Here is a 115343-nt window from a genome sequence, read left to right as displayed (position 1 = left end):
CGAGCCTTGTTTTATGGGACTGGAACGGCACCCTGCTGGATGATGTTGCCCTTTGTGTGGACGCGCTCAACCGTCTGCTCCGCATCTATCATTACCCGCAGCAATACAGCCTTGCCCAGTACCGTGAGATTTTTGGCTTCCCGATTGAAGATTATTATATTCGCGCAGGGTTCGATTTTTCCAAAAACTCCTACAAAGAGCTTGCCGATGATTACATGCAGGATTACCTGGCCCGCGCCGGGGCCTGCCCGCTGGCAGAAAGTGCTGTGCCCGCCCTTTCCCTTTTGAAAGGTGCCGGGGTGCAGCAGGTCATTCTTTCGGCTTCCAACTTGCCGGTTTTGGAACAGCAGGTCATGGAGCGCGGAGTGCGCCCCTACTTTGACCGCCTGCTGGGGTTGGATAATATTTATGCCCGCAGCAAAGTGGAAGTCGGCCTGGCTTATCTGACTGAACGGAAGCAGCGCGGTGCCGTACCGGCGCAGGCTATTATGATCGGGGATTCTGTCCACGATTTTGAAGTTGCCCAGGCGCTGGGCGTGCGGTGTGTGCTGCAAACCGCTGGGCATCAGAGCGCACAGCAGCTGCGTGCCACCGGTGCCCCCGTTGTTCCGGATGTTTTGGCCGCTGCGCAGTATTGCCTGAACGAACTGTAACAAGTTTTGGGATAGGAGATCATAACGAATGACGGATAGCGTAAGAGGCGCTCTGCTGACAATGTTCGGCGGCATGTGCTGGGGTGTTTCCGGTTGCGTGGGGCAGTATCTGTTTACCCGCCAGGGCATGGATTCCACCTGGCTGGTGCCCATCCGGCTGTTTTTGGCCGGTGTGATTCTGTGCATCTATTACGGTGTGCGCAACTGGCGCCAACTGGTGAACCCCTGGCGCAGCTGGCGCAACGCGCGCGACCTTGTGATCTATGGCCTGGCTGGCGTCAGCTTTTGCCAGTTCACCTACTTTTTGACCATCCAGCTTTCCAGCGCCGGTGTGGGCACCATTTTGCAGGATCTTTCCCCCGTGCTGATTCTGCTGGTGGTCTGCATCCAGCAAAAGCGTGCGCCGCGGCTGTTTGAGGTGTTCTCCATTGTGCTGGCGCTGGGTGGTGTATTTATGCTGACCACCCACGGCAGCCTGACCAACATGGCGGTTTCGCCCGCTGCGCTGGTCGTTGGTATTATCAGCGCGTTCTGCGTTGTTATTTACACCATATGGCCCCAAAACCTGCAAAAACAGTACCCCACACCCATGCTGCAGGGTTGGGCATTCCTGATGGGCGGCACCTTCTTTGCGCTGGTGTTCCGCCCGTGGCGGATGAACTACGTACCCAACGCGGCCGGCATTGCCGGTATTGCGGCGGTCGTGCTCATCGGCAACGTGCTGGCGTTCAGCTGTTACATGAGCGGCGTCATGTACATTGGGCCGCAGAAATCCAGCTTGTTCAGCTTTGCGGAACCGGTTACGGCGGCCATCATCAGCACGCTGGTGCTCGGTTCCCCCTTTACCGTGTGGGACGCCATCGGCTTTGTTTGCATCTTTTTGATGCTGGTGCTGCTGTTCATCAGCAACGAAAAGCAGGCCAAAAGCGCTGCAAGCGCATGATAACCGGCCAAGTTTCAACAAAAGCCGCTGAAACAGTTTAATATTTGCATTTTACACCCGCGCAGGTTTGACACAGTACCCTGCGCGGGTGTATTATATTAAAGTATAGCATTGTATCCAACAGGGGTTCCCCTGCTGATCCATTCGCCGCCATGCGGCAGAAATACAGGTGTTTACTTATGTCTTTTATGGAAAAACTGTTCGGTAATTTTTCCGACAAAGAGCTCAAGCGCATCAAACCCATTGCCAACAAGGTGCTGGAACTTGAGCCCGAAATGCAGAAACTTACTGACGAAGAATTACAGGCCAAAACCCCGTACCTGAAAGAAAAGCTGAAAAACGGGGCCAGCCTTGACGATATCCTGCCTGAAGCGTTCGCCGTCTGCCGCGAAGCGGACTGGCGTGTGCTGGGCCTGAAGCCCTACCCGGTGCAGATCATCGGCGGCATTGTGCTTCATCGTTCCTGCATTGCCGAGATGCAGACCGGTGAAGGCAAGACCCTGGTGGCCACCATGCCCGTTTACCTGAATGCCCTGACCGGCGAAGGCGTGCATGTTGTTACCGTCAACGATTACCTGGCCAAGCGCGACAGCGAATGGATGGGTAAGGTTTACCGCTTTCTTGGCTTGACGGTCGGCCTGGTTATCCATGACGTACAGCCGCAGGACCGCCGCAAGGCTTACCTGGCGGATGTTACTTACGGCACCAACAACGAGTTTGGCTTTGACTACCTGCGTGACAACATGGTGGTTTACAAGGCCAGCATGGTGCAGCGCGGCCATGCTTACGCCATCGTGGACGAGGTGGACTCCATCCTGATTGATGAAGCCCGTACCCCGCTGATCATCTCCGGCAAGGGCGAAGATTCCAGCGTGATGTACAAGCGCGCGGACGACTTTGCCAAAACGCTGAAAAAGTCTGTCATCGTTGAACTGGACGACAAAGTGGAAGCCGATGAACAGGTTGACGGTGATTACGTTGTGGACGAAAAGCACAAGACCTGCACCCTGACCGAAAGCGGCGTTAAGAAAGCCGAAGCATGGTTCAATGTTGAGAACCTGGCCGATGCCGACAACATGACCCTGCGCCACTATATTGACGGTGCCATCAAGGCCCGCGGTGTGATGCACCGTGATACCGACTATATCGTGAAAGACGGCGAGGTCATCATCGTTGATGAATTCACCGGCCGTCTGATGTATGGCCGCCGCTTCAATGACGGTCTGCACCAGGCCATTGAAGCCAAGGAAGGTGTGACCGTTGCTGCTGAGAGCAAGACTTTGGCCAGCATCACCTTCCAGAACTATTTCCGCATGTACAAAAAGCTGGGCGGCATGACCGGTACGGCTTCCACCGAAGCGGACGAGTTCAGCGAAATTTACGGCTTGCAGATCGTATCCATCCCCACCAACAAGCCCCGCGCCCGCAAGGACCTGCCGGACAGCGTGTACAAGACCATCAACGGCAAGTATAATGCCGTGATCGAGCAGGTTGCCGAATGCCACGCCAAGGGCCAGCCCGTTCTGGTTGGTACCGTCAGCGTGGAAAAGAGCGAGGCGCTTTCCAAGCTGCTGAAAAAGCGCGGCATTGAGCACAATGTGCTGAACGCAAAGCAGCATGAGCGCGAAGCCGAAATCGTTGCACAGGCCGGTAAGCAGGGCGCTGTGACCATCGCCACCAATATGGCTGGCCGCGGCACCGATATCATGCTGGGCGGCAACGTGACCTATATGGCAAAGGCCACCCTGCGCAAAGAGCTGACCCGCCAGATGAATGCCGACCTGGAAGTGCTGAAGGACGAATACGAGCACGCCAAAGCCCGCGCCAAGGCACAGGGCCTGCCCATCCCCCCTGCCCCGGATACAGCCTATGAAGCAAAAGTTGAAATGCTGATGACCGAGTGCGACGGCCATGCCGACACCCAGGATGCTGATATTCTGGCTGCCCGCAAGCGCTTTGACGAGCTGGTTGCAGAATATGAACCGGAAGTCAAGCGCGAAGCCGAGGCTGTGCGCGAAGCTGGCGGCCTGTTCATCATTGGCACTGAACGCCACGAAAGCCGCCGTATTGATAACCAGCTGCGCGGCCGTGCCGGCCGTCAGGGCGACCCCGGTGCATCCCGTTTCTTCCTGAGCCTGGAAGATGACCTGATGCGCATTTTCGGCGGTGAGCGCGTGCAGGGCCTGATGGATACCCTGGGCCTGGACGAGGACATGCCCATCGAGAACAAGCTGATCACCAACACGATCGAGAGCGCCCAGAAAAAACTGGAAGCTTCCAACTTTGCCATCCGTAAGCAGGTGCTGCAGTATGACGATGTCATGAACCAGCAGCGCGAGATCATCTACAAGCAGCGTCAGATGGTGCTGGACGGCGAGGATATCTCCGACAAGCTGCACGAGATGATGAAGCAGTCCATCGACGAGACCTGCGAGTCCTTCCTGAGCGGCGAAACCGCCGACGATTGGGATTTTGCCGCCCTGCGCCGCCACTACCTGAACTGGCTGTGCCTGCCCACTGATTTTAACTACACTGCCGAGCAGCTGAATGATCTGAAGCGCGAGGATGTTGCCAAGGTGCTGTATGAGCGCGGCATGAGCATTCTGGAAAGCAAGGAGCAGAAGTACGGTGCCCCCATGATGCGCGAACTGGAGCGTATCTGCCTGCTGCGCAATGTTGACTCCAAGTGGATGGAGCACATTGACAACATGGACCAGCTGAAGCAGGGCATGAGCCTGCGCGGTTACGGCCAACGCGACCCCATTGTGGAATACCGCATTGAAGGCTTTGCCATGTTTGACGAGATGATCGCCACCATCCGCGAGGATGCCGTACACATGCTGCTGACCATTGAAGTGCGCCAGCAGAACCAGGAGCCGAAACGCGAACAGGTTGCCAAGCCCACCGGCGAAGGCGCACCGGCTCAGGCTGGTGCCAAGGGTGCCACCCCTGTGCGCGTGACCAAGATTGGCCGCAACGATCCCTGCCCCTGCGGCAGCGGCCTGAAATGGAAAAAATGCACCTGCAAAGAGTATCACCCTGACCTGTAATTGAACCTTTTCCACCGTGCGGCGCGGGGCTGACCCCTGCGCCGCACATTTTGATTTTATGATTGCTGCCTGCCCGGCTGCGGGCAGGCATAACGAGGTATTGTTATGAAAGCCAGAATCCAGCAGGAACCGCGCTGTGTGCTGCTGTGGCAGGTTGCCCCCGGCAGTGCCGAGCACGCCGCGGTGGAACACGCCGCACGCCTGAGCCGCCTGAAAGTCCGCCTTTTGACCGCCGCCGACCTGGGCACCACCATGGAAGCCCTTTGCACCGGGCGGCACACTGGCGGTGAAGCCGCCCCCGCCCCGGATGTACCGGAGCGCCCGGCCATGATTGTGAGCGGGCTGCGGCATGACAACGGCGATCTGGGCCAGTTTGTGGATGAAGTGCGCCGCGGCGGGGCGGTGATCCCGCTGCGCGCCATGGTAACCCCCACCAGCCGCGGCTGGACCCTTGCTGCCCTGCTGGCCGAACTGAACCGCGAGCATGAACACGTGGGAGGCCAGGCATGAAGCGCCGCCTGACCTGTGCGGTGCTGGCGCTCTGCCTGCTGCTGAGCGGCTGTGCGGCAACTGGAACCACCAGCCCTCAGCGCTACAGCGTAACTTGGTGGGATGTGTTTGACACCGTTACTGTCATCAGCGGCTATGCCGACAGTGAAGCCGACTGGAACACCCAGATGACCGCCCTGCATGCAGACCTGCTGCGGTATAACCAGCTGTATGATATTTACAACCACTATGACGGCATGACCAACCTGGCGGATGTAAACGCCGGAGCCGCCGCTGCCCCCGTTGCCGTTGAGGATGAGATTATGAACCTGCTGACCTTCGCGCAGGAGATGTACCAGGCAACGGACGGTGCCTGCAATGCCGCTGCCGGGGCGGTGCTGCGCTACTGGCACGATGCCCGCACCGCCGCGGGCGATGGAGCCGAGGTAAGTGCCGATATCCTGCCCAAAACCGCCGACCTGCAGGCTGCGGCTGCCCACTGCAATATGGATGATTTGATTTTGAACCAGAATACCGGGACGGTGTATTTTGCAGACCCGGAATTGCAGCTGGACGTTGGCAGCATTGGCAAAGGCTATGCGGTGGAGCAATGCGCCCAGGCAGCCGAAGCCCGCGGCCTGACCAGCGCCCTGTTGAACGTGGGTGGCAATGTGCGCGCCATTGGCACCAAGCCCAACAGCGGGCCCTGGGTTGCCGGGGTCGATAACCCCTGGCCGGATCAGGACGGCCAATACGCTACCGCAAGCTATGTGGATACTGTGGAGTTGCAGCCGGGGCAAAGCCTTGTGATCAGCGGAGACTACCAGCGTTACTTTACCGTGGACGGTGTACGCTACCACCACCTGATCGACCTGACCACCCTGCAGCCTGCCCGCTACATGAACAGCGTTGCCATTGTAAGCAGTGACAGCGGCCTGGGGGATGCGCTTTCCACCGGTGTGTTCTGCATGCCGGTAGAAAAAGGGCAGGCTTTGATCGAGCAACTGGATGGTGTGGAGGCCCTGTGGATGCTGAGCGATGAAACCATGCTGCAAAGCAGTGGGTGGGGAAAGTGAACGGCATTATTTCCCTGTAGAAACCTTGGGCAATACCGCACAATTCCCGCCTAACGGCTCAAGCACCGCTCCGGCAGCTGCGGCACGGCATCTGCGTTGCCAAAATGCTCGATAATGTCGGGTTGCGGTACCCGCATCGTGCTTCGGGGGCAAAAGCCCCTCGCACTCTGCGACCGCTGCCCCTGCTTCGGTTCGCTGTTTCCGCCACTGGCGGCGCTCACCTTTGCAGCATCCAGTATTATCTGCGCTTTTGGCTTGGCATCTGCCGCACCTCGCTCGCCGTATCGGCACTTAGAATTATGCGGTATTGCCCTTGGTTTTTTATACAAACAGGCAAGCGTTTCGTACCCCGTACCATGACCTCATCGTTCCGTGGAGAACTTTCGTTTAATTTTAAAAGAACAAACAGAAAAATCCGTATCCTCCTGCCCTGCTTGGCATTCGGGATACGGATTTTTGTTATATTGCTGATTTCATGCACTGGGCATGTTATTTCTGTGCAAAAAAGTCTTTGACCACCTGCACCACGGCTGCGCGGTCATCTTCGGTCAGACCATAGTACAGCGGCAGGCGGGTCAGGCGGTTGCTTTCCTTTGTGGTGTATTCATCCACACCGGCAAAGCGGCCGTATTGGATGCCCGCCGGGGCGCTGTGCAGCGGCACATAATGGAAAGACGATGCCACACCGTGGGCTTTCAAATAGGCAATGAACTCGGTGCGCTGTTCCAGGTCCCGCAGCTTGACATAGAACAAATGCCCGTTATGCACACAGCCTTCCGGCACGGTGGGCAGCTCCAATAGGCCTGCTTCAGCCAGCGGTGCCAGCTCCTGTGCGTAATAATCCCAGCTTTGGGTACGGTCTGTATTGATGGTATCGGCCTGTTCCAGTTGTGCCCACAGGTAAGCGGCATTCAGATCACTGGGCAGGTAGCTGGAGCCATAAGAAACCCAGGTGTATTTATCTACCTGGCCGCGCAGAAAACTGGCGCGGTTGGTACCCTTTTCCCGCAGGATTTCGGCCTTGGTCACGGTTTCGGGGTCATTGATGACCAGTGCGCCCCCCTCTCCCATTGAGAAGTTCTTCGTCTCATGGAAAGAGTAGCAGCCAAAATCACCGATGGTGCCCAGCGCCTTGCCTTTATAACTGGCCATCACGCCCTGGGCGGCATCTTCCACCACCTTCAGGTTATGGCGGCGCGCAATCTGCATGATGGTATCCATATCGCAGGCCACACCGGCATAGTGCATCACGCAGATGACTTTGGTTTTTTCGGTAATGGCGGGTTCAATTTTTGCTTCGTCAATGTTCATGGTGTCCGGGCGGATATCCACAAACACCAGCTTGGCCCCAGCTAAAACAAAGGCCGTTGCCGTGGAAGAAAATGTGTAGCTGGGCAGGATCACCTCGTCGCCGGGCTGGATGCCGCACAGCAGGGCAGCCATTTCCAGCGCGGTGGTACCGCTGGTGGTCAGCAGCACCTTGCCCGCATGGAACCGCTGTTCCATCCATTCATCACAGCGGCGGGTAAAAGGGCCATCGCCGCAGATCTTATTGTTGGCCATGGCCTGGCGCATATAGTCCAGCTCTGTACCAACCTGCGGGGGAATATTAAAAGGAATCATTGTTTTACTGTCAACTCACAATCTATTATAACCACTCGGTCTTACTGGGCGCGGGTAGTATCACTTTCCGGCGTTTCGGGTTCAAAATTCAGCCGCTTTTCTTCCACCACCAGGGGGCGATCCATAATACGGGCGTTCATTGCCATGATGTACTCGCCCAAAAATCCCAGAAAGGTCAGCTGCACACCGCCCACAAAGAACACGGCAATAATCATCGGGGCATAACCCGCAGCAAAGGTATTCCAGTGGATCAGCTTTGCCACCAGGAACACAAGCCCCAGGATAAAGCTGACCGCCGCGCAGAAAAAGCCGAAGAACTCCGCCATCCGCATCCCAATCTTGGTGTAGCTGGTAAAGCTGAGCATGGCGGCATCAAACAGGCTGTACCAGTTGTTGTGGGTCTTGCCTGCCCGGCGCTTGGGCTGGGTGTATTCAATCTCCTTGCGCTCGGGGCCAAGCTCCGCCACAATCCCGCGCAAAAACGGGGTGGGGTCGTGCAAATCACGCAGGGTCTGGATAAAGCTTTTATCGTACAGGCCAAACCCGGTAAACTGCTCGATCATTTCCACATTGCTCATCTTTTTGATGGTTTTGTAGTAACAGTCCCGCAAAAAGTACATGACAGGGTTTTCCTGGCTGGTGGTCTTTTTGCCGATTACAATTTTGTAGCCTTTTTCCCATTCAGCCACAAACTTTGGAATCATCTCCACCGGGTCCTGGAAGTCCGCGCAGATGGTAATGGTGCAGTCCCCTGTGGTATGGATCATACCGTAATAGGGGCTGTTGAACTGACCAAAGTTCTTGCTGTTAAAAATGGCTTTGACCTTGGGATCCTGCGCGCAGATGTCCGTAATGATCCGGCGGGTACGATCCTGGCTTTTATTATCAATAAAAAGGATCTCATAGTCATAATCCGGGCAGTCCTTCCGAATCTCATCCCGCACCGCCTCATAGATGGGGCGGGCGTTCTCCTCCTCGTTATAGGTAGGGATCATAACAGAGATGACTTTTTTCTTCTCGCTCATGCAGGTTTCATTCCTTTAAGTTTAGTCTTTGGCCCACTGCCGCAATAGCCGGGCAGACCCTTATCACTATACACTATTTTGCAAAATAGGTAAAGAACAATTTATTTTCGCAGTTTTGCGTTTCAAAGTTCAGGCTTACAGGGCGGTCCGCCAGGGTGTAGGGCTCCTCGTTTTCCAGGCAGAAAGTCCCCTCTTTGGCAATGTGGCAGATGCCGCGGTAAATTTCCATGGCCGGGGTGCAGGCACCGATCAGCAGCGTTGCCGCCAGCAGAATGGTCACGGCATGCTGTGCAAGCGTACCGTCCCGCCATTTGGTGCCCACCAAGGCGATAAAGTACCGGGCACAGAGGGTCATCAGGATAAAGATAGCCGGGATGGACACCCGCATGCAGAAATCGCACCCCTGTCCCACCTTAAAGAACGGAATGATGAAGAGCGACACGGCGCAGGTATAAAACAGCCAGCTGCGGCGGTTCTGCCGCCAGAGCAGCAGCAGATAGATGCCGGCATCCAACAGGTAAAATACCAACATGCCTTTTTGCAGGCTGGTCAGAACGTTTTGGCCAAAAGTCTGCTGCGCTGCCTGGTTCCCGGCGACAGTTTCGCCCAGAACGCTGTAACCAAAGGCGTTATTGGCCAAAAAATAACTGGCCGTAATGCTGAGCACCACAACCAGCACCAGCACATTGGCCGGGGAGAACGCCGATTGCAGCACGCCTTTTTGACGCTGTGCCAGCAGAACAATGCCGCGCACCACCATAAAAATAACCAGCCCCACAAATGGGAAAGGGCCGCACATCAGGCAGGCCGTGCCCAGCAGCAGGTAGTTGCGGCAGTCTTTCTCCTGCAAAAAGCAGACGGTTGCCAGCCATGCCCCCACTGTCTGGTTGAACACCCAGAACAGGCAGGTCGTCAGGGAGCTGAACTGGAAATCATTCGTCCACCATTCCAGGTGCATAGCGTCATAGGCCAGCAGGTCCGGCAGTCGGCTGCTGTACAGCGCGCCCAGAATATCCATGCCGCTGAAGAAAATCAAAAACAGCAGGCCGATCCCCTGCTTTTTGCCGGTATCGGCACGCAGGTAGACCAACAAGTTCAGCGCCGCCAGATAGGTGCCCAGCGCCGTCCACCCCCAAAGGGCCATACGGGCGAACATCCAGGCGGCATCCAGCCCAAACAGGGCGTATACCGGTTTGGTCAGCGCCGCCGGGACCAGCCAGTGCCCGATATAATACACCAGCGCCGTATCCTTTTGCGGGTAATACACCGGCCAGCTGTTTGTGATCAGATCCCGGTAAATGGCGTTGCGGTAACCCCAGTCCGAGTTCTGGTAAAAAAAGCCCGTCTGACCGCCCAGGTAGCCCCACAACAGCATCAGGGCAAACAGCAGCACCAGCTTTGGCACCGAAAGCGTAATGCCCTGCTCTTCTTGCCCCACTTGCTTAACCTGCGGCGTTTTGCACACGGCATACCACCAGGCAAAGGCCAGCACGGCCAGGCCCGCAACGGCAAACGGCGCGCGGAGATACCCCGCAAAAAACACCGCCAGCGGCGCGGTGAGATAGGATAAGGCAAACGGCTTTAACTTTTGGTAGGTCAACTGCATAAATACTGTCTGGCTCCTGTTCGTCCATGCGGGTCCTGCCCGCACGGACGGGGTTATTCCTTATTGGCTTAATTGGTTTGCTTTTGCGTTTTTGCCCACGCAATGGTGGCGCGGATGCCATCGGCAAAGGCGGTGCGCGGCGCAAAGCCGGTATCCGCCGCAAGCTGGGTGATATCCGCCTGCAAAAACATGACCTGCTGCGGCCCGTAAGGGATTTTGCCCAGGCCAAGCGGCAGGGACAGGTCGATGGCATCACGCAGGGTCTCAATATATTCCCGCAGGGGGCGGGCGGTGCCGCTGCCCACCGGGTACACGGCACCGCTGCGGCCATGGCAGGCCATGCGGTACAGTGCATCCGCAGCATCGGCGGAGTAAAGATAATCCCACTTCTGCTCCCCTGCCGTCAGGTCCGGGCACTGCCCGGCCAACAGTTTTTGGATGGTGGCGGAGATCATCGTGTTGGGGCCGTCATGCGGGCCGTAAACCGAAAGGATACGCGCCCACACATGGTCCATGCCCAGGGCGGCGGCCTCGGTACGGCTCATCTGGCCTGCACACAGCTTGGCCATGCCGTACCCGTTTTCGGGGTTTGTGGGGGTATCGGCCCGCAGAACACCGTCCACACGGCCATACTCTGCCTGGCTGCCGGTACCAACAAACACACGGCAGCCCATTGCCGCCGCGGTGCGCACGGCATCAATGGTATAGCGGATATTCTCAATCTGAGCCGGCATATCATTGCGGCCCGCGCCAATGGTGTGCGCCCACGCCAGGTGGAAAAAGGCATCCGCCTGCACGGGCAGCCCGGCTTCGGCCATGCACTGCGGCAAATCCGCCAGGCTGGCGGCATCGCAGGCAACTACATACAGGTTTGCATCCTTGGGCAGCGCTACGGCCCGCGGGCTGCCGGGGCGGCAGACCGCTACCACGGTGCAGCCAGCCTGCAACAACCGGCTGCACAATGCTGTGCCCACGGCCCCGGTGGGGCCGGTTACGATTACGGTTTTAATGTTACGTTCTATCATCATTCACTGCTCCGGCACCAGGGGGATAAACATCTGCTTTTCCAGCTCTTCCCGCGGCAGGAACGGTGCCAGGTCCTCCAGCGGCGGGCTGACCAGTGTGCCGTCCGGCAGGCGCTTGGTGGCACTCTTCGGCTCCCAGACCTGCCGGGTATCGGTAAAGATCTCGCAGAAAGTCGGGCCTTCTGCGGCAAGGGCGGCATCCACCACCTGTTTCATCTCAGCGTTGGAATGTGCGCAGGAATACGGGTAGCCGAACGCTTCGGCAATTTTGCGGAACTCCGGGAAGGACAGATCCCCGCTCTCCGGCCCAATGCCGATCTTGCAATGGTCTTTGAACAGGTTGTTCTGGGTCAGGCGGATGGAGTGGTAGCCGTTATTGTTGATGAGGAAAATCTTGATCGGCAGCTTATTTGTCAGGATGGTCTGCAATTCCTGCAGGTTCATCATGATAGAGCCATCGCCTTCCAGGCAGATGGTGGTACGGCGGCCGCCTGCAATGCAAGTGCCAATGGCGGCGGGCAGGCCGTAACCCATGCTGGCAATGGCGCTGTTGTTGGCCATGCGGCTGCCTTTTTGGATGACATACGCCTGATTGCCCACCACGCAGCAGGCGCCGTTGGAAACTGCGGTCAGGCTGTTTTCCGGCAGGCGGGAACTGAGGTAGCGCACAAAGGCGTACACATTGGCGGTGGTGCCGTTTTCTTCCCACTGGCGCGGCAGCACGGCGGGGTAATCTTTTTTCCATCGCTGGCAGGTTGCCAGCCAGTCCGCTGCCTGGCTGACAGGGGTCAGCGGCGCTGCGGCGGCATCCAGCTTTTGCAGAAAGTCCTTGGCATCCGCCCACACGGGGTGCTCCACATGCAGGGTGTGCTTTTTCATCTCGGCGCGGTCAATATCCACCATGATGACTTCCGCCGCGCGGGCCCAGGTTTTCCAGTTATAGCCCACCTGGCGGATGGAAATGCGGGTGCCCACAGCCAGAATCAGGTCTGCGTTCTGGATAGCCCAGTTGCCGGGGCGGTCGCCCATATTGCCGGCACGACCGCAGTAAAGCGGGTTTTCGTCCTCGATCAGGTCCACGGCGTTCCAGTAGGTCACAATGGGGATGTTCAGCTTTTCCGCCACGGCGCGGAACACTGCGTACCCACCGGAAAGTCGGATGCCGTATCCGGCGTGGAACACCGGGCGCTTGGCGTGGCGGATCTTTTCCAGCACCATCTGCACGGTGGCATCGTCCACCGGGGGCGGCAGCCGGGCATCGTCCTGCGCCGGGTCATAGCCGGGCAGGCTGTCGGTTTCAATGTAGCCGCCCTGATAGTTGACCGGGATATCGATCCACACCGGGCCGGGGCGGCCGGTGGTTGCCAGGTGCCAGGCTTTTTCCAGCACATAGCGGATCTGGTTCGGGTCTTCCAGCATGGTGGCGTATTTGGTCATGGGGGCAACAGATTTGGTGATATCGTATTCCTGGTCGCCCACCGCGCGCAGGGGCAGGCCATCGGTAAACTGCGCGGCATAGCGGGCCGTGGTATCGTACCGAACCTGGCCGGAGATTACAAACATAGGGATGGAATCCAGCCAGCCGCCCACCACACCGGTCAGGGCGTTGGTGCCGCCGGGGCCGGTGGTAACGCACAGGGCGGCAATTTTGTTATCAATGCGGGCGTATGCTTCCGCCGCAATGGCACTTGCCTGCTCGTGATGGTTATAGGTAACATGCAACGCCGGGTGGTGGCCCAGTGCATCATTCAGATGCATGGCGCCGCCGCCCACCACGCTGAACACATCCGTAACGCCGTGCGCCGCAAGAAAATCGGCCACATAATCGGCCAGACGCTGTTTCATTGAGAGTGTCCTCCTTTTATTTAATCCGTTCAAGCTGCGGCTGAACCATTACAAAATACAAAGTTCTGGAATCCTGCGGGGCATCGACCCGCTTGCCGCTGTAGCTAATATCGATTGTACTTTCACCAAAAGGAACATCCACGGTATAGCGGATTTTCATGTTTTCCTGGCTGACCACAAAGGTCTGGCTACTGTCACCGAAGGTAATGGTAATGCTGGGGCGGTCAGAAATATCAAAGAAATAATCCCCCACTGTAAAGGTAAAGGTGTACCTTTCCGTATTCAGCTGCGGGTTTACCAGTTTGATCTCCGCACTTTTCTTGCACCAGTAAAACGGCAGCTCTTTGTTGGAGTTTTCAGGAGTATAATATTCTGTGTTATAAATGCCATTCCCCAGCTGCATGGTAATAGACGGCGCATTATACAGCACCCACACGCCATAGAAAACGGCAAGGGAAACTGCCAATGCCCCCAGTGAAGCGCCGAAAGTAACCAGCGTGCTGCGTGCAGCTTTTTTATCTAGTTTTGATTGTTCAGGCTTTTGGGTTTTCAGCGCTGCCAACACATAATTTACTGCCTGTACAACGCCCCAGATGATAGCTGTCAGTATTGCCAACTGTACAATGGTGTTGCGAATATAAGAGTTACGCTCTTCAAAGATTGGAAGCGGCAGATTAAATACCATCAAAACCGCAAAAGGCAATATATTTTGACGTGTCATCACCTTTTCCTGTGCAAGAAAATACGCCAGTGGAATCAGCGCCATGCAGTAAATATAGTTGCCCTGGCTTTGGTACATCATAGCCACGGTAATCAGCAGCAACGCCTGCCATTCCTGGCGGCAGAGCAGAGCACACACAACCAGTACCGCCGCCACAGCAAAGGCTGCTGCAAAAAAAGATACCGTTGCATTGCTGGTTCCGGCAATCAGGTCCACCAGATGCGCCCCATGTGCGAACATGCTGTTGATGCCATTGCCTGCCCAAGGTGTTTTACTTTTACTTCCAAAAGAGAACAAAATCTTCAGCCAAAGCTGCAAGCCGTACACGCCCTCCTGGAAGGCAAACACCGGGAGCACCAACGCTGCAATGCCATAAAACACCGTGCGGATTGCTGCTTTGAAATCCCGGTTTCTTAAAAGCATAACACCTAAGAATGCGGGATAAATTTTAAGTCCGGCTGCTACTGCCAGTGCAACCAATGCCAGTTCCCGCACCCATGCGCGCTTTGAACGGTGATACATGACGAAAAAAAGCGAAAGCCCCGCCGCCAGCAAAATAATATTGCCGCGGTCTACCGCATTAAGCACACCAAAGCTGAACAAGGCAAAAAACGTACTGGCCCTGGCCCACTGGGCATTTTGCATCACGTCACGGAGCAAAACCGCCAGCAAAAGAACCGCCAGCACCACAAAAAAGACGTATAGCAAAAAGCACGACTGTGTTGTGCGTAAATCAGTTTCTGTGCCGCGCATGGCAACTGACGCCTCAAAGTCATAGGTCCAGTTATCAGATACCGAAGCAGGCACCAGTAAAAACAGGGCATAAAAGAACAAATTTGCCAAGGGCGGATACAGTGTGTCAAACACCGCATACGGCTGGCGTCCACGAACATATTCAATGCTATGGAAAAAATCCATGCCGGCATCCAGTGTATCATGGTATAAAAAGTACGAAAGAAAATCACCATGGGTAACATACAGCGTTACCATAACCACAATGGCACACACTGCGCTGAGTACACAGTACAGCTTGGCCGTTTTTTTCCAGAACGGATTGCTCCCTCTTCCTTTTTTACCAAAAAGGTCTTTTCCCCGTTTCGTGTTATTCTCTTTCAGCACGCGCTGGCTGTTGCATTCATTCTGGCCATAATTCAGTCCCATCTGCACCGATTTGTTATCTTCCGGCAACAGCTGATCTAATCCAATGCTGATACCAGATTTATTCTCGTTATTTGTTGTCATGTTGTCCATACACAGCCTTGCCCTATTTCTGTTCCCGGTTATGTATCAGATGTTCCCTGGTTTCCCATATTTTTTTACCGATATATTTTGCAGTCTTATTTTCAACAATAAAGCACCGCCAACCAACCTCGTTGAGTCGGATGATGGTTAGGGATCCCGATACCGCACTTTTCCGTGCCGGATAAGCTCCACATCGTTGACAGGAAACATTTTGTCGTTTATCTTTCCTTAAATGTCCACAACTTGTTGATGATAAAATTCAGCGGAATCGTGACCAGCAAATTTACAATCGGCGCAATCGTTTTGCTGACGCTGAAGAACGTAACCTCTATCCAAAGCAAAACATTAGAAAGGATCGACGTGCCGCCGTAGCTGACATATGTTTTTCCAAGGCGTTTCAGTTTACTGCGCCAATCGTTTGCATTCCCGGTAAACACAAACTTATCGTTCCAAAAAAAGGCATTGGCAATGCTCAGAATTGTTCCCAGAACGCTGCCTACCATATACAGGTCTGGGCTGATCCACAAAAAGATATAATACACCGCCATTGATACCGCCGTGTTGCTTACGCCAACAAGGCCAAACTTGATAAACTGTGCAAGCAGTGCAACAAATTCCTTTTTGCTTTTTGCTCCCAACAGCGCCAACAATTTCTGCATGGATCCCGTTCCTTTATTATTCTTTATAAGCAATCAAAAAGCAAAGCCTGTATTGATAATTTACCGCAGTGCAGCAGCCATTTTTTCTTATCAGCCCGGCTTTGCTTTTTCTTATTGATTCATCTTATCAGCGCATTTTACTGGTTCACCGCTTCAATAATGATCTTTGCCATATAGTCGATCATCTCATCGGTCATGCCGGGGTACACGCCGACCCAGAAGGTGTTGTTCATGATAAAGTCAGTGTTGGTCAGCTCCCCTGCCACGCGGTAGGCGTCGGTGCCGCGGATCTGGTCAAAGCAAGGGTGCTTGATCAGGTTTCCGCTGAACAACAGGCGGGTCTGGACATTGTGGTCCTCAATATAGCGGGTCACGGCGTTGCGGTCCAGGCCGGATTCCGGCTTGACCGAAATCAGGAAGCCGAACCAGGACGGGCGGCTGTTGGCGGCCGGTTCCGGCAGGATCAGCTTATCGGCGGCCGGTTCCAGGGCTGCGCGCAGGCGGTCCCAGTTATGGCGGCGGCGTTCGATAAAGCTGGGGAACTTTTTCAGCTGCTCGCAGCCGATGGCGGCCTGCATATCGGTCACTTTCAGGTTATAGCCAAAGTGGCTGTAAACGTACTTGTGGTCATAGCCTGCGGGCAGTTTGCCATACTGACCGTCAAAGCGGTGGCCGCAGAAGTTATCATGGCCGGACGGGCAGATGCAGTCGCGGCCCCAGTCGCGGTAGCTCTTGATCAGGCGGTTCAGCAGCGGGCTGTTTGTATACACGCAGCCGCCCTCGCCCATCGTCATGTGGTGCGGCGGGTAGAAGCTGGAGGTGCCGATATCGCCCCAGGTTCCGGTAAAGCGGGTTTCGCCGTTGATGGTGTACTGGGTGCCCAGGGCATCGCAGTTATCCTCCACCAGCCAGAGGTTATGGGCATCGCAGAAAGCTTTGACGGCGGACAGGTCAAACGGGTTGCCCAGGGTATGGGCGATCATGACTGCCTTGGTCTTGGGGGAAAGAGCGGCTTCCAGCTTGGTCACATCAATGTTGTACTGCGGCACGGTTACATCCACAAACACCGGCACAGCGCCATACTGCAGCGCCGGGGTGACAGTGGTGGGGAACCCGCATGCCACAGTGATGACCTCATCACCCTTTTTGATCTGGCGGTCGCCCAGTTCCGGGGCGGTGAGCGCCATAAAGGCAATCAGGTTGGCGGAGGAGCCAGAGTTGACCAGGTTGGCGAACTTTACGCCGATCCACTTGGCAAACTCTTTTTCAAATTCATCCGCAAAGCGGCCGGTGGTCAGCCAGAAATCCAGCGTTGCATCGGTCAGGGCGCACATTTCTTTTTCATCAAACACGCGGGATGCATAAGTAACGCGGTCGCCGGGCTTGAAATCCGCCTTTTTCTCCTTAAAGTCATGGTAATATTCTGCCACCAGCGCCTTGATCTGCTCGCGGGCTTCGGCCTCATTGCTCCAATTTGCCATCGTCTGCTCCCTTACTCACTCAAAAATTCCTTGATCTCTTTGTCCATCTCCGCCGGGATATCCCCGCCGGAAAGCCATACCTTGCTGAACGCAACGGTCTTTTGCATACATTCCGCCATATGCCAGCGCGGTTTCCAGCCGAAGGTGGATTTCAATTTGCTGCAATCCAGCTTCAAAAAGTTTGCTTCATGCGGGGCGTTTGCCTCAGCGCGGTTTTCCCATGCAGCACCATCGCCCCACGCCTGGCAGAACAGGTCTACCAGGGTGCCGGTCGTCACACAGTCGCAGTCATCCGGGCCGACGTTATAATAGCCGGCGTACCGGTTATCCTCATACTGGCGCTGGGCGATCAGCAGGTACGCCGCCAGCGGTTCCAGCACATGCTGGTATGGGCGGGTGGAATACGGGTTGCGCACACCGATGCTCTCCCCTTTTGCCATCGCGCGCACGCAGTCCGGGATGATGCGGTCATTGGCAAAATCGCCGCCGCCAATCACATTACCTGCGCGGGCAGTGGAGATGGCCACGCTGCCATCCGCAAAAAAGCTGTTTTTATAGCTGTGGGTCACCAGCTCCGAGCAGCTTTTGCTGTTGGAGTAGGGGTCGAAGCCGTCCAACGGTTCGTTTTCGCGGTAGCCCCAGCACCATTCATTATTCTGGTACACCTTATCTGTCGTCACGTTCAGCACAGAGCGCGTCGGAGTTTGGGCGGTGCGCACACATTCCAACAGGTTCACAGTGCCCATCACATTGGTTTCATAGGTATAGCGCGGGTCCTTGTAGCTGTCCCGCACAATGGGCTGAGCCGCCAGGTGCAGCACAATTTCCGGCCGAGCGGCATCAAAGGCCGCTTTCAGGCTGGCAAAATCGCGGATGTCGCCGATCACGCTGGTCATTTTGCCTTCCAGCCCTGCCAGAGAGAAGAGGTTGGGGGTTGTGGGCGGTTCCAGGCTGTAACCCGTTACCACTGCACCGGCACCCACCAGCATGCGGCAGAGCCAGCTGCCCTTAAAACCGGTATGCCCGGTTACAAACACGCGTTTGCCGCGGTAAAATTCCAAGTTCATTGTTGGTTCCACACTTCCCAGGGCGCACGGCCAGACGCCCACATTTTTTCCAGCATACTTTTTTCGCGCTCGGTATCCATGCACTGCCAGAATCCGCGGTGCACATAGCTCATCAGCTGGCCTTTGGCTGCCAGCTCGCGCAGCGGGGTCTGCTCAAAAATGGTATCATCACCGCTGATGGTATCAAACACTTCCGGTTCCAGCACCATATAGCCCGCGTTGATGATAGCCCCATCGTTGACGCTTTTTTCACGGAACGCCTGAACCGAATTGTCCTGGCCGATATCCAGCACGCCTTTCTGCTGTTCCTGCACCACGGCGGTCAGGGTTGCCAGCTTGCCATGCTGCTTATGGAACTTGACCAGTTCGGCAATGTTCACATCGCAGACGCCATCACCATAGGTCATCATAAAGGTTTCGTTGCCGATATATTTCTGCACCCGCTTGATGCGGCCGCCCGTCATCGTGTTCAGGCCGGTATCCACCACCGTCACGCGCCACGGCTCGGCGTGCTGGTCATGCACGATCATCTCGTTGCCCTGGGTGAAGTCAAAGGTCACATCGCTGGTATGCAGGAAATAATCCGCAAACCACTCCTTGATCATATGCTGCTTGTACCCGGCGCAGATCACAAAATCATTGAAGCCATAGTAAGAATACTCTTTCATGATATGCCACAAAATAGGCATACCGCCGATTTCGATCATCGGTTTCGGCTTGAACTTACTTTCTTCCGAAATGCGCGTGCCATAGCCGCCGGCAAGAATTACAACTTTCATATTTTTCACTCCCGTAAGCCTGCAGCGGAACCCTGCCTGCAGTCCCGCAAAAGCTGTCTGTCCCACCAGCATTTCAACCGCTGGACAGTTTGGTACACACCCAGCCTATTTTTTATTACTATGATAGTATATCATTTTCACGTATTCAGTGCAACCGTTCCAGGAAACTTATCACACCTAGTAGGCTTGCTTTTTATTCCGCGTTTTGCTCTTTGTTATCACATTTTAACGCCGCTTTTGTTGCCGCTGTGCAAACAATATTCTTTACGTTTTTTCGTGCGTATTTTGTTCCTGCCAGGCGGCCCACTTTACATTAGTAGGCAAAACAGGTATAATAGTTTAGTTAATCTGTGATATTGCGCCATTTTGCCATATTGCGGGTGCAGGCGGTCTTATTTTATCCTTGCTGCCTGTGGATTTTTTGCGGCACGCCGCGCGTTGTGCGGTACCGCTCCTATTAGGTCTGGAGGTTGCGCTCATGGGGCTGCAAAGCCTGCAATACTGTGCATTTTTGGTGGTTGTGGCTGCCGTTTACCTGCATTTGCCGGTGCGCATGCAGCCGGTGTTTCTGCTGGGAGCTTCGTGGGTGTTTTATGCGCTGGCCATGCCGGCTATGCTGCCGGTCACCATTGCACTGGCGGTGTTCACCTACCTGTGCGGCCGCGGCCTTGCCTGGCGGGGCGGCGCACACAAAACCGCCTTTTTGCGCCTTGGCGTGATCGGTATGCTGGGCATTCTGGCCTTTTTTAAGTATAACGGCCTGTTGGGCGGGGTTCTGCACGGCTGGCGCGCGGTGGCCATGCCGCTGGGCATCAGCTTTACCAGTTTTGCCGCAATCGCCTACCTGATCGACGCCACCCGCGGCGACTGCGAGGTGGAAACCAGCTTTATCCGGCTGGCGCTGTTCCTCAACTTTTTTGCCACCGTCACCCAGGGGCCCATCTGCCGCGCCGGTGCGCTGCTGCCGCAGTTGAGCGCCGAGCACCGCTTTGATGCCGCCCGCACGGTGCGCGCTTTACGGCTATATGCGCTGGGGCTGTTCAAATACATTGCCGTGGCGGATGTGCTGAACATGGTGGTGGATACGGTTTTCCCCCACTATGCGGATTACAGCGCCCCCATGCTGATTTTGACCGCGGTGATGTACACTTTTTATCTGTATTTCAGCTTTTCCGGCTATTCCGAGATTTCCCGTGCCACCGGCCTTGTGCTGGGGCTGGACCTGCCGGAAAACTTTAAGACCCCGTTTTACGCCACCAACTTTTCCGGCTTCTGGAGCCGCTGGCACATCTCGTTTTCTTCCTGGCTGCAGGATTATCTCTTTATGCCGCTGGCCTGGGCAGATCTTGGCCGCTTTGGCCGCCTGCCCACCGAGCTGTGCGTGTTCTGCGTGTTCTTTGCTTCCGGCTTCTGGCACGGCAGCACCGCGCCATTCATCATCTGGGGTCTGCTGCAGGCGGTTTACCGCGTGGGCGAAGAGCTGCTGCACCGCCGCTTTGGCAAACCCAAAAAGCGTGGCACCCCGGCCCGTGTGCTGTGGGGCAAACGGGTTGTGGTGTTTGTTTTGTGGACCATCAGCATGGTGTTCTTCCGCGTGGGGTCCGGCAACCTTTCCGGCATGGCCGAAAACCTGGGAGTTGGCGATGCTTTCGTCTACCTGGGCCGCTGCCTGATGAACAGCTGGTCCCCCGCCCGCTTTGCCGGGGAGCTGTACAGCACAGCGTATACCGGCTTTTACGCCAATACCATTATGGTAGCGGCTTATTGGGCGTTCGCTGCGCTGGCGCTGGCGCTTGGCATCTGGCTGGATCACCGGCGCAATTTTGCCTGCAAAAACAAACCGGCTGAGGTTGCCCTGGCAAGCGCCAAGCACCGCAATGCGCTGTATGTTGTTTTGATCGTTTTTATCCTGGTGGGGTACATCATGCAGAGCGGCGGCTTTAACGCCAACGCGTTCGGCCCCTATGCAGGGTTTTAATCTTATGGAAAAAAGGAGATTTCCGGCGTGAAGCATATCATCAAAAAATTGGCGCTGCTGTTCGTGCCGGTCTATCTGTGGTTTGCCTTTTTTGTGGCGTTTGAGCCAAACAATTATTTTGGCATCAAAAAAACCGCCTCTTCCAGCCAGCCGGTGGCCCGTGTGCGCGCCTATGAGCAGAGCCCCGGCACCAACCTGATCATCGGGGACAGCCGCCTGGCCCACTTTGATATGGACCTTGTGGATTCCCTGACCGGGCAAAGCTGGCAGAACCTGGCCTTTGGCGGTGCTTCCCTGAATGAATGTGTGGACCTTGCCAACTATGTGCTGGATTCCGGCAACCAGGTGGACCACATTCTGTTTGAGCTTTCGTTCTACACCTTAAACAGCAGCTATAACACCGACCGTTTTTCGGCGCTGGAAGCTACCCTGCGCAACCCGCTGGCCTACTGTCTGAACCTGGAATACAACGTGAACGCCCTAACCGTGTTTATGGACACCGTAAAGGGCACGCCGGACACCATTGAATCCGGCGACTGGACCGCGGCGGATTACCTGGATGATGCCGGGAACACGATTCCGCTGCACAAAAAGCTGTATGAGTACCCGGCGCTGATCACCACCCGCTGCCAGAACTGGACACTGAACGAAACCGAGCTGGCGGAGTTTTTGGCTATGGCCCAGCGCTGCGCAGGCCGCGGCGTGGAGCTGACCATTGTGCTGCCCCCCATGGCCGCCAATGTGCGCACCGAGGTATGCGATGCCTTTGGCATTACCGCCGTGATGCAGGACGAAGTTCTGCCGCTGTTGGAAAAGCAGAATTTTACCGTGCTGAATTACGAATGGGGCACCAGCTGCATTACCGATGATGACACCCAGTTTTTTGACGGGTTCCACCTGGACGAAAAATACGGCCTGCCGGACTGGACAGCCGAACTGTTTGATGATATGCAGCGCTGATGCTGCCCCACCCCAAAAAGGAGGTTCCCTGTGGCACTGGACTTTTTGATTTTGTACGAACACACCGTTCGGGAATATGAGAGCGATCTTTTGCTCAAATTGGAGCTGGAGCGCCGCGGCTACACCGTGCGCATCCGTCAGCTGCTGGATGCCAAAGATCTGCGCCTGTTTGGCAAAGACAAGCCGGAAGTTCTGGTTGCCAGCTGCATGTATGACAACGAAGCCATCAACAGCCATGTGTACAACAACATTGGCAAATGCAACAAGATCGTCAACCTGCACTGGGAGCAGATGCTCTCCGACACGCAGGAGGAGGGCGATTGGTTCAACATGAACGGCAACGCCAAGCGCTGCGTGCAGACTTGCTGGGGCCAGCGCACTGCCCAGCGGTTACAGGCCCATGGCATGGATGCCAAGAACACCCCCGTGACCGGCGCTGTGATGATGGACTTTCTGCGGCCGGAGTTCAAGGGCTACTTTAAGGATAAGGAAACCCTGTGCAAGGAATTCGGCCTTGACCCCGCCAAACAGCTGCACCTGTACATTTCCAGCTTTGGCTATGCCAGCATGACCGACCAGGAAGTGGCCGAGCTTTCCAAAATGGCGGGAACGGATTTTTCCGGCTTTGCCCGCACCAACCGCGTTTCGATGGAAAAAACGCTGGCCTGGTTTGACCGCTACTTGGGTGACCACCCGGAGGTGGAACTGGTATACCGCCGCCACCCCAGCGAATGGAAATGCAAAGCCCTGGACGAGCTGGCCGCCAAACGCCCCAACTTCCATGTGATTTTTGCGGATTCCGTCAAGCAGTGGATTGTGGCGGCGGATTCCATCTCCATCTGGATGAGCACCGCTGTGGCCGAAGTATACATGGCTGGCAAAAGCTGCCATATCCTGCGCCCGGTGCCCATCGAGCACGAGTATGACCCCGTCATCTACAAGGATGCTCACTATGTGACTAGCTACCCGGAGTTTGCCGCTGCCATGGCGCAGCCGAACCCGCCGTTCCCCATTGCACGGGATGTGATTGAGGGCTATTTTGACCCCTCCCCTGCCCCGGCCTACAAGCGGATGGCCGACCTGCTGGAGGAAGTGTACAAAAATCCCCCGCGGGATGAACCGATGGGGCCCGGTTTTACGCCGCACTTCAACCTGCTCAAGTTCTGCGCACTGGCGGGGGTACACATGCTGTACCGCCACAAGTGGGAACCCAAACGGGTGTTTGCCTTCTGCCCGCCGCTGGCCAACTTTGCCCAGCGCATTTACGGTTATGTGGACAAAGCCTATATCCCGCCGGAGGAGATCCAGCGCATGGAAGCGCGCATCCGGCCATATGTAAAATAAAGTTGTTTTCCGGCGCGCTGCGGTGCGCCCGCTGCAAATGGGAGCCTGCCATGTCTGAACCGAAAAAAACTGAAAGCTTTGCCGGAAATGTGATGAAATACTCCATTGCCACCTACCTTGGCTTTGGCATTTCCGGCGCAGCGCTTATCATCAAGGGCGTCCTGCCCGCCGAAAGCTACGCCGTTCCTGCTTCCTTCATGGCATACACCATGTCGCTGATGAACGTGGGCATGCTTGGGCTGGACCAAAGCCTGCTGCGCTTTTACCACGAACCGCCTGCCGGTTCCACCGGGCGCAGCATGTTTGCCGCGTGTACCCGGCTTTCGGTGCTGGTCATGCTGCTGGCGGGCGGCATCGGCAGCATCTTTTTCGCCAAGCCGCTGGCGGCGGCCTTTGGCCTTGGGGCCAGCGGTGCCGGGCTGGTGCCGTTTTTGTTCCTGAACGCTGCTCTGTACATGCTGGTGCGTTACCTCAACGTGCTGCTCCGGCTGGAAAACAATGTGCGCGCCTACACCACCGAAACGCTGTGGATGCAGGCCTGCCTGAACCTGATCTACCTGCTGCCCGGCTTTGTTACCCAGGACGCCCGCGCTTTTGTGCTGGGTGCGTTGTGCAGCTTTGCGGGGGTCGCAGTGTTCTATTGGCGGCGGGCTTCTAAAGGTCAAACGAAAGAGGCCCCTGTGCGCGGCCTGCGCCCCTATGCCCACATTTACCGGGCGGCACTGCCTTACGGCATTGTGTTGGCACCTGCGGCCATCCTGATCCCGCTGTACCGCGCCATCTGCCTTTCTTTTTTAGGCAATTACGCCCCCGCGGCGGAGCAGGGTTCGTTTGATTTCGCCTACACCCTGGCCCAGCTTGTCACCACCATTCAGGCCGGTTTTTCCACCTACTGGGGCCCCTATGTCTACGCGCATTACCGCACCGAGCAGGAGCGCATTGGCCGCATCCATGATCTGCTGAACCTGCTGATCTTCGGCTTTTTCTGTCTGCTGGTCATGTTTGAGGATATCATCTTCATCATCTTCCCGGCCAAATCGGCCTGCCTGCCCTACTTTCCGCTGATGATGCTGGCCGTGGTGTTCTCTATCCTGTGCGAAGGCACGGTGTACGGCAACACCATTGCCCGCAAGCCGTTCCAGGATACGATTGGAACCGCCGTGGGCGTTGCGGCCAACATTGCCGTGTGCGCCGTGCTGGTGCCGCGTTTTGGCGTAATGGGTGCCGCGGTCGGCCTGGTAGCGGCCAATGCAACGATGTTTTTGTACCGCACTGTGACCGGGCAGTATTACTACCGCACCATCCCCAGCTTCAGCCGGACGATCTGCGGCTTTTTGCTGGCGGTGGGTGTGGCCGTGATCGGCGTGGTGTTCGCCCACAATTTTATCATCAAGTTTGTTTTAACTGCAGCAATCCTGTTTATTTACTGTAACATTTACCGTGCCCAGCTGTACAAGCTGTGGCAGATCTTTATGGGCTTTGTGCGGCGGTATCTGCTGCACAGCCAAGCATAACTACTGCAAAGGAAAGGTTGTATATCAAGATGAAGCATTGCGGCACACAAGAGTTGACCACCGAGCGGCTGGTCCTGCGTCGTATGACAACCGACGACTGCGAAATGATGTTTGGCAACTGGGCCAATGACCCGGAAGTGACCCGCTACCTGCGCTGGGAGCCCCACCGTGACTGGGTGGTAACGATGGCATATCTGAACGAGATCGTCAAACAATATGACCGCCCGGATTTTTATGATTGGGGCATCTGCGATAAAGTGACCGGTGTGCTGATGGGCAGCATCAGCATTGCCCCCGCCGAATCCTGTGAGCGTGAAAAGCCCTATGCCTGGAAAAACGTGAAAACCGAGCTGCTGGGCGGCATGTATGAGATCGGTTACACCTTGGGCAAAAAGTGGTGGAACCAGGGCTATGCCACCGAAGCCGCCGCTGCCGTGCGCGATTACTGGTTTGGCATGGTAGGTGCGCCCTGGCTGGCCGGGTTCCACGCCAGCCAGAATGTGGCAAGCAGCCGCGTGTTGGCCAAGACCGGCTTCCATTATGACCACGATACCGTTCTGCACCGCTTTGACGGCACCGAGGTGCCCTGCCTGGCCTGGTACCTGCTGAACCCCGGCAGCCAGAAATCCGATGAACCGGCAGCCGCTGCCCCCGCTGTACAGGCAGAACCAACGAAACCAGCGGAGAATGCCGAGACAACCGTCTGACATTCACTCCCCTGCCCCATACTTTTGCTGACCTGGCCGAATACGGCCAGAAAGGACCCCTATGGACGAAATGAAGGACCCCATCACCCTGGACTTTACCGCTACCCAGGCCCCGGCAGAGGACGCCCCTGTTGGGCAGAAGGCTCTGGACAGCGAGCGTCCGCCGGTGCGCGTTGTGCTGCTGGCGCTGGACCAGGGCAAGTTTGACTCCCAGCGCAGCCTGGATGAGCTTGCCGCCCTGGCGGAAGCCAACGGCATGCAGGCCGTTGCTACCGTGTGCCAGAAGCGCAGCACCCCCGAAGCCGCCACCCTTCTGGGGGAGGGCAAAGTGGAGGAAGCGCGTCTGGTATGCCTGAATACCGATGCCGAGGCTGCCATCTTTGACGGCGAGCTGACCGGCAGCCAGATCCGCAACCTGAGCGCGGCTTTGCAGGTGGAAGTGCTGGACCGCACGATGCTGATTTTGGAAATCTTCCGTGCGCGCGCCACCACCAACGAGGGCAAGCTGCAAACTGAGCTGGCCACCCTGAAATACCGCATGCCGCGCCTGCAGGGCCTTGGCGAGGTGCTGAGCCGCCAGGGCGGCGGTGGCGGCGGCGGTGGCGGTGCCCGCCGCGGTGCCGGTGAAACCAAGCTGGAGCTGGACCGCCGCTACCTGCGCAGCCGCATTGAAAAGCTGGAAAGCCGCCTGAAAGAGCTGGAAAAGCGCCGTGGTGAAACCCGCCGCGCCCGCCAGAAAAACGGTGTTCCGGTCATCTCATTGGTGGGCTACACCAACGTGGGCAAAAGCAGCCTGACCAACGCTTTGTGCGGCGCAGAAATTTTTGAAGCCGACATGCTGTTTGCCACGCTGGATCCCACCGCCCGCAAATGCACGCTGCCCAGCGGGTTACAAGTGATCCTGGTGGATACAGTCGGCTTTGTCAGCCGCCTGCCGCATGATTTGGTGGATGCTTTTAAGAGCACACTGGAAGAAGCTGCCTGCTCTGACATCATCTTGAAAATTGCCGACGCCAGCGACAGCGAAGCCGCCGAGCAGCTGAGCGTGACCGATGAAGTGTTGAACGACCTGGGCTGCGGGGATATCCCGCAGGTGACGGTCTACAACAAGTGCGACCGCACCGGTGTTGCCCCCTATGACCCGGATGTGCTGCTGGTAAGCGCCAAAACCGGCTACGGGCTGGACAGCCTGCTGGCCAAGATTGACGAGATTCTGGCACACCGTGTGCGCACCATTGAGGTACTGTTGCCCTATGACAAGCTGGCCCTGGCCGATGTGTTCCGCACCCGCGGCAGCGTTCTGGCTGAAGAATACCGCGAAAACGGCGTGTATTACAAGGCAACCGTAAAGGTGGATGACCTGCACCGGTTTGAAGCGTACCTGCTGTAAGCGCAACCGTTCGCTTTGTGCAAGATAACAAATACTGATTTTATTGCTGATTGTAGACAAAAAGACCTCCATCCCTGCACGGTTCTGTGCTTGGGATGGAGGTCTTTGGTTTATTTGTGTGTACCCTGCGTTACGGCAAAATTATTCCGCCGTCAGCAGTTTAACAGCGCGGGAGGTGCCCAGGCGGTCTGCGCCCAGATCCAGGAACTTTTCCATGTCCTCAACGGTGGAAATGCCGCCGGCTGCCTTGATCTTGCAGCGGCCGCGCACGCAGCGGGCAAACAGCTCAATATCATGGAAGGTTGCACCTGCGGTAGAAAAGCCCGTGCTGGTCTTGATGAAGTCGGCACCGGCTTCCACCACGATATCGCACATCTTCTCTTTTTCTTCATCGGTCAGCAGGCAGGTTTCAATAATAACCTTGAGCACCTTATCCCCCACGGCCCGCTTGACGGCGGCGATATCCTCGCGCACAGCGTCATATTCCTTGTTCTTCAGGCGGCCGATATTGATGACCATATCCACTTCCTCGGCGCCGTTTTCCACAGCGGTCTTTGCTTCAAAGCACTTGGAAGCAGTATCCATTGCACCCAGAGGGAAGCCGACCACGCAGCACACCGCAACACGGCCCGCCATATACTGCACAGCCTGCTTGACATAGCAGGTGTTGATGCAGACGGATGCAGTATGATACTTGATGGCATCATCGCACAGGGCCTGAATCTGGGGCCAGGTAGCCTCCGGTTTCAACAGGGTGTGGTCAACTTTGGAAAGGATTTCCTCCTTGGTGTATTTCATTTGAATTCTTCTCCTTTTTTACAGGTCTTGCACAGGTGCGCCTGGTGCAGGCCGATGGTCGAAAATACAATGGCCGTCAGGCTGACCGTTGCGCCCACAATGCCCAGGATCAGGCCGGTCAGACGGAATGCACCGCCGCGGATTTTGTTTGTCATAAGAAAGCCCTCCTTATCATCGTCGGTTTGGTTGTTTCGGGTTTCTATCTGTTCTGTGTTGTTATTTCTTTTTGAAAATAAACAACTTGCTGAACACATAGTTGGATACAATCACGATAACCTGGCTGAACAGTTTAACACCCATGGCCCACAGGTCAGCGTTGGCTGCGGCAAATGCCACATGCGGTGCCAGCACGCTGACGCCCAGCCAGATGATGACCTGGTCCATGACCATGGTGCCAATACGGCAGGCCACAAACTGGCCAAACTCCGCCAGAGCAGCCTGGCCGCTGTTTTTGCTGCGGAACACAAAGGTGCGGTTGGTCCAGTAGGCAAACAGAATGCAGATGATATTATCCAGCACATTGCCAATGCCGGTTGCAAAGCCCGTGCCCAGCACAGCCTGGAACACGGCAAACAGCACCAGGTTCAACAGCGTGGCAAGCCCGCCAAAAAACAGGTAGGCAAACCCCTCATAATATTTTTTAATAAAAGCCTTTAATTTTTCCATGCAGTTTATCCTTTACCACACAGCGCAGGGAGGTTTGCAGCGCTGCTCGCCAGTGTACGCCAACAGTGCACACTGGCATATAACAAAAGGGGCCCGCCTGTTGCCAGGCAGGCCCCTGCTGCAATTCGGGGATTATTCAGCGTCCTCGGCAGCCTCGTCGAGGCAAGCCTTCATGGACAGGCTGATGCGCTTGCGATCAAAGTCAACATTGATCAGCTTAACCTTGACCATGTCGCCGACCTTCAGAACGTCGGAAACCTTGTTCACGCGCTCGTTGCTGATCTCGCTGATGTGGACCAGACCGTCAATGCCCGGCAGAATGCGGACAAATGCACCGAACTTGGTGATGGAAACGACCGGAGCCTCGAACTCAGAGCCGATGGGATACTCGTTCTTGAGCTTCTCCCAGGGGTTGTCCTCTTCCTTCTTGTAGCCCAGGGAAACCTTCTGGTTCTCGGGGTCATAGCTCTTAACATACACTTCGATGGTATCGCCAACGCTGACGACCTCAGAGGGATGCTTGATGTTGTTCCAGCTCAGTTCGCTGATGTGGCACAGGCCATCCACGCCGCCGATGTCAACAAAGGCACCATAGGAAGTCAGGCTCTTGACAACGCCAGTGTACTGCTTGTCAACTTCAACGTTCTTCCAGAACTCATCGCGCTTTGCCTTGTTTTCTTCAGCAGTAACCTTGTTGATGCTGCCGACGATCTTGCGGCCTGCGCACTCGGTGATAACCAGCTTAACGTGCTGGCCAACCAGCTTGGTGTAGTCCTCGTCGCGGCGCATGGTAGCCTGAGAACGGGGAACAAACACACGAACGCCCTTGACGTTGACAACAACGCCGCCCTTGTTGGCTTCCATGACGTCGCCTTCCATAACGGTGCCGTTTTCGGCAGCCTCGGAAACATCCTTCATGCCCTTCTGGGCTTCAAAACGGACACGAGAAAGGGTGTCAACACCTTCCTGGTCATTGGTCTTGACAACAACCAAATCCAGCTCGTCGTCCACCTTAACAAGGTCTTCCATCTTGGCGTTGGGGTCATGGCTCATCTCGCTGAGCTTGACGATACCAGTGTGCTTGGAACCATCAATACCGACGACACATTCCGTCGGGGAAACGCTGATGACCTTGGCTTTTACGATCTTACCTGCGTACAGGGGCTTTGCTTCGGATGCAGCGAGCATCTCCTCAAAGCTCATGTCGTCACGGATTTCTTCACTCATACAGTTAAGTACCTCCTCAATTATAGACGAAGGCGTTGAAGCCCCGGCTGTTACGCCCACGATCCTGGCACCGTTAAGCCAATCTTTGTCGAGTTCATCAGCTGTCTCCACATTGATAGCTTTGGTATGCCGGGCCGCGACCTGCAACAGCTTTTGGGTATTGGAAGAATGATGACCACCAATGACGACCATATGATCGCATTTTTGGCTGAGGTCTTCCGCTTCCTGTTGCCTCGCCCACGTTGCATTACATATTGTATCAAATATTTTGGCATTTGTACACTGGTTTTTCAAAAATTCCTTGCAAGTTTCCCAACTTTGGACATTGAAAGTAGTTTGCGCTACCGCAAAAATAGATTTTTGTTGTGTGAGTTCCGGCAGCAGTTTTTCCAGCTCTGCCAAGTTGGCAAACACTTCCACTTTTCCCGTAGTATGGCCCACAATTCCCTGTACTTCGGGGTGTTTTGCATCGCCTGCCACCAGCAGCATGGCGCCCTCCGCACCGGCCCGCGCAGCAATTTTATGGATTTTTGTAACAAACGGGCAGGTGGCGTCATGATACGCCAGGCGGCGTGTTGATATTTTATCATACACACTCTGCCCAACGCCGTGGCTGCGGATGACAACCTCGCAGCCGTCCGGCACATCGTCCACACTGTCACAGGTAATGGCACCTTTGCTTTCCAGATCCTCCACCACCTGCGGGTTATGGATCAGCGGGCCAAGGGTTGCCACCGGGCGGCCCTGCTCCAACAATTCATAAGTCAGCTTGACCGCGCGGTTTACCCCAAAGCAGAACCCTGCGGTTTTTGCAAGAATAATTTGCATGGTTATTTCTCCCTGCATCGCGTTTTAGAAGTGATTTTCTTCGTACAGGCGTTCCAGTTCGGTTTTCAGGCGGGTGCGCAGGGCACGCAGCTTGGGTACCGAGCGGCGCGGGTCCTCTACCTTCATCTCCTCTGCCGGGATGGGGGTGCCAAAGCAGATGCGGATGCGGCAGAACATGTGCATGCGCTTATCCGGCGTATCGTAAATAATGCGGCAGGGCACCATGTCGGCATCGGCGTTGCCGGCAATCAGGAAAGCACCGCTTTTTAAGGTCAGCAGTTCGCCGGTCTTGCTGCGGGTTCCTTCAGGGAAGATCAGGATCGGCGTGCCGTTTTTGCATTCGTCTGTCACTTTATTAACGGTGTCCATATCGCCCTTGCCGCGGTCAATGGGCACCGCGCCCATGCAGCTCAAAAACCAGCCGATCAGCGGATTTTTGAACAGCTCCTGCTTGGCCAGGATGGTATAGCGCTTCCAGCTGAACACCGCTTCCAGAATATAGACCGGGTCCAGGTCCGAAAGGTGGTTGGATGCGATAACATGGGCGTGCCCGCGGGGGATGTTCTCTTTGCCGACCACCTCAATGCGCCACAAAATATGCAGCAGCGGCCAGACGATCGGCAGCAGGATCCAATAAAGCAGCATAGTTTTCCACCATTTCTTAGTAATTGGTTAAATGTTTGTTGTTCTGTGTTTTTGGGTACGTTGAGCCGTCAGGTTATTTGCCCCGTGTATTGTCGGAAGAGATTACCTACATTTTTCCAGGTGCAACGCTCTCCCCTGCTCGCAGCGCGGCTTTTATTTTGCGCGGTCCTGAATGACTTTTTTCAGGGCTTCAAAGCTCTGGTCAAAGTTCAGCTCGCTGGTATCCACCAGCACAGCGTCTTCGGCCTGGCGCAGCGGGGCTGCTGCACGGTGGGTATCCTGATAGTCGCGCGCGCGGACATCGGCCAGAACATTCTGGTAGTCGTGCTTTTCGCCTTTCATCAGCAGCTCTTTATAGCGGCGCTCTGCGCGGGCTTCCGGGGTGGCAGTCAGGAAGATTTTTACCGTTGCGTTGGGCAGCACCACAGTGCCGATATCGCGGCCATCCATCAGCACATCGCGGCTGGCGGCCAAAGTGCGCTGGGCATCCAGCAAAAAGGTGCGCACAGCCGGAATCGCCGCCACAGCGGAAGCCGCCATGCCGATCTCCTCGGCACGGATGGCCGAGGAGACATCCTCGCCATTCAGGTAAAAGTGCTGGGTGCCCTCCTCCAGCTTGGTATCCAGGTGGATTTGCGGCAGCAGGGCCTCCACGGCAGCGGCATCATGCGGGTCCTTGCCCTGGCGCACGGCGTACAGGCCGATGGAGCGGTACATGGCACCGGTATCTACATAGGTAAAGCCCATATCCGCAGCAAGGCGTTTGGCAAGGCTGGATTTACCCGCCCCGGACGGGCCATCGATTGCAACAGAGATCATCAGAAAAACTTCCTTCCGTTATAGTACTGTGTTTGTAGAAATAGGCGATATTTTCGACTTTTCTGATACACCCTAGGGCAATACCGCATAATTCTAAGTGCCGATACGGCGAGCGAGGTGCGGCAGATGCCAAGCCAAAAGCGCAGATAATACTGGATGCTGCAAAGGTGAGCGCCGCCAGTGGCGGAAACAGCGAACCGAAGCAGGGGCAGCGGTCGCAGAGTGCGAGGGGCTTTTGCCCCCGAAGCACGATGCGGGTACCGCAACCCGACATTATCGAGCATTTTGGCAACGCAGATGCCGTGCCGCAGCCGCCGGAGCGGTGCTTAAGCCGTCAGGCGGGAATTGTGCGGTGTTGCCCTAGGTATCGTTTCCTATCGCGCGCACCGCAGCTTGTGCGGTGGCCCATGCAATTTGCAGGTTGTAGCCGCCGGTGCGGGCATCCACATCCAGCACTTCGCCCGCAAAATACAGGCCGGGGCACAGCTTGCTCTGCATGGTTTTGGGGTCAACCTCTTTGGTATCCACGCCGCCAGCCGTAATCACCGCGTGCTGCAAATCGCCCAGTTCGCTGATGGGCACCTGCCAGTGCTTGCACAGGTGTACCAGTGCCATCTTCTGTTCGCGGGTGATCTGGGCGGCACGGGTGGCGGGGTCAACGCCCCACTTTTTAACGGCAACCGGCCGCATCGAGTTGGGCAGCAGCTTTTCCAGTGCACCCTGGGCACTGTGGCCGCCAAGGGCCGCAAAGTCGCGGGTCAGGCGGTCATACAGTGTTTTTTCATCCAGGGCAGGCTTCAAGTCAAACTCTGCAATATAGCGGTGCAGCTGCACATCATCAATATAGGTCGAAGCCGAAAGCACCAGCGGGCCGGAGATGCCAAAGTGAGTGAAAAGTGCTTCGCCCTGCTCAGTAAACAGCGGTTTGCCGTCTTTCAGCAGGGTCAAGGTCACGTTGCGCAGGCTTAGGCCCATCATCTGGCGGCAGGCCGGATCCGGGCTGACCAGGCTGCACAGGCTGGGCTGGGGCGGCACAATGGTGTGGCCCGCCTGCCGTGCCAGCTTATAGCCGGAGCCATCGCTGCCGGTGGCGGGGTAACTGGTGCCGCCGGTAGTAACCAGAACATGGGCTGCGCGGTGGGTTTTGCCATCCGATGTGCGCACACCAACACAGCGACCATCCTCAATCAACAGCTCTTTGGCGCTGCCATGCACAAATTTGGCGTCGGCGGCATAGCTGCGCAGGGCGGCCAGCACATCGGCGGCACGGTCGCTCTGTGGGAACACCCGGCGGCCGCGTTCCGTTTTGAGCGGCACGCCAAGGGATTCAAACAGTTCCATAGCGCTTGCCGGAGAGAATGCGTACAGCGCGGAGTACAAAAAGCGCGGGTTATGGCGCACATAGTTCAAAAACTCGCGCACATCACAATCATTGGTCACATTGCAGCGGCCCTTGCCGGTAATCAGCAGCTTTTGGCCGGGGCCTTTGGGGTTGTGTTCCACCACGGCGGTGGTCAGCCCCCGTGCGCAGGCGGCACCGGCGGCCATCAGGCCCGCCGCACCGCCGCCAATAATCAACAGATCCGTCATTCGGTGATGACTCCTTTATTGCGGTAGCAGATCAGGCACCCGTATGTGTACAGCAGCAGCAGCGGGTGCACGGTGGAAAGATACATGGTGGATGTGCCAATGCCAAAGCTGGAAACCTCAACAAAGGCGATCATGCCGCAGCGCAGGGCTGCCATAGCCAACAGGCCAAACAGAAGCAGCCAAGGCAGTGCTGCCCCTGCCGTGCGGCGGCGCAGAACCATGGGCCATGCGCACAGATGCCGCACCACAGCCCACACAAAGGCCAGCGGCAGCAGCACCGCGTACACGCAGCGCAATACGCCAAGCGCGCGGTAGGCCAGCTTTTGCAGCGGCGCATAGTAGGGCGTATCCTTGCCCGCTTCAGCGGCATTATTAAAGTTACAGTGCAGGTAGGCAGACCATTGGGCAACGTCCTCGGTGGTCCCGATAGAGCGCAGGGTCTGGTAATAGGCCGGGCAATCCTGGAAGGTCAGGGCCCAGAGGGCGCTCTTGGCAGCTTCCCGGATTGCGGGCAGTACATACTGCGCACGGATGGGCTGGCTGGTGGCGCTGCGCCTGCCGCTGCGGGCGGGCAGGGTGCCGTTATCACAGGCAGCATTGATGGCATCGGCTACGCTCTGCCAATAGGCATCGGCGGTGGCAGCGTCGGCGTAAATGCCCTCATACTGGGCGGCACGGCGGATTGCCCAATAAAAGCTGCCCGCACGGTAATCATCCAGTTCCGGGTCGCGGAAATCATTTTGCAGCTGGGGGTCCTCCTCCAGCCAGTATTGCAGGCATTGCAGCTGCGGGATTTCGGCATACAGCTTTTCGCGCGCATCGGCGGGCACGCTGAGCAGCGGCTCGTCCGAATCCGTCGCCACGCGGGTCATGGCACCCATCGCATCGGCAAAAGAGCCCTCGCTGAAATCCGAAAGCCCCCACACGCCGTACCAGTGCTGGTTCAGCGCGCAGAAAATGCCCACCCCTGCCGCCAGAACCGCATATGGAATCACCTGCGCCGCGGCGCACAGCCAGCGGCGGCGGTGCAGCAGCACCACCAGCATGCAAAGGGTAGCCGCAATGGCAAAAGGCAGCAAAAACAGCCCGGCATCTTCACGGTTCAGGTAACCGCAGGCAAGGCCAACGCCCGCTGCCAGCAGCCACGGCCAAATGGGTGCCTGCTGGCGGGTATAAAACACAACCCGCAGCGCCGCCCCCGCCATACCGGCAAAAAACAGCAGGCAGAGCGCCGGGAAGATATTATCCCGGTAGACGCGCAGCGTGTAAGACGCCCAGCTGGACGGCAGAAATGCCAGCAGCGCGTACAGCAGCAGGGTCAAGGCCCTGGCCTGGCCCGCCGGGCTTTTGCGCCACAGCGGGCGCAGAGCAAACGCTGCCAGCAGCGCTGCAACACACCACAGCAGTGCCCCGCCCAACAGGTAGGGCAGGTGCAGTTTGTTGAGCAGTGCCAGCCAGACGGCAAAAAACATGCTTTTGGAAAGCGTTAAATAGTCGTATTCCCCCAGCCACTGGCCGCTGGTGATAGCGTTGGCCGCGCGGAACATCAGTTCATCGTCCAGCGGGGCGCCGCCAGCCCACATATAGGCCAGCTGAAAATGGGTGACTGCGCAGCGCAGCAGGGTGATAAGCACCGTCCACAGCCAGAATGCGCGGCGGTTCAGCGCTGGCCGCAGCCCGCGCAGGCGGGATAACAGGTTCGGCATGCCGGGTCACGGCCTCCTTTATGGCATCACAAGGGTGCGGGCCGGTCTGCCCGCGGGTGTTTTGCCGTGTGTTTCGTTTTCTAAGGCAACACCGCACAATTCCCGCCTTGCGGCTTAAGCACCGCTCCGGCAGCTGCGGCACGGCATCTGCGTTGCCAAAATGCTCGATAATGTCGGGTTGCGGTACCCGCATCGTGCTTCGGGGGCAAAAGCCTCTCGCACTCTGCGACCGCTGCCCCTGCTTCGGTTCGCTGTTTCCTCCACTGGCGGCGCTCACCTTTGCAGCATCCAGTATTATCTGCGCTTTTGGCTTAGCATCTGCCGTACCTCGCTCGCCGTATCGGCACTTAGAATTATGCGGTATTGCCCTAAGCAAGGCGTTTATTCCAGCCAGGGCAGCAGGCGTACAATATGTGCCCCTATGGAATTATCCATTCTGGCTTGCCTGCTGCAATGCCGCCGCATGGCGCTTGGCAGACTGGAATACATAGTACAGTGTTGCCATAATGGCCACCGTTTCCAGCAGTTTAGCCCAGGGCGAAACCACATCTTTCGGCAGGCCGCACAGCAGGGTGCAGACTTTGGGTACCGCAAAGGCAATGACATCCACCAGCAAAATCAGGATACTTCCCCATGCGGGCAGGCTGATATGCGGCAGGCAGAAAATAGCGATGGCAGGCAGCGTCAGAATGATATAATCATGGCTCTGCTTATAAAACCACATAACGGAAACCACCGCGGTAACGGCGTACCAGAGCAGCCAGTCATTATCCAGCTTTTTGCGGAACATCCAGGCCGCAGCAGCCAGCAGAATCACACCGCCCACAGCGACATCCAGCAGGAGAACCACCTTGGTGGAGATGCCAAAGCCCAACAAAAAGTTGAACAGCCCATAATAAGAGGTATTATAGCTCAACCCCTGGTCCATGATATCTGTCAGCATGGAGATGGGGCTGCTTTCGGTTAAAATGGCCGCCAGCAGCCAGGACCCCAGCACAGTGCCGGAGGTAATGGTTATTGCTTTCCAGTGCTTTTTGCAGAGCAGCGGGAACAAAAACACAAACGCCACCTGCGGTTTGCACATGGCAACAGCCAGCAGCAGGCCCGCCAAAGTCTCACTGTCCTCCAGCACGCACATGGAAAGGATAACACAGCAGCACACAATGCCGCTCTGGTTGCCAAACAGCACCGCATTGGCCCACATGCTGGGGGCAAACACCAGCAGCGATGCCAGCACGGCCATGTATTTATCCTGCACATAGCGGTGGCGCAGCAAAAAGCGGCCCATGCACAGCGCCGTGACAAGCGGAGCGATAAAATCCAACGCCAGAATATACACGCACATCGCGCTGTACGGCAAAAAGCCGGGGTTGATTACATTGCCCAGCACATAGGCCCAGGGCACTGTGCCCCCCAGGGAAGCATCCAGCCAGCCGATAGATTCGATGGACGGCACGCGGCTGTGCATCACATCAAAGGGGTTCAGCCCGTGCAGCACATAGGCACACTCCTGCCAGCGCAGGCGGGCATCCCACAGGTACAGGCCGTCAAAGATCAGATAGCGCCCCAGGTTGGCCGCCATGATTCCCAGAAAGAGCACCACCGCAAACAGCCGCAGGCGGCGCTGGTCATATTGCTGCATCAATGCGGTGGCTCCCTCCCTTCCCCGCCTGTGCAGGGTTTACTTTTGGATTTTCTCGATGCTCTCGATCAGGTAGTTCTGCTTTTTGAACACCAGGTCCACCAGCAGCGAAAGATATTTGATGATGATGGTCAGCACAGCAAACAGCCCGGCAAAGCCAAGGGTCAGCACAAACATCATGGTGGTCCACCCTTCAATGGGGTGCCCGGCGCAGAAAATGATCAGCGTGTAGGCCAGCTCCGCCAGCGCCAGGAACATCATCACGATGGCAATGCCTGCACTGAGCTTATACCCGGCATCGGTATACAGCGCCAGACTGTCCATGGCAAGGGCAAAGCGCCCGCCGGAATTATCAGTCAGGCGGCCATCAAATTCCAGATCGGTCATTTTTAAGCCGGATGCCGCATAGGCCGCTTTGCGGTAGGGCAGCGTTTCACTGGAAGCATGCACACGGTTGATGGCGCGGCGGCTGACCAGGCGGAACGCATCGGTGCGCAGCTTGTAAGCCGAATGGCTGTTGCCGTTGAACACGCGGTAGAACATTTTGCTGCTGCCAGCCGTGGACCGCGGGCAGACGGATACAATATCGCTGCCCGCCATGGCGGCACGGTAAGCTTCAAACACCAGCTCAATGGGGTACGGTGTCTGGGTGGAGTCAAACTCATACACATAATCGCCGATCGCGGCATCCAGGCCCGCGTTCATGGCGGTCTCGCGCCCCTGGTGCAGGCTCAGGTGCAGGATGGTCAGCGGCTTTTCCAGCGCTTTGGCCCAGTCCCGCAGGGTGGGAATGGTATCATCGGCGCAGGCGTCATCCACGGCAACCAGCTCATACTGTTCAAAGTGCTGGTCCAGCACGGCGTTCAGCGCCTTAATAAACCGCACGGCCTGGGCACCATCGTTGTGCAGGTAGACCACAGCCGAGATAAAATTCTTTTCTTTATTTGTCACACTCATACGTTCAATACCTCGTCCAGGTCATACACGGTGTTGATCTTGCCGGAAAGTACGCTGACCAGCATCGGTTCGGTGTTCATCACGCGCACCACAGTGGGGCGAGAATCATCTATTTCGCTGGCTTTCAAAATCGGCTTCATGCTGAACAGGCTGCCCTGATAAGCAAAGCCGTACTCTTCTTTCAGGTATTTGCGGGCCAGCTGGCTCATGTAGGGCCAGGCGCTCTGCGGCTTAGCCGAGCATTCGTTGCAGTTATACAGGCTGCCCGGCCTGCATTTGCCCTCGCTCTGCTGCTGGCAGGGGAAGGTTGCTACCGCATCATAGCTGGTTTCGTGGGGAGTAAAGGTCACACTGGTCAGGCTGTGCAGGCCGGTCTGGCCAAAGGGCATCAGGCTGAAAAACGGGCCGTCCATCACGGTAATGCCGGTATTTTTCAGCCGCTCATCCACCGTGCACAGGATGATCTCGCACTTTTCGTATTTGATTTTGAACGGCGGCAGGCCCAGCATGGCGTGGATATCGTTTACGCCCGCATAGGTTGCGTTCAGGATGAACGGTGCTTCCACCGTGGTATCCCCTGCCGTTACCCGCCACACACTGCCGGCTTTTTCAATTTTGTCCGGCTTATGGCTGTACAGAACCTGCACATTGGGCAGCTTTGCCAGCTGTTCAAGGAACCAGTTTTTCAGCACCTGGGCATCATAAGTATACTCGGTGGTCAAAAATGCGCCATCGCACATACCGTTATTAAAGTAGCGCTCCGGGGCAACATCATCACAGCGGATCTTGGCCGCGGCGCAGAAGCGGCGGAATTCGGCCGCATTGGTCCAGCTGAAATGTGCGCTGGTGGCATAGATCTGGTCAAAGCTTGTGTGCAGGCAGAAATCATAATCCCGGCAGAAGCGCTGGAAGTAATGTGCGCTCTTGATGGCCGTGGAGTAGCTGCGCGGGTAATGGTAGCCCATGTGTACGCGGGCCTGATTGATATAGGTCGCGCGCATGAACGGGGCGGGGTCCCGCTCCAGCACCAGTACCCGCTGGCCTGCCGCGCCGCACTTTTGGGCTGCGTACAGGCCATACAGGCCAGCACCAATAATGATTTTATCCACTGTCATGCACAGGACCTCCGATAATCTATTACTATGCCGGGCACCCCTGCCCGATTACGGGTTATACTTGCCCGTTGCGGCGGCAAACAGCACCTGCAGCAGATTGCTGTTGCCCTTAAAGCCGCTGATCTTGGTCGGCGTTTTGCCGGATGCCGGGTATGCGCGGGTCACGGGGACCTCGCAGGCGCGCAGACCCAGCTGAGTGGCACGAATGCTGAGGTAGGCCAGCAGCTCGTACCCCATAAACACATCCCGCAGCGGCTGCACATCGGGGTGGGTCAGGTATTCGCGGCTGTAGGCGCGGTAAGCGTTGGTGGTATCGGTAAACCACTGGTGGGCTGCCGCGCTGATGATTGGCGCATGGATCAGCCGTACCGCCGCATAGCGCGTTTTGGGCGTATTGATGGCATGACCGCCGGGGATAAACCGGCTGCCCTGCACAAGGTCATAGCCTTCTTTCAGCTTGGCAACAAATTCCGGAACATCCTCGATGGAATCCTTATTGTTGCCGTCAATGGTCAGCACACCCTTATAGCCAAAGGTCAGGGCAAAATGCAGGCCCATGCGCAGCTGGGCACCCTGTTTGCCGGGGCCGGTTTTGACCAGCAGGGTGTTCACCCCGTACAGCTCCAGCGTATCGGGGTTCATGCTGCCATCGGTGGAGCCGCCGTCGCAGATGACAATATCCACCAAACGGTCCACCCCGGCTTTCTGGGCGCGGCCCAACTCGGTCAAAATGCGGGAGCCCTCATTGATGACGGGGATCAGCAGGCAGTAATCGCTGCTTTTGGGCAAAAAAGCGGTGCAGGTATAATCCGGCACGCCGGGAACATTCTGGATCGGCACTGGCTGCAGGCTCATGCAAACACCTCCGCAATATAGGCAAGGGTCTTGCGGACGGTTTCCACATCCGTCCGCTTCATCTCAATGGAAACATCGCCGCTGTAGCCAACGGCTTTCAGCAGCATGGCAAGTTCTTTGTGTTCCTGGCGCGGAATAATGGGTTCCAGCCCCGGCTCGCTGATATGAACATGGCTGACGTATTTGATATCATCCACAAAATCCCGCAGGCGCTCGCCGTTGGAGATCATGGTGGAAAGGTCCAGATTAACCGCAAGGCCGGGGCTTTGCAGCCGTTTGACCATGGCAAAAGCATCGGCTGTATTGTTCAGGTAGTTGGTGTATACCGGGGGGTTGGCCTCAATGGCAAGCACCACATCATAGTGGGACGCCAGCACACCGGCCTTGGCAAAAAAGGCATCGCCCTCCGCCGCGGTGTGCGGCGGGTCCAGGCGGCGGTTTTTGGGGCAGCCGAACACCAGACTGGGGCAGTTGATGGTGTGGGCAAACTGGAACGCCTCGGCGGTATAATCCAGCAATTCTTCGGCTTGCACGGGGTCAAAAATATTGCCGGTCTGGCCGTACCAGATGCTTTGCATGCTGGGTACATGGAACCCCCAGCGGTTGAGCAGGTAGCCGCCGAACAGAGCGGCTCCGGTCAGGTTTTCATACGGATATTCCGGGAAAATACGGGTGGGGGCAATTTCCAGCCCAGTAAAGCCGTTCTGCTGCATGGCAGCGTAAACAGCTTCGTCATCCGCTTTATCCCACGCAATATTGGAAATTGCAAGTTTCAGTTCGGACATCCTCAGTTCCTCCATGCGCGCATAAAGGCGCAGATCTCATCCAGCTCCTGCTGTTTTGTACACAGGTATCCGTCCGCCCCGCCCAGCAGCGCAGCATGCCGGCTGCGCAGGTCATAATCAAACGGGGGCTTGGGCAGCTCGTTCTGCCAGTCGGCTTTGCCGGTCACTGTGGTGTAAACCTCCGCCGCCGTAACGGGCGGGGTGGTCAGGTTGAGGGTGGTCAGGCCGTTTTGCAGCGCGGTCTGCACATCCTGCCACAGGCGGGCCAGGTGATAGAACTGGTAACGGCTGCGGGAATCCGTGAAGGCAAGGGCGTTAAAATCATTGCCCGCAAAAAATTCCCGCAGGGCCGCGGCATCCACCGCACCGTTGAGCTTATAAAAGCCGTTATCTGCCAGGGTATAGCCATCCCGTACCAGGGGGGATTTTTGTGCAAGTTCGGTATATTTTTCCGGCTTGAGCATAGCCGGGGTGATGGTGTGCAGGTCAAACAAAAAGTTCTTTTTCAGCCCAATGCCGTATAGGGCAGGCAGCCGCACAATCAGCGCATTGGGGTAATCCTCCCGCACCCATCGTTCCAGCTGCAGGCGGTTGCGGCCATAGGCGGGCAGGCCGTCCGGTGTCATGGGGCTCTGCTCGTCCTTTTCCCTGCTGTCGGCATAGACAGCGATGGAGGAGATCAGCACCAGCTGTTTGGGGGCGATCTGGCGCAGGTTTTCCCGCGCGGCGGCCATCACGGCAAGGTCGGCATCCGGGTCTGCATTCGCCAAAAACATGGCGGCGGGCACCCCGGCATACACGCACAGATCCGGCTTGGCACCGAACTGCGCGGCAATATCGGTGGAATGGCATACCGCGGCAAACGCATGTTTTGCCGCCAGGTTGCCCCCCACAAAACCGGTGGAACCGACCAGAAGATCCTTTGCCATATGCCCTGCCCCTTTTGCTGTTGATTTTTGCCGCAAAGCAGCGCCCTGCTTTGCAGATTGATACAGAATAGATTATACCATACCCCGGCGGTAAAAGCAATTAAAGCAATTTCAGACAGCAAATAAAAAATCCCATCATGCCAAAGCGGCACAATGGGAATAAAAAACAGACAGTATCAATACCGGGTGCGCGGGATCTCCACACGGTTGGCCACAGCGGCTTCCAACTGGGCAACAATGGTTTTCATGCTCTCTTCAAACTCTTCATCGGAAGAATTGTGGAAGATCAGCAGCGAATCGGGCTGGTTTTCCAGCTTTAAGCTGAGCGGCGGGTTAAAGTTGACACCCAGGATATATTCGTCCCAGTGGTTCAGCTTCCACATGTCACGGTCGCTGGCGCGGTCGATCATGCGCTGGTGGCACACTTCGGGGTTAGTATCTACCCAAATCACAACCAGCTCCGCCTGCTTCTTTTTCAGCTCGGCACGCAGGGTGGTAATATAGTCAAGGTCACGGATCTCCTGCGTAAAGGGGGCGTTAATCAGCACAATATCATCGTACTCCAGCGCTTCCATAGCAAGGTCCAGAACCACACGATATTCCAGGTCACGGATATATTTTTCAAAAAAGATGCTGCTGCGGTCATACGGCTGGTGCGCCACCGCAAAGATTTGCTTGGACAAAGGGATCAAGGTATCCTTATCCAGATAGACAACGTGGTTCAGCGCTTTTGCCAGCTGCTTGGAAATAAAGGTTTTTCCGCAGGCCGGCGGGCTTGTGACCAATATCAGCTTTTTCATGCACAGACACCTCTCCAGAAAGATTGTCATTTAATTAACCAAGCTACAGGTGTTATTATACACCAAACTTTTGTCCTTGGGAATAGATAAATGACCATTTTTCGGACTTTTATGGACTTTTGGTGCCATTTTTGCAGGCAAATTTGCACCAAATTGTACAACTCCGCCCAAAATTCACCCATCAGTTTAGCAAAACCAACAACAAAAATGGGAACGTTCGCGCAGAACGTTCCCTGGCATTGGATTATCTTACGTTTGAAAATCCGTTTTATTTCCCTGTTATTCTGCCTGGGCGCACAGGTCCAAGTAGGCTTTGATGATGCCAAGCCCCACTGGGCCGGATTTTTCCGGGTGGAACTGGGTGCCGATCACGCAGCCCTTTTGGGCAGCGGCGCACACCTTGCGGCCGCCATACACGGTATCGGCCAGGCGGTATTCCTCCGCTGCGGGCTTTGCTTCATAAGAGTGGATAAAATAGCATTCCTGTCCCGGCTGCACATTTTGCAAGGCGGTACCGGAAAAATCCGTGCGGCCGCCCGCCGGGTACAGTGGGTTCCAGCTGATGTGCGGCACCCGCTGGGGGCTGCCGTCCGCGTCCACATCCGGGATGCGCACCACGCGGCCGGGAATCAGGCCAAGGCCCTTGTGCAGGCCGAATTCTTCGGATTCGTCAAACAGCATCTGCATCCCAAGGCAGATACCCAGCAACAGGGTACCCTGGGCCGTCTTTTGCTTGATGGGCTCGATCAGCCCCAGCTGTTCCAGCCCCTGCATGCCGTCCTGGAAAGCGCCCACGCCGGGCAGCACCAGGGCATCGGCTGCCAGAACATCTGCCGGGCTGCTGGTCACCTGTACTTCTGCCCCAAAATGGGCGAACGCATGCTGCACGCTGAGCAGGTTGGATAGACCGTAATCGATCACTGTTACTTTCATACCCGGCGCACCTCCACCCCGCCTGCGCGGATTTCATCTTTCAGTTCCTGCACGGTTTCTTTTTTATAGTGCAGCACTGCGGCGCAGGCCACAGCATCGGCACCGGCTTTGGCACCGTCCACAATGTCATCCCCGCAGCCAACACCGCCGCCGCAGATGACCGGCACATTGACCGCCTTGGTCACAGCCTCGATCAGTTCCAGGTCCATGCCGCGCTGCAGGCCCTCGTTGTCCACGCTCATCAGCAGGATCTCCCCTGCCCCAAGCGCCACGCCGCGTTTGGCCCATTCCACTACATCATAACCAGAATGGGCACGGCCGTTGTCATAATAAGCTTCCCACTTGCCGGGCCAGGTGCGGTTGCGCTTGGCCTGGATGGAAAGCACCATGCACTGGCTGCCAAAGGCGTTGGCAACCTCGGTGATCAGCTCCGGGCGTTTGATGGCCGCCGTGTTGATGGCAACCTTATCCGCCCCCATGGAAAGAATGTGGCGCACATCCTCGACGCTGCGCAGACCGCCGCCCACGCAGACCGGGATATACACATCATCCACGGTTTTGCGCACAATATCCGAAAGGTTGTTACGGTTATACAGGCTGGCCACAATATCAATGTACAGCAGCTCGTCAATGCCCTGCTCATAATATTCCCGTGCAAACAGGTTGGGATCCCCCAGCTTGCGCAGGCCCTCCAACTGGATGCCTTTGACGAGGTTGGTATCCTTGACATCCAGCCGTGCAATCAGGCGGATTTTTTTCTTAGCCATAAAAAATTCCTCAGTTCCAGAGCTCTATGGCAACACCGCACAATTCCCGCCTTACGGCTTAAGCACCGCTCCGGCAGCTGCGGCACGGCATCTGCGTTGCCAAAATGCTCGATAATACACAAAGTATTATCTGCGCTTTTGGCTTGGCATCTGCCGCACCTCGCTCGCCGTATCGGCACTTAGAATTATGCGGTATTGCCCTTGGCCTTATATTTCGTGGTGGGTGCCCTTCGGGTCGCCCCAAAGCACTTCGCTGTCGCCCTCGTAGGGGGTGTGGCGCAGTTTCCACATGTTGTCCTCCCATTTCCAAAGGTGGGGACTGCGGAAACGGTCGGCCAGGTGCATAAAGTATTCGCGGTCCATTTTGGGCTGTTCAAACAGCTGGCTGGCCCACGGGAAGTGCTGGCGGTCCAGGGACAGATACTGGAAGATCTCTTTTTCAAAGCGGTCGGGATACTCGCCGTCAAACTTTTTGCACAGCGCCTTGCCCTCTTCCAGGGTGATTTCCTCGTTGCGGATCTCCTGTGCAGCGTCATAGGTGGTGCGCCCGATGCCGTACTTGATGTAGGTGGTGTAATAGAAAAAGTCGTCGATCTTATCATCGATGGAGTTATACTTGGAATAGGTGCCCTGGGTGCGCTCCGGTGCGGGGCGGAAACCGCCGTGTTCTACACTGTAATAGTAGGCGCCCTGCGGATGCCATTTTTCGTAATAGCCAAGGTAGCGCACCTGAACATGGTTTTTCTCCAGGTTGGAAGTTTCGGACGGCAGGTAGATGGCCAGGTCGGCTTTATCCACCTTATAATCCTCTTCCAGCTGGCGCAGGCTGACACCGCCCAGGTAGATATGGTCGTAATCATTGACGGCAAAAAAGTGCTCGTCACGCAGAGCAGAGTTGTTATCCGCAATGGGGTTGCCGAACTCGGCCTCGTTCTCGCCATAGAACACCAGGGGAATGCCGAACTTGGCGGCCATCTTGGGGGCCAGCTGCTTTTGGCCCAAAATGAACGGCTGGAACGGGTGGAACAGGTTCTCGGTCGCCAAACGGGTCAGCAGACGGTGGGTCATGCCGTTGGGGGTACACAGGTAGTTATCAAACCCGGCGTGGATCCAGGCCTGCATGTTATCCCAGCCCCAAGGGGTGTAGATATGCGGTGCCCAAGTCACCGTCAGGGGGTGCATGCCATATTTGTATTTCAGGATGTGAGCGGCATAAAAGCTGTCCTTGCCGCCGGAGCCGGGCACCAGGCAGTCATAGCTGCCGTCATTTTTGCGGTATTCATCGCACAGCTCACGCAGCTCTTTTTCGCGCAGGGCCCAGTCGATATGGCCGTTAGCCTTATTGTGGCAGGCATGGCAGGCATCGCAGGTGCCATCGTCCTGAATGACCATCGTCTTTTTAATGGACTTGATCGTATGTTCAAATTCATAGCAGGAGTTCGGCTTCTGGTTGCTCATCACGCATTCATTACAGAACTGTACATGTTTGGGCAGGCCGTAATAAGCTTCCAGCTGATCCTCCGGGATATCGGGCGCGTATTTGGCGTAATCGATTTCGACATAACGAGGATTCTTTTCCATATTTCTCACTCTCATTCCATCCGTGGTAATTCCTATTGAACCAAAAAAGGCGCTGTCCGTATAGCAATGCTATCGGACAGCGCCTTTGCTGTTCTGTGGATATTATAGCACAGCACCCTGCTGTTTGCAAGATGCCAGCCTATTTTTTACATCGGTGCAGTGCTTTTTATTTCTGGCTGACCACTGCGCCGTTGATCAGAACAACTTTCACGTTGGTCATAACCTCAAATGGGCAGCCATCGGTCAGCACCAGGTCTGCATCCTTGCCGACCTCGATGGAGCCAACACGGTCAGCAATGCCGATGTGCTTGGCCGGGTTGATGGTGATGGCCTGCAATGCGGCAAACGGATCCATGCCGGCTTTGACCGCCATACCGGCGCACAGCGGCAGGTACTGCTGCGGAATGACCGAGTTATCGGTGATGATGGAAACATGGCAGCCTGCTTTTGCCAAAACGCCCGGCGTTTCCCAGGATTTGTTCTGCAGTTCAAACTTGCTGGCAAAGGTCAGGCTGGGGCCGACGGCCATGGGGATATTGCTTTCCTTGGCCAGTTCGTCCACGATCAGGTGGCCTTCGGTCACATGTTCCAGCGTCAGGCCCACATCGAACTCTTTGGCAATGCGGATGGCGGTAAAGATATCGTTGGCCTGGTGTGCATGGGCTTTCAGGGGAATGGTGTGGTCCAGCACCGGCAGCAGAGCTTCCAGCTTCTGGTTATAAGCGGGCATTTTGGTCACATCGCCGTTGGCGGCAGCCTTGCGGGCGCCGTAATCCCTGGCGGAAGCCAGCGCCCCGCGCAGGAACGCAGCGGTGGACATACGGGTAGAATCGCATTTATCCTTATAGCAGCGCTTGGGGTTTTCGCCAAAGGCGCATTTCATGGCAACGGCTTCCTTGACGATCATGTTGTCCACACGCTCGCCCACCGTCTTGATGGCGGTAAAGGTGCCGCCCAGCACATTAGCGCTGCCCGGCCCGGTGCACACGCAGGTAATGCCTGCTTCCCGTGCATGGGCAAAGGAGGGATCGCGAGGGTTGATGCCGTCAATGGCGCGCAGCTGCGGGGTCCAGATGTCATTCATCTCGTTGTAGTCGCAGCCTTCGTACCCGATGCCATAACCATCCAGGCCGATATGGGTGTGCGCATCCACAAAACCGGGGAAAATATCCAGCCCGGCAGCATCCAGCACGGCGATATCGGCGGGCACGTTCAGTTCATGCCCCATGGCAACAATGCGGCCGTTTTCCAGCAGCAGGTCGATCTGCTGTGGTTCCGGGTGAACGGCGTCATGAACCCGGCCCCCGCGCACCAGCAGCGGCGCGGCGGTATGTTCTGTATTCTGCATCATTGATGGATCCTTTTTCAGCTTAATAGCTTACCCTGTTATACTTCAAAATCCAGGCAGGTGCGCACGGCGGTATAGGGGCGCACTTTGCCATCAGCCACAGCCACATGGGCCGGGTGAACGGCATAGCCTTTCAGGGCGGCTTCATCCACAAAGGTGGTATCCAGCATCAGGTCCGCATTGGCGGAGCTGGGCAGGGCCTTGGTGTAAACATGGATCTCCGTCAAACCGGGGATCTGCCCGGCCAGACCTTCCAGCCCGGCTTTGATATCCGCCTTGACGGTTTCCTGTTCAGCGGCGGGCATCTCTTTCAGCTTCCACAAAATAACATGACGTACCATTATTTGTTTTCCTCCCAGATGGGGTGTTTCAGCACCCATTCGCCGCAGTCGTTCTTTTCAAACAGGTCGCGGTTATAGAACTTGTCCATGATCTTCCAGAACTCGCTCTCGGTGTAGCCGCAGAAATCGCAGAAATCACGCACGCACAGCGGGTCCAGCTTGCCATCGCGGGCCTTGATGATGGGAATGGCTTCCTCGCGGGTCATCATGCCATAGCGGATATAGCGGGCGGTATAGTCGGTTGCAGCGGCATGGCCGAACTTGGGGTACTTGAGCCAGGAGTGCACCAGGTAGGCGCGGGAATCGATCTGGTCAAAGTTTTCGGCATGGTGGGTGCGGTCCCATTCATGGGTCAGGTCATGGAAGCCGTGCTCCTTGGCGATTTGGTAGTTCTTGTAGCTGTTCCAGGGCACAAAGTAGCTCATATAGAACGGGTCCAGCTTCGCGCGTTCTTCGGCAGAGGGAGCCAGCGTCAGGGACAGGTCGTTTTCGGTCACGCCGTCGCCCACCAGCTCTTCCATCGGGAAGCCGACCGCCACGCCATTTTCGATCTGATCCATGGCGGAATACGTCTCCTTATCGGAACAGCCGCCGTATTCAAAGCTGACGTTCTCGCCATAGCACAGCATGGGGGTGTTGAACTTGGCTGCCATGTGCAGCGGGAAGGTATAGATCAGGCGGTCCACATACCAGGTGGGCTTGCCGTATTTTTCAAAGAACTTGCGCATCAGCACTTTCTGGGCGCGGATGTTGGGCTTGCAGCTGATGATGGTGCAGCCGAATTCCTCGCTGATGTTTTTCAGGTTATGGATGCCGGCCTGCGTCATGGGGAAGTTATCCTCCACGCTGAACAGGATGGGGTTCATGTGCATGACTTCTTTCAGCATCCAAACCTGGAAGTGGCTGTCCTTGCCGCCGGAAACAGCAACAGCGCAGTCATAACCGCCGGGGCCGTTCATGCCGCGGTACTTGTTGCAGTAAGCTTCAAACTCCTTAAAGCGGGCGTCCCAGTCCACATTTTTGCGGTTTTCGTAATGGCGGCAGGCGCTGCAAACGCCCTCAGAGTCAAAGGTGATACCGGGGCGGGTGTCCGGCATGGTACATTTTTTGCAATAACGCATAACAGGTTCTCCTTTGCTGTTTCTTACCCAATCTGCCGGGTGTCCGGCAGAATATTTCTACTTATTGTTATCATACCCGATTTTGCCTGCATTGGCAAGTAGCGCGCAGCGCAAGACACGTCAGAATGCACGTTTTTCTTTTGGGCTGCACCGAACCTTCCCTGTCCTGCAGATTCAAGCGTCGATGGGGGCATCGACACGCAGAATTATGCGGTATTGCTTTCAAATTTTACATATGTAACCATTCCCAAGGCTATGCGGTTGTGGTATGATGATAGTTAATGATGTTCACTTTGAAGGAGGAATAAATTTTGAAAGGGACCCTAAAACTGCGCACAGCCAGCCTGGCTGCGGCAGCTGTTATGGCAGCAGGGCTGTTTGCGGCGCTGCCTGCGGCAGCCGAAACCAGCACACCGGAAACCGCACAGGAAGATTCCGGCGTACCGTATGATGTGGCAAACGGGCTGGAAAACAGCTTCCGCTACAAAGATGGCGTGCCGATCTATGATGATTCCGTGCCCGCCATCGAGTGGGAGGATATTGTCCAACAGGACGCTGCCACCTACAGTTCCAACGGCATTGCCACCTGCAGCGTTACTTATAACGGCTTTGATGTCAGCTACCATCAGGGCACCGTTGACTGGGACGCCGTTAAAAATTCCGGCATTGATTTTGTCATGATTCGCTGCGGCATTGGCAGCGAATACGACGGCGTGGGCGAAAACAAACAGGATGACGCCCAGTGGTACCGCAACGTAAGCGAGTGTGAACGGCTTGGCATCCCCTATGGCGTGTACCTTTACTCTTACGCTGAAAATACCGATATGGCCGCCAGTGAGGCCCGCCATACCCTGAGCCTTTTGAGCGGGCACAACCCCACCCTGCCGGTATTTCTGGACATTGAACACACCCGTGACGGCAACCCCATCGCCAGCAACTCTACTTACGGCGATATTGCCCAGACCTGGTGCAACATGGTTTCCAACGCCGGCTACCGCGTGGGCATTTACTCTTACTATTATTTCTTCCAGAATTACCTGACGGACTCTCGGTTCAGTAATTCCGGATGGTACAAGTGGATGGCCGACTACCGTTCCGGCGTAAGCCATGACGGCAGCAGCTGCAACATGTGGCAGTACAGCAACAAAGGTACGGTTCCCGGTGTGAATGCCAATGTTGACCTGAACTACTGGTTTGGCGAGTATCCCGGCAATAACAACAACTACACCGGCTGGCGCAGCGAGAACGGCCGCGATTACTGGTATGAGAACGGCGTAAAGCAGGGCACCACAGGCCGCGGCAAGGAAATTTACGATTCCGGCAGCAACGCCTGGTACTGGCTGGATGCCAACCAGGGCGGTGCCAAGGCCGTGAATAAAGACGTTTATCAGGAATACAACGGCGGCAAATGGGTGCGCTATGATGCCAACGGCCACATGGTAAAAGGTGAGGACTGCCAGAACGGCAAGTGGTACTATTTTGAGCCGGTCACCGGTGCCATGATCAAAGGCCCCTGGACCCTGCCGGATGGCCGCAAGGTGTACTATGACCCCAAGACCGGTATTATGCAGTATGGTTCCGTTGCGGTAAACAACCAGCTGTACTACTTCGACCCCGTTTACGGCAAAATGACCAGCGGCACGCCGGGCAACTTCTGGTACACGATTGATGGCAAGAGCTACTGGTACGAAAACTGGGTGCGCCAGGGCTGGCAGCCCAGCAACGCCAACTACCGCGGCAAAGAGATCTATGACCCCGCCAGCGGTGCCTGGTACTGGCTGGACAGCGTGCAGCAGGGTGCCAAAGCCGTAAGCAAGGAAGTATACCAGGATTCCAACGGCGGCAAGTGGGTGCGGTATGACGCCAACGGCGCTATGATCAAAGGCTGGTACGCCCAGGATGGCAAGCGCTGGTATTACGACCTGAACACCGGTGCCATGTACAAGGGCTGGAGCACCATTGATGGTCAAACCTACCACTTTGATGAAACCACCGGCGTACTGATCCAGTGATATACACAGGCAAAACCACATAAAGAAAAATCAGCGCCCGTACCGGATCCTTACAGTCCGGTGCGGGCGCTGCTGCATATCAGGATTATTATTTCTTTATTCTTCGTCTGTCCGCTTTTCGCGGCCCACTTTTGTGGCAACGCCGTGGCGCAGGCGGCTGAGAGTGACCGGGGTAATGCCCAAAAACGATGCAATATAGCGGTTATTGACCATATCTATCATGCCGGGATACTCCTTGCAGAACCATTCGAACCGCTCGGTCGCGTCCCCCTGGCTCAGGCTCACGGCGCGGGACTGATAGATCATGCCCCACTTGACGATCTGCTCCTGATAGACGCGGATCACCTCCGGCTCATCTTTCATGTTCTGCAACACATAATCAATGGGCAGCAAAATCAGGGTTGATGGAACCATTGCCTGGTCCGTGCTGATATGGCAGCCGGTCAGATCCATGTTGGAAAGCACCACATCGCCGCGGTTCATGGTAAAGCCCACGGTTTTCTCTTTGCCCTCACTATCCAAGGTAACGCAGCGCATCATGCCTTCGATCAAAAACGGCAGCATGGTCTGGCGTTCCCCTTTTTTATTCAGGATCTCCCCTTTTTGCAGCGTTACCGCCTGGGATACCGCCTCCAGCTTATCCAACAGTTCTTCGGAATGGACCCCAAGATCTTCCCGGTAGAACTGCCGGATATCAACATTCAGTGCTTTCTCCATGTGTGTTTCTCCCCTTCAGGCATATCTCTTTTTGTCTCTTCGCATCCGGGGCACACAGCCAGCCCGCAACTTGCTGGCAGTGTTACCCCCCCCCATAAATAATATGTGCTCCTGTTTTCTTCGTTTTTGTTCATAGCCGACATATTTGGTATTATAACACATATGACTTCCGCATTTCATTATCATATGTTAACATTGAAATTTTTTCTTCATTATTTCCATTTTGCACAAAAAAGAGGCCCAAAAACTGTCTTTTCGACAGTTCCGGGCCTCTTTTACTTTATTTGAGTGCTTAGTCAACGATCAAGCTCTTACCGGTCATCTCCGAGGGTACCGGCAGGCCGATATAAGGCAGCATGGTGGGGGCAATATCTGCCAGGCAGCCGCCCTCGCGCAGCTTCACATCGCCGCAGCCGATGGCCACAAACGGCACCGGGTTGGTGGTGTGGGCGGTAAACGGGGTGCCGTCCGGGTTCTTCATCTTTTCGGCGTTGCCGTGGTCAGCGGTCAGGAACACGCAGCCACCGGCGTTCAGCACAGCGGTCACAACCTCGTTCACAGCGGCATCAACAGCTTCCACAGCCTTGACAGCGGAATCAAACACGCCGGTATGGCCGACCATATCGCAGTTGGCAAAGTTCAGGATGATCACATCGTACTTGCCGCTCTCAATGCGGGCCTTGCACTCGTCAGCAACCTCCGGGGCGCTCATCTGGGGTTTCAGGTCATAGGTGGGCACATCCTTCGGGCTGGGGATCACCTTGCGGTCCTCGCCCTCATAGGGGGCTTCCACACCGCCGTTGAAGAAGAAGGTCACATGGGCGTACTTCTCGGTCTCGGCAATGCGCAGCTGGGTCTTACCGTTCTTGGAAAGATACTCGCCCAGAACGTTGCTCAGCTCAACCGGCGGGTAGGCAACTTCGCAGTTGGGCATGGTAGCATCATACTCGGCCATGCAGACATAGTGAACCTGCTTGCGGCCGCCGCGGCGCTCAAAGCCGGTAAAGGCATCATCGCAGAAAATGCGGGTCATCTGGCGGGCACGGTCGGGGCGGAAGTTCATGAAGATGATGGTATCGCCATCCTCCACGCGGCCACCCTCACAGGTAACGGCGGGGATCACGAATTCATCAGTCTTGCCGTCCGCATAAGAAGCCTCAATGGCCTCCTGTGCATTGGCGGCATGGTTGCCCTCGCCGTAAACAAAAGCGGCATAAGCCTTTTCTTCACGGTCCCAGTTGTTGTCACGGTCCATAGCATAGTAACGGCCGCTGACACTGGCGATGGTGCCAATACCCAGCTCGTCCAGCTTGGCCTGCAGGTCAGCCAGGAATCCCTTACCGGAATGGGGGTCGGTATCACGGCCGTCCATGATGCAGTGCAGATAAACCTTGGTTGCGCCCATATGCTTGGCCATTTCCAGCACGCCGAACCAGTGATCGGCATGGCTGTGAACGCCGCCGGTACCAACCAGGCCCATCAGGTGGATGGCCTTGCCGGCATCAATGGCAGCTTTCATGTTCTTGACCAGCACGGGGTTCTTGAACATTTCGCCGTCCTTGATGGACTTGGTGATCAGGGTGAGCTGCTGGTACACGATGCGGCCAGCACCCATGTTGGTATGGCCAACTTCAGAGTTGCCCATCTGGCCATCTGGCAGGCCGACAGCCATGCCAGATGCGTTGATGGTGGTCATAGGGTAATTTTTCATCAGTGCATCCAGATGCGGCTTGTTGGCAGCAACAACGGCGTTGCCATAGGTTTCGTCCGGGGTCCAGCCGAAGCCGTCCATGATGCAGAGCATTACAGGTTTCTTTGCCATTGATTGGTTCTCCCTTAGTTTTAGTTAGAAGTTAGAAGTTAGGATGGAGGAGTTAGGAGTTTGTGGTGGACAAAGGCTCGTTACGCATCCCACCGTAGGGGCGCACAGAATAATAGATACCATTTTGGTGCCACACTTGGCTTCCCTTGAGGGAAGCTGTCTGCGCAGCAGACTGAAAGGTGGTTTCATCGGCTCAAGCCTTTCCGGTTCAGCCAATTCCTAATTTCTCATTCCTAATTGCTCATTCATTCTCAGCCTTTGGTAGCAGCTTCCACGATAACAGCAAACTGGTCTGCTTTCAGGGATGCGCCGCCGATCAGGCCGCCGTCAACATCGGGCTTGGAAAGCAGTTCCTCTGCGTTTTTGGGGTTCATGCTGCCGCCGTACTGAACGGTCAGTGCCTTGGCGGCGTCAGCGCCGTACAGCTCACCAACCACCTTGCGGATGGCTGCGCAGACTTCCTCAGCCTGGTCAGCGGTAGCGGTCTTGCCGGTGCCGATGGCCCAGATGGGCTCGTAAGCGATAACAACGTTCTTCAGCTCGTCAGCGGTCACGCCGTTCAGAGCGATCTTGACCTGCATGCGGATCAGCTCTTCGGTCACGCCCTGTTCGCGCTGGGTCAGGCTTTCGCCCACGCAGATGATGGGCTTCAGGCCGCCGGCCAGTGCAGCCTTGGCGCGCTTGTTGACGGTTTCATCGGTTTCAGCAAAATACTGGCGGCGCTCGCTGTGGCCAACCACAACGTACTCAACGCCCAGGTCGGTCAGCATATCAGCGCTGATCTCGCCGGTAAAAGCGCCGGATTTTTCAAAGTGAACGTTCTCAGCGCCAACATGGATGTTGGTGCCCTTGGTTTTGGCAACGGCGGTCACCAGGTCGGTGAACGGCACGCAGATCACAACTTCGCAGCCTGCATCCTTAACAGCGGGGATCAGGGCGTCAATCAGTTCAGCAGCCTCGGTAGCAGTCTTGTTCATTTTCCAGTTACCGGCAATAATTGCCTTACGGTTCTGTTTATCCATGATAGAAACTCCTTCTTATTAACTACTTATTTGCTTGCGTGGATCTTCTTTGTTGTCCACCATGCGGGCTACATAACAAAAAGAGCGCAGCGGCTAAGCCGCCGCGCTCCTGCGGTTTTTTAATTATGCGTTCTGGATAACGGCAATGCCGGGCAGCTCTTTGCCTTCCAGGTATTCCAGGGAAGCACCGCCGCCGGTGGAGATGTGGGTCATCTTGTCGCCCAGGCCCATCTGCTGCACAGCAGCTGCAGAATCGCCGCCGCCGATCACAGTGGTAGCGCCGCTTTCAGCCATAGCCTTGGCAACAGCCAGGGTGCCGGCTGCCAGGGTCGGGTTTTCGAACACGCCCATGGGGCCGTTCCAGACAACGGTCTTAGAAGCTTTGACGGCATCAGCAAACAGCTTCATGCTCTCGGGGCCGATATCGCAGCCTTCCATGTCAGCCGGGATTGCGGTAACGGGAACGATCTTAACTTCGACAGGTGCGTCGATGGGATCGGGGAAGTCAGCAACGCAGGCAGCGTCAACGGGCAGCAGCAGCTTAACGCCCTTTTCCTGTGCCTTAGTCATCATTTCCTTGCAGTAGTCGATCTTGGAATCGTCAACCAGGCTCTTGCCGATCTCATAGCCCTGTGCCTTCAGGAAGGTGTAGGCCATGCCGCCGCCGATGATCAGGGTATCGACCTTTTCCAGCAGGTTGGAGATAACGTTCAGCTTATCAGCAACCTTAGCGCCGCCCAGAATAGCGGTGAAGGGGCGCTCCGGGTTGTTGACGGCGTTGCCCAGGTACTTGATTTCCTTTTCCATCAGGTAGCCAACAGCGGTATCCTTAACATAGTTGGTCACACCTGCGGTGGAGCAGTGTGCACGGTGGCAGGAGCCGAAAGCATCGTCAACGTAAGCGTCAGCCAGGCTGGCCAGCTCTTCGCTGAAGGTGTCGATATTCTTGGTTTCTTCCTTGCGGAAACGGGTGTTCTGGAGCAGAACAACATCGCCGTTGCCCATGGTGGCAACAGCAGCCTTGGCCTGGTTGCCAACAACGTTGTCGTCATCAGCAAAGGTAACCGGCTGGCCCAGCTTTTCGCTCAGGCGAACAGCAACGGGAGCCAGGCTGAACTTGGCTTCGGGGCCGTTCTTCGGCTTGCCCAGATGGCTGCACAGGATAACCTTTGCGCCGTCAGCGATCAGCTTTTTGATGGTCGGCAGAGCCGCATTGATGCGGTTGTCGTTGGTGATCACACCGTCCTTCATCGGGACATTGAAATCGCAGCGGACAAGCACGCGCTTGCCAGCGTAGTTTTCGTCATCAATCGTCTTTTTGCCCAAACCCATGGTAAAAAACTCCTCTCGGTAATTTATATTAGCCTTGTGCTTTGGTACTGTTTGGCACAGGGGGCAGACAGCCCCTTTTGCCCTGCCTATATTATACGCAGAATCTGCGGTTTGCGCAAGGGGTATTTGACACATTATTAACAAAATCCCTCAAAAAAATACCACCCGCCACGCCATGCCTTTTGGGCAGTTTGCAGCAGGCAGGTATTTTTTTGCGGTTTGCCGGGTTCCGGTACGGCTTTATTTTACAGGCCCTGCACCAGAATAAACACGATCAGCAGCGGTAGCACCACGCTGAAATACGGCTTGAACCACCGCGGCAGGCGCAGGCCCTTGCCGGTGTTGGCTTCGGTTAAGTAGTTATCAAAGCCCCAGCCCCACCTGGTTACGCAGAACAGCAGGTAGATCAAGCTGCCAATGGGCAGCAGCAGGTTGCTGACCAAAAAGTCCTCAGCATCCAGCACGGTGCTGCCGGGACCCATGGGCTGCACACCGCTCCACAGGTTAAAGCCCAGAATGCAGGGCACGCTGGCCAGCAGGATGAACACCGTTCCAACGGCACAGGCGCGTTTCAGGCTCCAGCCAAAGCTTTCCTGCAGGCAGGCCAGAATGTTCTGGAACACAGCAATGATGGTAGAAAAGCTGGCAAAGGTCATAAATACAAAGAACAGTGTACCCCACAGGCGGCCGCCCGCCATATTGGCAAATACATTGGGCAGGGTGATAAAGATCAGCTTGGGGCCTGCATCCGGGCTGACCCCGTAAGAGAAGCAGGCCGGGAAGATGATCAGGCCGGAACAGATGGCCACGCAGGTATCCAGCGCGCAGATGTGCAGGGACTCGCCCGCCAGGGTATAATCCCGGCTCATGTAGCTGCCAAAGATTTCCATAGCGCCAACGCCAAGGCTGAGGGTAAAGAACGCCTGGTTCATGGCAGCCACAATGACATTGCCAATGCCCATTTCGGCGGCACGGTTCCAGTCCGGCAGCAGGTAGAACGCCAGGCCCTCGCCCGCGCCGGGCAGCACAAAGCTGTGCACAGCCAGAACCAGGATCAGCACAAACAGCGCGCCCATCATCCATTTGCCAATGCGTTCAATGCCGTTCTGCAAACCGCGGCTGCAGACAAAAAAGCCCAGCAGCACGGTAATGGCCATCCAGACGATCTGCTCGAACGGGTCGGCCAGCAGGTCGGCATACACGCCGCTGACGGCATCGGCGGCCAGGCCGGTGAATGTACCCTTGACAAACCGGAAGAAATAGGCCAGCATCCAGCCGCTGACGGTGGTGTAATACATCATCAGCACGCAGCAGCCAATCAGGCAGGCCCAGCCGTGCAGGTGCCACTTGCTGCCTTTGGGTTCCAGCGCACGGTAGGCTGTGCCCGCGCTGCCGTGGCCCGCACGGCCAACAGCCAGCTCCATGGTAAGCACCGGTGCCCCCATCAAAACCAGGAACAGCAGGTAGAACAGCACAAATACGCCGCCGCCATACTGGCCTGTTACGGTTGGGAAGCGCCACACATTGCCAATGCCGATGGCACAGCCTGCGCTGACCATCAAAAAGCCAATGCGTGAAGCAAATGATTCACGTTTCAATCTCAACATCCTCCCTCATTGTAAGCAGCGGCAGGTAGTTGCCGCATGTCAAAAAGCATTGTTGGGGCGCGGTCAGCGGGCGTACATCATGCTCCCATCACCCCCGTGCAACATCACTTTTCAACGCCCGGTAACCACTGCCGGCTGCTTACACAACAATGTTACTATTATACGTTCCCCGGCACGGCAGTTCAAGAGGGCAGGCCCTCCCATCCACTCCGGCATTTTTTACAAAAAACAGCCTGTTTTCATGTACAGGATGGCGGTTTGCCATCCTCTGCCCCTTCGGGTGGTTCAGATTTTGCCTCGGGCAATCGTGGTATTATCCTGGGTGCGGTCGCGCAGGGCTTCAACCGGATGGGGCTTTTCTTCAAAGCGGTAGTCCTTGCCGCTGGTGCCAATGTGCTCTTCAATCACCTGGTGGCTGGCCACGCGGGCAGCGTCCGGGCAGACGGCAGCCTGGTAAGCATAGTAGGGTGCATCTTTGGTCAGGGTCTCCACCGGAATGGCGGGGTCATCCTGCACAGCGGTGTTCAAAATGGTGGTTTTGAGCACCTTGCGCAGATATTCTTTCTGGGGGCCAAAGCGCAGCAGTTCCGGGAAAGTCCCATCCGGGATGATCTGGCAGGCTTCCTTGCCCTCGTACTGTTTCAGCAGGGCTTCGGCGGCATGCAGGTGGCTGCACTCCTGCTCAAAATGCTGCTCCCAGATCTTTTTAATATGCAGGTCGGTTTCATCCTCCACGCAGGACCAATAAAGGTAGCACTCGGTATATTCATGCAGCAGCAGGTTTTCCAGCCAAGTCATGCCGGGGTCCAGCAGAGCGCCATACTGGGTCACATGCTGTTCTTCGATCATGCCGATCTCCTGGTACAGCCTGCGGCCAAGGTCACTGTCATAAAAGGTGCCGATGTTCATATAATAGTTCATCGTCTGCTGTTCGGCGGCGGTGATAATGGCGGCGTTCAGCTTGGTGATGGGGGCCGCCGTGGCCGCGCTGATGGGCTTGCGCACGCTGTCCCGCGGGTGGCGGTGCTCCGCAATGGTGGGGCGGCCGGGCATGATCTCGGTATAGCAGCCCACCAGCCGCTCGGCGTGGATGCCGCGTTCCAGTTCCAGCAGATCCGCATAGCGGTACAGGTGGTCAAAATCCTCCAGCAGAGCCAGGTTCATCACCTGCACCACATAGGCGTCCGGCTCCCGCTGGGCCAGAATAGCCGTCAGGTCCACGGCCAGCTGCTCGTACCCGATGGTGGTTTCCAGAATACTTTCGTCGATCGGCTTTAAGCAGGCAATGCGCTTTTGCTGTTGCTGCTCGGTGCGGCGCAGCACGGCAAGTTCCCGGCGCAGGTCGTTGTTGGTGCAGTGGCGGTGGAACTGGTGGGAGAACCAGTTGGCCTCGTACTCGGTGCCGTTCATTAAAATAATACGCAGCCGGGTGTAGGGGTCCACCTCGTTTTTGTCATAGGGGCGGGGGTAAAGTTTCTGCCAGTCCATATAGTAGCGGTCGGCGGGTTTGGTTTTTACCTCAAAGGGGTTCATTTTTGCAGGCATATACAGTGCTCCTTTCGTCATCGGGGTTCTTTGTTCAGTATGCCCGCAAATGGGCGGTAATACACAAAAAGCCCCCGGCAGAGCGTAAAATACTCTGCCGGGGGCCGTGGTTTTAGGGTTAAGCCAACATCAAGCTAAGCTGTTACGCTTAGGGCAATACCGCATAATTCTAAGTGCCGATACGGCGAGTGAGGTGCGGCAGATGCTAAGCCAAAAGCGCAGATAATACTGGATGCTGCAAAGGTGAGCGCCGCCAGTGGCGGAAACAGCGAACCGAAGCAGGGGCAGCGGTCGCAGAGTGCGAGGGGCTTTTGCCCCCGAAGCACGATGCAGGTACCGCAACCCGACATTATCGAGCATTTTGGCAACGCAGATGCCGTGCCGCAGCCGCCGGAGCGGTGCTTAAGCCGTCAGGTGGGAATTGTGCGGTGTTGCCTTAGTTCTTGTACTTGAAGTACTCAACCAGGGTGCGGTAACGGAAGTTGCCGCCATCGGTGTAGGTAGCAAAGGTACGGGTCAGATTGTTGCTGCTGTTCATACCCATGCTTTCCTGGTTGGTGTAAGAGATGCGCTGGTTGTTCTGGCGGATCTCGACAACTTCATCGTTCTGGAACTTGATGGAAGCGCTGGTGATCTTGTCATCGGTGACAAATTTGCCGCAATGACGGTCGAACAGCGGGTTGCCAGCGCCAATATTGTTATCGCTGGAGAGTCTGAGCACGTTAGAATAGCCGTTGGAGTTGCCGCTGTTGGTCCAGCCGGCCAGGTGGCCGTTGCTGTCATAGCTCCAGGTGTCAGTACGCACGGTCTTGTTGCTGCTGTTCACAATGGTCATCTTGGTGTAACGGTTACGGCTGCCGCTGCTGGTCAGGTTGACGATGCAGGTAACTTTGTTCTGGCCGTTGTATTCCCAGAACTTGGAAACGCTGCCCAGGCTGTCCCACTCTTTGGCAGTCCAGTAGCTGTACAGGTACCAGCCGCCATTGTAGCGGTAAACGGAGATCTTGGCAAAGCGGTTGCTGTTATCATACTCATAGCGATACTCGTAAGAGTAGTTGTCGTTGCCGTACTCGCGGTGGGTATGCTTGGTCAGCATGCCGTTGTATTCATAATAGAAGTCGTCCTGAACCTGCAGGTTGCCGGACTTATCGCGGCGCTGCTCTTTCAGCAGGCGGCCCTGTGCATCGTAATCGGTGGTCAGGGTGTTCATCACGCTGCCGTCAGCATAGTAGTTGGTGCGCTTGATCTCGCGGTACTTGGTCACATCCACGTTGGTGGACTGCAGAATGCCGGTGTTGTAATCAAACACGCAGGTAATGCCGTCGATCACAACGGTGCCCTTTGCCATAGCGCCGGTGATGAGGTCAAAGTAATAAGTACCCTGAGAGTTGGTATTCCAGCCCTTGATCATATGGCCGTTGGCATCATAGCGGACCCACTTGCCGCCGTTGGAGTCCTGATAGACATCCTTGCTGACAGCCATTGCGCCGTTATTGACGGAATCCAGCCAGTACCAGGCATCGGAAGCGGGGTCATAGATTTCCTTGCCGCGGCCAGTGGTGCCCTGGCGCTTGCCGCCTTCGTACCAGAACTTGTCGCCGTTGATGTTGACCCACTGCTTATCCAGGCCAATGCCTGTGGTGGTATCAAATGCGCAGGGAATGCCGTCTATCGTACACATCCCCTTTACCATAGCACCGGTCACGAGATCGAAGTAGTAAGTACCCTTCTCGTTGGTATTCCAGCCCTTGACCATATGGCCGTTGGCATCGTAACGCACCCACTTGCCGCCGTTGGAGTCCTGATAGACATCCTTATTGGTGGTCATAGCGCCGCCCTGAACAGCATCCAGCCAGTACCAGGCATCGCTCTTGGGGTCATAGATTTCCTTGCCGCGGCCAGTGGTGCCCTGGCGCACGCCGTTTTCGTACCAATACCAGGGGCCGCCGGGGTATTCCTGATACCAGCCGTTCTCCGGCGGTGCATCATAGGTAGCGGCGTCCTCTTTCACGTTGTCCTCTGCCGGTTCAGCGTCAACTTTCGGTTCCTCGGTGGCTGCGGTTTCCGGGGTAGCAGTTTCCACCACTGCAATGCTTGCAGCGGTTTCAGCCTGCGGGTTCGGCTCCTGTGCAAAAACGGGCAGTGCCATAGCGGACACCATTGCCAGCGCCAGCAGGAATGCGGTGATTTTTTTCTTCTGCATATTCCGTTCGTTCCTCCTTATAAATGGGCGTACCCGGGGATTTTCCGGCTGCACCCGGCAGCCTGTTCGGCCGCGCGTTGCTTTTTTAATCAAATGCGGCCGGGCCGAAAAATCAACCATAAACCGCGATTTCATTTATTATACCACACGCCAAAAAATTCCACAACATTTTCGCCATTTTCGAATTGTAAAAATTCAGGGCGAGTTTTTGGGTTTTTTACCCGGTTTATCATTTTCTAAAAATCGTTATCCCGTCAGGTTAGCGGGCGCACAATGGGCGTTCCAACGGGTAAGAGGCAGGTCAAATGGTGGTAGTGCATTATAAAGAGAACGGCCCCTCAGAGGGAAGCCAATTTCCTATTTGGGTTTTCATCAAAGCACCTTACGTTGGGTCGTTTTAAGCGCCTCACTCGATCACAATCCCCGTTCCATCCAGTAACCTTACCACATCAGGAAAGCTGAACCTTGCGCCTTTCAACTTGTTGGTCTCCAAATCAATGGCGTATTCTTCGGCGGTGCGCAGGTCGGCTTTTTGCAAATCGCAGCGGGTGAACCGGGTTCCGCCCAGCCGCACGCCGTAAAAGCTGGCCCCGGCAAGGCGGGTATCATCAAAGGTGCATTGCTGCAGTTCCGCCCCGGTCCAGTCAAAGCCGTTCAGTGCCATGCCGGAAAAATCATTGTAGCGGAACGCGCAGTTTTTGATTTTGCCAAACGGCTGGAACACCCCGCTTTTGCCCTGCAGCCCGCCCCACGCCATGGAGCGGAACGCACTGTTCAGCAGCCAGGCATCTTTCATGGTGGTAAAGCTGAACACCACGCCGGAAAAATTGCAGTGGTCAAAGGTACAGGCGTTGAAGCGGCAGTTCTGCACCCGCGTGCCCAGCCAGCGGCAGTGGTCAAACACACAGTCCTCGAACTCGGCGTTTTCCAGCAGCTCGCCGGGGTCATAATTGGCAAAGGTCTCCCCTTGATAAAATCGGCGTTCCGCCATCAAAACTCCTCCTTGTGCTGTTGGAAAAACTCAAAGGTATCCCGCACGCTTTCCAGCTCGGTCCAGCGGCGGGTGCGCACCGGGTCACTGTCCAGATCATAAATGCGGGCACCGGGGATTGCCAGCAAAAACGGCGAATGGGTGGCCAGCACAAACTGGCAGCCGTAAAACCGGGCCGAATCTGCCAAAAAATCCGCCAAAGCGATCTGCCGCGCGGCAGAAAGGCTGTTTTCCGGTTCATCCAACAGATAAAGGGCATCCCCGCGCAGTTTTTCCTGGAACATCAAAAAGGCGCTTTCGCCGTTGGAGTGGGTGCGGATGTTGGGAGACAAAGTTTTGCGCGCCACCTGAGATTTGGAATAGCGCCGTGCCGCGCTGACCTGCTTGAGCCGGTCATAATCCTCCATGCTGTGCATCTGGAATTTGGCGGTGCGGGCCTCGGTGTATTCATCAAACAGGCTGCCGCGGCGGGTATCAATGTTATCGTTGATGGCGCGCACATCCAACATATAGTCAAACACATCGTCGCTGGTCAAAATCAGGCTGCCCGCCGGGATGGCGTGCAGGGTGTGGAACTGGCACAGGGAAACATAATCCGGGAAGAAATCACTGCGGTTATACTGTGCCCCGCGCTGCAGGCGCAAAGCGTCCGCCATCACGTTGAGCGCTGTGGTTTTGCCGGAGCCGTTGCCGCCGTACAAAATGGTCACATCCGCCAGGTCCAGTGCTTTCAAGCCCCGGCCCGCAAACAGGCCAAAGGGGTAGAAAGAATCATAGCAGGTCATTTTGGCCCGCGGCGACTCGGCAAGGTAGTTAGCCTCGCTGTTTTGGCTGGGAAAATAAAATTCCGAAAGATAGATCACATCGCTCTCCTCCCTTCCGGTTTCTTTCTCAAATTATACCATACCGCCGGGTAAAGGCAAATGCCTTGCATACAGGCAGCGGTTTTGGGGATACGGCAAAGATTTTGCGGGTCAAAAATAAAAGCATGTGCACCCGCCCTCCTCGAAAACCCAAAATTTTCGATTTGTTTTGTCATGCACATGCTTTTGTGTTATCTGATGATACGCTGCGGTTTATGCCGGGAGGCACCGGAGCGCCGGAAATTCAGCCTGTTTTTTATAAACACAGCCGAATTTTTGCCGTACAGCCGGTATAGATTATTTCTTCTGAACGTACTTGAGGCAGTCCAGCATAACAGCAACCAGAATGATGATGCCGGAGAACACGAACTGCAGGTTCGTATCAATACCCAAAGTGGTCAGAGAGTAAGTCAACGCGGTGAAGATGAACACACCGACAACCACGCCGGAAATCTTGCCGATACCGCCGGTGAAAGAAACGCCGCCCACAACGCAGGCCGCGATGGCGTCCATTTCCCAGCCCTGACCATATGCAGCGGAGCCGGAGCCCACCATACGGATGCATTCCAGCCAGGAGCCGAAGCCATACAGAATGCCTGCCAGAATAAACGCGCCTACCGTAACGCGGAATACCGAGATGCCGGAAACAGCAGCAGCTTCGGCGTTGCCGCCGACTGCGAACAGGTTTTTACCAAAGGTCGTCTTGTTCCAGATGAACCACACAATGATCACAGCTGCGATAGCCCACAGGATAATGGTGGGGAAACCGCCAATCTTGGGGATGATCATGCTGGGGATGTTGCCTTCGATACCGCCAAAGGAAACACCCTTGGTTGAATAGGTGACCAAGCCAAAAATGACCAGCATGTTCGCCATCGTAGAAATGAATGGGTGCATTTTGAACTTGGCTGTAAAGAAACCTGCGATGGTGGTAAAGACTGTGCACAGGACAATGCAGACAAGCAGCGCCAAAATAACGCGTGCAACGACCGGCAGCCCGGTAAAATCAAACACATGGCCAAAAACCGCACCGGTGTTGATTCCCTTGTGCATAATGATGGTAGCGGCAGTCATGCCCATACCAACCATACGGCCAATGGACAGGTCCGTGCCGGCCAGCAGGATCAGCCCGGCAACGCCCAAAGCCAGGAACATGCGCGGCGAAGCCTGCTGCAGAATGTTCAAAATATTGTTGACGGTAAGCAGCGGCACTTTCTTGCCGAACTGAGCAATCAGGCACAGTATAATAAAGATGATAACGATTGCAATGTACAGACCGTTGCGCAGCAAAAAGTCACGGCGATTAAATGTGTACTTGTAGTTTTCCCACTTTTGCGCCAGAGACTCGCCAACCGTAAACTTGGACAGGCGCAGCATATCGATCAGGTGATATTTGTAATCAAACGCAGCATGCCGGCGGTCCTTGATTGCCTGGCAGTCCTTATCCAACTGCATTTTGGCGTCAAACAGGCGGTTCTTGTGGACATACTTTTCGTCCTTGATTTCCTGCTGATTGCTCAGCTTGGAAAGCGCCGTCTCGTGTTCCTTTTTCAGCTGTTCTACAGTTGCCTGATATTTCTGCTGGGCTTGTACCTTTTCCTGCTTGCAGCTGGCCACCACCGCCTGGTAATAGTCGCTGTCATAATGGGCTTTCAAATAGGCTTCAGCATCAGCGATCAGCTTGTTGATCTGGCCCTTGTTTTTTTCTTCAACTGCCTTGGCCGCTGCCAATTCAGCCTTCAGTTTGGTCTCACGTTCCGTTTTTTCCTGCGCGGTATAGATGCGGTCGCGCTTCAGGTTATCCAGTTCATTCTGGATATTGACAGCTTTTTCAGTACCGTCAGTACGAAGTTCATCGATCTGCGCCTGGATTTTCCCAACATATTCATCGATTGGCTGGCGAAGCTTGGCTTCCTGCTCCGCCGAAAGAATTTTTGAAGTTTGTGTTGCAGTTGCCATAGATCATTATCCCCCATTACAGGTATTTTGCGCTGAGTCTCAAAAGCTCTTCCTGATTTGTTTCCTTGGTATTCACAATGCCGGAAAGATGTCCGTTGGACATAACGCCGATCCGGTTGGTGATACCCAGAATCTCAGGCATTTCAGAGGAAACAACAATAACCGTCTTTCCCTGTTTGGCCATCTTGATGATCAGCTCATAGATTTCGTACTTTGCGCCAACGTCTATACCGCGCGTAGGTTCATCCATCATAAAGACCTGGGGTTCGCGTTCCAGCCATTTGCCAAAAATGACCTTTTGCTGGTTGCCGCCAGACAAACTGGTGATCATATCGTCAGGTCCCATGCACTTGGTGTGCATGACCTTGATCTCCTTGCTTGTGGCTTTTACCATTTTGGGCATTGACAGCCCAAGGCCACCTTTGTACTGGTCCAGGTTGGCAATGGTAGTATTGAATGTCAAATCGCTCTTCAGGAACAGGCCGTTTGCTTTGCGTTCCTCGGTAATTAGGGCAAATCCATGCTCGATCGCTTCGTGGGCATTGTTGAAGTTCATCAGGTGGTCGCGGAAATACACACGCCCTGCCGCACGGGTACGCACGCCGAAAATGGTTTCCAGCAGCTCTGTACGTCCGGCGCCCACCAGGCCATACAGACCAAAAATTTCGCCCTCGCGCACATCAAAGCTGATATCCTGCAGATAAGGCGCATATTTGGTGGACAGATGCTGGATGGACAAGATCGGATCTCCGGGGATATTGTCCACCGGCGGGAAGCGGCTTTCCAGCGAACGGCCAACCATGGCGGTGATCAGCTCGCCCATGTTGGTGTCCTTGCTGTCCTTGGTCATAACCAGGTTGCCGTCACGCAGAACCGAAATCTGGTCACAAATTTCAAAAATTTCGTCCATCTTATGTGAGATGTATATCAGCGCAATGCCCTGTTCTTTCAGCATTCGCATCATCTCAAAGAGTTTATTCACTTCCTGCACCGTCAGCGAAGAAGTCGGCTCATCCAGAACGATGACCTGGGCATTGTAAGAGATAGCTTTGGCAATTTCACACATCTGCCGCTGCGAAACCGACATATTGCGCATGGGCTGGGTCAGATTGACAGTCATGCCCAGCTTGCGGAACAGATCGGCTGCTTTCTTCTTCATCTGCCCTTCGTCAACCACGCCCATAGAGTTGACCGGGTACCGCCCCAGGAACAGGTTATCAATCACACTGCGCTCCAGGCACTGGTTCAGTTCCTGATGCACCATTGCAATTCCGTTTTCCAGCGCGTCTTTCGGGCCGGAAAAACTGATCTCCTTGCCATTGAGGAAAATCTTGCCCTCATCCTTTTGATAAGTACCGAACAGACATTTCATCATGGTAGACTTACCGGCACCGTTTTCGCCCATAAGCCCCATAACTGTACCGCGTTTTACATCCAGATTGATATGATCAAGTACTCGGTTGCGGCCAAACGACTTGCACATACCGCGAATTGACAAGACAATATCGTCTTTCGCTTCTGCCATTCTCGTCACTCCCGTCTTGCAAATTGGCAAACTGCCCTGCGGCTGCTCACCTGTTTTCATAAAAAAACGCTATTAGGGAAAACTTCATTCTCCCCTATGGAGAAATACATTCTCCCTAATAGCGTTGCCGTTACTTAACTGTCAGTTATTGCTGTTGCCGTTGGATCACTGGTTCAGCAGAGAAGTGTACGAAGCAGCGTTATCGGTCTTAACCATATTGATGGCAAAGGCATCGTATGCGCTGGGATTGCCCAGGCGGTTGGTGATGTTGGCCTCGGTCTGGCCGTCGCCGCCGATGTAGTCAACCTTCAGGTTCAGCAGATCATCATATTTCTCCAGCAGGGGCTGGTAAGTAGCGCTCAGGAAGTTATCCGCGGCGTTGTAGATATTCAGCCAAACGCTCTTTTCCGGGCTGGTAGTGGCATCCAGCTGGTTGGAAACAGGCCCATACGGCTTGGTAGAGTCGGTGAAGTCCGTGTAGTTGTCTGCCGTGACTGCCACGTTCAAAGCATAGTAGGAACGCTCGTCCTCATTGTAATAGTAAACATCGCTGCTCAGGACATTGCCTGCGGCATCCGGAGTGGCAATACCGGTGTTGATGTCCACGCCGTCCAGCGCATTGCGCAGCAGGCGCAGGGTCAGGTAAGCCTGCACGTCAGCGTGCTGGCTGATCGTTCCGCCGTAACCGTCGGCAATGGCAGCAACTGCGTCAGTGTTTGCATCGTAGCCAAAGGTGGGAACGCCATTTTCCTGCGACCAGGAGTTAAACATTGCCATGCCCATGCCGTCATTGTTGGAAATAACGATATCGATGGAATCTCCCAGAGCAGAAGCCCAGGCGCTGATGGCGTTGCTGGCGGTGCCTGCATCCCAGGTAGCGCCGGCGGAATTCTTCATTTCCTGAGAAGCAAGCTCACGAACGGCGAAGGTCGTGCCATTCACATCAATGGTGCCGTCCTGAACCTGGGTAGCGGAACCATCCGCATTGGTGCCGACAGGATCAGAAACAATGCCGTTGCTGCCTTCCACTGCGGTGCCCAAAGCGCTACGAACGCCACGGGTACGGGCAATCGAGTCATTATGGCCGATATCGCCGATTGCCAGAACATAGCCGATAACGCCGTCGCCGTTGCGGTCGATGGTGTCAGCATGTGCTTTAATGTAATCTGCGATCATCTTGCCCTGCAGTTCAGCACCCTGGTTGGCATCGAAACCGACATAATAAGTATTGCCGTTAAAGTTCAGCGCTTCCGTATCCAGCTCGCCTGTGGTGCTGTTGGAAGGCTGGCGGTTAAACCACACCAGCGGCTTTTCCTTATTTTCAACGGTACCGCTTTCAGCAGCCGTAGAGGTAGCTGCCGAAGTATCGGTAGATGTGCTTTCCGTGGATGTTGCGGCACTGGAGGCACTGGATGCACTACTGCCGCAGGCAGCCAGGCTCAAGGTCATTGCAGCTGCCAAGGTCAATGCTAATGTTTTTTTCATAATGGTTCTCCTTCTTTATATGTCGGGATGCTACTTTCGCTCCCACTCATTGTTTTTATGGTATAGCAAAACCGGAGGAAAAGCAAGGCGCATTTTGACTAAAATAGTTGCAGAATTTTGTACGTGTTTGACATATTGCAACATCTTTGTGTTCTGCTTTTGTATGTTACGCTCATTCCGGCTGCATTTTTCCTGCAACGCCATGTCACAGTGCTGTACCCGCATTTCATATGCTCCACCCGGCAGCAGAGTATCCTGTATGTTCCCGCACCATTTACATATTAATATTCAATACTATGCCTGATTTTATAAAGTATCGCCCGTCCTGCTCATCTGCAGGGCTGTCCGACAGCCTTTTTGACGCTTCGGAGCATGATGACAAAATAAAAAACTGTGCTCCCTAAGGCAATACCGCATAATTCTAAGTGCCGATACGGCGAGCGAGGTGCGGCAGATGCTAAGCCAAAAGCGCAGATAATACTGGATGTCTTATCGAGCATTTTGGCAACGCAGATGCCGTGCCGCAGCCGCCGGAGCGGTGCTTAAGCCGTAAGGCGGGAATTGTGCGGTGTTGCCCTAAATATAATCAGGGAAGCACAGTTTGTGGCGTATTTCTCCGCTGTTAAAGTTCAGCCTGTTTTTCGCGGCATTCAGGGCAGATGTAATGGATGGTCAGCTGGTAGGAACGCACTTCGGTTCCAATGGCATTTTCAATTTCGCGCACCAGGCCGATCACCGGCAGGTCCTGCAGGCTGCCGCAGCAATCACAGTACAAATGGCCGTGCGGGTTGGACGTTTTATCAAACCGGTCGGGGCCATCCGGCATTTCCAGCCGGGCAATTTCCCTGGCCTGTTCCATCAGCTTTAAGTTGCGGTACACGGTGCCGCGGGCAATGCCGGGCATCTTCTCCCTGGCAATGGCAAAAATTTCGTCCGCCGTCAGGTGTTTGGGGCTGTGCTGTAAAATTTCCAAAATCAAGGCACGCTGGCGTGTCATGGCGGGCTCCTTTCTGTATGGAATGAGTTGTAAGAAAATTTATAAAATAAGACATTGTAAGATATCTTTACCATAAGAATACACATGTTTCGTGCATTTGTCAACGGGATTTGCTGGCAAGCGGGATATTTTTTAAGAACTTGTCCGAATTCATGGCAGAGCAATGCCGCCGCACCATCCACGGTGCAGCGGCATTGCCTTAATTCTTTTCCGGGTCCAGGCAGGCGCCGGCTTTGCGGCATTCCAGGTGCAGGTGGCTGCCCTGCTGGGCTTCGGCGGGCACGTTGCCTGTGGTGCCAAGGCGGGTCCCGGCGGTTACTTTTTCGCGCTGGGTCACGGCAACTTCTTCCAGCCCGCAGTAGCGCCACACGCGATCCTGCGCGTCGGTCACTTCCACCACGCGGCCCCACAGAGCGTCATCCGCAATGGCGGTCACGGTACCGGCGGCCACCGCCGTTACCTGTTCGGCGGTATAATCCGTGCCGTTGTGGGTGCGCCAGTCCCCCAGGGTGGGGTTATACACCAGCGTATTCCCGCTGAACGCCTGGCTGACTTTACCGTTCCAGCCAGCGTGCGGCAAGGTTCCCTGCTGCGCGGACGAAGCAGCAGAGCTGCCAGTCCCGCCGGAGGCGCTGCCAGACTGCCCAGCCCCCTGCTGCAAGGATGACGATGCAGACCCCGCAGCTGACGGTGCGGGCGATGGCTGCGCTGTCGCCACAGGCACATCCTGTGCGGGCTGGTTTACGGCGGCATCCGGTGAATCCCATACGTCTGTTCCCTCCTCCAGGGCCTGCTTTTGGACGCGGGTCAGGTCCTCCACCCCGCGCACCACGCTGCGGATGGCGGCAATTCCGGTAATGGTTGCCGCAAACACCAGCGCAAGGCAGACAAGATATAACCCTTTTGCCTTCAAAAATGCTTTAATGCTGTTCATCTTCCCCCGTCCTTTGCTTGCCGTACGGCCAAAACATCGGGCGCAAAACCTGCCGCCCGGAATTTTTAACCGCACCGTTCGTGTTGTGTATGCCATTAGTGTTGCGCGGACAGATTGGATTTATGCACAAAGCGGGCAAAAATACCGCCCTGTTTTGCTATGCAGTTTGCCCCAACGGCACCGTTTTGTTTTGTTTAACCTTGCTCTTGCGTTTTGTTCCACCAGCGTTTATACTTATTATAGTAGGACTATTATGTCCATCACTATTATTATTTGTGAGGTGGAGACAATGAAGGAACCCCTGGTTATTACGATGGCGCGTGAATATGCATCCGGCGGCAGCGAGATCGCCCAGAAAGTTGCTGATCTTTTGGGGATTCCCCTGTACAACAAGGAGCTGATCACCATCGCCGCAAAAAAGAGCGGCCTGACGGAAGAAGCCATTGCCGCCAGCGAGACCCAGCGCAGCGGCAGCCTGATCTACAGCCTTTACATGATGGGCAACACCATGCCCCTGGCGGACCAGGTGTACATTTTGCAGTCCAATGTCATCAAGGAAGTTGCTTCCCAGGGCTCCTGTGTGATTTTGGGCCGTTGTGGTGACTATGTTCTGCGCGACCGCCCCAATGTGCTGCGCACCTTTGTGTTTGCCCCCATTGATATTCGTGTGGCCAACGCCAAAGTGCGCCCCGATGCCAAGGATATGCCCGATCGCCTATGGGAGACCCATCTGGCCAAGCATGACCGCGCCCGCGCAAGCTATTACAACTACTATACTGAAAACCGCTGGGGCGAAGCGAAAAACTATGATCTTTGCCTGAATGCAGCAATTGGCCAGGATGCCTGTGCCCAGCTGATTGTTCAGGCTGCAAAAGCAATGGAGGCAGCTAATCAGGAATGAGTGATTCTGTACAGAAATACTCTGCATCCCGAATGGGCAGCGCGCCGATAGGCCCGCTGCTCCTTTCGTGTTCAGTACCTATGATGATTTCGATGCTGGTTCAGGCACTTTATAACATTGTGGACAGCATCTTTGTCAGTCGTGTGAACGAAGCGGCGCTTTCCGCCGTTTCGCTGGCGTTCCCCATCCAGAACCTGATGATTGCCTTTGCCGTGGGCACTGCTGTTGGTGTAAACGCCTATCTTTCCCGCTGTTTGGGTGAGGGCAACCGGGCCGAGGCCAGCCGCGCGGCGATGAACGGCCTGTTCTTAGCGTTCTGCGGCGGCATCGCCTTTCTGGTGTTCGGCATTTTGGGCGCGCGGGCGTTCATTGCGTCCCAGACCACCGATGCCCAGATCATGCAGTACGGTGCCGATTATCTTTCCATCTGCACGTTATGGTGCATGGGCTTGTTCCTGCAGTGCATGCTGGAAAAACTGCTGGTCGCCACCGGGCGCAGTGCGTTCGCCATGGCCAGCCAGCTGATTGGCGCTTTGGTCAACATTGCGCTGGATCCCATCTTCATCTTCGGTCTGTTCGGCGTGCCCCGCATGGAAGCAGCCGGTGCTGCTGTGGCTACCGTAGCCGGGCAGTGGATCGGCGCAGCTGCCGGGCTGACGATGAACCTGCTGTGCAATAAGGACATCAACCTAACGCTGAAAGGCTTCCGCCCGGCGGGGTCCACCATCAAGCGCATTTACGCGGTGGGCATCCCCTCCATTGCCATGAACGCCATTGGCAGCGTGATGACCTTTGCGATGAACAACATCCTGATTGCCTTTTCCAGCACCGCCGTTGCGGTGTTTGGTGTTTACTTCAAGCTGCAAAGCTTTGTATTCATGCCTATTTTTGGCATTAACAACGGCATGGTGCCCATTATCGGCTACAATTACGGTGCCCGCCAGCCCAAGCGCATTACCCAAACCATCAAACTGGCTGTCTGCTTTGCCGAGTGCATTATGCTGTGCGGCCTGATTCTGGCCGAAGTTTTCCCACAGGTGCTGCTGGGTGTGTTCAACGCCAGCCCCACCATGCTGGCCATGGGTATTCTGGCCTTGCGCATTATTGCCATCCATTTTCCGATGGCGGGGTTCAACGTAATTTCTTCCTCCGCGTTCCAAGCGCTGGGGCGCGGCACGCTGGCGCTGTCGGTTTCGGTGATCCGCCAGCTGGTTGTGCTGGTGCCTGCCGCCTGGCTGCTGAGCCGCACCGGTAACGTAAACGCCGTGTGGTTTGCTTTTCCCATTGCAGAGCTGGTTGCCGTTACGCTGTGCGCTGTGTTTATGCGCAAGTGCCATCGCGACATTTTGCTGCCAATGGAAGCCGGCCAGAAAACGGCTGCCGCTGTATAAGGAGGGTTTGTATGCTGCGCCATATCAAACCGGGCATGCTGGTGTTCAGTGTGCTGTACATTCTGCTTGGCCTGCTGTTGCTGCTTGCCCCGCAGGCGGTTGCTGATGTGTTCTGCATTGCGCTGGGCTTGTTGGTGGTTTTGTGCGGGCTGCAAAGCCTGTACGGTTATTTTAAGAAAGATAACGGCAGCATCCGAGCCGCCGTCAGCCTACTGCTCAGCCTGCCCACCATTGCGCTGGGCATGTGGGCACTATTGTGTACCGTACAAAGCGCCATGACCTTTGAATGGCTGTTGCCGCTGCTGTTTGGCCTGATGCTGCTGGTGGATGGCGTGGTGCGCGCACAGTCTTCCTTTGCCCTTGCCAAGCGCAAGGGGCAAAAGTGGTGGGTGGTGCTGCTGCTCAGCGTTGTTTCACTGTTGTGCGGGGCATTGCTGGCGTGTTCTCAGCTGCTGAACAACCGCAACGTGGATCTTTTGCTGCTGTCCGGCATCTTTTTACTGGCAGAGGGCATTTTGAACCTGTGCTGCACCATTTATATTGCGATGGAGTTCCATGCGCTGGACAGGCTGGATGCTGCCAAGGCGGAAATGGAAACCGCTGCCGCACCGGAGCCATCCACCGAAGCCCCCTCCCCTGCCCCGGCTGAACCCGCTGCAGAAGAATCTGCCGAAACGGACCTGCCCGATGTGCCAGCCCCGGAGCTGACCACCGAACCACTGGAACCCGACCAAGAGCCCACAGTGGATGCCGCAACCTGATGTTACCCTGCGCTGAAACGGCGCTTATTTGTAAATTTAAGGAGCAATTACCCTACATGAACAATTATGATCTGATTATCGTTGGCGCCGGCCCGGCCGGTATTTTTACCGCACTGGAACTGCTGCGCAAAAGCAGCAAAACTACCGGCCCGCGCATCTGCCTGATTGAAAAGGGCAAACCGGTAGAAAAGCGCCACTGCCCCAAAGATAAAACCGGCCACTGCGTGAACTGCAAGCCCACCTGCGCCATCACCACCGGCTTTTCCGGTGCCGGTGCGTTCTCGGACGGCAAGCTGTCCCTCTCCTATCAGGTTGGCGGTGAGCTGCCGGAGCTGATCGGTGAGGATTTTGCCCAGGAGCTGATCAACTACACTGACAAGATCTATCTGGAATTTGGCGCTGACCCGCATGTGGAAGGTGTTTACGAGGGCAGCGAGATCAAGGAGATCCGCAAGCGCGCCATCCAGGCCGGCCTGCAGCTGGTGGACTGCCCCATCCGCCACCTTGGAACCGAAAAAGCCCAGCAGCTGTACCTGAACATCCAGAACTATCTGCTGGCCCGCGGTGTGGAGATGCTGTTCAACACCGAATGTGACAACATTCTGCTGGAAGGCAGCGAGTGCAAGGGCGTTGTGATCACCGAAAAGGGTGAGCGCCGCGAGCTGCGCGCCGACCAGGTTGTGATTGCCACCGGCCGCCGCGGTGCAGATTGGCTGGAAAAGCTGTGCGCCGAGCACAACATTGCCCACAAGCCCGGCACCGTTGATATTGGTGTGCGTGTGGAGTGCCGCAACGAGATCATGGAGACCATCAACAAGGTTCTGTACGAAGGCAAGCTGATCGGTTACCCCAACCCGTGGAAGAACAAGGTCCGCACCTTCTGCCAGAACCCCGGCGGCTTTGTCGCGCAGGAAAACTATGACAATGACCTGGCGGTCGTCAACGGTCACAGCTACAAGGATCTGAAATCCGGCAACACCAACCTGGCCATTCTGGTCAGCCACAACTTTACCGAGCCGTTCAACCAGCCCATTGCCTATGCCCAGAAGGTTGGCGAACTGACCAACATGCTGGGTGCCGGGCACATTCTGGTACAGCGCTACGGTGATATTCTGGACGGCAAGCGCACTTGGGCCAAGGAGCTGGCACATTCCAATGTGCGCCCTACCCTGAAAGATGCCGTTGCGGGCGACATTACCGCCGCCATGCCGTACCGCGCCATGGTGAGCATTATTGAGTTCATCAAGATGGTGGACCATGTTGCCCCCGGCTTTGCCGCACCGGAAACCCTGCTGTACAGCCCGGAGCTGAAGTTCTATTCCAACAAGGTCAAGATGGACACCGACCTGGAAACGAACATTTCCGGCCTGCACTGCCTGGGCGATTCCTCCGGATGGACCCGCGGCCTGATGATGGCCTCCGTCATGGGCGTTCTGATGGGCCGCAAGCTGATTGAGAATCATGATATGTGAGGTTTTTACGGAGGATTTTTTGTTCCTTCTTTGAAAAGAAGGAAGCAGAAACTTTAATCATATTATCACATAAAATAAAATTAAGGCGCATCACACAGGGATTGTGTGGTGCGCCTTAATTTTATTTTTTCTGTTTTGCTATACTAAAGGCAACACCGCACAATTCCCGCCTTGCGGCTTAAGCACCGCTCCGGCAGCTGCGGCACGGCATCTGCGTTGCCAAAATGCTCGATAATACACAAAGTATTATCTGCGCTTTTGGCTTGGCATCTGCCGCACCTCGCTCGCCGTATCGGCACTTAGAATTATGCGGTATTGCCTAAAGTTTCTTCGGTCCCTTCTTTTCAAAGAAGGGACAAAAAACTTCCGTAAAGAACTTAGTTCCCGTTTTCAGCCGTTGCGGTGGATTGGGTGCTTTCGCCCAGGGTCACTTCGCAGCTGATGACCTTGCCATCACGCTCTACCTGCAGGGTAACGGTATCGCCAACTTCCTTGCTCTGGCAATACTTCTGTACATCGGATGCACTGGAGACTGCCACATCATCAATGGAGATGATGCGGTCACCCAGCTTCAGGCCGCCTTTTTCGGCACCGCTGCCGGATGCGATCTGGTAGATATACACACCATAGTTGCTGACGCCGTACTGCATAGCAGTCTGGGCATCATTGATGGTGATGACCGTAACACCCATGGCCGGGCGGGCAACATAACCCTTTTCGATCATCTGTTTTGCCATTTCCATGGCGGTATTGATGGGGATTGCAAAGCCAAGCCCCTCTGCATCGCTGGAGCTGCTCTTGGCGTTGACAATACCGATCAGCTCACCGTTTGCATTGAACAGGCCGCCGCCGGAGTTGCCCGGGCTGATGGAAGCGCTGGTCTGGATCAGGTTCATATCGTTGCCCTGAACGGTAACTTCACGGTTCAAGGCGCTGACAATACCATTGGTAACGGTGTTGCTCAGGGTACCCAGCGGGTTGCCAACGGCAATGGTGGTTTCGCCAACAGCCAGGCTGTCGCTGTCGCCAATCACAGCCGGAGTCAGACCGGTGGCTTCGATTTTCAGGACTGCAACGTCCGAAGTAGAATCCTGGCCAACGACCGTTGCGGTATACTCTGTTCCGTCTGCCAGTTGTACCGTGATGTTATTTGCGCCGGAAACCACATGGGCACAGGTCACAATGTAACCATCCTGCGAGATGATCACGCCGGAGCCTGCACCGCTCTGCACATAGCTGCCGCCAAACCAGGTGTTGGTGCTGACCATCTGCTCGGTGGTGATGGCCACAACGCTGGGCTGTACCAGCGCGGCAACATCCTGAATCGACAGGTTGGTGCCGTTAGTGCTGCCCTGGGATACAGAATCCGTGTTGGTGTCACGCTGGACCTGCTGGACCACAACCTGGCCGCCGGTCAAGCCGGTGCGGCTGGCAACCACAGTTCCTGCCAGGCCACCGCCAAAGCCAAGGGCTACCACACCGATGCAGGCCGCCACACGCAGCAAAACCTTTTTGCCGCCGTGGCTCTTTTTGGGCTCGTTCTGCGGGGGCTGTGGGTTGCTGGAATAGCTGTAGCCATTGTAGCCGCCGTTATTGCCGTTGCCACCGTTGCCGCCATTGCCTGCAGCGGGGCCCTGGGGGTTATAGCTGCTGTTCTGTTGGCTGGAATAATTAGAATAATCTGTCTGTGCGGTGTTGGCGGTGTTCACTCCGCTGCTGCCCACATTGGGGTAACCGGACTGCTCTGCCTGGGGCTGTTCCGGCTGAGTGCCCGCTGGCTGCCCGTTATTATTCTGCGGGCCGCCATTATTATAAAGACCCGAATAATCATATTCACTCATGAAAAATCTCTCCTTTGTTCTGCCGCACGGCGCTTGGGGGCCGCCGGGCGGTGATACACGGTCTGGCGGAAGCTTTTGCTTTGTCTTTCTTGCTTCCCTCAACCTTGTGCCTACAGTATAACCGCTAATTGTGAAAACAGTTTCGCGACTGCGTGAAAGAAATGTGAAATCTCCAAAAATCCGGTCAGTTTGGGCTGTGGTTTGACTTTATCCGCCCCATGCCGTACAATCAGTTGCAGACTGAAACATTAGGGGGAGCTTGCCCATGCGGATTGAAAAAACGGCACTGGACGCACAAAACCGCTGTGTCTATTCGTTATATAAAGAGAAAGGCTGCATCGGCCATGCCGTTACCTGTGCCGATTGTTTTGAAGCGTTGGAAATTGCCCCGGAATGGCAGAGCCGCGGGTACGGAAGCTATCTGCTGCGGGAGGTTTTGCGCCAGAACGGCGGCTTTGACCGGACTGCCCCCAGCGAATTCACCGCGCCACTGCCGGATGCCGGCAATACCGCTGCGCAGGCGCTGGCGGCAAAGTTCGGTTTTGTGCCGCGCGGCGGCCTGCTGGTGCGCCGCCGCGTGCCGGACCTGACGGCAGTGGAGCTGACCCACCGCTTTTTGCGCAGCACACTGGCACCGGGCGGACTGTATCTGGATGCCACCTGCGGCAACGGGCACGATACCCTATTTTTATGCAGCGTTGCCGGGGAAAATGGCCGGGTGATCGGGCTGGATATCCAGCCTCAGGCCGCGGCCAACACCAATGCGCTGCTGGCCGCCAACGGCATGGCTGCCATTGGCCGCGCGGAATGCTGCGACCATCGGGAGCTGCTGCGCTTTGCCCCGCCGGGCAGTGTGGACTGCGTGATGTTCAACTTTGGCTGGCTGCCAGGTGCCGCGCACGATGTACACTCCACGGCAGATTCCACCCTGCCCGCGCTGCAGGCCGGGCTGGACGCCCTGAAGCCCGGCGGCGTGCTTGCCGCGGTGCTGTACAGCGGCAAGGTAATCGGCAATGCGGAGAAAAAGGCTGCGGCGGAGTTTTTCCGCAGCCTGCCGCTGGCCGATTATACCGTGCTGATCTGCGAATTTGCCAACTGGGCCGATACCGCTCCCCTGCCCTGCTTTGTCATTAAGCGGGAAAAATAACCGCTGCCGCTGTGAAGCCCCAAAAAAGGAAGTGCTGCCAATGCTGCAACAGCAAACACAAAGCCCCGGCTGGCGGGTGCTGAACCGCGATGTGATCAAATACATCGCGATAACCGCCATGCTGCTGAACCACATCGCCAATATTTTTCTGGTGCCGGGCACCCTCTGGTACGAGGTGCTGGTGGATATCGGCTACTTTACCGCCATTACCATGTGCTATTTTCTGGTAGAGGGCTTCCGGTACACCCACAGCCGCAAACAGTATGCCTTACGGCTGTTCGGGTTCGGTGTGGTTTCACAGGTGCCGTTCTCGATGGCGTTTGCCCAAAACGGCATTCTGGAATTTCAGGATTTCAACATGATGTTCACGCTGTTCCTGTGTTTTTGCATCTTGTTGTGTATCGAAACCATCCGGAACCGTTTTTTGCGCGGCGTGCTGATCGTGCTGCTGATTTTTGGTTCGTTGTTTTGTGACTGGGCGCTGCTGGCCCCGGTGTTCACCCTGCTCTTCCGCTGGTCCGGCCAGGACCAAAAACGACTGCGGTTCAGTTTTGCGCTTTCTGCCGCGCTGTTTGGCTGGCTGAATTACACCAGCAGCGTGTGGCTTTACCCCACCGCACAGTGTTTGCTGATGGCCTGCGGCAGCATGGCAGGGATCGCTGCATCCGGGTTTGTGATCTTGTATCTGTACAATGGCCAGCGGGCGGCGCGGGGAAAGAAATTTTCGCACTGGTTTTTCTATCTGTTTTACCCGGTGCATTTGTTGGTGCTGGGGGTAATTCGGGTGATGGGGTAATGGTGCGCGGTAGATTTTTACCGTTACACACTCCATGGGACGATGCAAGCATCGTCCCCTACAAATAAATTGCAGCGTTTACCGCGATAGGCGTGGTTCCTCCGCGGCGGGGTGAGGGCACCCCGCCCTACAGATGCTTTGTTGGTTTGCAACACATTATAAAATGCTCTGTAAGGAACGGTCCAGACCGTTCCTTACAGATTGTTTTTCAACTTGTACCAATTTCTATAAAGCCAACATCAAAAAGGCGCACCACACGATGGTTTTGTGTGATGCGCCTTTATTTATCTTTTGTGTTCTATTATACTAAAGTTTCTTCGAAGTTTCTTCGGTTCCTTCTTTTCAAAGAAGGAACACAAATCCTTCGTAAAGCCTCTCACAGCGTTTCCGGGTATTCGGCATCGATGGCGGCCAGCAGGCGGGGTGCGCTTTCGCGGGTATCGGTCATGCGCACGGCATTGCGCAGGGGCAGCACCGCGCGCGGGCTGACGGACAGCTCATCCACACCGATCGCCAGGAAGGTTTCGGTCAGGGTCAGGTCCGCGCCAAGCTCGCCGCAGATACCAACCCAAATGCCGTTCTTGTGGGCATTCTCCGTCACCATCTTCAACAGGCGCAGCACTGCCGGGTTGTGCGGGTCATAAAAACGTCCCAGATCATTGTTCTGGCGGTCACAGGCCAGGGTGTACTGGGTCAGGTCATTGGTGCCGCAGCTGAAGAAATCCACTTCCTTGGCCAGACGGTCACTCATGATGGCCGCTGCCGGGGTTTCGATCATGATGCCGACCTGCACATCCTCCGCAAAGGGAATGCCCTCAGCTTTCAGGTCGCGCTTGACTTCCTCGCAGTACTTTTTGGCTTCGCGCACTTCCCACACGCTGGTCACCATGGGGAACATGATGCCCAGCTTGCCGAACGCGGAAGCACGGTAAAGGGCACGCAGCTGGGTCTTGAAGATTTCCGGGCGGGTCAGACAGATACGCAGAGCGCGCATGCCCATAGCCGGGTTATCCTCTTTGGGCAGGTTAAAGTAGCCGATCTGCTTGTCCGCGCCGATATCCAGCGTGCGAATGATAACTTCCTTGCCGCCCATATCGGCAAGAACCTTTTTGTAGGCTTCAAACTGCTGGTCCTCGGTGGGGTAATCCGGGCTGTTCAGGTACAGGAATTCGCTGCGGAACAGGCCGATGCCGCCGCCATCGTTGACCTGCACGGCATGTACGTCGTCCGGGGAGCCAATGTTGCAGTAAATGCGGATGCTCTTGCCATCCTTGGTCACATTGGGCTGGCCTTTCAGGGTCTCCAGCAGGCGCTGCAGGCGCAGCTGCTCTTCCCGCTTTTTCAGCAGGTAATCACGGGTCATATCGTCCGGGTCGATCACCACATTGCCGGTAGCGCCGTCAATAATGCAGGAGCGGCCCTCATACTCCGGCTTCAGGGCATCGCCCACGCCCACAATGGCGGGAATGCCCATGGTGCGGGCCAGAATGGCCGTGTGGCTGGAACCGGAACCGCCCGCAGTGATGAAGCCCAAAATCTTGGATTTATCCAGCTGCACAGTTTCCGAAGGTGCCAGGTCGTCCGCAGCCAGCAGCACCGGCACATCCGAAGCAATACCGCCCTGCACTGCACCGGACAGGATCCCCAGGATGCGATCCGATACATCGCGCACATCTGCCGCACGGGCCTGCATGTAGGAATCGTCCATGGATTCAAACATGGCGGCGAACTGAACTGCGGTATCCGAAATCGCGGCTTCGGCGTTCATCTTTTCATTGTTGATATGGTCGGAGATGGCTTCCTCGTAATCGAGATCCTCGGCCATCATCTGGTGGGTCTCAAACAGCATGGCGGCTTCATCGCCGGCTTCGGCACGGGCCTTTTCGGCCAGTTCGCCCAGCTGCTCAATGGCGGCGGTCTGCGCGCCCTTGAAACGGTGCCACTCGGCATCGGGATCGGTCACGGTATAGCGGGGGATCTCGGTTTTGGTGCGGTGATAGAAATAAAGCGGGCCAACGCCAACGCCAGAAGATACGCCCTTGCCCTGAATACTGATCATAACAAGCGTCCTTTCTTTGGTGTTCAATGGGATCCTGACTGGTTATTTTATACAACCAAATGTAGCAGAAAACAAAATGCGGCTGCCTGCCCCAGCGCCGGGTAAGGGCCTTGCTGGGGCAGGTGCCGCAAACAAAAGAATTCAATTACAAATGCTCTTTGAAGAAAGCTTCCAGTGCCGGTGCTGCGGTATCCTCGTCCTCGCCTTCCACGGTAACGGTAACGGTATCGCCGCACTTAACGCCCATACCCATCAAAGCCATCAGTTTCAGCGCGTTGCTGGATTTATCGCCCTTGATGACGGTAACAGTGCTCTTATACTTTTTGACCTCTTTGACCAGCAAACCGGCCGGACGGGCATGGATGCCAACTGCTTCCTGAATGGTATAATCAAACTGCTTCATAGATGCGTCTTCCTCTCTGTTCCACAGCTTTTCAACAAGCCTGTGGAGAATTTAACAATTTGATTATACCAGCAATGTTGAGCAAAGTCAATGCAAACACTGCATTTCACCCTGTCGTTTTTTGTAAACTTTCACAAAATCAACAAAATGTTTTTAACAATATTGTGGATTCACTCGGTTTCAGTTTTCCTGCCTGGCCAGGAAGGCACGCAGGGTATCCTCCGGCTGGGGGGTATGGTTTGCATAGCGCCGGCGCAGCTCCGCTGCAGCGGTGGACATAATGTAAGGATGACCTACCAAATCCAGCATGGCAACATCATTATAGTTATCGCCAAAGGCCATCACATCCGCCGGGTCAATGCCCAGCACACGGCAGATGCTCTGTACGCCAATCCCCTTGTTGGCCACGGTGGTATCGATCCACTTGGGTCCCGCCACGGCGCAGTTGGCCTGCTGCCATTTGGGCACAAAGCGCTCCACAAACGGCTCCACGCCGTCCACCAAATAGACGGACACCTTGACGATATCCTCCGGGATCTGGGCGGGGTCTGTGATGACCGTATAATTGTTGCCAATGAACTTGATGCGGTCCACCACGCCGTGCCCGCGCTCCATCAGGTAGGACATGTTTTCGCCGGAAAGCATCACTTCGCCTAAGTCCTCAGTGTTGTTCCAGAAATCCCAGGCGATTTCTTCTGCCAGGGCGCGGGGCATCGGCGTTTTGGCGATTACTTTGCCACCGCGGTAGACAACCGCGCCGTTCTCGCACAGGTAGATGCAATCGTCTGCCACAGGGGCGAACAGTTTGCGCAGGCTGGTATACTGCCGCCCGCTGGCCGGGCAGAACAGGATACCACGGTCATGCAAAGCGCGGATCTCATCAAAAATTTCGCCCTCAATGAGCTTTTTCCCATATTGCAGCAGGGTGCCGTCCAGATCGCTGCAAACCATTTTTATCATATTTGTTTCCCCCTGATTGCTTTTCCTGAAGCAACGTAATATATTATTTAATATAGTAAAAGTATAACAAACACAGGCCTGTTTTTCAATTTAACTAACAGTGCCCGGCGGTAGAATTATTCCGGGCAGGGAGGTAAAATTATGGCAGTTATCACAGTATACGGCAAAACGCCGGATGTTGGCAGTGCAGCCTTTGTGGCCCCCAACGCCACCCTGGCCGGGGATGTTGTGCTGGCCGCTGGCAGCAGCGTGTGGTACGGCGCGGTGGTGCGCGGAGATACCGGCGCCATCCGCATTGGCAAAAACAGCAATATCCAGGACAACGCCGTGCTGCACACCGGGCCAAACCTGGGGGTAACGATCGGCAAAAATGTATCCATCGGCCACAGTGCAGTGGTGCATGGCTGTACGGTGGGGGACGGCGCTTTGATCGGTATGCACGCCACGGTGATGAACGGCGCCGTGTTGGGCAAAAATGCCGTGGTGGCCGCCGGGGCGCTGGTGCTGGAAAACACCGTGGTCCCGGACGGCATGGTGGCCATGGGTGTGCCCGCCAAGGTGCGTGAAGCCGCCAGCCCCGCCCTGGTGGAAGCCAACCGAAAAAATGCCGAAGGGTATGTGGCGGAAGCCACCGCCCATGCGGAGGCGAATAAGTAAGTCCTGACGGGTATGTTCGCTCTTTGATTTTATTTTGCAGGGGACAACACAAATTTTTTAGAGCAATACCGCATAATTCTAAGTGCCGATACGGCGAGCGAGGTGCGGCACTTAGAATTATGCAGTATTGCCTTAGAATCTGTGGCGTACAGTCAAACATTTGCCTTTCTCCCCCGGCGGGATGATGGCCCCCCACCACGCATTTTCCATCAAATTTTGCTTTTTTCTCCCCTTACCGGCCAAAAATCCGGTATCAGGCGTTGCAATCCCTTAAAAATCATAGTAAAATAAAAAGGTATGTCTTGTAACCTTTCTTGTAATAGTTCAGGTGCCGCCTGAAAACCAGAGTGATAGAGGAGTGTTCCCCATGTGACGGAAGCAGACAACCGTAAAAAGTCACATTGCAATGGAATAAAGGAGTATTGACTTTCATGGCAACTTTGCGTGAAGAAATCGAGCGCCGCCGGACGTTTGCGATCATTTCGCACCCGGACGCCGGCAAAACCACATTGACCGAAAAGCTGCTGCTGTACGGGGGAGCCATCCAGACCGCCGGTTCCGTCAAGGGCAAGCAGAGCGCCAAACATGCCGTTTCTGACTGGATGGATATTGAAAAACAGCGCGGTATCTCTGTTACCTCCTCTGTTTTACAGTTCAACTATCAGGGCAAGTGCATCAACATTCTGGATACCCCCGGCCACCAGGACTTCTCCGAGGATACCTACCGCACCTTGATGGCGGCGGATTCCGCCGTCATGGTCATCGATGCCGCCAAGGGCGTTGAGGCCCAGACCATCAAGCTGTTCAAGGTCTGCACCCTGCGCCATATCCCCATTTTCACCTTCATCAACAAGATGGACCGCGAAGCCCGCGACCCGTTTGAACTGATGGAAAACATTGAGACGATCCTGGGCATCAAAACCTACCCGATGAACTGGCCCATCGGCTGCGGCAAAGAGTTCAAGGGCGTGTTTGACCGCGGCACCCGCAAGGTGCTGGCTTTTGAAAGCGATGGCCGCGCCAACGGCGTGAAGATGGTGGACGAGATCACCGCTGAGCTGGGCGCACCCGAAATGGACGAATTGATCGGCGCGGCCAACCACCAGAAGCTGGCTGACGACATTGAGCTGCTGGATGGCGCCGCCGAAGAGTTTGACCTGGACGCTGTGCAGCACGGCCAGCTGAGCCCCGTATTCTTTGGCTCCGCGCTGACCAACTTTGGCGTGGAACCTTTCCTGAAAGAGTTCCTGCGCCTGACCCCGCCGCCACTGCCCCGCAGGGATGCCCCCACCGGCGATGTGGTGGATCCCTGCAGCGAGCAGTTCAGCGGCTTTGTGTTCAAAATCCAGGCCAACATGAACAAGAATCACCGCGACCGCATTGCGTTTTTGCGCATCTGCTCCGGCAAGTTTGAGCGCGGCATGGAAGCATTCCATGTGCAGGAGGGCAAGAACATCAAGCTTGCTACCGGCACCAGCCTGATGGCTGACGACCGCGCCATCGTGGACGAAGCCTATGCCGGCGATATCATCGGTCTGTTTGATCCGGGCATCTTCTCCATTGGCGATACGCTGTGCACCGGCAAGCAGCATGTGCAGTTTGCGGGCATCCCCACCTTTGCACCGGAACATTTTGCCCGCGTAACCCAGGTGGACACGATGAAGCGCAAGCAGTTTGTGAAAGGCATGGAGCAGATCGCACAGGAAGGCGCGATCCAGATTTTCCGCGACCTTGGCTCCGGTATGGAGGAAGTTATCGTCGGCGTGGTCGGCGTGCTGCAGCTTGAAGTGCTGGAATACCGCCTGCGCAACGAATATAACGTTGACATCCGTATGCAGACCCTGCCGTATGAGCACCTGCGCTGGATCATGAACGACCCGGACGAGCTGGACCCCAAAACACTGGACCTGACCAGCGACACCCGCTGCATCGAGGACCTGAAGGGCAACCACCTGCTGCTGTTCGGCAGCCCGTGGAGCATCAACTGGGCCGAGCAGCACAACGAACAGCTGAAGCTTTCCGAGTTCGGCAACCTGACGTTCTGATTTTGTTTTGTAATTATGAAAAAGGCATTGCGGGCCGCGCGTCTGCAATGCCTTTTTTGCATCTTGCGGTTGCACATGGGGGCCAAAACGGGTATACTGAGAGAGTGTAATTTTGTCCTTTTGCAGAAAGGAGGCCGCCCGGATGAAGGCTGACCGCTATTTGTTTGATGGTTCCCACCCATGCGCGCTGCGCAAGCTGCCCTGCGACAGCAAGGATGACCATGTAAAGAAAGAAGATATCCTGGCCAAAACTGCCGAAAACCTGGAAAAGATGGCCGCCCTGCAGGACGCCTTTTACGCCGATGGGCGCGAGGGCCTTGTGATCATTCTGCAGGCGCTGGATGCCGCCGGGAAGGACAGCACCGTAAAGCATGTGATGGGCGGCCTGAACCCCCAGGGTGTACAGGTAACCAGCTTCAAGCAGCCCACCAGCGAGGAGCTGCACCACGACTTTTTGTGGCGGGTGAACAAAGCTCTGCCGCCCCGCGGCAGCATTGCCATTTTCAACCGCAGCTATTACGAGGACGTTCTGGTGGTGCAGGTCCACGACCTGCAAAAGACCTACCAGATGGCCCCGCGCGTGCTGGAAGACAGCAAGAAAGACTTTTTTGAAAAGCGCTACCGCCAGATCCGCAGCTATGAAGAATACCTGTACGAGAACAGCTACCGCGTGGTCAAAATCTTTCTGCACGTTTCCAAGGACGAACAGAAAAAGCGCTTTTTAGAGCGCATTGACCGCCCGGAAAAGAACTGGAAGTTCTCCTGCTCCGACCTGAAAGAGCGGATGCGTTTTGACGAATATCTGGATACCTTTGATGAAGTCATCACCGCAACCGCTACCAAGCACAGCCCGTGGTATGCCATCCCGGCTGACCAGAAATGGTACACCCGCTACCTGGTCAGCGAGATTGTACTGGATGCTTTGCAGAAGAGCTGCCACGAATACCCGGTGCTTTCGGACGAAGCAAAGGCCGAACTGCTGAACTGCAAGGCTGCGCTGGAACAGGAATAATGCCAAACGCTGCCGGGTGGATGTTCCCCCGGCAAGCCGCAAAAGGAGGGGCGCACTTTGCCGCCGATCCGCGTATTACAAATCATGCCCGCCATGGACGCCGGCGGCATGGAAACCTTTGTCATGAATGTCTACCGTGCCGTGGACCGCAGCCAGGTACAGTTTGACTTTTTGTACCACTATGATAAACCCTGCTTTTATGATGCTGAAATTGAAGCCCTGGGCGGGCACATTACCAAGCTGACGGTGCGGCAGGACAATAATATCCCGAAATATCTGCATGACCTGCGCGCCTTTTTTACCGCGCACCCGGAATACAAGGTCATCCACGGGCATTACAGCGGCTTTGGCATGTTTTATAATGCCGTGGCCCGCCGCTGCGGGGTGCCGGTGCGGGCAGGCCACAGCCACAACACTGCCTATGAGCACAACCTGGTGGGCCAGCTGGACCGGCTGATGAGTTCCCGCTTTGACCACGACCTGACCCACCGCTTTGCCTGCAGCCAGCGCGCCGGGGAGATGCTGTACGGCAAACACCCGTTCACCGTGCTGCCCAACGGCATTATGACCGATGTGTTCGCCCTCCACGATCCCGCCGCCCGCGCCGCTCTGCGCGCTGAGCTTGGCGTGCAGGAAGGCGAAATTCTGTTTGGCCATGTGGGCCGTTTTTGTGAGCAGAAAAACCATGCCGGGCTGCTGCGCATTTTTGCCGGGGTCAGCCGCCGCATGCCCAACGCCCGGCTGGTGCTGATCGGCACCGGCGAGCTGGTTGATTCCACCCGTGCCCTTGCCCAGGAGCTTAACCTGAGCGACCGGGTAATTTTTGCCGGGGTGCGCAAGGATATGGCCGCGCTGTACCACGCCATGGATGTATTTTTGCTGCCCAGTTTGTTTGAGGGGCTGCCCGTTGTGCTGGTGGAAGCCCAGGCCGCCGGCCTGCCCTGCTTTGTGGCCGATACGGTGGACCCCGGCGCGGCGTTTGCCGGCAACATCCACTACCTGCCCTTGCAGAATGAAGCCGCCTGGGCTGATTCCATTGCCGCGGCGGACCTGACCCGTGACCCCAACGCCCAGGCCAAAGCCATTGCCGCCGGATTTGATGTGCACACCAGCGCGGGCATCCTGCAAAAATTTTACCTGGAGCAGACGCAGAAATATACAAAGGAGGTGCAGCCATGAGTGAAACCGAGCCCCAGTTCAAAGGCCCTGCCATTGCCGTGGTGGTGCCGGTACATAACGGCGCTGCGTTTTTGCAGCAGTGTCTGGCATCCCTGGCTGCGCAGACCTTTGGCGATTTCGCCTGTTTTGTGGTGGATGACGGTTCCACCGATGAAAGCGCCGAGCTTGCCGCCGCGTGGGAAAGCCGGGACGCCCGGTTTGTTGTGATCCACCAGCGCCAGAGCGGTGTTGCCGCCGCCCGCGCTGCCGGGGTGCGCGCGGGGCTGAACCTGAACGCCCGGTGGTTTGCCTTTTGTGATGCGGACGACTGCTACCACAAGCAGTTTTTGGATGCGCTGTACCATGCTGCCCAAACCACCCGCTGCCAGATTGCCTGCTGCCGGTATGACTGCTTTACCGAGGATATTCCTCCGGAAAGCCCGCCGCCCAGCCAGACCACGGTGTTTCAGCCGCCCGCCCATCTGGATGCCCTGCTGCATGACCACCGGGTGGACTTTGGGCTGTGGAACAAGCTGTACGCCCACGAGCTGATCACCGCCGAGATCATGGACAACGGCCTTGCCTACAACGAAGACCTTGTGGCCAACTGGCAGATTTTCAGCGCGGCAGACGGCTGTGCCTATGTGGATTTTGCAGGCTACCATTACCGGCAGCACGCGGCTTCGGCCAGCCACCGTGCCCTGCCGCCGGAAAGCATTGACCAGCAGCGCCAGGCCGCCGTGTTCATCCGCGAGCATGCCAGCCCGGCCATCCAGCAGAGCGCCAACGCCTTTTATTACGAAAAGCTGGTCTACCTTGCCAGCATGATTTTGCGGCGGGACGATGCCGCCGCCTACCGCGTGCAGATCAACGAGCTGGGGGTGGGCATCCGCGCCGGGCTGCAGGACCCTAACCTTGGCCGCAACCCGCGGCTGCCGCTTGCCATCCGCGCGGCGGCATGGGCAACCATCAACTGCCCGGTGCTGTGGCGCAAAGTGTGCCGTACCATGTTAAAAGACCGGCGCTGACTCCTTTTGCACAGGATAAACACCATGCGTATTTTATTTATACTGGATAGTGTGGAAAACTCAACCTCTGCCAATGTGCTGATGGCACAGCGTTTGGCAGGGGTGCTTTGTGCTGCCGGGCACACCGTACACCTGCTGGAACTATGGGACGGCCTGCATCCCCAGCCGGAGCTGCCCGGCTGCACCGTGCACCGCCTTGCCTTTGCGGACGAGCGCCTGATGAACGCCGCGCTGGAAAACGGCCGCAGTGGCGGTTCGCCCATTCCGGTGCGGCTGGCGCGGCTTTGCTGCCACCCCACGGCGGTGGCGGCGGCGTTCCGCCAGCTGGTGCTGCACGCCCCGCGCCGGGTGGTGGATACCCGCCGGGAGCTGGAAAAGCTGGATGCTGCGTTTCATTTTGAGGTGATCTGCGCTGTTTGTGCGCCCTACCGCGCCGCGTTTGCGCTGGAAACCGCACAGGTGCAGGCCAAAAAGGCCATCTGGCAGCTGGACCCCTATGCTTCCAACCGGGATTATCAGGCCCCCGGCGGCTACCCGCGGGAGCTGGAGCTGCTGAACCATCTGGCCGCCGCCTTTATCACCCGGCAGGCCGTTGGGGATTACGCCCCCGGCGCCCCGCTGGCCGCGGCGGCGGAAAAAGTTCATGTGCTGGATTTCCCCAGTCTGGTGCCCCCGGCGGCAGTGCCGAACCATGCAGCAGACAGCAAAAAGCGCTGCGTGTTCTGCGGTTCTTTGTATCCCGGCCTGCGGGAGCCGGGCTTTGCGCTGGAACTTTTCCGCGCCCTGGGCCCGGCCAGCGGCTGGACCCTGACGATGGCAGGCGGCGGCTGGCAATACTTTGCCGCGGACGCTGCCCAGACCAAGGCTGTATTGGGCGAACAGTTTGAACAGCCCGGCCCCGTGCCCGCCGAAACCGCCCGCACCATGCAGGCACAGGCCGATGTTCTTTTGAACCTTGGCAACGCGGTAGACAACCAGCTGCCCAGCAAACTGTTTGACTACTTTGCTGCGGGCAAGCCAGTTTTGCACCTCTGCGTGATCGAAAACGACCCTGCCCTGCCCTATCTGGCCCGCTATCCGCTGGCGCTGGTGCTGCACCAAGGCCAGGCTGATGCTGCGGATATTCTGCACCGCTGGCTGGGTGAAGTGTGCGGTAAACAGCTGTCCTTTGGGGAAGTGTGTGACCTCTTCCCTGAGCTGGTGCCGCAGGCGGTTGCGGCTGAATTTGTGAGGTGGCTAATGTGAAGGTACTCTGGCTTGTCAGCATCACCATCCCTGCTGCCGCGGATGCCTGCGGTTTGCAGGCAAAAGAGATCGGCGGGGGTTGGCTTTCCGGCGCGCTGGGCGGCATGACCGCCGCACCGGACGCCCCGGCCATTACCGTTGCCAGCGTGGATGCCCGCGCGGAAACTTTAACCGTTTGCAGCAAAAACGGCGTAAGTTTTGCACTGGTTCCCACCGGAAGTGTGGAAAACTTTTCTGCCCTGCTCAAAAAGATTGCCCCGGATCTTGTCCATATCTGGGGCACCGAGTACGCTGCCGCCCGCACCATACAGCAGGCGGCCCAGGCGGCGGGGATACCGGTGCTGGTGGGCATCCAGGGCGTGATGGTTGACTGTGCCCTGCACTTGAATGACGGCGTGCCAGCACGGCTGCTGCACTCCTGCGCGGCGCAGCATTTGATTGACCGCCATGTGCCGGGCGGGCTGCTGGACGTGAACCAGGCCCGTTTTGACACCCTTGCCCAGAGCGAAGCCGCCGTGCTGGCCAACGCCCGCCATGTGACCGGGCGCACCAGCTTTGACCGTTCCGCCGTTCAAAAGCTGGCCCCGCAGGCCAGTTATTACCCCTGCAACGAAACGCTGCGCCCGGAGTTTTACACCCCACCGGTGTGGCACCCCCGCACCTTTGGCGAAGCGCCGGTGCTGCTGCTCAGCCAAGGCAACTACCCGCTCAAAAACCTGCATACCGTGCTCAAAGCGCTGCCCGCCGTGCTGGCGCAGTACCCCGGCGCGGTGCTGCGGGTGGCGGGCTGGCCCCCGCTGGACAAAGGGCCGCTGCTGCGCCCGGTGATTGACTGGATGTTCCCCTACCAGACCTGGTGCAAACAACTGATCCGCCGCCTGGGGCTGGCGGACCATGTGCAGTACACCGGCCCGCTGGATGCCGCCGCCATGCGGCAGGCTTACCTGGATGCCGATCTCTTCCTGTTGCCGTCTTACAGCGAGAACAGCCCCAACAGTCTGGGCGAAGCCATGCTGCTGGGCCTGCCCTGCGTGGCCAGCGCGGCAGGCGGCATCCCGGATATGCTGCAAAGCGGCGTGCAGGGGATGCTGTACGGTGCCGCCGGGGATGATGCCGCCCTGAGCGCGGCCATTTTACAGGTGCTTGCCCTGCCGGACCACGGCACGGCGCTGGGCACCGCCGCGCAGATCCGCGCCCGGGTGACCCATGACGCGGCCAAAAACGCTGCACAGATGATTGAAATTTACCGCAAAGTCCTGCAAAGGGAGGGAACACTGTGAGCCTGCCCGCCATTGGGGTGGTGATCCCCTGCTATAAGGCCGAGCGCACGCTGCGCCAGACGGTTGAAAGCGTGCTGCAGGGTGCACCGGACAATTTGCAGCTGGTGCTGGTGGAGGACGGCAGCCCGGACGGCACCGGCGCGTTGTGTGATGCCCTTGCCGCCCAAGACCCCCGCGTTACCGCACTGCACCAGCCCAACGGCGGGGCATCCGCCGCGCGCAACGCGGGGTTGGATACACTGTGCCGCAGCGGTGCCGAGTGGGTGCTGTTTGTGGATGCGGACGATACCCTGCTGCCGGGGCTGTGGCAGGCGCTGCCTGCTGCATTTGATGCGCAGCCGGGCCTGATTTTGTACGGCATGGTGCGCGCCAGCGGCCCTGCCCCCAATCCGCTGGCCCCCGGCTGCTATGCCGGCCCCGCCGCGCTGGGGGATGCGCTGGACCCGCTGCTGTTTGAAAGCGGCTACCTCGCCGCCCCCTACCCCAAGCTGTTCCGGCTGGATGTGATCCGCCGGAACAAGCTGCGGTTTGACCCACGCTTAAAAATCAATGAAGATGTTTTGTTTAATCTTCAATATTTGCGGTTTTTGCTTTTTTTACAAAAAAACTCTGCCATTTATTGCCTTACAGGTGTATACTATAATCAGAATGATATGCTTGCGGGCAGTCTGTCCCGCTCCCTGCGGGGGGATTTGCTGGACGCCGAGGCTGTGACCCGCCCCGTGCTGGAAGCATTCTTGACGGATGCCAAACTGCCTGCACCAGAAATTGACCGCCTGGTGCAAATAAGCCGGGTGCGTGCCGCGTTAAATCAATATGGGCTGCTGACCGGCTGTCCCGGCCGCATGCCGTTTGCCCAGCGGCGGCAGCTGTTTGCCCGCATTTTGCAGGATGCTGATGCCCGCGCGGCCCTGCGCGCCCGCCTGACTGCGGACCCCAACCGCCTGCTGGCGCTGCCCTACCGGCTGGGGGTATTTTTGCACAGCGCCTGGCTATTGGCCGCTTATACCCAGCTGAAAAACCGCTTTTTATGAGAGGAACGTTTTGCATGCCGAACCCGACCATTTCCATTGTGACAACTGTATATGACGCCAAGGATTACATCCCCCGCACGGTGCGCAGCATTCTGGCCCAGAGCTTTACGGACTTTGAGCTGCTGCTGGTGGAGGATGGCAGCCCCAACGGCTGCGGCGAGCTGTGTGATGAGCTTGCCAAAGCCGACCCGCGCATCCGGGTGTTCCACAAGGAAAACGGCGGCCCGGCCTCCGCTTTGAACGTTGGGCTGGACAATGCCCGCGGGGATTACATCGGCTTTGTGGATTCGGACGACCTGGTGGATCCGGATCTCTACGAAACACTTTTGAATGCCATCCGCGAAAATGATGTGCGCATTGCCTCCTGCAATGCCGACGCGGTGGACGAACAGGAAAAGCCCGTGCCGGGGGCCGGGGTCAACATCAACATTGCCGGGCGGCACATGGCCATGGAGCTGCTGCTGGATACCTTTAAAACCGGCGGCTTTTACGGGCTGCTGTGCTGGAACAAGCTGTTTGACATCCGCCTGTTCCGCGATAAAGGCGTGCATTTTGACGAAACCATGTTCTTTGGCGATGACGCCAGCGAGCTGCACCGCGTGTATGACGGCGAGTATGTTTACTGTGTGCCGCGCGTGCTGTACCACTACCGGCGGCGCGGCGGCCAGATGACCGAGGTGCTGTTTCCGCCGCGGCGGCTGGATGATTTGAAAATGTACTGGAACTGGCTGGGCTGGTTTGCCGCGCAGCCGGACAAAACCGAATATAAAGGTTATTATGAATGGGCCGTGGCATGGTACTGGAAGGTGTTTTACCTGTTCTGGTGCCAGGCCAGCGAGGCCGGAGCCATGGCAAAGCTGAAACCGGAATTTTTGAAGCACAAAAAGCATCTGGACAGCATTTTGCCGGACATCCTGCGCTGCCCGCATGTGCCCGGTGCCGAAAAAGCGCGCGCTGTGCTGTTCTGCGCCGCACCGGGGCTGACCTACACGCTGGCACACGCCCGCGGCAAGCTGCATGGCAGCAAAACGGACTGAGGAATGAGGGGGAAAAACAAGATGGAACATATTGCAGTTAGTGTGATCGTTCCCATTTACAACGCAGAGCCCTGGCTGGAAGAGTGCGTGCAGAGCATTCTGGACCAGGATTTCCCGGCCAGCTACGGCACGATCGAAGTGCTGCTGATCGATGACGGCGCAACGGATGGCAGCGGCGCTTTGTGTGACCGCCTTGCCAAGCGGGACAACCGCATTAAAGTGGTGCACCAGGAGAACCAGGGGCTTTCCGGCGCGCGCAACACCGGCATTGATATGGCCCGCGGCCGCTATTATGCCTTTATTGACAGCGACGATGTGGTGCGCCCGGCGTACCTGAAAAAGATGTACGAAGCCTGCGAAGCGCACGACGCCTACATGGCGATCTGCGCAGTGGAGGACGTACAGGAGAACGGCAAGCCCCTGCCGGAGCCGGTGTTCACCCCGCCCACGCAGGAAGGTGTGTTCCGCGGCAAGGATCTGCTGAATGATTTTTATGCCCCCAACGGCACTTATTACACCGTTGCATGGAACAAGCTTTACCGCGCCGAGGTGTGGAAGCTGCTGCATTACCCGGAGGGCCGTCTGCACGAGGATGATTTTGTGGCGCACCGGCTGTTCTGGCGGTGCGATAAAGTGGTGTGCCTGCCGGATGTTTTGTACAATTACCGCCTGCGTTCCGGCAGTATTATGCGCACCAGCCTGAAACCCGGCGCGTTTGACGCGGTGGACGGCCTGGCTGACCGGTACCGCTTTTATGTCGAGAACGGCGCGGACCGTTCGGTGATTGATTCGGCTTATGCTGCCTGTTGGCGGCGGTATCTTTTCCTGTGCGCCAAGGTACGCCAGAACCCGGAGCCGCAGCTGGTCAAGGCCATCAGCAAGGAGCAGTTTCTGATGCAGGGGCTGATCAGCTACCTGCCCAACTGCCGCCACATGAAGATGACCGAAAAACTTTCCGCCGCCCGCTGGGCCATGATGCCCGCCGAAAGCCTTTGCCCGGCAAAGTGATTGTTTACGAGAGCTTTCCAGCCTTTTTTGAAAAAAAGGCTTCGGCGAAAAAACTTTAATAGAATATAAGAATAAAAATAGGGATTGGATAGCGAACGGGTAAACAAAATACGCTCAAAACATATTGAAGCACGCGTTTTCCCCATAGAGACCGTAGGGGTGCATATTGTGCGCCCGCTGACCTAATGTCATAGCGTTTTTCCAAGGATTGTATATGGGACAAACGGCCACGGGACGATGCAAGCATCGTCCCCTACAAATAATTTTTAGGTTTGCGATAACCATTTTGCGTTTCTCCCCGGCGCAATGAGGGCATCGCGCCCTACGGAATATTTTGCCGCTCATCACGCACTTTCAAACATTCCAAAACCTAATATTTCCTGAGCGGCGCTGCGCGCCGCGGTCCACCACCATTATTCTTTATTCTTTTTTAATTATTCTTTACCTGCCCCATTCCTAATTAAACTCCTAACTCCTCCCTCCTAACTCCTAACTAATTTTCCGTCCACACCAAACTTTCAAACCAACGAAAAAAGGGGTTGTCCATTTTGCCGCTGCGCTCGCCGAATACACCGCGCAAACCGCGCATTTTGCTGGTTCCGCCGCCGGAGCTGCCGGTTCCTGCTGTGCAGGGCGGCGCGGTGGAAACCCTTGTCACCCACCTGATCCGTGAAAATGAACGGGCGGGCAAGCTGGACCTGCTGTGCGCCAGCATCCCGGACCCGGAAGCCGCCGCCCAGGCACAAGGGCTGCAGCACACCAAAATGCTGTACGTTGCCAAGCCCCGCGGCGTGCGCCGGTATTACCCCATGGTGTTTCTGGAGCGCTGCTTTGGCGTTGCCGCCCCGTATGACCCGTGGTATCAAAAAGTTCAGCTTTCCCTTGCACTGGAGCTGCCCACGCCGGACCTGATTGTGGCGGAGGGCGGCACCCTGACCCAGTGCAGCGCCATCAGCAAAATGTTCGGCAAGCGGCGTTGCCTGGCCCACCTGCACGGCCAAACCAGCTGCAGCCATGAGATGGACGCCATTTACGGCGGTATTCTGGCCCTGAGCGAGTTTATCCGCGATGATTACCTCAAAACCAGCGAGCTGGACCGCAAGCATGCCTACATCCTGCACAACTGCATTGATACCGCCCGCTTTGTGCCCGGCCCGGCGGATGCTGCGCTGCGGGCTTCCCTCGGCTTTGCGCCGGAAGATTTTGTTGTACTGTTCTGCGGCCGCCTGGAGCCGGATAAGGGCATCCACAAGCTGTTGGAAGCGATGGAGAATATCCATGACCCGCGCATCAAGCTGCTGATTGTGGGCAGCCCGTTTTTTGGCCGTACCCAGCAAAGCCCGTTTTTGCGCAAGTTGGAACAGCAGGCCGAGACCCTTGGCGACCGGGTGCGCTTTACTGGCTATGTGCCCAATGATTCGATGCCGGAATATTACCGCCTGGCGGACCTTGTCTGCGTGCCCACCTTGGTGGAGGAAGCCGCCGGGCTTGTGGCGGTGGAAGCCATGGGCTGCGGCCGACCGGTGCTTGCCACCCGCAGCGGCGGTATGCCGGAATATCTGGACGGCAGCCAGGCCGTGCTGGTGGACCGTGACGGCAATGTAGCCGGGCAGCTGAGCTTTGCCATCCGCATGCTGTATGAACACCCGGATCTGCGCGCCCAGATGAGCACCGCCGGTGCAAAGACGGCACAGCGCTATTCTTCTGCACGCTTTTATGATGATTTTGTACGCATTGTGTACGATTTTGGAGGTCACCTATGGAACAGCCCGTCATCTGTGTGATCGTTCCGGTATACAAGGCGGAAGCCACCCTGCCCCGCTGCATCGAAAGTGTGCTGACCCAGCAGCTGCCGGGCGGACTGCGGCTGATCTTGGTGGACGATCAAAGTCCAGACCGCAGCGGCGAAATTTGTGACGCTTACGCAGCAAAGGATCCCCGTGTGATGGTACTGCACCGCAGGGAACGCGGGGTTTCCGGCGCGCGCAATGCCGGGCTACGGGCCGCCACCGGCGAGTATATTGTATTTTTGGACAGTGACGATGCCCTGCGCCCCGGCGCTTTGGCCGCCGCCCTTGCGGCACAGGCCGCTGCCCCCAACGCTTTTGTGCTCTGGCACTACACCATGCAGCCGGACGATACCACCCCTGTAACCACAGTAGCCCACCCGGCCCAACAGAGCGACCTGGCCCGCCTGCACCTGGACTGCCTGATCGCCATGCCGTGGAACAAGCTTTACCGGCGCACATACGCCCGGCAGCTTGCCTTTGACCAGGCTTATACCCTTGGCGAAGATTTGCAGTTTGTGCTGGATTATCTGGCTCTGCTGGGGCGCTGCCAGCCGGATTTCAGCTACCTTGTGCTGGAAAGCGCCCTGACCTTTTACGATTGCAGCCGCACCGGCACCCTTTCTACCAAGTACCACGCCAATTACTGCGAAATTTGGCCCAAGCATTTTGCCAAGCTGAACGCTGCCTGCACCGCTGCTGCCTGCCCGCCGCAGGATATGCTGCCGCTGCACCGCGCGGAATTGCAGGTTTTGGCGGAGGGTGCCGCGGACATTTTGCGGCGGGACCCCGATGCCATGCCCGCACGCCGCGCCAAAGCCCGCACCGCGCTGCAAAGCCCATGGCTGAAAAACCTGCTGGATACAATGCGCCATGAGCACTGTTACAGCCCCTATTACCTGCCCTGCCGCTGGAACAGCTTGCGTCTGCTATGGATGTTGTCCGAAGCTGCGCGCACGCAGAGCCCCCTGTTCGGCAAGCTGGACTGGGCGGGGTATTATTTGCTGCTGGGCCGCATGAAGCGCGGCTGAACCGCAGCCTGCTTTCTCTCTGGTATTACAGTACATTTCCCCCAGGCAGCGCCGCTGGCTTGCCTGGGGTTTTGTTTTTGCATCGTCAGGTTTTTGGGGTTGTAGATTGTATTCACCTGCTTAACATGGTATAATGGGACAGAATTATCTCTTTGTACTATTTTTAACACATTTGGGAGAATTATTTACGGCAACACCGCACAATTCCCGCCTGACGGCTTAAGCACCGCTCCGGCGGCTGCGGCACGGCATCTGCGTTGCCAAAATGCTCGATAATGTCGGGTTGCGGTACCCGCATCGTGCTTCGGGGGCAAAAGCCCCTCACACTCTGCGACCGCTGCCCCTGCTTCGGTTCGCTGTTTCCGCCACTGGCGGCGCTCACCTTTGCAGCATCCAGTATGATCTGCGCTTTTGGCTTAGCATCTGCCGCACCTCGCTCGCCGTATCGGCACTTAGAATTATGCGGTATTGCCTTAATAGTCAACCACTGCAGCGGCACTGCTTTTATGTGTTTGGCCGCTAAATCTGTTTTGGAGTGTTTTAGATGATGTTTTTATCGCGTGCAGAGTCCTCTTATCTGCACCAGCACCTAAGCGTTGTGCGCCATGTCACCCTGGACCCGGAGGGCCCCGGTGTGCTGCGCATTCACCTGCTCCCTTGCAAAAAAGCACGGCGCAATGTGCCGTTTGTTGCACTTTTGAACGGGCAGGATATTTTGCCGCTCAGCGTTTCCTGGGCCATTCTGCTGGCAGGGCTGATGGACGCCTTGCAGCCTTTTGAGGGCAAGGAGATCACCGAGGACCAGTGGGCCGGCATTGCCGCCCAGGCTGTGGAAACCGCCGCTGCTGTTTACCCGAAAACGGCTCCCGACCAGATCCGTGCGGATTTAAATGCCATGCTGACCTCCTTCCGCGCGCTGACCGCCGGGCAGGAACCGCCCGTGCATGTGCAGCCGATGGACCTGGGCGCTTACGCCCGCTATATGGCAGCCCCCCACCGTATGGACCTGATGGTAAGCTCCATGGAAAAGGACGGTGCCTGGCACTGCAACCAGAAATGCCTGCACTGTTACGCCGCCAACCAGCCCCTTGGCGCGGTGAAAGAGCTGGATACCGACCAATGGCTGGCTGTTATCCAAAAATGCCGCGCGGCGGGCATTCCGCAGCTGACCTTTACCGGCGGCGAACCCACCATGCGCAATGACCTGGTCAGCCTGGTGCATGCCGCACAGTGGTTTGTTACCCGGCTGAACACCAACGGCCGCATGCTGACCAGCGCCCTTTGCCGGGAACTGGCGGATGCCAGCCTGGACAGCGTGCAGGTCACCCTATATTCGGCGGATGAAGCGATCCATAACACACTGGTGGGTGCCCCCGGCTATGCGGACACCATCAGCGGCATCCGCAATGCGGTGGAGGCGGGGCTGAATGTCAGCATCAACACCCCGCTGTGCAGCCTGAACCAGGATTACACCGCAACGCTGGCGCTGGCCAACTCTCTTGGCGTGCGCTATGCCACCTGCAGCGGGCTAATTCCCACCGGCGGGGCCGAAACCGGCCCCAGCAAGGCCACCCGCTTAACGCCGGAAGCACTGACCGCCGTGCTGCGCCCCGCGATGGCCTATGCTGAACAAAACCACATGGAGATCAACTTTACCAGCCCCGGCTGGCTGCCGGATGCGGTACTGTTGGACCTTGGCTTTACCCAGGTGCCCAGCTGCGGGGCCTGCCTTTCCAACATGGCCGTTGCGCCGGACGGCACCGTTCTGCCCTGCCAGAGCTGGCTGCGGGAGGGCGCTGGCCTGGGCAACATCCTGCATGACCCCTGGCACAAGATCTGGAATGCCCCCGCCTGCCGCCGTTTGCGGGAAGAAAGTGCGAAAATGGAACACATTTGCCAGCTTGGCACAACCGTTCCCGCACAGGGAGGTTTGTGATGAAACAATCCGTTTTACGCTTTGCCGCGCAGCTGTGGGCTATGCTGGCCGTTCTGCTGCTGTTTGTTGCCGCCGCCCTGCCCGCCCATGCGGATGACGGCGACATGGATGAGATCACCCACTATACCGTAACAGTGGACACCCGCGCCGATGGCTCCGCCGATATCACCTATGAGCTGGACTGGAACGTGATCGGCGGCAGCCTGGATGAACCGCTGACCTGGGTGCGCATCGGCCTGCCCAACAGCCACAACGACAGCCTGGTCAACCTGACGCCGGATACAGTTCTTAACGTAAGTTCCGTGGATGACGGCGGTTCCTTTGCCAAGGTTGATTTTATCAACGCCTACTTCCCGCCGGATATTGCCGCCACCATCGGCGCACAGAGCAGCGTACACTTTGCGTTCCAGGTACACCAGTCCCATCTGTTTTTGCTGAACGAGGACGGCAACGCCGACTACAGCTTTACCCCCGGCTGGTTCGATGATTTGTGTGTGGATGAGCTGACCATCCGCTGGGTGGCGCTGGACGGTATCCAGGCCGATAACGACAGCCAGGACGGCAACTATCTTGTGTGGAACTTTGGCCCGCTGGACCATGGCGAAAGCGCCACGGTGCATGTCAGCGTTCCCGCCCATACAGCACAAAACTACTCCCCCGATGCTGCCGCAACGGACAGCGAAATGTATTATGACGACAGTGACCAGGTACTGGTTTTCTTCTTCGTGCTCCTTCTGGTCATTATCGTGATTGCTCTGATCACGGTTTCCGTTTCCCGCACAAACGGGATCTGGAACGGTGGTTTTGGCGAGGATGACCCCGACGACTGGTACTGGTATTCCAACGGGCACACCCATATCCATGTTGCCCGCAATCTGCCCCCGCCAGAAGGCTACCATCGCGTTCCCCCACCCGCAAACTTCAAGGCCGGGGGCGGAAAGACCCGCGGCGGTGGTGCCGGGCGGCGCAGCGGCGGTTCGGATCACTCCAACCATTCCAGCTGCGCGTGTGCGTGTGCCTGTGTTTCCAGCTGTGCATGCGCCTGCGCGTGTGCGGGCGGCGGCCGCGCCGGGTGCAGTACCAAAAACTTTTATAAAATTACCGTAAAAAAAGCCGACTGATATAACGGAGGGCAAAGCCATGAGCCTGGAAGATCAATACGATGCCTGGGTGCGCAGTGTGACCGCTACAGGCCGCCACAGCGCTACCAAACAGGATCGCGATGCCGCGCAAAACAGCCTGAACGCCATGCAGGCCCAGCTGGACGCTTTGGCCGAAAGCCAAAAACGCCAGAAATCTGCCGCGGACGCCCTGAACGCCGTGCAGCGCGCCGGCGCCGCCACCGCGGACAGTGTGCGCCGCATGAGCAGCGAGCTGACCCAAAGCCTGCGCCAGGACGGCCTGCTGGGCGGCAAAACCGCACAGCCTGCCCCTGCAGCAGAACCGGTAAAAGCCGGCCCGGAAAACTTTAATGGCCTGGCCGACCGGGTGCGCCAGCAGGTGCTGGGGCAGGATGCCTTTGTGGGGCAGGTGGTCAAGGCGTTCCGCCGCCCCTTTGTGATGGGCACCGCCGATACCGCCCATGCCCGCGGCAGCATGCTGCTGTGCGGCCCCACCGGTACCGGGCGGCACTATGCCCTGACCTGCATTGTGGACGAGATGGCAGGCCGCGGACTTTTGCACAGCGCCCTGATTGAAACGATGGATCTGGCCCTGTACCCCGGCCCCGCACAGGAAAAGCTGTTTTTGCAGGACCTGTATGCCGCCTTGCAGTCTGACGCCGAGGTTCTGGCCTTTGACCATTACGAAAGCTGTGCATCCAATTACCTGAACATGCTGGCAACGCTGGCCATTGACGGCACTCTGCCGCTGACCAGCCGCTATGTATTGCAGCGCGGCATTCTGGTGGATGTGGGCACCGCCCTGGCCCCCGGCGCGATCGGCGAATTGCAGGCTGCCGGCAAGTATTTTGTATTTTTCTCCAACCGGGACGAAACCGCCCTGGCGGACAAGTTCGGCGCGCGGTTCGTGGACGCGCTGGAGGGGGACATCTGCCGCACCCAGGCGTTCACCCCCGAAAGCCTGGCTGCCATTGCCGCGCGGGAGCTGAACCACCTGGCCCAGCGGGTCAAGGCGCAGTGCGGCCTTGTGCTTGCCATGGGCAGCGATGTGCGGGACCTGGTTGCCGCGCAGTACGGCAAAACCAGCGGCATGACCGCCATGCGCGATTATGTCGACAGCATCTACCGCGCCTTTGCAGAGTACGTTCTGGATGCGGACGACATTCCTACCGCCGGAACGCCCGCCAAATTGACGGTGGACGGCAGCCGCCTGATGGCCGCCATGGGCAGCGGTGAACCGTTTGACCTGCTGGCCCTGCTGCCCCGCCAGTACCGCGGCGATGTGGATGCCGTGGAAGCGGAGCTAAATGCCATTGTGGGCCTTGACGAAGTAAAGGATTTTGTGCGCGGCATTGCCCAGAACGTGCAAGCCCAGCAAAAGCGCAAGGCCCAGGGCCTGAAAGTTGCCGATGTGAACATGCACATGATTTTTACCGGCAACCCCGGCACCGGCAAAACCACGATTGCCCGCATTCTGGCCAAGTATCTGAAAGCCATCGGCGCACTGCGCGGCGGCCAGCTGGTGGAAGTGACCCGTGCCGACCTGGTGGGCCGCTATGTCGGCCACACGGCCCCGCTGACCAACCAGGTGATCCAGAGCGCTTTGGGCGGCGTGCTGTTCATTGATGAAGCATACAGCCTGTACCGCGGCGGCGAGGACAGCTTTGGGCTGGAAGCCATTGACACCCTGGTAAAGGGTATTGAGGACCACCGCGATGACCTGGTGGTGATCCTGGCCGGGTACAGCAAGGAGATGGCGCTGTTCCTGACGGCGAACTCCGGCCTGGCCAGCCGCTTCCCGAACCAGATTGAATTCCCGGATTACACAGGCGCTGAGCTTTTGGCGATCACCCAGAGCATTGCCAAAAGCAAGGGGTACCGCCTGGACGATGCCTGTGCGATGCCGTTGGTGGCATTCTTCGACCGCCGCCAGTCAGAGAACGCCGCCGAAAATGGCAACGGACGCATGGCCCGTAACACGCTGGAAAAAGCCATCCTGAACCAGTCCAAGCGCCTGGTCGCGGATGCTGATGCCGCGCTGGACCTGCTGCTGCCGGGGGATTTCGAACTGGAGTGATTCCTTATGGGAGTTTTTCGGCCTTTTTGAAAAAGGCCTTGGCGAAAGACTTTAATGGGTATCGCATAAATCACATAAGCTAAGGTATATCTGAAAACAAAGAACATAACGGATATTTCGCAAAATCCCGCTGTGTTTGTAGAAATAGACTAAATTTTCGACTTTTCAGATACACCCTAAGAATAGGCATGCGGATTCTCGGTAGATACGAAGGTCCGCATGCCTTTGATTTTGCGGGGAATTGGTTTGGAGTCTGGGATTTTGGTGCAAAAGTTCGCAGTGCGGCAGGGTTCCGTGGGACGATGCAAGCATCGTCCCCTACAAATGTTTTTAGGGCAATACCGCATAATTCTAAGTGCCGCCGAAAACTCCTCTCTCCTCCCCCCTAACTAAAAAAATCCGCCCCATCCAGAACAGCTCTCACCATTCTAAACGGGGCGGACAAAAGTTTGATTTACAGTACCTTGGACAAAAACGCTTTCAGGCGCGGATTGTCGGGGTCCTTAAAGAACTCCTGCGGGGGCTTATCGACCTTGATAACACCCTCATCAATAAAGATCACACGGTTGGCAACCTCGCGGGCAAAACCCATTTCGTGGGTCACCACCACCATGGTCATGCCATCGCGGGCCAGTTCTTTCATCAGTTCCAGAACTTCGCCTACCATTTCGGGGTCCAGCGCGCTGGTGGGCTCGTCAAACAACAGCACTTCAGGGTTCATGGCCAGTGCACGCACAATGGCAATGCGCTGTTTCTGGCCGCCGGAAAGCATGTTGGGGTAAACATCCGCCTTATCGGCCAGGCCAATGCGCTCCAGCAGCTCCATGGCCTGCTTGTCGGCAGCAGCCTGGCTCATACGGCCCAGGCGCACCGGAGCCAGCGTGATGTTCTTTTTCACCGTCAGGTGGGGGAACAGGTTAAAATGCTGGAACACCATGCCCATCTGGGCGCGGGTGGCATCAATGTCGCGTTCGGTGATCTCTTTGCCGTCCAGCATAACCGTGCCGCCGTCCGGTTCTTCCAGGCGGGTCAGGCAGCGCAGAAAAGTGGACTTGCCGCAGCCGGAAGGCCCAACCAGGCAGACAACATCGCCCTTATTGATGGTCAGGTCAATGCCCTTGAGCACGTCCAGACCGTTATAGTTCTTTTTTAAGTCCTTAACGACGATCACTCTTCGCCAGCCTCCCTTCCAGTTTGCCAAGCAGCCAGGTAAAGATCATAACCAGAATCAGATACATCAGCGCCACGCCGAACAACGGGAACATCGGCTCGTAAGTACGGTTCATGATGCCCTGTGCAGCGTACAGCAGCTCCTTGCCGCCAATAACGGTGATGAGCGAGGTATCCTTGAGAAGGACGATGAACTCATTGCCCAGGGCAGGCAGCACCGAGCGGATGGCCTGCGGAATCACGATCAGCACCATGGTTGTCATGTAGTTCAGGCCCAGGCTGCGGCCGGCTTCCATCTGGCCGGGGTCAACGGCCATCAGACCGCCGCGGATGATCTCCGAAACATACGCACCGGAGTTAATGCCCAGTGCCAGCGCACCGACCATGGTAAAGTTGCGGCTGTTGGCAAAGATAACCATGCTCATAATCAGCATCTGCACCATCATGGGGGTGCCGCGGATCACAGTGGCGTATAGCTTGCATACAGCGTTGGCAACGGCAAGAGCCGGGTCGTGGTGGCCGCGGCGCTGCTGGTCATGCGCAACACGCACCAGGGCAACCACGCTGCCCAGCACCACGCCGATCGTCAAAGCAATTGCCGTTACATACAGCGTGGGGATGACCCCTTTGAGGTATTGCTGCCAGCGGTTTGAGGCAATAAATGCCTGGTAGAATTTGACGAACAGATCCTGCCCGAAATCCAGCTTTGTACCAGCTTTCGCCAGCTGGGTCAGCATTTCGTATTGTGCGGCCATCCGCATTCCACACCTTTCCTGTGTTCCGGCACCAGGGCACCGGGCGTTTATTTTACGGTCTTACCAACAAAAGGGAGGCGCCCCTGTGGGCCACCTCCCTGTGGCACTTGTGAAAAAGCTGCTTTATTCAGCAGTGATGTACTTGTCCACGATAGCCTGCAGGGTGCCGTCGGCCTTCAGCTCTTCCAGAGCGGTGTTGATGGCATCCTTCAGTTCGGTGTTGCCCTTACCAATGCCGATTGCGTAGCTTTCTTCCACGTAAGCGGTGTCCAGCAGCTTCAGGCCGGGGTTGGCAGCAATAAATTCCTTAGCGGGAGCGTTATCAATAACAACGCAGTCAACCTGGCCGTTGTTCAGCATCTGCACGGCAGTCAGGCCGTCGTCGTAAGCAACAACGTTCTCATCGCCAAAGTCGTCAGAGCAGTACAGGTAGCCGGTGGTACCGCGCTGGGTGCCGATTTTCTTGCCAGCCAGGTCATCCACGCTGGCAATATCGGAATCTTCCTTGACGATGATGGACTGGATGCCGGTTGCGTAAGAATCGGTGAAGTCCATCACATTCTGGCGCTCGTCGGTAACGGTAACGCCAGCCATAACCATATCGGACTTGCCCTGCTGTACAGCCAGCAGTGCAGCGTCAAAGTCCATATCATCGATCTGCAGCTCCAGGCCCAGCTTGTCAGCAATAGCCTGTGCGGTCTCAATGTCGATGCCCTCAAATTCGCCGGAATCGGTGGTCATCTCGTACGGGGGGAAGGCTGCGTTGGTGGACATGATCAGCTTGCCCGGCTCAACGGTGGACAGCTCAGCAGTTTCAGTCTCGCTGGCTGCTTCAGAGGAAGCAGTCTCGGAAGATGCAGCATCGCTGGAAGCGGCCTCGGAGGATGCAGCAGAAGAAGCGGTGGAACCGCAGGCAGCCAGGCTCAGGACCAAGGCAGCGGCAGTCATCAAAGACAATGCTTTTTTCATTACAATATACCTTCTTTGTTCATGGTTCTCTGATTTTCAAGGCGTATCTGAAAACAAGGAAAATGACGGACATTTCGCAAACACAAGCAGGATGTAAGGCAAAGAGCCGCAGGAATCCTTTGTGGATTCCAAGGGCAACACCGCACAATTCCCGCCTTACGGCTTAAGCACCGCTTCGGCGGCTGCGGCACAGCATCTGCGTTGCCAAAATGCTCGATAATGTCGGGTTGCGGTACCCGCATCGTGCTTCGGGGGCAAAAGCCCCTCGCACTCTGCGACCGCTGCCCCTGCTTCGGTTCGCTGTTTCCGCCACTGGCGGCGCTCACCTTTGCAGCATCCAGTATTATCTGCGCTTTTGGCTTAGCATCTGCCGCACCTCGCTCACCGTATCGGCACTTAGAATTATGCGGTATTGCCCAAGGCTTTTTAACGCAAAATCCGGCTGCGTTTGTAGAAATAGACGATACTTTCGACTTTTCAGATACACCCTAGCGCAGCGGCGGAACTTTCCCTCTTTCCGGAGCTGCATCAGGATAAATTCTAGTATAATACATAAATATTCAAAGTCAATGCATAAATATTGGATTCAGCATTTTGCGGCAAGATGGCTGCCCGCCCCACCAGAAATTGTGCATTTTTCAAGCTTGCATTTCACAGTTTTTCCTGATATATTGACGCCGTAAGTTAAACGTGGTAAACTTTACGCGTTCATGAGCGAAATTCATGCCTTTCAGTCGAAATAAACCGGCTTGCATTACCTTGCCGTACAAAAAAGAGGAATCAATATGCTGACATTAGGTGACCTGCACATTGGGCAGGATGCAATCATCCGCGTGGTAGGCGGTGAGGGCGAGCTGCGCCACCACCTGCTGGATATGGGGCTGACCCCCGGCACCGAGGTAACGCTGCGCAAAACGGCCCCCATGGGGGACCCCATTGAAGTGGAGCTGCGTGGTTATGAGCTGACCCTGCGCCTGGCCGATGCGCAGAAAATTGAAATTGACAGCGTGCACGCAACGGACCGCGCCGCCCCCAGCGAAGAGCGCCACAAGGTGGTAGCCCACCCCGGCGTTGGCGAGCTGGACAAAGCCGCCAGCTACCACGAGCGCAAAGCCGGCGCCCCCATTGCCGCCGGTGCACCGCTGACCTTTGCCCTGGCCGGCAATCAGAACTGCGGCAAAACCACGCTGTTCAACCAGCTGACCGGCTCCAACCAGCATGTGGGCAACTTTCCCGGCGTTACGGTGGACCGCAAGGACGGCGTGATCCGCAACCACAAGGAAGCCACCGTAACGGACCTGCCGGGCATTTATTCCCTGTCCCCTTACTCCAACGAGGAGATTGTCACGCGGGATTTTATCCTGAGCGAGCACCCGTCCGGCATTATCAACATTGTGGATGCTTCCAACATTGAGCGCAACCTGTACCTGACCATGCAGCTGATGGAGCTGGATACCCCCATGGTGCTGGCGCTGAACATGATGGACGAAGTGCGCGCCAACGGCGGCACCATCATGGTAAACCAGCTGGAAGAAATGCTGGGCATTCCGGTTGTTCCCATTTCTGCCGCCAAAAATGAGGGCATTGACGAGCTGATCGAACATGCCATCCATGTGGCGCGCTACCGGGAGCTGCCGGGCCGCATCGACTTCTGCACGGCAGGCAGTGACCCAGCAGACCCCAGGGGCGCGGTGCATCGCTGCATCCATTCTGTCGCACATTTGATTGAGGACCATGCCGCTGCCGCCGGGCTGCCGCTGCGCTTTGCCGCCACCAAGCTGGTGGAAGGAGACACCCTGATTGAAAAAGCCCTGCAGCTGAACCCCAACGAAACAGATATACTGGGCCACGCCATTGCTGAAATGGAAACCGTGACCGGGCTGGACCGCGAAGCCGCCCTTGCGGACATGCGCTTTACCTTTATTGAAAAGCTATGCTCCGCCACGGTGGTAAAGCCGGGCGAAAGCCTGGAGCATAAGCGCAGCGTTGCCATTGATAAGATCCTGACCGGCAAATACACTGCCTTGCCCTGTTTTGCGGGCATTATGGCGCTTGTTTTCTGGCTGACCTTTGGCGTAGTGGGCTCCACCCTTTCGGACTGGATGACCCTTGGCATCGACTGGTTTACCGGCGTTGTGGACTGCGCCCTGACGGCGTATCAGATCAACCCGGTGGTGCACAGCCTTGTGATCGACGGCATTTTTGCCGGTGTGGGCAGCGTGCTGAGCTTTTTGCCCACGATCGTTATCCTGTTCTTCTTTTTGTCCATCTTGGAAGATACCGGTTATATGGCCCGCGTGGCCTTTGTTATGGACAAACTGCTGCGCCGCATTGGGCTTTCGGGCCGCAGCTTTGTGCCCATGCTGGTGGGCTTCGGCTGCTCGGTTCCCGCCATTATGGCAACCCGCACCCTTTCCAGTGAGCGTGACCGCCGCATGACGATTTTGCTGACCCCGTTCATGAGCTGTTCCGCCAAGCTGCCCATTTATGCGCTGTTCACCGCCGCGTTTTTCCCGCGGGTATGGCGTGCACCGGTCATGATTTTCCTCTATCTTTTCGGCATTTTGTGTGGTATACTGTATTCGCTGATCCTCAAGCAGACCTGTTTCCGCGGTGAACCGGTACCCTTTGTGATGGAGCTGCCCAACTACCGCCTGCCTTCGCCCAAAAGCGTCGGCCAGCTGATTTGGGAAAAGGCCCGTGATTTTATTCAGCGTGCCTTTACAATTATCTTTGTTGCAACCGTCGTAATCTGGTTCCTACAGACGTTCGACACCCGCCTGAATGTTGCTGCCACCCCGGATTCCAGCCTTCTGGCTTTGGTTGGCAGCCTGATCACCCCCATCTTCAAGCCCCTTGGCTTTGGCGACTGGCGCATTTCCACTGCGTTGATCACCGGCTTTACCGCCAAGGAAAGCGTTGTTTCCACCCTGACCGTCCTGCTGGGCGGCGATACCGGCGCACTGAACATGCTGTTCACCCCGTTTACTGCGCTGGTTTTCCTGATCTTTACGCTGTTGTATACCCCCTGTGTTGCAGCCATTGCCGCTGTCAAGCGGGAACTGGGCGGTGGCCGGGCTGCACTGGGTGTGGTACTGATGCAGTGCGGCATTGCCTGGGTTGTGGCGTTTGCCGTGCACTGTGTAGGGGTTTTGCTGGGGTTGGCATAAGGGCAGCGTATTCACCTGTCACTTTGTTTTCGCTTAACCCATAGGGAGGTTTTTTCCATGTCACTTCAAAGTATCCTTGTTCTGGTTATTATTTTTGTTCTGCTCGGCGTTGCCATCGGTTTTATTGCCAACAGCGAAAAGGGCTGGCACGGCGGCTGCACCGGCAACTGCGCCAGCTGCCAGGAACACTGCAATGACAAACAGAAAAAGAACCCGCCCAAGCAGCAGTGATGCCAAGACCGAAGGAGACCGCCGTATGACTGCTGTTCAACAATCCGCCGCTCCGCACCCTGCCGTGCGCCAGCGCATTGACTGGATTGATACCGCCAAAGGTCTGTGCATGATTCTGGTGATTGTGGGGCACACCCTGCCCTACGGCAACCTGATGCGCAATTTCATTTTTTCGTTCCACATGCCGGCCTTTTTCTTTCTGACCGGCTATACGGCCCGCCGCCCGGATACCTGGCAGGGTTTTGCCCGCCGGGTCAGGAAGGACTTTGTTGCACTGATCGTTCCCGTGCTGGGTGTGGTGCAGGTGTTCAACGTTTTGCTGAACTTTTTTCTTTCTGATGACAGAAGCCTGACCAACCTGTGGGATATTGCCCGCTACAATGCCATCACCCTGTTCTGGGCCAGCGGTAACCCTGCCGACGGCATTCCCAGCTGCGGCATGCCATGGTTTTTGTTTGCACTGTTCTGGGGCAAGCTGATCTGGGAGCTGCTGGGGCTTTTGTTCCCCAAAGGGGATTTTGCCGTCAGTTTCATTGTCATGCTGTTCGGGGCATACATCGGGCAGGTACAGTATCTTCCCCAATGTCTGGATGTTGCAATGGTCGTTGTCATGTACCTCACATTGGGGCAGCTGTTCCGCCAGCATCAGGCACTGTTGGATCGTTACCGGGTCCCGCTTTTCCTTGCCATGCTGATCCCCTGGACATGGTGCTGCCAGCAGGGCATTTATATTGAACTTGCTTCCCGCACATACTCCAATTACATTTTGTGCGCTTCCATCAGTGTATGCGGCATTTGGATCTTCTGCCATCTGTGCCGTGAACTGAACGCCAATAACGCTTTGCGGCCGGCGCTCAGCTTTTTGGGGCGGCACAGCCTGTGGCTGTTCTTTGTGCACCATATGGATGTGTTTACCAGTGCCATCTGGCAAAAAGACCGCCTTCTGTTCACGCTGCCCTGCCGCATCGGGTGGGACATCCTGCTTTCCCTGCTGCTGCTTGGCTGCTGGACATTGCTGCGCACCGGCTGGCGCAGGCTGACCGCAAAATAAACTCTTTGAACCGTTCTGCATCCCCTGTTCCGGGCCTGCAGGGCGGCTTTTGTTTTGGCAGCGCTTTCTGCACAGTGCAAACATTGTTTTTTACCGCGGATTATGGTACAATGAATTGTCTATAAGTATGTATCGGGGATTCCCCTGAAATATCTATTTTTGAAAGGGCTTTTTATGGCAGAGCAACGCAACCAGACCCCTGCCGGGGATAACACGCAATGGACCACCATCATTCGGCCGCGCACCGGCTGGTTTGATGTGGACCTGGAAGAGCTGTGGCGCTACCGTGACCTGATTGTCATGTTCGTCAAGCGCAACTTTACCGTCATGTACAAGCAGACCATCCTGGGGCCGCTGTGGATCATCCTGAACCCGCTTATCACCACGGTGCTGTTCAACGTGGTGTTCGGCGGCATTGCCGGGCTTTCTACGGACGGTACGCCGAGCTTTTTGTTCTACATGGCAGGCAATACGGTGTGGACCTTTTTTGCCTCCTGCATCAACGGCACGGCCAACACCTTTGTGGCCAACAGCCAGGTGTTCGGCAAGGTGTATTTCCCACGGCTTACCACCCCCATCAGCCAGGTATTGACCAGCCTGATCAACTTCTTTATCCAGTTTGTCATGTACATTCTGTTCTGGGTCTACTTTGCCGTGACCGGGTCCGGTGTACACCTGACGGCCTGGGCGTTTGCCGTGCCGCTGGTGGTGCTGGAAGTCATGCTGCTGGGCCTGGGCGTGGGGATTATCGTTTCCGCCCTGACCACCAAGTACCGTGACCTTGCCATTGCTGTGAGCTTTGGCGTGCAGCTGTGGATGTACATTTCTCCTGTGGTCTATCCCCTTTCCAGCTTGGAGGAATCCCCCCGGCTGCAGATGCTGATGCGCTTGAACCCGATGACTGCACCGATCGAGGTGTTCCGCATGGGCACCCTTGGCACCGGCACCGTGGAAGTGGGCAGCCTGATCTACAGCCTGATTGTTACCGCAGCCGCCCTTGTGCTGGGCGTGGTGCTGTTCAGCCGCATTGAAAAAACCTTTATGGATACCGTGTAAGGAGGGGCGCAGATGGAAAACCAGACACATGCACAAAACCAGCGCGTACCCGTCATTCAGGTATCGGGCTTGAAAAAGCAATACAAACTGGGCCAGATCGGCGGCGGCACTTTGACGCATGACCTGCAAAGCTGGTGGGCCCGTGTGCGCGGCAAAGAGGACCCCAACACCGTGATCGGCACGGATGCCCGCCTGTTTGGCAAAACCTTTATGGCGCTGAACGGCGTGGACCTGACCGTGTACAAAGGCGAAGCGCTGGGCATTATCGGCCGCAACGGCGCAGGCAAATCCACCCTGCTCAAAATTTTGTCCCGCATTACCGCCCCCACCGAGGGCGAGATCCGGCTGCGCGGGCGGGTGGCTTCCATGCTGGAAGTGGGCACCGGCTTTAACAACGAGATGACCGGCCGCGAGAACATCTACATGAACGGCGCTATTCTGGGCATGACCCGCGCCGAGGTCGATTCCAAGATCGACCAGATCATTGAATTTTCGGAGTGCGGAGATTTTATTGATACCCCCGTCAAGCGGTATTCCAGCGGCATGTTCGTCAAGCTGGCGTTTTCCGTTGCCGCCCACCTGGACAGCGAGATCATGGTAATGGACGAAGTGCTGGCCGTGGGCGATATGAAGTTCCAGCAGAAATGCCTGGGCAAAATGAGCGATGTTGCCGGGCAGGAGGGCCGCACCGTCCTGTACGTCAGCCACAACATGAGCACCATCCGCCAACTGTGCACCCGCTGCGTGGTGCTGGACCAGGGCCGCGTGATCTTTGACGGCGATGTAGAACAGGCCATTGCCGTGTATATGGAAACCACCGATGTGAACGTGGTCCACTATGACCTGCTGGATGTTTCCCGCATGAACGCCAGCGCAGGCAAGCGGATGCGGCTGGAAACGCTGGACTTTGTGGGCAAGGAATCCAGTGTGTTTGCGGACACCGAAAAAATTCGGGTGCGCATTACCTGGCGTGTTTCGGAGCCGTTTACCGGGGTACACTTAAAGCTGAACCTGCATTTCCGGGATTCGACCCCCGTGGGCATTACCCACCCGGTCAACCTGGGCGCCGCCGTGCCTGGCAAGCTGTATACCACCGAGTTTGAGTTTGACCCCAGCCTGCTGGGCGAAGGCCAGTATTTCTTCTATGTGGATGTGTTTGACGGCGTGCTGACCCAGGCTGTCTGCCTGGACAAGCCAGTGACCGAGTTTGCGTTTGAGGTAACCTCCGGCGATTTGACCATGCCGGAATGGGCACCGGGCTGGGGCCGCATCCACTTCCCGCCGGTCAAAGTGTTGGAGAATGGATACGATGGGTGATATTTTCATCTGCCACACGCTGTATCATGTGTTAATCGCGCTGGTGCGTGCGCTGCGCAGCCGCCCCGGCAAGTCTACCCTTGTGCTGAGCACCTGTGTGCCGGAAGCCGAAACCCTGCGCGCTAAATTGCTGGACGCCGCGCCGGATCTGTGGGACGCTGTTTTGATCGTGGACGAGGAAAAGCTGGACGCACAGAACAGCGAAAGCGACTTTTACCGCCTGCGCCACCCGTTCCGCAAACCGTATTTTACGCTGCCCAAGGGGCATGTGTACATCAGCAATGACTGGAGCGCTTTAGGGCGCTACCTGCAGCGGGAGCGCCGGGTTTATACCCTGTGCGAAGATACCTTTGGCGGCACGCTGGACCCTGACCAGCACCTGCTGGACGAGCAGCGCACCAACCCCCGCGGCCCCTACCGCTACTGGGGCGACAGCCCCTGCTGCCGCACGGTGGAAAGCGAAGACGCCGCGCGGTGCAGCATTTTTGGCGTAGACAAGCTGGTAACGGTATCCAAAGCGCAGCTACTGGAAAGCCTGATGGAGGAAGAAAAAGCCATCATCCGCCGGGTGTTTTTGGCCGTTCCCCTGCCGGAGCATGTGCAGGGTGCCTGCCTGCTTTTGCCCCGCAGCTTTGTGCTGGACGGCCTGATGGATCAGCCCACCCAGGACGCCATGTTTGCGGCTGTTGCCAAGAAATACTGCACAGAACCGCTGTTTATCAAAACCCACCCGCGGGATACCACGGATTATTCCAAGCTGTTCCCTACTGCTGTTATCCTGCCCCGCACCATGCCAAGCGAGGTTCTCAATTTCTGCCTGCCCTTCAAATTCCAGCGCGCCGTCACCGTGCAAAGCTGGGTCCTGCGCGGCTTTACCGCCGCGGAAGAAAAGGTGTTTGTGGGGCTGGAAGAGGCAGAAAAGTTGGTGCAGGGGTAATGCCTCCCCTTTGAGGGGAGGTGGCCGAGCGCAAGCGAGGTCGGAGGGGTGGCTCCCTTACTGCCGCCTAAATGATAAGCCGGAAGGGGACGTACCATTCTATGCGCCTGCCGCATAATTCCAACAATCTTGCCTATGTTCGTTCTCTGCGCAAAAATGTGACCGATGCGGAGCGCAAATTATGGTATGAATATCTGCGTCCCTGCCCCTACAAATTCACACGCCAAAAGAGCGTTGGGCCCTATATCCTTGGGCAACACCGCACAATTCCCGCCTTACGGCTTAAGCACCGCTCCGGCGGCTGCGGCACGGCATCTGCGTTGCCAAAATGCTCGATAAGACATCCAGTATTATCTGCGCTTTTGGCTTAGCATCTGCCGCACCTCGCTCGCCGTATCGGCACTTAGAATTATGCGGTATTGCCCTTGATTTTTATTGTGCTTCTGCTCAGTTGGCAGTTGAAATTGACGGTTCGCAGCATTACGAACCGCAGGGGCAGCAGCAGGATGCTGCCCGAACTGCTTATTTGCAGGCGTTTGGTATTTTTGTTCTGCGGTTTTCCAACCGGGACGTTCTTCTCAATTTGGAGGGTGTTGCAGCCGAAATTGAGCGTACGATTCTGATGCGGATATCCAAATAGATTTTCATAACAATCTATAACTCTTTCTTAGGGAACCACCCCTCAGTCCGCTGCGCGGACAGCTCCCCTCAAAGGGGAGCCAATGCTTCTTTTAGGAGGTTGCTTACTATGAAACTTATCGGCGTTATTCCCGCCCGTTATGCCAGCACGCGGATGCCGGGCAAGCCGCTGGCGGATATTTTGGGCAAGCCCATGATCTGGTGGGTGTACCAGGAAGCCAAAAAGTGCAAAAAGCTCGATGATGTGTTTATCGCCACCGACGATGAGCGCATTGCCGAAGCCTGCCGCACCTACGGCATGGAATACTGCATGACCAGCCCCGACCATGACACCCCCACCGGGCGCATCTGGGAGGTTTCCACCAAGGTAGAAGCCGACCTGTATCTGCAGATCATGGGTGACGAGCCGCTGATCAACGTAAAGGCGTTTGATTTGATTCTGCCGGATACCCTGCCGGAGGACCCGTATTATGTCGCCGTGCTGACCAACCGGATGGAGCACCCCGCGGATGTGATCGATTTTTCCAACCAGAAGGTCGTGACCAACGCCGCACGGGAAATTTTGATGATCTCCCGCAGCCCCATTCCCTACCCCAAAGGCACGCTGGATTTTGAATACGAGAAGGTGACCGGCATCCAGCTGTACTCCCGCCGGGCGCTGGCGTTCTACCACGAAACACCGAAGTCCATTCTGGAAAAAGCCGAAGAGAACGATATGATGCGCTTTGTGGAAAACGGCCACAAGGTACATGCCATCGTCAGCCCGTACAAGACTGTGAGCGTTGACACCCCCAAGGACCTTGCCCTTGTGAGCGAAATCCTGAAAGGAAAAGAATAAATGCCCGATATTAAACTATTGGACTGCACCCTGCGTGACGGCGGCTATGTGAACAGCTGGAACTGGGGCTTTGCTGCAGCCAAAGATATTATCGCCTCGCTGACCCGTGCCGGGACTGACATTGTGGAAGTGGGCTTTCTGCGCAATGTGGATGGCTACAACCCCGATGTGACCGTCTGCAACACCATTGAAGAGCTGAACAGACTGCTGCCTGCCCACACCGGCAGCACCATGTACAGCGGCATGGCCATGCGCTCCAATTATGATATTGCCAAGCTGTCCCCTTATGAGGGGCACGGCATTGAGATGCTGCGCATTACCGCCCACGATTACGATATCCGCGAAGGCATGGATTTTGCCCGCGAAGTCAAGGCCCGCGGGTACAAGCTGTCCATCAACCCCATCAACATTATGGGCTATGCCGACAAAGACTTGCTGTGGATTTTAGACCAGGTAAACGAGATTCACCCGTACCAGTTCTCCATTGTGGATACCTTCGGCAGCATGCGGCGGCGTGACTTAGAGCGCATCGTCAGCCTGGTGGACCACAACCTGGCCCCGGATATCCGCGTGGGGCTGCACCTGCATGAGAATATGGCGCTCTCTTTCTGCCTGGCGCAGGAATTTCTGGACAAGCACCTGGGCCGCGATACCACTGTGGACGGCAGCCTGATGGGCATGGGGCGCATTCCCGGCAACCTGCCCATTGAGCTGATTGCCGACTATATGAACGAGACCCTTGGCTGCCATTATGACATTGACGAGATGATGGACGCCATCCAGGACCATATCGCCCCGCTGAAAGGCGAGACAGCCTGGGGTTACACCCCGGCTTACTTCCTGAGCGCACGGTATAACCTGCACCGCGATTACGCCGAGCATTATCTGGACAAAGGCGATTTGACCAACCGGGACATCAACCATATTCTGGCCGGTTTTGACCGCAGCAAGGCCACCGCATACGATAAAGACTATGCCGACCGCCTGTACCGCGAATACCAGAACCGCGCCATTGACGACACCGCCGCGCTGGATACCCTGCGCACCGCGTTTGGCGGCAAGACCGTGCTGGTGCTGGCCCCCGGTGCCAGCCTGGCGGAGGAAGCTGGACGCAGCGCTGTGGCCGCCGCCAAGGCAGACTGCATTGTTTCGGCCAATTTCTGCCCGGAAGTCTGCCAGCCGGATTATGCATTTTTTACCAACAGCAAGCGGTTTGAAAAGCTGGACCTTGCTGCCCTGCCCTGCCCTGTTGTGCTCACCTCCAACCTGCGGCCGCTGCCGCAGGGGGCGCTGGCGGTCAATTATGACCGGCTGGCGGCCCCGGATGTGCAGAATGCATCCCTTGGCAGCAACAGTGTACTGATGCTGCTGCGGCTGCTGCGGCTGTGCGGTGCCAAGGCCGTGCTGCTGGCCGGGGCCGATGGCTACAAGCCCGGTACCCCCGCCTATGCCGACAGCCTGCTGCACGCTCACACCGGGCGCGGAGCTGCGTTCAACACCGCCATGGCAGGTGCCATCAAAGCCTGCGGGCTGGATGTGACCTTTATCACCCCCAGCGAATACGCAAAATAACGAGGTTTGCCCATGATTCGACTTTTGGTTCTGGATGTAGACGGCACCATGACAGACGGCGGCGTGTACTATGATTCCACCGGCAACGAGCTGAAAAAGTTTGCCATCAAGGATGGGGCCGGGATCGTGCTGGCCCGCGCGGCAGGGATGCAGGTTATGATCTGCACCGGGCGCGAATGTGAAGCCGTGCGCCGCCGTGCCCAGGACCTGCACATTGACTATCTGTTCCAGAACGTACACGACAAAGCCGTCTTTTTGAGCAGGTTTATGGCTGAGCACAGCCTGACCAAGCAGGATGTTGCCTATTGCGGCGATGACCTGAACGATTTGACCGCCATGGCCCTGTGCGGCTTTGTGGCCTGCCCGGCCGATGCTGCCGGCCCTGTGCTGGGGCGGGCGGATTTCATCTGCCGCCAAAAAGGCGGCGAGGGCGCTGTGCGCGGCACGGTGGAAGAGATCCTGCTGCGGGACGGCCGCCTGCCTGCCGCCGTTAAAAAAGCCTTTGGCGCAAAGATTTGATGGGTGCGGCTGAAACGTTAAGGCAACACCGCACAATTCCCGCCTTGCGGCTTAAGCACCGCTCCGGCAGCTGCGGCACGGCATCTGCGTTGCCAAAATGCTCGATAAGACATCCAGTATTATCTGCACTTTTGGCTTGGCATCTGCCGCACCTCGCTCGCCGTATCGGCACTTAGAATTATGCGGTATTGCCTTAAATATTCCGGTGTTTGTTTTGGACACCCCCTGAACGCTGAACCACCAAAACCGGGAGGAGCCCGTATGAGCAAAATAAAGGATTTTCTGAAA

Annotated in this window: 97 protein-coding genes (2 of these 97 running past the window's edge); 45 read left to right on the top strand and 52 right to left on the bottom strand. The window is 56.5% G+C overall.

Going from position 1 to position 115343, the window contains the following annotated elements:
- From PG062_RS05405 to PG062_RS05385, 5 genes are all read left to right on the top strand, one after another.
- A protein-coding gene (locus tag PG062_RS05405; protein ID WP_270751505.1) for an HAD family hydrolase crosses the window boundary here: on the top strand, nucleotides 1-653 show its 3' portion. 7 nt of this gene lie to the left of the window's left edge; the window shows 653 of its 660 coding nt (coding positions 8-660); the start codon falls outside the window, past its left edge; the stop codon is at nucleotides 651-653.
- Between the two features lie 28 nt (nucleotides 654-681).
- Complete coding sequence (locus PG062_RS05400; protein ID WP_270751504.1) at nucleotides 682-1596, top strand: DMT family transporter; 915 nt, start codon at nucleotides 682-684, stop codon at nucleotides 1594-1596.
- 179 nt (nucleotides 1597-1775) lie between these two features.
- The gene (gene secA / locus PG062_RS05395; protein WP_270751503.1) at nucleotides 1776-4646 is read left to right on the top strand and encodes a preprotein translocase subunit SecA; all 2871 of its coding nucleotides are present in this window, start codon (nucleotides 1776-1778) and stop codon (nucleotides 4644-4646) included.
- Between the two features lie 105 nt (nucleotides 4647-4751).
- Nucleotides 4752-5156 (top strand): DUF3783 domain-containing protein, encoded by a 405-nt coding sequence (locus PG062_RS05390; RefSeq protein ID WP_270751502.1) that lies wholly within the window; start codon nucleotides 4752-4754, stop codon nucleotides 5154-5156.
- Complete coding sequence (locus tag PG062_RS05385; protein WP_270751501.1) at nucleotides 5153-6211, top strand: FAD:protein FMN transferase; 1059 nt, start codon at nucleotides 5153-5155, stop codon at nucleotides 6209-6211. Before PG062_RS05390 ends, PG062_RS05385 begins: the two co-directional genes overlap by 4 nt.
- A gap of 489 nt (nucleotides 6212-6700) precedes the next feature.
- On the opposite strand, the gene rffA is transcribed toward PG062_RS05385, so the two are convergent.
- The 10 genes from rffA to rfbF form a co-directional block, all read right to left on the bottom strand.
- Entirely contained in the window at nucleotides 6701-7834 is a 1134-nt protein-coding gene (gene rffA, locus PG062_RS05380; protein WP_270751500.1) for a dTDP-4-amino-4,6-dideoxygalactose transaminase, read from the bottom strand.
- Between the two features lie 41 nt (nucleotides 7835-7875).
- Entirely contained in the window at nucleotides 7876-8859 is a 984-nt protein-coding gene (locus PG062_RS05375) for a glycosyltransferase family 2 protein (protein WP_113998826.1), read from the bottom strand.
- A gap of 73 nt (nucleotides 8860-8932) precedes the next feature.
- The gene (locus PG062_RS05370; protein WP_270751499.1) at nucleotides 8933-10465 is read right to left on the bottom strand and encodes a hypothetical protein; all 1533 of its coding nucleotides are present in this window, start codon (nucleotides 10463-10465) and stop codon (nucleotides 8933-8935) included.
- A 68-nt stretch (nucleotides 10466-10533) separates the two neighbouring features.
- Nucleotides 10534-11493, bottom strand: a complete 960-nt coding sequence (locus tag PG062_RS05365; protein ID WP_270751498.1) for an NAD-dependent epimerase/dehydratase family protein — start codon at nucleotides 11491-11493, stop codon at nucleotides 10534-10536.
- Nucleotides 11494-13335, bottom strand: a complete 1842-nt coding sequence (locus PG062_RS05360) for a thiamine pyrophosphate-binding protein (RefSeq protein ID WP_270751497.1) — start codon at nucleotides 13333-13335, stop codon at nucleotides 11494-11496.
- A 16-nt stretch (nucleotides 13336-13351) separates the two neighbouring features.
- Nucleotides 13352-15298 carry a glycosyltransferase family 87 protein gene (locus PG062_RS05355; protein ID WP_270751496.1) on the bottom strand — a complete coding sequence of 649 codons (1947 nt, stop codon included), beginning with the start codon at nucleotides 15296-15298 and terminating at the stop codon, nucleotides 13352-13354.
- A gap of 218 nt (nucleotides 15299-15516) precedes the next feature.
- Nucleotides 15517-15957 carry a GtrA family protein gene (locus tag PG062_RS05350; RefSeq protein WP_270751495.1) on the bottom strand — a complete coding sequence of 147 codons (441 nt, stop codon included), beginning with the start codon at nucleotides 15955-15957 and terminating at the stop codon, nucleotides 15517-15519.
- 137 nt (nucleotides 15958-16094) lie between these two features.
- Nucleotides 16095-17438, bottom strand: coding sequence for a lipopolysaccharide biosynthesis protein RfbH (gene rfbH / locus PG062_RS05345; RefSeq protein WP_270751494.1), 1344 nt, complete (start codon nucleotides 17436-17438; stop codon nucleotides 16095-16097).
- Between the two features lie 11 nt (nucleotides 17439-17449).
- The gene (gene rfbG, locus PG062_RS05340; protein WP_270751493.1) at nucleotides 17450-18505 is read right to left on the bottom strand and encodes a CDP-glucose 4,6-dehydratase; all 1056 of its coding nucleotides are present in this window, start codon (nucleotides 18503-18505) and stop codon (nucleotides 17450-17452) included.
- The gene (rfbF, locus tag PG062_RS05335; protein ID WP_270751492.1) at nucleotides 18502-19284 is read right to left on the bottom strand and encodes a glucose-1-phosphate cytidylyltransferase; all 783 of its coding nucleotides are present in this window, start codon (nucleotides 19282-19284) and stop codon (nucleotides 18502-18504) included. Before rfbF ends, rfbG begins: the two co-directional genes overlap by 4 nt.
- A gap of 478 nt (nucleotides 19285-19762) precedes the next feature.
- Here rfbF and PG062_RS05330 point away from each other — a divergent pair, with 478 nt between their 5' ends.
- The 6 genes from PG062_RS05330 (at nucleotide 19763) to hflX (ending at nucleotide 27177) form a co-directional block, all read left to right on the top strand.
- Nucleotides 19763-21262, top strand: coding sequence for an MBOAT family O-acyltransferase (locus PG062_RS05330; RefSeq protein ID WP_113998817.1), 1500 nt, complete (start codon nucleotides 19763-19765; stop codon nucleotides 21260-21262).
- Nucleotides 21263-21289: 27 nt separating this feature from the next.
- On the top strand, nucleotides 21290-22222 hold the full coding sequence (locus PG062_RS05325; protein WP_270751491.1) for a hypothetical protein: 933 nt from the start codon (nucleotides 21290-21292) through the stop codon (nucleotides 22220-22222).
- Between the two features lie 30 nt (nucleotides 22223-22252).
- Nucleotides 22253-23566 (top strand): surface carbohydrate biosynthesis protein, encoded by a 1314-nt coding sequence (locus PG062_RS05320; RefSeq protein ID WP_270751490.1) that lies wholly within the window; start codon nucleotides 22253-22255, stop codon nucleotides 23564-23566.
- A 50-nt stretch (nucleotides 23567-23616) separates the two neighbouring features.
- Entirely contained in the window at nucleotides 23617-25080 is a 1464-nt protein-coding gene (locus PG062_RS05315) for a lipopolysaccharide biosynthesis protein (RefSeq protein WP_270751489.1), read from the top strand.
- 29 nt (nucleotides 25081-25109) lie between these two features.
- Nucleotides 25110-25787, top strand: coding sequence for a GNAT family N-acetyltransferase (locus PG062_RS05310; RefSeq protein WP_270751488.1), 678 nt, complete (start codon nucleotides 25110-25112; stop codon nucleotides 25785-25787).
- 61 nt (nucleotides 25788-25848) lie between these two features.
- A complete protein-coding gene (gene hflX / locus PG062_RS05305; protein ID WP_270751487.1) occupies nucleotides 25849-27177 on the top strand; it encodes a GTPase HflX in 1329 nt (442 codons plus the stop codon).
- A 141-nt stretch (nucleotides 27178-27318) separates the two neighbouring features.
- Here the strand turns inward: hflX and deoC are convergent, their stop codons facing one another.
- The 21 genes from deoC to PG062_RS05200 form a co-directional block, all read right to left on the bottom strand.
- A complete protein-coding gene (gene deoC, locus PG062_RS05300; RefSeq protein ID WP_113998812.1) occupies nucleotides 27319-27975 on the bottom strand; it encodes a deoxyribose-phosphate aldolase in 657 nt (218 codons plus the stop codon).
- The gene (locus PG062_RS05295) at nucleotides 27972-28130 is read right to left on the bottom strand and encodes a hypothetical protein (protein WP_199488066.1); all 159 of its coding nucleotides are present in this window, start codon (nucleotides 28128-28130) and stop codon (nucleotides 27972-27974) included. Before PG062_RS05295 ends, deoC begins: the two co-directional genes overlap by 4 nt.
- Nucleotides 28131-28191: 61 nt before the next feature.
- A complete protein-coding gene (locus tag PG062_RS05290; RefSeq protein WP_270751486.1) occupies nucleotides 28192-28641 on the bottom strand; it encodes a GtrA family protein in 450 nt (149 codons plus the stop codon).
- Nucleotides 28642-28773: 132 nt separating this feature from the next.
- Nucleotides 28774-30696: a bifunctional 4-hydroxy-3-methylbut-2-enyl diphosphate reductase/30S ribosomal protein S1 gene (locus tag PG062_RS05285; RefSeq protein ID WP_113998810.1), complete on the bottom strand. Its 1923-nt coding sequence runs from the start codon at nucleotides 30694-30696 to the stop codon at nucleotides 28774-28776.
- A gap of 24 nt (nucleotides 30697-30720) precedes the next feature.
- Nucleotides 30721-31341 (bottom strand): lysophospholipid acyltransferase family protein, encoded by a 621-nt coding sequence (locus PG062_RS05280; protein WP_270751485.1) that lies wholly within the window; start codon nucleotides 31339-31341, stop codon nucleotides 30721-30723.
- Nucleotides 31342-31494: 153 nt separating this feature from the next.
- The gene (gene cmk / locus PG062_RS05275) at nucleotides 31495-32160 is read right to left on the bottom strand and encodes a (d)CMP kinase (protein WP_113998808.1); all 666 of its coding nucleotides are present in this window, start codon (nucleotides 32158-32160) and stop codon (nucleotides 31495-31497) included.
- Nucleotides 32161-32520: 360 nt separating this feature from the next.
- A complete protein-coding gene (locus tag PG062_RS05270) occupies nucleotides 32521-33750 on the bottom strand; it encodes a BaiN/RdsA family NAD(P)/FAD-dependent oxidoreductase (protein WP_113998807.1) in 1230 nt (409 codons plus the stop codon).
- Nucleotides 33747-35456 carry a hypothetical protein gene (locus tag PG062_RS05265; protein WP_270751484.1) on the bottom strand — a complete coding sequence of 570 codons (1710 nt, stop codon included), beginning with the start codon at nucleotides 35454-35456 and terminating at the stop codon, nucleotides 33747-33749. Before PG062_RS05265 ends, PG062_RS05270 begins: the two co-directional genes overlap by 4 nt.
- A gap of 427 nt (nucleotides 35457-35883) precedes the next feature.
- Nucleotides 35884-37098 (bottom strand): glycosyltransferase family 87 protein, encoded by a 1215-nt coding sequence (locus tag PG062_RS05260; RefSeq protein ID WP_270751483.1) that lies wholly within the window; start codon nucleotides 37096-37098, stop codon nucleotides 35884-35886.
- A gap of 39 nt (nucleotides 37099-37137) precedes the next feature.
- Complete coding sequence (locus PG062_RS05255) at nucleotides 37138-38055, bottom strand: glycosyltransferase (RefSeq protein ID WP_270751482.1); 918 nt, start codon at nucleotides 38053-38055, stop codon at nucleotides 37138-37140.
- Nucleotides 38052-39170: an FAD-dependent oxidoreductase gene (locus PG062_RS05250; protein ID WP_270751481.1), complete on the bottom strand. Its 1119-nt coding sequence runs from the start codon at nucleotides 39168-39170 to the stop codon at nucleotides 38052-38054. The genes PG062_RS05255 and PG062_RS05250 overlap by 4 nt, the downstream gene beginning before the upstream one ends.
- 48 nt (nucleotides 39171-39218) lie before the next feature.
- Entirely contained in the window at nucleotides 39219-40025 is an 807-nt protein-coding gene (locus PG062_RS05245) for a glycosyltransferase family 2 protein (RefSeq protein WP_242979456.1), read from the bottom strand.
- Nucleotides 40022-40810, bottom strand: coding sequence for a sugar phosphate isomerase/epimerase family protein (locus PG062_RS05240; protein WP_270751480.1), 789 nt, complete (start codon nucleotides 40808-40810; stop codon nucleotides 40022-40024). The genes PG062_RS05245 and PG062_RS05240 overlap by 4 nt, the downstream gene beginning before the upstream one ends.
- 2 nt (nucleotides 40811-40812) lie before the next feature.
- A complete protein-coding gene (locus PG062_RS05235; RefSeq protein ID WP_270751479.1) occupies nucleotides 40813-41739 on the bottom strand; it encodes a sugar nucleotide-binding protein in 927 nt (308 codons plus the stop codon).
- A gap of 176 nt (nucleotides 41740-41915) precedes the next feature.
- Nucleotides 41916-42539, bottom strand: a complete 624-nt coding sequence (locus PG062_RS05230) for a P-loop nucleotide/nucleoside kinase family protein (protein WP_270751478.1) — start codon at nucleotides 42537-42539, stop codon at nucleotides 41916-41918.
- A 279-nt stretch (nucleotides 42540-42818) separates the two neighbouring features.
- Entirely contained in the window at nucleotides 42819-43472 is a 654-nt protein-coding gene (gene hisH / locus PG062_RS05225; protein ID WP_270751477.1) for an imidazole glycerol phosphate synthase subunit HisH, read from the bottom strand.
- Nucleotides 43469-44239 (bottom strand): imidazole glycerol phosphate synthase subunit HisF, encoded by a 771-nt coding sequence (hisF, locus tag PG062_RS05220; RefSeq protein WP_113998798.1) that lies wholly within the window; start codon nucleotides 44237-44239, stop codon nucleotides 43469-43471. Before hisF ends, hisH begins: the two co-directional genes overlap by 4 nt.
- Nucleotides 44240-44446: 207 nt before the next feature.
- Nucleotides 44447-45820, bottom strand: coding sequence for an N-acetyl sugar amidotransferase (locus PG062_RS05215; protein WP_270751476.1), 1374 nt, complete (start codon nucleotides 45818-45820; stop codon nucleotides 44447-44449).
- A gap of 166 nt (nucleotides 45821-45986) precedes the next feature.
- Complete coding sequence (locus PG062_RS05210; RefSeq protein WP_270751475.1) at nucleotides 45987-47171, bottom strand: amidohydrolase; 1185 nt, start codon at nucleotides 47169-47171, stop codon at nucleotides 45987-45989.
- A 35-nt stretch (nucleotides 47172-47206) separates the two neighbouring features.
- Complete coding sequence (locus tag PG062_RS05205) at nucleotides 47207-47509, bottom strand: Dabb family protein (RefSeq protein WP_270751474.1); 303 nt, start codon at nucleotides 47507-47509, stop codon at nucleotides 47207-47209.
- A complete protein-coding gene (locus PG062_RS05200; RefSeq protein WP_270751473.1) occupies nucleotides 47509-48630 on the bottom strand; it encodes an N-acetyl sugar amidotransferase in 1122 nt (373 codons plus the stop codon). Before PG062_RS05200 ends, PG062_RS05205 begins: the two co-directional genes overlap by 1 nt.
- A gap of 311 nt (nucleotides 48631-48941) precedes the next feature.
- Between PG062_RS05200 and PG062_RS05195 the strand changes: the two genes are divergently transcribed.
- Nucleotides 48942-50642 carry a GH25 family lysozyme gene (locus PG062_RS05195; RefSeq protein ID WP_270751472.1) on the top strand — a complete coding sequence of 567 codons (1701 nt, stop codon included), beginning with the start codon at nucleotides 48942-48944 and terminating at the stop codon, nucleotides 50640-50642.
- A 96-nt stretch (nucleotides 50643-50738) separates the two neighbouring features.
- Here PG062_RS05195 and PG062_RS05190 read toward each other — a convergent pair whose 3' ends face one another.
- The 14 genes from PG062_RS05190 to PG062_RS05125 all read right to left on the bottom strand — a co-directional run bounded on the left by PG062_RS05190 (nucleotide 50739) and on the right by PG062_RS05125 (nucleotide 69644).
- Nucleotides 50739-51359: a Crp/Fnr family transcriptional regulator gene (locus PG062_RS05190; protein WP_270751471.1), complete on the bottom strand. Its 621-nt coding sequence runs from the start codon at nucleotides 51357-51359 to the stop codon at nucleotides 50739-50741.
- A gap of 292 nt (nucleotides 51360-51651) precedes the next feature.
- Nucleotides 51652-53181 carry a 2,3-bisphosphoglycerate-independent phosphoglycerate mutase gene (gene gpmI / locus PG062_RS05185; RefSeq protein ID WP_113998791.1) on the bottom strand — a complete coding sequence of 510 codons (1530 nt, stop codon included), beginning with the start codon at nucleotides 53179-53181 and terminating at the stop codon, nucleotides 51652-51654.
- 251 nt (nucleotides 53182-53432) lie between these two features.
- The gene (gene tpiA, locus PG062_RS05180; protein ID WP_113998790.1) at nucleotides 53433-54203 is read right to left on the bottom strand and encodes a triose-phosphate isomerase; all 771 of its coding nucleotides are present in this window, start codon (nucleotides 54201-54203) and stop codon (nucleotides 53433-53435) included.
- Between the two features lie 123 nt (nucleotides 54204-54326).
- Nucleotides 54327-55535 (bottom strand): phosphoglycerate kinase, encoded by a 1209-nt coding sequence (locus PG062_RS05175; RefSeq protein WP_270751470.1) that lies wholly within the window; start codon nucleotides 55533-55535, stop codon nucleotides 54327-54329.
- A gap of 245 nt (nucleotides 55536-55780) precedes the next feature.
- Complete coding sequence (locus tag PG062_RS05170) at nucleotides 55781-57133, bottom strand: sodium-dependent transporter (RefSeq protein WP_270751469.1); 1353 nt, start codon at nucleotides 57131-57133, stop codon at nucleotides 55781-55783.
- A 294-nt stretch (nucleotides 57134-57427) separates the two neighbouring features.
- Nucleotides 57428-58675, bottom strand: coding sequence for a hypothetical protein (locus tag PG062_RS05165; RefSeq protein WP_270751655.1), 1248 nt, complete (start codon nucleotides 58673-58675; stop codon nucleotides 57428-57430).
- Between the two features lie 448 nt (nucleotides 58676-59123).
- Nucleotides 59124-60890 carry a PspC-like choline-binding domain-containing protein gene (locus PG062_RS05160; RefSeq protein WP_270751468.1) on the bottom strand — a complete coding sequence of 589 codons (1767 nt, stop codon included), beginning with the start codon at nucleotides 60888-60890 and terminating at the stop codon, nucleotides 59124-59126.
- 406 nt (nucleotides 60891-61296) lie between these two features.
- Nucleotides 61297-61881, bottom strand: coding sequence for a pentapeptide repeat-containing protein (locus PG062_RS05155; protein ID WP_113998786.1), 585 nt, complete (start codon nucleotides 61879-61881; stop codon nucleotides 61297-61299).
- Entirely contained in the window at nucleotides 61881-62744 is an 864-nt protein-coding gene (locus tag PG062_RS05150; protein WP_242979454.1) for an AAA family ATPase, read from the bottom strand. Before PG062_RS05150 ends, PG062_RS05155 begins: the two co-directional genes overlap by 1 nt.
- Nucleotides 62745-63041: 297 nt before the next feature.
- Nucleotides 63042-64703 carry a galactose/methyl galactoside ABC transporter permease MglC gene (locus PG062_RS05145; RefSeq protein ID WP_113998784.1) on the bottom strand — a complete coding sequence of 554 codons (1662 nt, stop codon included), beginning with the start codon at nucleotides 64701-64703 and terminating at the stop codon, nucleotides 63042-63044.
- A gap of 16 nt (nucleotides 64704-64719) precedes the next feature.
- Nucleotides 64720-66228, bottom strand: a complete 1509-nt coding sequence (locus PG062_RS05140) for a sugar ABC transporter ATP-binding protein (protein WP_113998783.1) — start codon at nucleotides 66226-66228, stop codon at nucleotides 64720-64722.
- Nucleotides 66229-66393: 165 nt separating this feature from the next.
- Nucleotides 66394-67713: a substrate-binding domain-containing protein gene (locus PG062_RS05135; protein WP_270751467.1), complete on the bottom strand. Its 1320-nt coding sequence runs from the start codon at nucleotides 67711-67713 to the stop codon at nucleotides 66394-66396.
- Between the two features lie 622 nt (nucleotides 67714-68335).
- Entirely contained in the window at nucleotides 68336-68710 is a 375-nt protein-coding gene (locus PG062_RS05130; protein WP_113998781.1) for a Fur family transcriptional regulator, read from the bottom strand.
- 199 nt (nucleotides 68711-68909) lie between these two features.
- Nucleotides 68910-69644, bottom strand: a complete 735-nt coding sequence (locus tag PG062_RS05125) for a M23 family metallopeptidase (RefSeq protein ID WP_270751466.1) — start codon at nucleotides 69642-69644, stop codon at nucleotides 68910-68912.
- Nucleotides 69645-69933: 289 nt separating this feature from the next.
- On the opposite strand from PG062_RS05125, the gene PG062_RS05120 reads away from it, so the two are divergent.
- The 4 genes from PG062_RS05120 to PG062_RS05105 all read left to right on the top strand — a co-directional run bounded on the left by PG062_RS05120 (nucleotide 69934) and on the right by PG062_RS05105 (nucleotide 74169).
- Complete coding sequence (locus tag PG062_RS05120) at nucleotides 69934-70545, top strand: cytidylate kinase-like family protein (RefSeq protein ID WP_114000238.1); 612 nt, start codon at nucleotides 69934-69936, stop codon at nucleotides 70543-70545.
- An 80-nt stretch (nucleotides 70546-70625) separates the two neighbouring features.
- Entirely contained in the window at nucleotides 70626-71936 is a 1311-nt protein-coding gene (locus PG062_RS05115) for an MATE family efflux transporter (protein WP_333559379.1), read from the top strand.
- An 11-nt stretch (nucleotides 71937-71947) separates the two neighbouring features.
- Entirely contained in the window at nucleotides 71948-72697 is a 750-nt protein-coding gene (locus PG062_RS05110; RefSeq protein WP_270751464.1) for a DUF308 domain-containing protein, read from the top strand.
- A gap of 56 nt (nucleotides 72698-72753) precedes the next feature.
- Entirely contained in the window at nucleotides 72754-74169 is a 1416-nt protein-coding gene (locus PG062_RS05105; RefSeq protein ID WP_270751463.1) for an NAD(P)/FAD-dependent oxidoreductase, read from the top strand.
- A gap of 377 nt (nucleotides 74170-74546) precedes the next feature.
- Here the strand turns inward: PG062_RS05105 and PG062_RS05100 are convergent, their stop codons facing one another.
- Nucleotides 74547-76010 (bottom strand): S1C family serine protease, encoded by a 1464-nt coding sequence (locus tag PG062_RS05100; RefSeq protein ID WP_270751462.1) that lies wholly within the window; start codon nucleotides 76008-76010, stop codon nucleotides 74547-74549.
- Between the two features lie 265 nt (nucleotides 76011-76275).
- On the opposite strand from PG062_RS05100, the gene mnmM reads away from it, so the two are divergent.
- Together mnmM and PG062_RS05090 are read left to right on the top strand one after the other, a co-directional pair.
- Nucleotides 76276-77157 (top strand): tRNA 5-(aminomethyl)-2-thiouridylate-methyltransferase MnmM, encoded by an 882-nt coding sequence (gene mnmM / locus PG062_RS05095; protein WP_270751461.1) that lies wholly within the window; start codon nucleotides 76276-76278, stop codon nucleotides 77155-77157.
- A gap of 40 nt (nucleotides 77158-77197) precedes the next feature.
- Nucleotides 77198-77953 carry a TraX family protein gene (locus tag PG062_RS05090; protein WP_270751460.1) on the top strand — a complete coding sequence of 252 codons (756 nt, stop codon included), beginning with the start codon at nucleotides 77198-77200 and terminating at the stop codon, nucleotides 77951-77953.
- Nucleotides 77954-78329: 376 nt separating this feature from the next.
- Here PG062_RS05090 and ptsP read toward each other — a convergent pair whose 3' ends face one another.
- The 3 genes from ptsP to PG062_RS05075 all read right to left on the bottom strand — a co-directional run bounded on the left by ptsP (nucleotide 78330) and on the right by PG062_RS05075 (nucleotide 81375).
- On the bottom strand, nucleotides 78330-80012 hold the full coding sequence (ptsP, locus tag PG062_RS05085; protein ID WP_270751459.1) for a phosphoenolpyruvate--protein phosphotransferase: 1683 nt from the start codon (nucleotides 80010-80012) through the stop codon (nucleotides 78330-78332).
- Nucleotides 80013-80157: 145 nt separating this feature from the next.
- The gene (locus tag PG062_RS05080; RefSeq protein WP_114000232.1) at nucleotides 80158-80415 is read right to left on the bottom strand and encodes an HPr family phosphocarrier protein; all 258 of its coding nucleotides are present in this window, start codon (nucleotides 80413-80415) and stop codon (nucleotides 80158-80160) included.
- A gap of 180 nt (nucleotides 80416-80595) precedes the next feature.
- Complete coding sequence (locus PG062_RS05075; RefSeq protein ID WP_270751458.1) at nucleotides 80596-81375, bottom strand: HAD hydrolase family protein; 780 nt, start codon at nucleotides 81373-81375, stop codon at nucleotides 80596-80598.
- Nucleotides 81376-81516: 141 nt separating this feature from the next.
- Here PG062_RS05075 and PG062_RS05070 point away from each other — a divergent pair, with 141 nt between their 5' ends.
- The 15 genes from PG062_RS05070 (at nucleotide 81517) to PG062_RS05000 (ending at nucleotide 100831) form a co-directional block, all read left to right on the top strand.
- On the top strand, nucleotides 81517-82032 hold the full coding sequence (locus PG062_RS05070) for a gamma carbonic anhydrase family protein (RefSeq protein WP_270751457.1): 516 nt from the start codon (nucleotides 81517-81519) through the stop codon (nucleotides 82030-82032).
- 431 nt (nucleotides 82033-82463) lie between these two features.
- Nucleotides 82464-84077, top strand: coding sequence for a peptide chain release factor 3 (locus PG062_RS05065; protein ID WP_270751456.1), 1614 nt, complete (start codon nucleotides 82464-82466; stop codon nucleotides 84075-84077).
- A 142-nt stretch (nucleotides 84078-84219) separates the two neighbouring features.
- The gene (locus PG062_RS05060) at nucleotides 84220-85089 is read left to right on the top strand and encodes a PPK2 family polyphosphate kinase (RefSeq protein ID WP_270751455.1); all 870 of its coding nucleotides are present in this window, start codon (nucleotides 84220-84222) and stop codon (nucleotides 85087-85089) included.
- Nucleotides 85090-85146: 57 nt separating this feature from the next.
- Nucleotides 85147-86268: a glycosyltransferase gene (locus PG062_RS05055; protein WP_270751453.1), complete on the top strand. Its 1122-nt coding sequence runs from the start codon at nucleotides 85147-85149 to the stop codon at nucleotides 86266-86268.
- Complete coding sequence (locus PG062_RS05050) at nucleotides 86265-87275, top strand: glycosyltransferase family 2 protein (protein WP_270751452.1); 1011 nt, start codon at nucleotides 86265-86267, stop codon at nucleotides 87273-87275. The genes PG062_RS05055 and PG062_RS05050 overlap by 4 nt, the downstream gene beginning before the upstream one ends.
- 24 nt (nucleotides 87276-87299) lie before the next feature.
- Complete coding sequence (locus tag PG062_RS05045) at nucleotides 87300-88520, top strand: glycosyltransferase family protein (protein WP_270751451.1); 1221 nt, start codon at nucleotides 87300-87302, stop codon at nucleotides 88518-88520.
- Nucleotides 88517-89800 carry a glycosyltransferase family 4 protein gene (locus PG062_RS05040; protein ID WP_270751450.1) on the top strand — a complete coding sequence of 428 codons (1284 nt, stop codon included), beginning with the start codon at nucleotides 88517-88519 and terminating at the stop codon, nucleotides 89798-89800. Before PG062_RS05045 ends, PG062_RS05040 begins: the two co-directional genes overlap by 4 nt.
- Nucleotides 89797-90834 (top strand): glycosyltransferase family 2 protein, encoded by a 1038-nt coding sequence (locus tag PG062_RS05035; protein ID WP_270751449.1) that lies wholly within the window; start codon nucleotides 89797-89799, stop codon nucleotides 90832-90834. The genes PG062_RS05040 and PG062_RS05035 overlap by 4 nt, the downstream gene beginning before the upstream one ends.
- Before the next feature lie 14 nt (nucleotides 90835-90848).
- Nucleotides 90849-91871, top strand: a complete 1023-nt coding sequence (locus PG062_RS05030; protein ID WP_270751448.1) for a glycosyltransferase family 2 protein — start codon at nucleotides 90849-90851, stop codon at nucleotides 91869-91871.
- A 21-nt stretch (nucleotides 91872-91892) separates the two neighbouring features.
- Nucleotides 91893-92879 (top strand): glycosyltransferase family 2 protein, encoded by a 987-nt coding sequence (locus tag PG062_RS05025; RefSeq protein ID WP_158538871.1) that lies wholly within the window; start codon nucleotides 91893-91895, stop codon nucleotides 92877-92879.
- A gap of 590 nt (nucleotides 92880-93469) precedes the next feature.
- Nucleotides 93470-94663, top strand: coding sequence for a glycosyltransferase family 4 protein (locus PG062_RS05020; RefSeq protein ID WP_270751447.1), 1194 nt, complete (start codon nucleotides 93470-93472; stop codon nucleotides 94661-94663).
- Nucleotides 94639-95697 carry a glycosyltransferase family 2 protein gene (locus tag PG062_RS05015; protein ID WP_270751446.1) on the top strand — a complete coding sequence of 353 codons (1059 nt, stop codon included), beginning with the start codon at nucleotides 94639-94641 and terminating at the stop codon, nucleotides 95695-95697. The genes PG062_RS05020 and PG062_RS05015 overlap by 25 nt, the downstream gene beginning before the upstream one ends.
- Before the next feature lie 544 nt (nucleotides 95698-96241).
- Nucleotides 96242-97633 (top strand): radical SAM/SPASM domain-containing protein, encoded by a 1392-nt coding sequence (locus tag PG062_RS05010; protein WP_270751445.1) that lies wholly within the window; start codon nucleotides 96242-96244, stop codon nucleotides 97631-97633.
- Nucleotides 97633-98754: a hypothetical protein gene (locus PG062_RS05005; protein WP_270751444.1), complete on the top strand. Its 1122-nt coding sequence runs from the start codon at nucleotides 97633-97635 to the stop codon at nucleotides 98752-98754. Before PG062_RS05010 ends, PG062_RS05005 begins: the two co-directional genes overlap by 1 nt.
- A gap of 19 nt (nucleotides 98755-98773) precedes the next feature.
- Nucleotides 98774-100831 carry an AAA family ATPase gene (locus PG062_RS05000; protein WP_270751443.1) on the top strand — a complete coding sequence of 686 codons (2058 nt, stop codon included), beginning with the start codon at nucleotides 98774-98776 and terminating at the stop codon, nucleotides 100829-100831.
- A gap of 454 nt (nucleotides 100832-101285) precedes the next feature.
- On the opposite strand, the gene PG062_RS04995 is transcribed toward PG062_RS05000, so the two are convergent.
- The 3 genes from PG062_RS04995 to PG062_RS04985 all read right to left on the bottom strand — a co-directional run bounded on the left by PG062_RS04995 (nucleotide 101286) and on the right by PG062_RS04985 (nucleotide 103725).
- Nucleotides 101286-102002 (bottom strand): amino acid ABC transporter ATP-binding protein, encoded by a 717-nt coding sequence (locus PG062_RS04995; protein ID WP_114000107.1) that lies wholly within the window; start codon nucleotides 102000-102002, stop codon nucleotides 101286-101288.
- Entirely contained in the window at nucleotides 101989-102756 is a 768-nt protein-coding gene (locus PG062_RS04990; RefSeq protein ID WP_270751442.1) for an amino acid ABC transporter permease, read from the bottom strand. The genes PG062_RS04995 and PG062_RS04990 overlap by 14 nt, the downstream gene beginning before the upstream one ends.
- A gap of 123 nt (nucleotides 102757-102879) precedes the next feature.
- Complete coding sequence (locus PG062_RS04985) at nucleotides 102880-103725, bottom strand: ABC transporter substrate-binding protein (protein ID WP_114000105.1); 846 nt, start codon at nucleotides 103723-103725, stop codon at nucleotides 102880-102882.
- Between the two features lie 788 nt (nucleotides 103726-104513).
- Between PG062_RS04985 and feoB the strand changes: the two genes are divergently transcribed.
- The 12 genes from feoB to PG062_RS04930 all read left to right on the top strand — a co-directional run.
- Nucleotides 104514-106895 (top strand): ferrous iron transport protein B, encoded by a 2382-nt coding sequence (feoB, locus tag PG062_RS04980; RefSeq protein WP_270751654.1) that lies wholly within the window; start codon nucleotides 104514-104516, stop codon nucleotides 106893-106895.
- A gap of 57 nt (nucleotides 106896-106952) precedes the next feature.
- Nucleotides 106953-107126 (top strand): FeoB-associated Cys-rich membrane protein, encoded by a 174-nt coding sequence (locus tag PG062_RS04975; protein ID WP_114000104.1) that lies wholly within the window; start codon nucleotides 106953-106955, stop codon nucleotides 107124-107126.
- A gap of 25 nt (nucleotides 107127-107151) precedes the next feature.
- Nucleotides 107152-108177: an acyltransferase family protein gene (locus tag PG062_RS04970; protein ID WP_270751441.1), complete on the top strand. Its 1026-nt coding sequence runs from the start codon at nucleotides 107152-107154 to the stop codon at nucleotides 108175-108177.
- A gap of 174 nt (nucleotides 108178-108351) precedes the next feature.
- Nucleotides 108352-109233 (top strand): ABC transporter permease, encoded by an 882-nt coding sequence (locus tag PG062_RS04965; protein WP_114000102.1) that lies wholly within the window; start codon nucleotides 108352-108354, stop codon nucleotides 109231-109233.
- A gap of 12 nt (nucleotides 109234-109245) precedes the next feature.
- On the top strand, nucleotides 109246-110550 hold the full coding sequence (locus PG062_RS04960) for an ABC transporter ATP-binding protein (protein WP_270751440.1): 1305 nt from the start codon (nucleotides 109246-109248) through the stop codon (nucleotides 110548-110550).
- The gene (locus PG062_RS04955) at nucleotides 110543-111487 is read left to right on the top strand and encodes a hypothetical protein (RefSeq protein WP_114000100.1); all 945 of its coding nucleotides are present in this window, start codon (nucleotides 110543-110545) and stop codon (nucleotides 111485-111487) included. The genes PG062_RS04960 and PG062_RS04955 overlap by 8 nt, the downstream gene beginning before the upstream one ends.
- A 71-nt stretch (nucleotides 111488-111558) precedes the next feature.
- Nucleotides 111559-111858 carry a DUF559 domain-containing protein gene (locus PG062_RS15875; RefSeq protein ID WP_408611393.1) on the top strand — a complete coding sequence of 100 codons (300 nt, stop codon included), beginning with the start codon at nucleotides 111559-111561 and terminating at the stop codon, nucleotides 111856-111858.
- Nucleotides 111816-112127, top strand: a complete 312-nt coding sequence (locus PG062_RS04950) for an endonuclease domain-containing protein (RefSeq protein WP_270751439.1) — start codon at nucleotides 111816-111818, stop codon at nucleotides 112125-112127. Before PG062_RS15875 ends, PG062_RS04950 begins: the two co-directional genes overlap by 43 nt.
- Before the next feature lie 108 nt (nucleotides 112128-112235).
- The gene (locus PG062_RS04945; protein ID WP_114000098.1) at nucleotides 112236-112964 is read left to right on the top strand and encodes a 3-deoxy-manno-octulosonate cytidylyltransferase; all 729 of its coding nucleotides are present in this window, start codon (nucleotides 112236-112238) and stop codon (nucleotides 112962-112964) included.
- Nucleotides 112965-114536 (top strand): aldolase catalytic domain-containing protein, encoded by a 1572-nt coding sequence (locus PG062_RS04940; RefSeq protein ID WP_270751438.1) that lies wholly within the window; start codon nucleotides 112965-112967, stop codon nucleotides 114534-114536.
- A 12-nt stretch (nucleotides 114537-114548) separates the two neighbouring features.
- Entirely contained in the window at nucleotides 114549-115055 is a 507-nt protein-coding gene (locus tag PG062_RS04935; RefSeq protein ID WP_270751437.1) for a KdsC family phosphatase, read from the top strand.
- Nucleotides 115056-115316: 261 nt separating this feature from the next.
- Nucleotides 115317-115343, top strand: the 5' end (the start) of a protein-coding gene (locus PG062_RS04930) for a DUF2142 domain-containing protein (protein ID WP_270751436.1). The gene runs 2613 nt beyond the window's last position; 27 of the gene's 2640 nt are visible here — the first part of the coding sequence; its start codon is at nucleotides 115317-115319; the stop codon falls past the right edge of the window.

This window comes from Gemmiger qucibialis (assembly GCF_027689445.1).
Lineage (GTDB): Bacteria > Bacillota > Clostridia > Oscillospirales > Ruminococcaceae > Gemmiger > Gemmiger qucibialis.
The sequence above is the reverse complement of the archived record's forward strand: the minus strand, read 5'-3'. Positions and strand labels throughout refer to the sequence as shown.

Coding starts and splice junctions, on each gene's coding strand:
- PG062_RS05165 (WP_270751655.1), bottom strand. CDS start 58,675: ATGAACCCCTTTGAGGTAAAAACCAAACCCGCCGACCGCTACTATATG.
- PG062_RS05105 (WP_270751463.1), top strand. CDS start 72,754: ATGAACAATTATGATCTGATTATCGTTGGCGCCGGCCCGGCCGGTATT.
- PG062_RS04975 (WP_114000104.1), top strand. CDS start 106,953: ATGTCACTTCAAAGTATCCTTGTTCTGGTTATTATTTTTGTTCTGCTC.
- PG062_RS05120 (WP_114000238.1), top strand. CDS start 69,934: ATGAAGGAACCCCTGGTTATTACGATGGCGCGTGAATATGCATCCGGC.
- PG062_RS05270 (WP_113998807.1), bottom strand. CDS start 33,750: ATGACGGATCTGTTGATTATTGGCGGCGGTGCGGCGGGCCTGATGGCC.
- PG062_RS05350 (WP_270751495.1), bottom strand. CDS start 15,957: ATGCAGAAATTGTTGGCGCTGTTGGGAGCAAAAAGCAAAAAGGAATTT.
- PG062_RS04945 (WP_114000098.1), top strand. CDS start 112,236: ATGAAACTTATCGGCGTTATTCCCGCCCGTTATGCCAGCACGCGGATG.
- hflX (WP_270751487.1), top strand. CDS start 25,849: ATGGACGAAATGAAGGACCCCATCACCCTGGACTTTACCGCTACCCAG.
- PG062_RS04985 (WP_114000105.1), bottom strand. CDS start 103,725: ATGAAAAAAGCATTGTCTTTGATGACTGCCGCTGCCTTGGTCCTGAGC.
- PG062_RS05080 (WP_114000232.1), bottom strand. CDS start 80,415: ATGAAGCAGTTTGATTATACCATTCAGGAAGCAGTTGGCATCCATGCC.
- rfbG (WP_270751493.1), bottom strand. CDS start 18,505: ATGAACTTGGAATTTTACCGCGGCAAACGCGTGTTTGTAACCGGGCAT.
- PG062_RS04935 (WP_270751437.1), top strand. CDS start 114,549: ATGATTCGACTTTTGGTTCTGGATGTAGACGGCACCATGACAGACGGC.
- PG062_RS05155 (WP_113998786.1), bottom strand. CDS start 61,881: ATGGCGGAACGCCGATTTTATCAAGGGGAGACCTTTGCCAATTATGAC.
- hisF (WP_113998798.1), bottom strand. CDS start 44,239: ATGGCTAAGAAAAAAATCCGCCTGATTGCACGGCTGGATGTCAAGGAT.
- PG062_RS05065 (WP_270751456.1), top strand. CDS start 82,464: ATGGCAACTTTGCGTGAAGAAATCGAGCGCCGCCGGACGTTTGCGATC.
- PG062_RS05200 (WP_270751473.1), bottom strand. CDS start 48,630: ATGCGTTATTGCAAAAAATGTACCATGCCGGACACCCGCCCCGGTATC.
- PG062_RS05100 (WP_270751462.1), bottom strand. CDS start 76,010: ATGAGTGAATATGATTATTCGGGTCTTTATAATAATGGCGGCCCGCAG.
- hisH (WP_270751477.1), bottom strand. CDS start 43,472: ATGAAAGTAACAGTGATCGATTACGGTCTATCCAACCTGCTCAGCGTG.
- PG062_RS05240 (WP_270751480.1), bottom strand. CDS start 40,810: ATGTCCGAACTGAAACTTGCAATTTCCAATATTGCGTGGGATAAAGCG.
- PG062_RS15875 (WP_408611393.1), top strand. CDS start 111,559: ATGATAAGCCGGAAGGGGACGTACCATTCTATGCGCCTGCCGCATAAT.
- PG062_RS05115 (WP_333559379.1), top strand. CDS start 70,626: ATGATGATTTCGATGCTGGTTCAGGCACTTTATAACATTGTGGACAGC.
- PG062_RS05205 (WP_270751474.1), bottom strand. CDS start 47,509: ATGGTACGTCATGTTATTTTGTGGAAGCTGAAAGAGATGCCCGCCGCT.
- PG062_RS05290 (WP_270751486.1), bottom strand. CDS start 28,641: ATGGAAAAATTAAAGGCTTTTATTAAAAAATATTATGAGGGGTTTGCC.
- PG062_RS05390 (WP_270751502.1), top strand. CDS start 4,752: ATGAAAGCCAGAATCCAGCAGGAACCGCGCTGTGTGCTGCTGTGGCAG.
- PG062_RS04950 (WP_270751439.1), top strand. CDS start 111,816: ATGCTCGATAAGACATCCAGTATTATCTGCGCTTTTGGCTTAGCATCT.
- PG062_RS05375 (WP_113998826.1), bottom strand. CDS start 8,859: ATGAGCGAGAAGAAAAAAGTCATCTCTGTTATGATCCCTACCTATAAC.
- PG062_RS05255 (WP_270751482.1), bottom strand. CDS start 38,055: ATGAGTGTGACAAATAAAGAAAAGAATTTTATCTCGGCTGTGGTCTAC.
- tpiA (WP_113998790.1), bottom strand. CDS start 54,203: ATGGATAAACAGAACCGTAAGGCAATTATTGCCGGTAACTGGAAAATG.
- PG062_RS05210 (WP_270751475.1), bottom strand. CDS start 47,171: ATGATGCAGAATACAGAACATACCGCCGCGCCGCTGCTGGTGCGCGGG.
- PG062_RS05145 (WP_113998784.1), bottom strand. CDS start 64,703: ATGGCAACTGCAACACAAACTTCAAAAATTCTTTCGGCGGAGCAGGAA.
- PG062_RS05140 (WP_113998783.1), bottom strand. CDS start 66,228: ATGGCAGAAGCGAAAGACGATATTGTCTTGTCAATTCGCGGTATGTGC.
- PG062_RS05310 (WP_270751488.1), top strand. CDS start 25,110: ATGAAGCATTGCGGCACACAAGAGTTGACCACCGAGCGGCTGGTCCTG.
- PG062_RS05265 (WP_270751484.1), bottom strand. CDS start 35,456: ATGCCGAACCTGTTATCCCGCCTGCGCGGGCTGCGGCCAGCGCTGAAC.
- PG062_RS04990 (WP_270751442.1), bottom strand. CDS start 102,756: ATGGCCGCACAATACGAAATGCTGACCCAGCTGGCGAAAGCTGGTACA.
- PG062_RS05355 (WP_270751496.1), bottom strand. CDS start 15,298: ATGACAACAAATAACGAGAATAAATCTGGTATCAGCATTGGATTAGAT.
- PG062_RS05135 (WP_270751467.1), bottom strand. CDS start 67,713: ATGAAAAAAACATTAGCATTGACCTTGGCAGCTGCAATGACCTTGAGC.
- PG062_RS05050 (WP_270751452.1), top strand. CDS start 86,265: ATGAGTGAAACCGAGCCCCAGTTCAAAGGCCCTGCCATTGCCGTGGTG.
- PG062_RS05230 (WP_270751478.1), bottom strand. CDS start 42,539: ATGAAAAAGCTGATATTGGTCACAAGCCCGCCGGCCTGCGGAAAAACC.
- PG062_RS05110 (WP_270751464.1), top strand. CDS start 71,948: ATGCTGCGCCATATCAAACCGGGCATGCTGGTGTTCAGTGTGCTGTAC.
- PG062_RS05250 (WP_270751481.1), bottom strand. CDS start 39,170: ATGACAGTGGATAAAATCATTATTGGTGCTGGCCTGTATGGCCTGTAC.
- PG062_RS05030 (WP_270751448.1), top strand. CDS start 90,849: ATGCCGAACCCGACCATTTCCATTGTGACAACTGTATATGACGCCAAG.
- PG062_RS05000 (WP_270751443.1), top strand. CDS start 98,774: ATGAGCCTGGAAGATCAATACGATGCCTGGGTGCGCAGTGTGACCGCT.
- PG062_RS05090 (WP_270751460.1), top strand. CDS start 77,198: ATGCTGCAACAGCAAACACAAAGCCCCGGCTGGCGGGTGCTGAACCGC.
- PG062_RS04940 (WP_270751438.1), top strand. CDS start 112,965: ATGCCCGATATTAAACTATTGGACTGCACCCTGCGTGACGGCGGCTAT.
- PG062_RS05260 (WP_270751483.1), bottom strand. CDS start 37,098: ATGCAGCAATATGACCAGCGCCGCCTGCGGCTGTTTGCGGTGGTGCTC.
- PG062_RS05245 (WP_242979456.1), bottom strand. CDS start 40,025: ATGAGCCTGCAGCCAGTGCCGATCCAGAATGTTCCCGGCGTGCCGGAT.
- PG062_RS05215 (WP_270751476.1), bottom strand. CDS start 45,820: ATGGAAAAGAATCCTCGTTATGTCGAAATCGATTACGCCAAATACGCG.
- PG062_RS04960 (WP_270751440.1), top strand. CDS start 109,246: ATGGAAAACCAGACACATGCACAAAACCAGCGCGTACCCGTCATTCAG.
- PG062_RS05295 (WP_199488066.1), bottom strand. CDS start 28,130: ATGACAAACAAAATCCGCGGCGGTGCATTCCGTCTGACCGGCCTGATC.
- PG062_RS05330 (WP_113998817.1), top strand. CDS start 19,763: ATGGGGCTGCAAAGCCTGCAATACTGTGCATTTTTGGTGGTTGTGGCT.
- PG062_RS05235 (WP_270751479.1), bottom strand. CDS start 41,739: ATGGCAAAGGATCTTCTGGTCGGTTCCACCGGTTTTGTGGGGGGCAAC.
- PG062_RS05385 (WP_270751501.1), top strand. CDS start 5,153: ATGAAGCGCCGCCTGACCTGTGCGGTGCTGGCGCTCTGCCTGCTGCTG.
- cmk (WP_113998808.1), bottom strand. CDS start 32,160: ATGATCTCTGTTGCAATCGATGGCCCGTCCGGGGCGGGTAAATCCAGC.
- PG062_RS05070 (WP_270751457.1), top strand. CDS start 81,517: ATGGCAGTTATCACAGTATACGGCAAAACGCCGGATGTTGGCAGTGCA.
- PG062_RS04955 (WP_114000100.1), top strand. CDS start 110,543: ATGGGTGATATTTTCATCTGCCACACGCTGTATCATGTGTTAATCGCG.
- PG062_RS04970 (WP_270751441.1), top strand. CDS start 107,152: ATGACTGCTGTTCAACAATCCGCCGCTCCGCACCCTGCCGTGCGCCAG.
- PG062_RS05285 (WP_113998810.1), bottom strand. CDS start 30,696: ATGCAAATTATTCTTGCAAAAACCGCAGGGTTCTGCTTTGGGGTAAAC.
- gpmI (WP_113998791.1), bottom strand. CDS start 53,181: ATGGCAAAGAAACCTGTAATGCTCTGCATCATGGACGGCTTCGGCTGG.
- rfbF (WP_270751492.1), bottom strand. CDS start 19,284: ATGAAAGTTGTAATTCTTGCCGGCGGCTATGGCACGCGCATTTCGGAA.
- PG062_RS05005 (WP_270751444.1), top strand. CDS start 97,633: ATGAAACAATCCGTTTTACGCTTTGCCGCGCAGCTGTGGGCTATGCTG.
- rffA (WP_270751500.1), bottom strand. CDS start 7,834: ATGATTCCTTTTAATATTCCCCCGCAGGTTGGTACAGAGCTGGACTAT.
- PG062_RS05010 (WP_270751445.1), top strand. CDS start 96,242: ATGATGTTTTTATCGCGTGCAGAGTCCTCTTATCTGCACCAGCACCTA.
- PG062_RS05075 (WP_270751458.1), bottom strand. CDS start 81,375: ATGATAAAAATGGTTTGCAGCGATCTGGACGGCACCCTGCTGCAATAT.
- PG062_RS05360 (WP_270751497.1), bottom strand. CDS start 13,335: ATGAAACAGCGTCTGGCCGATTATGTGGCCGATTTTCTTGCGGCGCAC.
- secA (WP_270751503.1), top strand. CDS start 1,776: ATGTCTTTTATGGAAAAACTGTTCGGTAATTTTTCCGACAAAGAGCTC.
- PG062_RS05370 (WP_270751499.1), bottom strand. CDS start 10,465: ATGCAGTTGACCTACCAAAAGTTAAAGCCGTTTGCCTTATCCTATCTC.
- PG062_RS05365 (WP_270751498.1), bottom strand. CDS start 11,493: ATGATGATAGAACGTAACATTAAAACCGTAATCGTAACCGGCCCCACC.
- PG062_RS05125 (WP_270751466.1), bottom strand. CDS start 69,644: ATGAACAGCATTAAAGCATTTTTGAAGGCAAAAGGGTTATATCTTGTC.
- PG062_RS05160 (WP_270751468.1), bottom strand. CDS start 60,890: ATGCAGAAGAAAAAAATCACCGCATTCCTGCTGGCGCTGGCAATGGTG.
- ptsP (WP_270751459.1), bottom strand. CDS start 80,012: ATGATCAGTATTCAGGGCAAGGGCGTATCTTCTGGCGTTGGCGTTGGC.
- PG062_RS05045 (WP_270751451.1), top strand. CDS start 87,300: ATGCGTATTTTATTTATACTGGATAGTGTGGAAAACTCAACCTCTGCC.
- rfbH (WP_270751494.1), bottom strand. CDS start 17,438: ATGGCAAATTGGAGCAATGAGGCCGAAGCCCGCGAGCAGATCAAGGCG.
- PG062_RS05015 (WP_270751446.1), top strand. CDS start 94,639: ATGGAACAGCCCGTCATCTGTGTGATCGTTCCGGTATACAAGGCGGAA.
- PG062_RS05130 (WP_113998781.1), bottom strand. CDS start 68,710: ATGACACGCCAGCGTGCCTTGATTTTGGAAATTTTACAGCACAGCCCC.
- PG062_RS05190 (WP_270751471.1), bottom strand. CDS start 51,359: ATGGAGAAAGCACTGAATGTTGATATCCGGCAGTTCTACCGGGAAGAT.
- deoC (WP_113998812.1), bottom strand. CDS start 27,975: ATGAAATACACCAAGGAGGAAATCCTTTCCAAAGTTGACCACACCCTG.
- PG062_RS05175 (WP_270751470.1), bottom strand. CDS start 55,535: ATGGGTTTGGGCAAAAAGACGATTGATGACGAAAACTACGCTGGCAAG.
- PG062_RS05060 (WP_270751455.1), top strand. CDS start 84,220: ATGAAGGCTGACCGCTATTTGTTTGATGGTTCCCACCCATGCGCGCTG.
- PG062_RS05400 (WP_270751504.1), top strand. CDS start 682: ATGACGGATAGCGTAAGAGGCGCTCTGCTGACAATGTTCGGCGGCATG.
- mnmM (WP_270751461.1), top strand. CDS start 76,276: ATGCGGATTGAAAAAACGGCACTGGACGCACAAAACCGCTGTGTCTAT.
- PG062_RS05280 (WP_270751485.1), bottom strand. CDS start 31,341: ATGCTGCTTTATTGGATCCTGCTGCCGATCGTCTGGCCGCTGCTGCAT.
- PG062_RS04965 (WP_114000102.1), top strand. CDS start 108,352: ATGGCAGAGCAACGCAACCAGACCCCTGCCGGGGATAACACGCAATGG.
- PG062_RS05025 (WP_158538871.1), top strand. CDS start 91,893: ATGGAACATATTGCAGTTAGTGTGATCGTTCCCATTTACAACGCAGAG.
- PG062_RS05315 (WP_270751489.1), top strand. CDS start 23,617: ATGTCTGAACCGAAAAAAACTGAAAGCTTTGCCGGAAATGTGATGAAA.